Origin of the sequence: Teretinema zuelzerae (assembly GCF_021021555.1) — a bacterium.
GTDB lineage: Bacteria > Spirochaetota > Spirochaetia > Treponematales > Treponemataceae > Teretinema > Teretinema zuelzerae.
The window spans coordinates 1,208,320-1,323,662 of the sequence record NZ_JAINWA010000003.1; the positions used below are offsets into that span (position 1 = coordinate 1,208,320).

The window sequence follows — 115,343 nt, forward strand, 5'->3', positions numbered from 1 at the left end:
TTTACAAGCATTATGAAGAACTCAACTCAACAAAGCCTGTATATGAATCACGTATTGAAAGAAACAAACCCTTGAAAAAATGGTCTAATGCCATCCTTTCAGATTGTGAGCATGAATTACTCTCAAAATTGAGCTATAATTATTCGAGGATATCAGAATTAATTTATTGCGCTCCTGGAATCGTCACGGCTGCGAACAGAGAATTTATCCTATCGCATTCTGAAGTTAAAAAATACCAGTGCGATGATTATGTAATCCCAATAATTTCAAAAGCTGCAATGGTTAGAAATGAATTTGAAATTTCAGATGATTTACTCACACTATTATCGACTAAAGATACAAAATTATACCTATTAAATTTATATAATTATGAATTCTCTGATCTTCCTAAAAATCTTCAACAATACTTATCACAAATTGCCATTATAAAACGTAAAGGAATCGAACTTCAAAACAGTTATAAATGTTCAAGAAGGAAAAAATGGTACGGAATACAAATAACCCAACCCGGACCAGTTTTATTTTTTAAAAGATATGATATTGCACCACGAGTTATCTTAAATCCAAATCTTATTCATACGACTGATATCGCCTACAATATTAAATTTACAAAAGATATAGATCCTGAAAGTTTCGTTTTCTGTTTTTATAATTCATTTACACTAGCACAATGTGAATTCTCTGGACGGTATTATGCAGGTGGAGTTTCAGAATTGACACCGAATGAATTTCGATCACTTTCATTACCTTATAGAAAGATTGATTCTTGTGATCTTTCAACTTTTAAAACAATGATAAAATCCAATGAGCCTATTTATAATATTCTTAGCTTTGTGAATTCTAAAACGTTAAATGCTGAATTAAGTTTAAATGAAATTCAACAAGTGGAAAACATCAGAAAAAAATTACTTACTCGAAGGAGATAAATAGTGTAGTATTTTGCTAATATACACCGTCCTTATGAATAAATAACAAACTTTTATTCCCACATTATAATAAAATCACATGAGAAGATATGTCTGGAGTCAATAAATAAGGAAATATCTACCTGATTATTTTGTCACATTGAATGCCTATAAAAAATCAAAGACTGATATATCCTTTTCTAATTGCAAAATCTAAAGCTTGAGGCAGAGCTTCTACTGGAAACTCTCCCCCTCGTGCAGCTTTTCCATTTTTATCAAACCAAGTAAATTTTATCGATTTTGAAGTTTCAGTTCCATCATCCCATGAGGCAATCCCTAATCTTAGCTCACAACTATTGTCTATCTTTACAGGTTCTGAGTATTCCTTTTTCATAGATTATTCTCCTTTCTTTAACGCAAGATTACGACACAAATAATGTATTATACGCGAAATTAAGTTCTATCCCAGAAATATTGATTACCCAAAAAAACTTAGACCTGCACTTTTCAGTGCAATTTCAAGTATAGATTAACAAACACTAAAAATATTTGTCTATAATGTAATTAACTCTTTATTTGGATAATACAATTGTTTTGCACTTTGATGTATATAAATAGTATTTTCATCCAAAGAAACATCATCGATAACTTTTATAGTAACTGCAGGTCTTTCAAGATCACCAATAAAAAATATACTGTCAGGATATAATGCTGGTCTCTTATTGCTTGGAATACTTTCCCAAGCCTTCTTTGACATTTTTCCAATTTGTAGATCACCGCTCTCATATGTTTCAATTTTCAATTTCATATTATGCTCCTTATTATGATATTATAATATTAATTAAAACAAAAAAGTTTTTTTTATGCTAAAACCCCGTTTTTAGTAAATAACTAAATTTTTTGTTCATCGAATTAACCAATGAAAAAAACATGGTTGATTATATATCGCAATTGAACACTAAGTTAGTAAATAAACCATATGAGTAATTCATCACCTCCGAGAACTTTTATCTCTAGTTCCCCCATATATTTACTACCTCCCACGCCCCCGGCTTCACAGCCTTTCTCACGAACTTCTCCAGCTTATCCTTCCGCCAGAACACCCAGCTATGGAAATCCAGGCACAGATCATAGGGTGTAAACCTATTTAAATGGTACTTTTGGAGCCTCAATTCTATCCGCCAAAGACCATTTTTGAGCCCCAGTTTCTGTGCCCGATTATACTCGCAAACCAAATCCTTCCGTTTTGCCTTGGATTCCACCCTGGCGACCCCATATTCGTCGATATAGTTCCGCTTATAGCATACTCCGTCGTCGCTGTACAGGGTGGACCGGAACTTATGCCCTACCGTCTTGTCCAGCCGCTTGATCGGCCGGGTATTCTGGGGGAAATCTTCCGCTACCTCCATCTCGCACCAACTGAACCCAAGCCGCTTCAAACCTTCGAAGTACAGATACACATTTCTGGGATTATCGACGGTTACACCCTTATCCACGGCAAAGAGCAAGGCAAACCCAACATCCCACCGAAACACCCCTTCCAGGGCCAGCATCCCGAACCAGATGGAGAGCTGGGTTATCATCGGGAGGCCCGGAAGCAATGCTTCCGCGTGGACGTACAGGTCCCAGTATTCCCCGCCCTTGTTGATTACCGAGACCATACCCTTCCCCATGAAACGCCGGGCATTATCCAGGTTCAGGATACGGTTGGATACCCGAAAGCCGATTTTGTCCGGGGAGAGATTTCCCCAATACGACTCGCCCTCGGTCATCTGATTCCACGCAATTTCATTATTTTCCCGGTTTGACATTTATATGCCCCCCAAAATTAGCTTTTCTTGATGGAAATCAGGGATTGAATCCGTGAAAAATCCGCTTTGTTGAGGTATCCCTCATCCCGAAATCGCTCCGCCATCTCCCCGATAAAGGTCAATTCTCCAGCCCCCAGGACTCGCTTCCACTTTTCCTGCGAAACCGTAATACCCACGAATTGGATAAAAAGCTCGGCCACAGAGAGCTGATCTCTATCAGCGGGGCTTTCGGTCACTTTACGGTAAGCCGCGTTGATTGTGATTTCCCCCGAATCCAGAAGAGACCACAATTCCTCGTTCCCCCTGTACAAAATAGTCCTAACCCGTTCGACGATCCGGGCAGATGTACCCGCTTTGACGGCAGTGATCGCTGAAGATCGTTTCGCCTTACCAGATGCGCCACATTGCGCCAGGTACGCCACTTCTGCGCCATCCGCGCCAGTGGCGCACTTCCCGGTCGCGTCGAGTTTCCTAACCAGGTTGAAAATCCTGCTATCCCGGCCATATCGGCCCGGTTTCGTATCGTTGTTCATCATGCGTTTCTCCGTTCATTTCTCGCGGTTGTCAGAAAAAGTGCGCACCGGCTAAACCGCCGGAGCCTTGTCCCGTAAGGGCTCCCGGGACTAAAGAGTGTCAGATAAAATGTCAGATGAAACGCGGAAAATCGTGTAAAACGGGGTTGCTTGACAAATCGCAAATCCTTGCCTATTATGAACTTAGACATCAAGACAAAGTCTGCTTGTGGCCCCACCCTGTGTTCAGGTACTAGTGCTCTCACGGGCATGGAAGTTCAAGTCTTCTTCCGGGGACGATCAGAAGAAAAAAGATCCAAGCGCAAGCTTGGGTCTTTTTTTTGCCTAGCGGAAGAAGACGGTCTTCCTTCCGGGGACTTAAAAATAAAAGGACCGCCTTTCGGCGGTTCTTTTTTTTTATTCTTCCCGGGAGAAGACTTGATCCGGAACAGCCGCCGAGCGAAGGCGAGGAAAAGCGGCCATGGATGGCCGCGGCAGGCTGTACAGGCGTCCCGGAAGACCGAGACAGGATTGTCGAGGTCTGGAGGGCAAGTCTTCTTCCGGGGACGATCAAAAGAAAAAAGATCCGAGCGCAAGCTTGGGTCTTTTTTTTGCCTAGCGGAAGAAGACGGTTTTCTTCCGGGGACTATCTCAGTTTTTATCGGGGCGGCAGACGGATTCCTGTTTCCATGCCCGGGGCGTTTTTCCGGTGACGCGGAGAAACACCTGATTGAAGGAAGACTTCGAGCCGAAGCCGCTGTCCAGGGCGAGCTCGAGGATGGTCTTCTCCGGATGCTCGACGATGAGGCGCTGGATCTCCCGTACCCGGTATTCATTAAGCCAATCCCTGAAATTTTTCCCCATCGAACCGTTCAGAATTTCTGAAAGCTGATGCGCGCTTAAATCCGCGGCGTCTGCGACGGACTGAAGGGTGAGGTGTTCGTCGAGAAAGAGTTTTTTTTCCGTCATCAGCGAGTCGAGTTTTTTACCCGCGGCGGCGACGTCGAGAGTCCCGGTCTTGGGCGAAGCGTAGCGGCCGGAAGTTTTCAGGGCATGACCGATGCCGAGAATCCGCGGGTAACGCAGCACGACGAAGGGCGGAATAAAGAAAATGAGGATCCCGATCAATATCGCGTAGCTGCCCAGAGAAAAAAGGAGCAAGGCCTGGTAGCTCAGATACCAGGCAAGCACCGAAATCCCGAAGCCGGCGAACAACAGGCTGCGGCGGGTCCAGGACTCCGAGCTCCCCCGCTTCAGGCGGATTATGCGAAAGACGAAAAAAGCGAAACAGACGACGAACCAGTCGGCCCAGGAGGCGTGGACGAAGGAAAAAGATGCGGGAAGATGGTCGTATACGCGGGAGTCGGAGAGCTCAAGCATCAAAGAGAGAAGGTCGGGGCGCGCGAGGAGATAGGGCAACGTGGAAAGGGTTGCGGCCAGCGGCGGCAGAAACAACAGCGGGGCGGCTTTGCCGGGAGAACCGTCGTGGTCAGCAAGATATATCAGATAATAGTAGAAACAGGGCGCCGCGAAGTACAGTAAATAGGGATTCAGATACAGAACAAACGGAAGCAGGCTTTCGAGATCGAGCCATACGATCGACTGAAAAACCGCGTTGAAACCGAGGCACGTAAAGGCGGCGCAGCCCCACGCGGCTTTCCGGGACGAAGGGCGGACGGCCAGATGGGCGAGGCCTACGACGACGCAGGAAAACCCCGCGGCGAAAAGACCCAAATACGTGAGAACTTCGAATTCTATCGGCATAATGAAGGAAGTATAGCACGTAAGGGGGATACCGACGAAAAGCCGCGGCCGGGCGGCCGGTTCAGGGATTGAAACGCCTGTACGCGTGTTGGACGACGAGTCCAGAGAGGATCATGCCGACCGTTGCGGTCACATGCACGGCGCTTCCGTTTATGATTTTTTTCGAAAGATTCCAGTCTATCGTTTCACCGCCTTCGGATTGCGCCGGGGCCGATCCCGACGAGGATTCGCATGAGGGCGCCTCGTCGCGCGGGATTTCCGCGACGGTGATTTCGTCCCGGCGGGGCAGGTTTTCGGAACTGAAGACGACGGGAAAATGACCATCGAAGCTCCGTTTCCGCAAGCCCTGCCGGACGAGGCGGGCCAGCGGGCAGCCCTGCGTATCCCAGATGTCGGCGACTTTAAAGCGGGTCGGATCGAGCTTCGCCGCGGCTCCCATCGAAGAAAAAAGAACGGCTCCGGCGGAAACGGCGTGTTCGATGAGATCGAGCTTGAAGGTCAGGCTGTCGATCGCGTCGATGACGTAGTCTCCCGGCCGGATATCGTAGAGATGCGCGTTCTCGCGGGAATAGATGTTCCGTACGGCCGTAACTTCGCAGAAGGGATGGATGGATTTGATGCGCGCTTCGAGCTCCAAAGCCTTGGGCATTCCCTCGTTTGAGACGACAGCTTCGAGCTGCCGGTTGACGTTGCTGAGGCACACGACGTCGGAATCCACCAGAACAAGGGAGCCGATTCCGGAGCGGGAGAGGCCTTCGGCGCACCAGCTGCCTACCCCGCCGAGACCGAACACGAAGGCACGGGAGGATCTGAGGGCATCCAGGGCGGGTTCTCCGGTGATCAGGGCTAATCGTTGAAACACGGGATTTACAGGCATAAGAGACAGCTTACCAATTCAGGCGGATTTGTCAATCATGAGGGTTTAAAAGGACGGCCGGCGGGCACGAAGCAAACTGAACCCGCCGGCGTCTTTCTATTTCGAACCCTTGTACTTAAGCTTTGGAGAGAGCCTGCTCAAGATCCGCGATGATGTCGTCGATATGTTCTATTCCTATGGACAGGCGCACGAGGTCCGGAGGCAGGCCGCTTTCGAGCTGTTCCGCGTCGGACAGCTGGGAATGGGTCGTGCTCGCCGGATGTATCGCGAGGCTTTTCGCGTCGCCTACGTTGGCAAGATTTGAAAAGAGCTCGAGCGAGTCGATGAAGCGCTGGCCCTTCTCCCTCCCGCTCCCCGCGGCGTCGGACTTGATGCCGAATACGACTACGCCGCCGAAGCCGTTCTTGAACTGCCGCTCTGCAGTCGGCCGGGCCGGATCGTCCGAAAGCCCCGGATAGCGCACCCACGCGACTTTCTCGTGCTTTTTAAGCCGTTCGGCAACCTTCAGGGCATTTTCGTTGTGCCGGGCCATGCGGACCGGGAGGCTTTCCGTGCCCTGCAGGAAAATCCAGGAATTGTCGGGAGAAAGGCAGGCGCCGAGGTTCCGCAAGGGATCGGTGCGGAAGCGGAAGGCGAAGGCCGCCGGAGCGAGAGGCTCGGGAAGGTCGTAGGCCCAGCGCAAACCGTGGTAGGCGGGATCCGGCTCGGTCAAGAGGGGCACGTTGCCCTTTCTCCAGTCGAACTTGCCTGAATCTATGACCACTCCGCCGATGCCGGTTCCGTGGCCGCCGATCCATTTGCTCAAACTGTGGATGACGATGTCCGCGCCGTCCTCTATCGGACGGTAGTTCACCGGCGGCGTAAACGTAGAGTCCACGACAAGCGGGATGCGGGCTTCGTGGGCGACCTTCGCGATCGCTTTGATGTCCACTACATCGAGAGTCGGGTTTCCGATGGTTTCCACGAATACGAAGCGGGTTTTCGGAGTGATCGCCTTGCGCACGTTCTCGGGATCGAGCGCGTCGACGAGCTTCACGTTGATTCCCTGATCCTTGAGAAGCACGGTGAACTGCGTGAAGGTTCCGCCGTAAATGTTCCTTGCGGAGACGATCTCGTCGCCGGCGCGGGCCAGGGTCAGAGCCGTATAGTGGATGGCCGCCGTGCCGGAGGACGTTACTACCGCGGCGACGCCTCCTTCGAGAAGAGCCATCCGGTTTTCCAGAACCTGCGAGGTCGGGTCGCCGAGGCGGGAGTATATGAATCCCAATTCCTTCAGGGCGAAAAGGTTCGCTCCGTGTTCGGCGGAATTGAAATTATACGCCGTCGTCCGGTATACCGGGACGGCCCGGGAGTTCGTCGCGGGATCGGGAGTCTGTCCTCCGTGAACCGCGAGGGTTTCAACATGCAACTGCTTCGCCATCGATTTCTCTCCTCTTTTTCATTCTTCGAAAAGCCAGGTTGAAAGATAGCGCTCGCCCGTGTCCGGAAGAATCGCCACAATTGTCTTGCCCTTGTTTTCGGGCCGTTTCGCTATCGTCAGGGCGGCTTCAAGAGCGGCCCCGGAAGATATGCCGATAAGGATGCCTTCTTCCTTGGCCGCGCGGCGGGCTGTCGCGCCGGCTTTCACGTCGTCGGTGAGGTAGATCTCGTCCGCCACGGACTTATTGAGAACTCCGGGAATGAAGCCGGCACCGATTCCCTGAATCTTGTGCGGGCCCGGCTGACCTCCGGAAATAACCGGAGAAGCGGCAGGCTCCACTACCACGACCTTCAGGCCGGGGTTCTTCGACTTCAGATACTCGCCCGCGCCGGTGATCGTCCCTCCCGTGCCCACTCCCGAAACGAATACGTCGATGTTTCCGTTCGTGTCTTTCCAGATTTCAGGGCCGGTGGTCGCGCGATGCACTTCAGGATTGGCAGGATTGTTGAACTGCTGGGGAATGAAGGAGTTCGGGATTTCGGCGGCGAGCTCCTCGGCCTTCGCTATCGCTCCCTTCATTCCTTTCGCGCCTTCGGTGAGCACGAGCTCTGCGCCGTACGCCTTCAGCAGTTTACGGCGTTCTACGCTCATGGTTTCAGGCATCGTCAGTATTATGCGCAAGCCCTTCACGGCGGCCACGGCCGCCAGCGCGATTCCGGTGTTTCCGCTCGTCGGCTCGATGATGACTGTGTCTTTCGTGATTTTTCCTTCTTTCTCGGCCGCTTCTATCAAAGCCCGGCCGATACGGTCTTTCACGCTCGAAAAAGGATTGAAGCTCTCGAGTTTTACATACACATGAGCTTCGCTGTCGTTCAGTCTGTTGATTCTCACCAGGGGCGTATTCCCGATAAGATCCGTGATTTTGTCAACTTTAGCCATAGAAATCTCCTTATGTTTGCAACCCTCGATAACGGGAATGCCCTAATTCCTAGTACTTGTATAGTTATTATATACCATTATTAAATTCAGATGTCAATCATTTAATCATATAATTACTATCAATTTAGTAAGAATAAATATAATTCACACTAGAAGGACAGACCATAAGCCGGACAGCTCAGATTACGAAGTCGTTTTCAGGGACTATGCGGCGCAAAAACTGCTTTGTCCGCTCCTCTTTCGGATTTCCGAAAATGTCGCGAGGCGAACCCCTCTCCACGACTACGCCGCCGTCCATGAACACCACCTGGTTCGCGACGTTCTGCGCGAAGTTCATCTCGTGGGTGACGACCACCATCGTGGTTTCCTCCCTGGCGAGCTGTTTCATGATGCCGAGCACCTCTCCGATCAGCTCGGGATCGAGCGCGGAGGTAGGCTCGTCGAAAAGGATGATTTCAGGATCGACCGCGATTGCCCGGGCGATGCCGACCCGCTGCTGCTGGCCTCCGGACAATTTCGACGGATAATAATCGCGGCGGTCGGACAAGCCTACCTTCATCAACGCCTTATTGGCTTTTTCGAGAGCAAGGCTTTTCGGCATTCCCCGCCCGACTATGAGCCCTTCGGTCACATTCTCGAGAGCGGTTTTGTTGCTGAACAGGTTGTAGTTCTGAAACACGAACGCGGTTCTTTTTCTGACAAGGGCAACCTCTTTCCCGTGAGCCTTCGCGAGGTTCAGTTTAAGCCCGTCGAAATCCATCTCGCCCTGATCGGCCCGTTCGAGAAAGTTCATGCACCTGAGAAGAGTCGTCTTTCCGGAGCCGGAAGGCCCGAGTATCACGATGACGTCGCCCTTGCTGACGGATATGTCCACGCCCTTGAGCACCTCTGTCCCGTGAAAACTTTTATGTACGTTAGTAACTTCAAGCATATTTTCTCCCTGCAAGACGATGCTTGCCCAGGCGCTTTTCCGCAGCATCGAAAACGAGCTGTACGCCAGCGCATAATACGACGTAAATCAGAAAAATATCCAGATACGCCTCAATGTAATTATAACCGTACGAAGCTTCTATCTTAGCGATCGCGGTTACTTCCCGAACCGTCATCATAAAGGCAAGAGAAGTCGACTTCAGCAGCGACGTTGCCGCGTTGCACAAATTCGGAAGCGCCGCCAGCAATGCTTGCGGAACTATGATTCTCCTGTAGGCCTGACTCGCGGACAATCCGGCCGCAAGACCCGCTTCCAGCTGGCCTTTGTCCACTGTACCCAACGCAGACCTGAACACTTCGGTCAACACAGCCGTCGTATTGAACGAAAACACGGCGTAGGCGTACCAGACGGGATTCAGGGAAAACACATCGATGGACAAGCCGAAGCCCGTGAAAACGGCGTTCAGAAAGCTCGGAAGAAGACTGTACGCGATCAGAATCTGCAATACGATCGGCGTGCTGCGCGCGAACGAAACGTACACGGCGACGGCATTGTTGAAACCCTTCGTTCTGTATATCCTCGCCAGGGAAAAAAAGAAGGCCGCGGGCATCGATACGAGCAACGCAACAAGGGTAATTCCCAGAGTCGTCGGAACTCCCTCAAGAACGCGATAAAAGGTTTTCAGCATGAATTGAATGTCGAGGGTTCTCATCCGATGCTCCTTTTGCCGCGGCTTAACCGGCGCTCAATAACCCCGAAGGTTTTTTCAATCACGATAATCAAAGCCCAATACAAAAGTGCCAGGGCCGTATACGTTTCAACAGCCCATGCGCCGTAGTTTCGGGCAATTAGCAATATGCCCTGCCCCATCATATCGATCAAGCCGATGGTATAGGCCAGCGCTCCTTCCTTCATCAGGGAGACTAAGGCGTTCCCTAAATTCGGCAGGGCGGAGACGGCGGCCTGCGGCAGAACGATGCGGATATTCGCCTGCAGCCCGCTCAACCCGGAACTGACGGCGGCTTCGTACTGTCCCCGGTCCACCGAAAGATAGGATGAACGCATGATCTCGGAAACCGTCGCCGCGAAAAGAAGACTCAGCGTAACGATCACAAAAAAGGCGGTATGGAAAAAGTGAATATTGATTCCGAAAAGACGAATCAATGCCTCCGGCAAACCGTAAAAGACAATGAATAACAGAACGATCGAAGGAGTACACCGGAGAATCCAGGTATACCCGTTCGCCAGGAACCTTAAAAATCCGGGCTTCCCGAGCTTCGCGGCGGCTAAAAGCCAACCCAGAAGAAGTCCGGCGGCCAGAGTAGCGAACGCTACCCCGACCGTAACGGATACGTATGGAAGCAAGACCGGAATCGTTGTAAAAATTCGTTGCGGCTCGAAAGGACGATCCATTGTCCGACTCTCCCGTCGCTATTGCGCTATTGCGTTACATAGACGAAAACGTCTTCGCCGAAGTATTTCAAAGACAAGGAGGACAGGGTTCCGTTTTCTTTCAAAGTCTTGATCGCCCGATCATAGGCGTCTGCAAGGGGCTGATTGCTTTTATTGAACAGAGGCCAGGTCGGAATACCTTTGTAGGGGGCATAGCTCAGCTTTCCCGCAAGAGAGTGGTACGGGCCCTTCCCGTCCGCGACATTATTCTCGTACGACAGCTTGATGTCGAAAAACGCATCGTATCGCCCCTCCAGGACCCACGCATACGCATCGTTGATTACGAAAGTATCCGCAGGCTCCAGTTTCACCGGTTTCTCGGGATGGGCTTTGTTGTACTCCTGCACCACAGCGAATTGGGCGCTTTGAGGCGCGATCGGCACAAGCTTGCCGCTAAAACGTGCGAACGATTCAAAATCGCGGATTTTATCGGCGTCTGCGGACCGGAAGGTAATGCCGATGACGCTTGCCGCTATCGGATTTTGAGGAAAAAGAAACTTGTTTTTCCGTTCTTCAGTCACCCATGCGCCCTTGGTTCCCACCTGATACTTCCCCGATTCTACCCCGATCAGCAAATCGTCGTCGGAAGTAGGAACAAACTTGAATTCGTATTCGGGAAGCAATTCATCGACGGCTTTTAAGACCGCTACCTCGAAACCGTCCGATTCGCCCTTTTCGTTGACAAAATCGTACGGAACATATGTCTGTGTATGCGCCGCGTATATCTTGACCGGCTTTCCGGAAGGACTTCCGGCGTCTTTCGCTCCTCCGGCATACGCCGAAGATACAACCGCAGCCAAAACGGCGATAAAAACCGCATTTCTCTTTGAACCTTTCATACAACACCCCCGAATTTCTATTTTTCTCCGGATGAACCATCCGGGTAACGCAGAATCAATTCCGAATCAAAGAAGCCTCGTCTCTGACCCAGGAAAGCCTTTGAACGTCTATATCTGAAGGCAGCGAACAATCTGCGCCCAGAGCAACGCCTGAAGAACCGGACTCGGCCAGCAAAGCGCGGGTAAAATCGCGAATTTCCTTTTCGCTTCCCCGATACAGCAAACCGTCGCTGCCGTTTGCGAATCCGCCGATAACGGCTCTTCCGCCGAATAATTTCTTTCCCTCTTTCAGACTTATTTTCTCAACATTCACTGCCCAGTTGACCGCTGCCGACTCGTAGTCGGCGAACAAAGTCAGATTATTTCTTCCGCCCTGATACCCGCATACATGCAGAATATTCTGTCCGCCAGCCCGATTCGCGGCCGCAAGAACCGCCTTGTCCGAAGGAGCGATCACCTCGCGGTAAACTGAATCTGCTATTCTGCCGTCCTGGACGCTCTGAACGCTTACATACACACCGTCCGCTCCGCCTTCCTCGATGACGAGCCGCGACAACAGGGCCAGGCTTTCTCCTACGGCGTCGAGCGCTCTGCGAACCGCCGACGGATTTTCTAAAATGAAGTCTGCCAAACGCCTGTTGCCTTTCTCCCCGTCGCCGAACAAAATCCGAAGCATCGTCGCAGGACTGAAAATGTTATAGAAAACCATTATTTCCGAACCGAAGCGCCCGACAAGTTCCTTCACCAACCGAACCTGCCCCTGTATCCAGGGATGAGAACCCTCGAGAGGCGCAATTCTCTCGAGGGATGAAATACTGGAATCCGACGACAGCAAAGGATCAGGGTACTTGAAAAAACCGTCGCTCATCAGTTTGACGAGGTCGGGTTTGAAAGCGTCATAATACCGAAGGTGTCCATCGATATTTTTCCGGACGACTTCGGGATTATCCAATCCGTTAAATACGTCGTCCCCTTCAACGAAATGAAACCAGAAACCGACCGGAGTGCGCTCAGGTACTTTATTCCTGAACACATCCGACACGAGATCCCTTTTGTTGCTATTCATCGTTTTCTCCTTAAACTAGTAAATCAATCAATTTAGTAGGAATAATGAGTTTATACACATATAAATAAAATGTGTCTAGTAGGAAATAGAGAAAAATCATAAATACTATTCCGGTTGCTCCGGGAATCGCTAATCGCGCAAAGAGCGATGGGCGCGTATCAATTCAGCGTACCAGAAGCCTGAATCCTTTACCGTCCGCCGCAGAGTCGCAGGCTCAACGCGCACAAGTCCGAACCGGGGCCGATAGCCTTCCGCCCATTCGAAGTTGTCGAGCAACGACCATACGAAATAGCCCTTGACGTCGGCGCCCTCGCTGACAGCCTTGCCGAGAGACCCGATATATTCCTGCAAGAAGCGGACTCGTTCGACGTCTCGGACGGAACGCTCCTGATCCCCCGAAAAAAACGGCGAAAACGCGTATTCGGAGAGTCTGTTCTCGACGAGGTCTTCGAAGGCAGCGCCGTTTTCTGCGATGATCGCAGGAGGATTTCCGTATTCCGTCTGCAGGAGTTTCGCGAGATCATAGAGGCCGCGGGGATAGACCTCCCAGCCCATGGACGTTCTCCCGATGGAATCATCGCGTCTTCCGCCGCCGTCTTTTCCCGTCACAGAAAACCCGAATACGGGAGTCAAAACATCGCGGAAAGCGGTCTCCCTGCTGTAATAATTAAGGCCGACGAAATCAGCGCTCTTCGATATCAACGCGAGGTCGCCGTCTTTGATTCGGGGCGCGAATATCCGCGCGGCGCGGAACAATTCTTCCGGGTAGCGCCCCTTCAACAAGGGATCGAGAGTAATCCGGTTCATAAACTGATCTGCGAGAAAGGCAGCCCGGGCGTCTCCCGGTTTTTTGGATCGCGGCTCGACGGTGGTGTAGCTCAGCACAATCCCCGCCTTATTGTCGGGGCGAACCGAGCGAATACGCTCAAGCGCCGATCCGTGGGCGAGGAGAAGGTGATGCATGACCGAAAAATACTTCCAGGGAGAGCGAAGTCCTGGAGCGTGAGTGCCCAGCAAATGTCCGAAACAGGAGAATTCGAATGGCTCATTGATGGTAAACCAGTTCTTCACGCGGTCGCCCAGCGCTCCGGCGACTATCTCCGCGTAGTCGGCGAACCAGCAGGCGCAATCGCGGTTCGCGAAACCGCCCCGCCGTTGCAACGCGAGAGGCAGATCCCAGTGAAACAGGGTGAACCAGGGTTGAACGCCTGCTTCGAGAAGCCCGTCGGCAAGGCGCGAATAAAAATCCAGCCCTTTGCGATTCACCGTCCCCGTTCCATCCGGCAGAATACGGCTCCAGGAAATGGAGCCCCGGTAGGCGTCCAATCCCAGTTTCCTCATCAGCTCCGCGTCTTCTCGCCAGAAATCGTAATGCGCGCAGGCTATGTCTCCCGTATCCCGGTTCTTGATCTTTCCCTTCCGGTGGGCGAACGAATCCCAGATCGAAGGTCCTTTGCCGTCGGCGGACGGACAACCTTCGATCTGATACGCCGATGTAGAAGCGCCGAAAATAAACTCTTTCGGAAACAAAAGCTCCAGTCCATTCGTATCCATTCGCTATTCCCCCTCTGTTCCCTGAACCGCGGCGATCCGGCGCCGATCGAGCTCCTCGAGCATGCTCTTGAATCGATCCCGGGTTAGCGGGAATCTATGAACGAAAAGCGCGGACGCGAGAAAGCATACGCCCGGAAGCAGGCCGATCAGCAGGCGCACAGCCGAAACCGCGGAGGCGCTCTGAACGACGCGCCCGGCTGCGGCGACGGATTCGTCGGCGCTCGCCTCGACGTAGCCGAAGACCTGCAACACAATGCCGGTAGCGCCGATCGCGGCGGCCGAGGCGAGCTTGTACAAAAAAGTGCTGATTCCGAAGAACGCGCCTTCGCGGCGCACTCCGTTATGAAACTCGTCGATCTCGATAACATCCGGGAGGATGGACCAGGGGATTATCTGCGACGCTGAAATGCCGATTCCGGACAATACGCAGATTGCCAGAACCGCTGCCTCGTTCCCCGGAGAAATCCAAAGACAGAAGAGCATGACGGCGGCGAAATAGAGCGCGGAAACGATGTACGCCGTTTTCTTTCCGAGACGCCTGCTTGCCTGAATCCAAAGCGGCGAAGCGAAAACGGCGACTACGAGGGGAAGCGCCATGAAGAGGGTGGGATCGCCGCTCACCTCGACGACATCGGTAAGAAAAAAAAAGAAGGTCGCCATGATTACGTCGAAGCCGATCATATTGAAAAGAAACATTCCGAGCACAATGCGGAATTCTCGAAGCCTGAAAAAATCCGAGAGCGTTTTCACGAAGCCCGCGAAAACAGGCTTCCCGCCGGAAACCCGCTCCCTCGTTCCGAAACCAGTGATAGCCAGAATCAGGACGATCGCCGCTCCGAACGCCGCTCCCATGAGCGGCCAGCTTCGGCTCCGCGGCAAAGACCCGAACAGGATGTCAACGACCAGCGTTACTCCGGCCGCACCGATGAGGGTTCCTAAAAAGGAGGAACCCATCCTGAATCCAGAGAGGCTGGTCCGTTCGTCGTAGTCCTGGGTCATCTCGGCCATGAGCGAACTGTAGGGAACCGCGACCACCGTATAGGCGCTGTTGAAAAGGATGAACGCCACAAGGTAATACGCGAATCGGAGCGCGTCCGAGCCCGGAGGGATCTGCCAGAGAGCCGCGAAACTGAAACCGAGGGGAACCGCGCCGAAGAGGATATAGGGACGGCGCCTTCCCCATCGCGAGCGCGTTTTATCCGATACGAGACCCATGAGATAGTCCGTTACGGCATCCCAAAACCTGGCGATCATAAAAATCAAACCCGCGCGCGCGGGAGACAGTCCTCCCGCGTTGACCATGAACCACAGCATGTAGAAGCCGATCGATCCGTACGCAATATTGAGAGCCATGTCGCCGACGCCGTAGGCAAGTTTTTCTCCTGTCGATATTGTTGCAGAGTCGCGTTTTTCCGTCATTCAGGAATCCTCCCGTTTACCGGTCTCAGAGCGTCTATATAGAGACTGAGCTGATTATTCACCAGATCGATTCCGTCGAACCCGGTTTCCGAAAAGATCGTTTTTCCTCTCATGGCCGCTCTCTGGCCGAAGGACCAGAGCACGTTCGAAATAGTCGCTCCGGTGAGTTCTATGTCCGCATCGCTCCGGATGCTTCCGTCTTCAACCCCTTTTTTCAGGAGAAGCAAAATCCTTCTGTCGGGCTCGAATATCGTCCGGCCGTAATCCGCGACCGAAACATGCAAATCGTCACGATAGCCGTCGTCGTTAAATATAAAATCGTACTCGGCGAAAAAGCTCATCTCGGCTTGCCGTTCCCCCATATATGCGATGAGGGCGCCCAGGAAAGATTCCAGGCGGCAAAGTCCCTGCCCTTGAACCGAATCGAACGCGGCCGCCATGAACAGATTCCATTCGCGGAGAAAGGACATCATTACCGCGTACGCGATATCCTCCTTGGTCGGGAAATGCCTATACAGCGAACGCCGGACGAGGCCTGCAGCTTCGCCGATATCGGTCATAGAAGAGAGACCGATCCCTTTCGTCAAAAAAACAACCTTGGCCTTTTCGATTATTCGCGTTTGCGTTTCGGTCATTCCCGTCCTCCGTTTGACTCAGTCGATCTCAAGCTTCTGCGCGATTCCCTTTTGCGACACACGCTGTGACAATTCAGCATACATCCTGTCACACCGTGTGTCAATTTTTTTTTAACCCCGCGCTAACACCGTCCCCTCTCGCCGGCGACAGCTTTGCCGCATTCTGTTAAAATCTCGTTTTTCAAGGGAGCGCGCAATGCTGAAACTTTCAGGAATCCGGGTGGCGTACGGCCAGCGGATCATTTTCGATAACGCGGATTTTCTGGTCCGCCCCGGAGACAAAATCGCCCTGGTAGGCCCGAACGGAGCGGGGAAATCGACCCTGTTCAGAATAATCGCCGGCGAGGAATCGATAGACGCGGGAACGATTTCGAGCGATCCGGGAACGGTGATCGGCTACTTTTCGCAGGACGTCGGGGAGATGTCCGGAAGGACTGCCCTCGAGGAAGTCCTGGCCGGAGCGGGAGACGTCTATGAAATCGGGAAAAAGCTTTCCGAACTGGAGCACCGCATGGGAGACCCGGATGCCGAGCCCCTTTCGGATTCGGACATGGACGCCTACGGCGAGCTTCAAAGCGCCTTCCTGCATCGCGACGGCTATAATCTTGAAACCCGGGCGGAATCGGTTCTCACGGGACTCGGCATCGGGCCGGACCGCTTCGGAGAGCCGGTCGAACACTTCTCCGGCGGATGGAAGATGCGCATAGCGCTCGCGCGGATACTCGTGCTCGAGCCGGACCTCCTCCTCATGGACGAGCCGACGAACCACCTCGACGTCGAGTCCATCGTCTGGCTCGAATCCTGGCTGCGCGACTTCAAGGGAGACCTGGTAATGACGAGCCACGACCGCGATTTCCTTACGCGACTGTGCCCCCGCACCGCAGAGGTCGCTTCCGGCGCGATCACCATGTACTCCGGCGATTACGACTTTTATCTGCGCGAAAGGGAAATCAGAAGAGAACAGCTCGTCGCGACCTACAACCGCCAGCAGGCCCAGTTCGCCAAGGACGAAGAGTTCATCGCGAAGTTCGCCGCACGGGCCTCCCATGCGGCCCTCGTGCAATCCCGCATCAAGGCGCTCGAAAAAATCGAGCGGGTGAGCCTGCCTCCCGATCCCAAAACCATGTCGGTGCAATTCGTCTCCTGCCCGCGCTCGGGCGATCAGGTCGTGGTCATGAAAGATCTCGCGAAAAGCTGGCCGAAGCCCGGCGCGGCAAAAAACGGGGAACAGTCGTTCCATAGCGTATTTTCAGGATTATCGGGAATCGTGAACCGGGGGGACAGAATCGCGCTCACGGGAGTGAACGGAGCGGGAAAATCGACCCTGCTTAAAACCATCTGCGGAGAAACGGAGCCGACAGGAGGAAGCGCAGTCGTCGGAGCGTCGGTCAAGCTCGGCTATTTCAGCCAGTATTCCTCCGACACCCTCCGTCCAGACCGCACCATATACGAAGAGGTGGAGGAACGCATTCCCCTGGCTACAGTCGGAGCGATCAGAGGCATTCTTGGGGCATTTCTCTTTTCCGGGGACGACGCCGACAAGCGGATTTCGTCCTTGTCGGGAGGGGAGAAAAGCCGCGTCATGCTCGCCTGCATGCTGGCGGTTCCGGTCAACTTCCTCGTCCTGGACGAACCGACGAACCACCTGGACATCGCGAGCCGGGAGGTTCTGCTTGATGCCCTCACCCGGTTCGAAGGCACGCTGATGATCGTGAGCCACGACCGGTACTTCCTCAGGCACCTCGCGAACCGGGTCTTCGAGATCGACCATGGAAGGCTCAACGCATACGAGGGGAATTACCAGTATTATCTCGATAAAACAGGGCGGGAGTACTGAGCGCGGAGGCCGTTCGTCAGTATACGGCCAGAATTTTTTCGCAGATTAAAAATGCCGCCGGGCAGTACAGGGAATCGAGGGCGAGGCCGACGAGGCGGCGCTGAATGTTTTCTTCCTTGGTATGAGGAAAATTGACGCATGACAGGGTCCGCACGTCGTAGATCGAGCAGCTGTTGTCCTCGTTCTGGAAGGGACAGGGCAGCTCTTTAAGCATGAAACCGACGCCGTCCGGATCCTGCTGGAGATAGTCGTCCATGAATTTCTTCGACGGAGTCCCGATCTCGGCGCAAATGTGTTTGATGTCGGTATTCCGGAAGATCGGCCCCATGTTCCTGCAGCACAGGCCGCATTTGGTGCAATCGATTTCGTCGAAAACTTCGTCGTGGAAGCCGTGGACCATGCGGTCGAAGCCCTTGATGTTCCGTTTGGTAAGATGGCGCATTTGCTTCAATATGAAGGAATGCTTGGCCTTGCTTCTCTCTAAAATGCTTTCGTAGGTATTGATGCGTCGCTCCTGATAAAAAAACTGATTAATTCTATTCTTCCGCGGGACGGAACACGCCCCGCTCGTAATCTTTACGGACATCCTGCCAGGGAAAGGTGCGGCCGTTCATCGCGACGTACACTCCCGGTTGCAGAAGGCGGGCGGCCATGAAGGCCGAGCCGAGGTTGAAAAGGGCGTCCGAGCCGATAACCTGATACGGAATCATCGCTCCGGTGAGCACGATCGTCTTGTTGATGCCGAGGGGCCCGAGGAAGCGCGCTGTTTCGGCCATCCTGTCCGTCCCGTGGGTGATGACTATTTTCTTTTCCGGAGACGCTTCGCAGGCAGAGCGGATCATTTCGCGATGAGCCTCCGTCATGACGAGGCTGTCGATCAGATGCACTATTTCGAATTCAACCGGGGACACGATGCGCGCCTTTTGGATTATGCCCGGCAGATGGGTGTCCTTGAAAGTCAGCTCGCCCTTCAATTCGTCGTAGTGCTTGTCGAAAGTGCCGCCGGTGATGATGATTCGCACGGGATCGTCGTTCATGGACGGCATTGTGAACCGGAATCGGATTGAAAGTCAATAAAAACGGCGGGCCGGTGCGTAAAATGAGCGGATCCGCTGTTATAGTATCATTGTACGAAATTTACCGCATTCGCGCGGACGGAGGAATCATGAAAAAAGGAATCGGGATGGCGCTTGCCCTGGCGGCCGCCGCTTGTGCATGGGCGGGAGACGTTGAAACGACGCTGACGATTGATCAGGTCGCTCCCGGAACAGGAGAGCTTTACGTGGGGATATTCGATTCGGAAGAGGGTTTGAAAAAACGAGAGCCGGTCGCGAAAATGAAACTCGAGGCAGCCGGAAGCACGGTGTCGGCGAATGTCGCGCTTGCACCGGGCGACTACTATATCACAGTATACCAGGACATAAACGGAAACGGCAAAATGGACGCGAATCTCATCGGCATGCCGAAGGAGCCCGTCGGTATAGCAAACTACTCCGGCAAGGGCATTCCCGGCGGCTACGAAAAACACAAGCTGAGGATCGACGAATCCAACACCCGCGTCACCATCGTCCTCAGCAGATTGTAGGATCAGCGAGGCGCCGCGCCTTTGGGCTTAGCGTATGCGCCGCGCACATGGACTGCCAGACCCGCGAGAATGCAGAGGGAAGCTGAAACCGAAACGGGGGTGAGCGGTTCGTTCATGAACAGGGCGCTCGCCGCGACCCCGAATACCGGAACCAGCAGCGAAAACGGAGCAATGCGTTTCGCGCCTTGCTTCATTATCATCTGATTCCACACTCCGTAGCCGAAGAGGGTCGAAAGGATCACCAGATACGCCAGAGAACCGAGGGACACAAGAGAAAATCCGCGCACCGCCGCCGATAGATAATCCCGTTCGAATATCCAGGACAAAAGCAAGAGGGGAAGCGGAGAAAAAAGGCTCGACCAGACCATCAGAGACAAGCCGTTCGCTCCGGGCATGCGCTGCGCTACGAGATTCGCGGCCGCCCAAAAAAGAGCCGAGAGAAGGATCATCGACAGAGGAAGGAGGGCGATTGCAGAGGAACCGCCGCGGAGGGAAGGAACGATGAAAATCGCCAAGCCTATTCCCGCGAGAATCATGCCTGCGATGCTGTGCGTCCGGATATGCTCCTTAAACGCGAAGGCCGCCAGGAGAGCCGTGAAAAAAACCTGGGACTGCATCACGATGGAGCTGACGCCGGTCGGAGCGCCGAGCTTGATCGCGATGAAAAGCATGCCGAACTCGCCGACTCCGAGCAGGAGCCCGTAAGCGGCGAGCTTCGTCCATGACACGTTCGGCCGCCGCACGAAAAATACGGCGGGAAAGGCGCTGAAAGCGAATCTGAGCGCGACGAGAAAAAGCGGAGGCACGTCCTGCACGCCGATCTTGATCACCAGGAAGTTCACGCCCCACACGAGCGTTACAAGCAAAACACAAACCAGGGCTCCGGCGGAAATCCGCTCGCTGTTATTCGAGTTCATAATGCGTACAGCCTATCAGAAAAAAGCCCGCGCGATAACGCCTCTTATTCCTTCCACACGAAATTCTCCCTGCCGGCGCCCGCTTCAAAATGATATTTGGCGATGCCGAGGTCGAGCCGGGTGAATACGCCGAAGCCGGAGACGCGGGCTGAAACCACCGGTTTGTCCCCCGTTGCCGGAGACGCCGCTTCCAGGGAGAACATGAATTTCTGCTGGTTCAGCGCGGTCGGGGCGAGCAGCGCCGCCTCGACGCCCCGTGAAAACCACTCGGGCAAATCGCCGGTGTTCGACACCACGTCCGACGGCCATTTGGAACGGCGGGGAGATCCGGGTTGCGCGGCGTATCCAACGGTTATCACGCAGATGATTTTCTCATCGGCCTCCAGAGGGATGTCCTTTTTGCTGTACGTGCCTCCTACCCAGCAGGTTCCCAGACCCAGCTCCTCGGCCTTCAGCACCAGATCCTCGCCGTAGTATCCGGCCTCCTCCTCCGCCCTCTCGCCTTTTTTTCCGGCGAGAACGAAGAAATTCCGCGCGTTTGAGAACTTTCCGTACCTGCCGAGAAAACTGTCGAAGGCGGCAGGGGAATCCTGAATCAGAAAAAACCGAACGCCGCTTTTCCCGTTCAGAAGCTCAATATGTTCGTTCAACAAGCGCACATGCTCGGCTCTCAGCGGCTCGGGCGTATACATGCGCACGGAATGGCGCGTCTTTATCAATTCCAGGGTAGACATCGTAAACTCCTTACCTGCTCTAAATTCGATATAAAGGAATGCCCGGGTCAAGCATTTTCGGCTTTCCCGCGCTCTTTAGCGTTCGTATATTGTGGTATGCGCAGGCGCGGAAACGACGCCGCACGGAGGATGCATGATACAGAAATCTCGCCGCGGCTCGGCCGGGGCGCTCACATACGCTCTTGTTTTCGCCTTTCTCGCAGGCCTCCCGCCGGCGCTCGCTTTCGGGGAACCGCGTCTCGAGCCGGACGAGCGCCTCCTTGCTCGAAATCCGCCGACGCACGGGCTGGACGCGAAAAGCTTCGCGGCTCTTGCCCTTATAGCGTCCGGCGCCGGAGATCAAACCGAAAGGCTTGAGGCGGAGCTCTCGTCCATGGGCGATGAACTGGCGTCTCTGGCGGAAAATGCAACCGGCGGCAGGGAAAAAACCGAACTCATACTCGCTTTCATGTACGAGAAGACCTTATCGCGATACTCGGAATTCCAGACGCGGCTCGACATAGCCATTCAAAAGGGAGAATACAACTGCGTTTCCTCGAGCGTGCTGTTCGCCTATTTCGCGAAGCGGCTCGGCCTGGAAACCTACGGCAACGAAACGCCGAACCACTCGTTCTGTACCGTGCTCGTCGACGGCAAGCCGATAGACGTAGAAACAACGAATCCCTTCGGCTTCGATCCGGGAAACAGAAAAGAACTTCCCGGAGAGCGGGAGGGAGAAACCCGGTATCTTCTCGTGCCGAAAACGACGTATCGGAACAGAACGAAAATCGACGATAGAAGACTTATAGCCCTTATATACAACAACCGCATAAGTATGCTTGAACGCAGCGGCCGCTTCGAAGAAGCGGCGGGTCTCGCCGTCGATGCGCTGACGCTGCAGGGCGAAAACGCTCCCCCTGGAGAAATCGCCGACAGGTTCCTGAATTACGCGATAAATCTGTCTGCAGGCGGGGATCATGAAAAGGCCCTCGGTTTCGTAGAGCGGGCGCGCGGAGAGTTCTTCGATTTTCCGCGCTACCGGGAATTCGAGAATAATACGGTACAGAACGCCGCCGCCGATCTGGTAAAGAAGGAAGAATACGATGAAGCGCGCCGGCTTCTCGCCCGTTACCGGCTGCGCGTAGACCCGTCTGTTTTCAAGAAAACGGCCGTCTATGTGTGGGCGAAAAAAGCGGAAACCGCGGCGCGCGGACGGGATTGGCTCGCCGCGGCCGCCGTAGTCGAAGAGGGCCTGGCCGAAATTCCCGGCGACAAGTCCCTGCAGAACCAGAGGAACGCCTACCGGGATAATTTCGCGGTAGAAGTCCACAACCGCTTCGCCGCAGAGATGAACAGGGGAAACAGGGCGAGGCTCGCCGCATTCTGGAAGAGAGCCTTGCATTCGTGCCCGAAAGCGCCCTCCTCAAGCAGGATCTCGCTCAGCTGGAAAAGATCCGCTAAGGCGCATCGATATTTCCGCGAAGATCATGGAGAAGCTCCGAGCCGAGCATCCGAGGCCGTCAATTTTTATTGACAGGAGAAAGTCCGATACCGTACTATCTTCAAGTTGCTGAATTCAGTTTCAATTCGTTTTTCTCGGAGGTTCTCGGTGGTTTTTCTAATAGAATTCGGACTTTATCTTCTTTTAATGCTCGCGATCGGCTTTTATTCAATGAAGAAGACAAGCACTCACGCGGACTTTCTCATCGGCGGCAGAACGCTCGGACCGATAACGTCGGCAATCAGTGCGGGAGCGTCGGATATGTCGAGCTGGCTTCTTCTCGGGCTTCCCGGCGCCGTTTTCGCGAGCGGTCTGGTAGAAGGCGTCTGGATCTCGCTGGGACTCACCATCGGCGCCTACCTCAACTGGCTCATCGTGGCCGGAAGGCTCCGCTCCTTAAGCGAAAAGCTCGGAGCGATCACACTGCCGTCTTTCATCGCCAAGAGATTCGAAGACGAAAGCGGTCTTCTCAAAATTTCGTCGACCGCCGTCATCCTCTTTTTCTTCACCCTCTACGTCGCCTCGGGACTGAAGGGCGGAACCCTCCTTTTCGCGCATACCTTCGGAGCTTCCGAGCAGACCGCGATGATCATCACGACGGTAGTGGTTGTGTCCTACACCTTCCTCGGCGGCTACATGGCCGTCTGCTGGACAGATCTCATCCAGGGGCTGCTGATGCTCACCGCCCTTGTGTTCTGCGCGGTTCTCGGCTATACGGCGATCGCGGGAGCGGGATCCGGCATCGCAGCGGCTAATCCGCAGGCGTTCAAGTTCTCCACCGGAACGCTCACCGCGGCCTCCCTCATGGCCTGGGGCTTCGGATATTTCGGCCAGCCGCACATACTCACCCGTTTCATCGGCATCCGCAGCATCAAGGACGTAAAACGCGCCCGCCGGGTCGGGATCACCTGGATGGTGCTTTGCCTCGTCCTCGCCTGCGCCATCGGCCTCATCGGAATCGGATACAATGCCGTTCATGCCCTTCCGGGAGTCGCGGGAGACGGCGGAAACAGCGAGCGGGTATTCCTCGCCCTGGCGACGGCCCTCTTGCATCCGGTTTTCGCCGGCTTCGTGCTCGCAGCCGTTCTGGCCGCAGTCATGTCAACGGCGGACTCGCAGCTCCTCGTGCTCACCTCCTCCCTTACCGAGGACATACCCTTCATCGCGAAGCTCCCTGACGAAAAACGCAAACTCATCAGCCGGCTCGGCGTCGTTGGATTCGCCCTGCTCGCCTTCATCATCGCGGCGACCGACAAGGGCTCGATCCTCCACATGGTCGGCTACGCATGGGGCGGATTCGGAGCCGCGTTCGCGCCGCTCGTTCTGTTATCGCTTCTCTGGAAAGGCGCGACCAAGTGGGGCGCCTTCGCCGGAATGGTTTCAGGGTCGATCACCATCTTCGTGGTGAAAAACTTCATCAAGGTTCCCGGCGAATATTTCTACGAGCTGTTGCCCGGCTTCTTCGTCGCGCTGATCGCCATCGTGCTGGTCAGCCTCGCCACGAAAAAACCCTCAGACTCGGTGCTCAAGGCCCTCGAGGAAACTCAGGCGGAAGTAAAAGCCGCCCGGTAAGGCCGTTCCGCAAACTCAAGTAAAAGGAAAAGCCGCGGAGAGTTTCTTCTCCGCGGCTTTTTTTTAACCACAGTAAACCGTTGCCAGCCGCGCCATTCAGACGGCGCCATTCAGCCGGCGACCTTCAGTACGCGGCGAAGAAATCGTCCCGGCGGCCGCCGCATCATAAAACGCAGCCGGCTGCTAACGCTCCGACTATGCCGGAGCGACGCGGTTGCGGCCCTCTTTTTTCGCGGCGTACAAAGCCTCGTCCGCGCGCCGGGCAAGATCGAGCGGAGAACCTTCGGGAGTCGCCAGCAAGGACGCGCATCCGATGGAAACGGTGACGACCGGCGCGGCCGGAGACGAGTCGTGCGGAATGCCGAGATCGTATACGGCCTTCAACATGGCTTCGGCAAGCGGGAGGGCCTTATCCCTTCCGACCGACGGAAGCACGGCGGCGAACTCTTCTCCGCCGTATCTGCAGAGCATTTCCAGAGAGCGGTGCAGAACCGAAGAAAGCGCCTGAGCGACCCTCCTGAGGCACACATCGCCGGCGCCGTGGCCGTAGCGGTCGTTGAAAGCCTTAAAATGGTCGATATCGATCATGAGCATGCTCACTTCCTGCATATCGCGGGCGCACCGCTTCCAGACGGTATCGAGATGCTCATCGTAGCTTCTGCGGTTGGGGATACCGGTCAAACCGTCCGTTCGCGCTATTTCTCGAAGCAGATCGGTGCGCACCTTCAGATTGATCTGATTTCGTATGCGCGCCGAAACGACCATCGGCTGGAAGGGTTTAACGATGTAGTCCGACCCCCCCAGTAAGAAACCTCTTTCCTCGTCCTGGGCGTCGTGGCGAGCGGTAATGAATATAACCGGAATATCTCTCGTACGGTCTTCCGATTTGAGCTTCTTGCACACCTCGTAGCCGTCGACATCGGGCATGTTGATGTCCAGCAGCACAAGGTCCGGAGGCGTCTGGCTCTGCGCGATCTCGAGCGCCTTGGAGCCGCAGGTTGCCGCGAGAATTTCATAATCCTCGGAGAGCAGGCGTGACAAGAGCTGTATATTCATCGGCTGATCGTCCACGATCAGGATGCTTGGAATGTGTTTCACCGATCTATTCATGGCAGCCGCACCCCCGCCTCTCGTGCTATATCCTCGATTAATGCTAATGCTTCTTCATAGCGAAAGGAAGCGACAAGCGAAGAAAGATCGCGAATTCTCTGAATGGAGTCGTCGCTTTCCAGCTTATCCTCCAAAAAGCCCGATACGGCTTCGGAGAGCCCGGAGGGAACAACCTTGTTCTTCCGGAGCATAGCCGCGAGACTGCTTACAAGAGAAGGATCGAACGTTTCGGCGGCGGGAATCGGAGCGGGCTTGAGGACGCCGGCGAAACGGAGCTCTCGGAGCGAGGTTCGTACGCTCTCGAGCTCGTCCTCCAAAGCCTCAAGAACCGCCTCTTCGGGAGCTTTCTCCAATAGATAAAAAGACTCGGCCCGGGCGGCGAGTTCTGACAGCCGTATCGCTCCAAGAGTCGCTGAAATTCCCTTCAGAGAGTGGCACGCCGATCTCGCCTGTTGGACCGAAAGCAGGGAAAGCTTGACCCTGATATTCTGATAGTTCTTGTCGAGATCGTCCAGGAAACGGTCTAGAAGCTCCATATAAAACGGCACGTCGGAATCAGCGCGCTTGAGCGCGGCGTCGAGGTCGAAACCGGGCAGTTCTTCGGGTAAACCGGGAATTGACCGGCTGTTCGAACGCATCGGAGCTGACGCGGTTGTTAAAGAGGTTTGAAGGTACTTTTTCAAAATAGTGAAGAGCTTTTCCGTGTTCAGCGGTTTTTCCATATGTCCGTTCATTCCCGATTCGGCGATTCGTCTGAAATCCTCTTCCTGAACCGCCGCAGTAAGCGCGATGACGGGCAGATCGGGCAAAACTGCGCGAATGCGGCGGGTAGTCTCGTACCCGTCCATCTCCGGCATCTGCACGTCCATGAGCACCAGATCGAATCCGGCGGATTCAAGCGCCTCGAGAGCGCGAGCTCCGTTTTCCGCGACGGAAACCTCGGCCCCGGACCGCTTGAGCCAGCGGACGGCAACCTCGCGATTGAGTTCGTTATCCTCTACCACCAGAATGCGCGCGCCCGTCAGATCCGGTATTTCGGAAACGGCAGGCTCGCGGCCGTTCGTATTATGCGCGTCCGCCAGAGCCGAACGTACATTCCGGCGCGAGACCGGCTTGCTCAAGAAGGCATCGGGAACAAAGGGATATTCTTTCAGATAACCGGATAGTATCACCGCCGATCCGGAACCCTGCGGTTCGCCCCGGAGGGATTTCAACTCCTCAAGTTCATTCGGCTCCAAGGCGAACGCCGAATCCAGAATCAACAGGGATCCGTCACCCTCAGTCAGCGAATTCTTGCGCAGCGCATCAAGCGCGGAGCGTATCGTCGGGAGAATCGCCGATTCCCATCCGAGTTCTTCCAGAAATTGCTGAATCTGAGCCGCGGACTCCTCGTCGCTCTCGGCGATACACGCCCGCCTCCCGGCGCCGAACGGAGCGGACACAGCAGACTGAGCGGACGAAGGAACGGACTCAGGCGATTCGCCCCGCTCAAGCGGCACGGCGAAACTGAAGGAGCTTCCCAATCCGGGACGGCTGGCGACGCGCATAAAACCGCCCATCGCGGTTGCGAGCCGCTTGCAGATCACCAATCCCAGGCCGGTACCGCCGTATTTTCTCGTGGTCGACGAATCGGCTTGAGTGAACGGCGTAAACAGCGTTTTCAGCTTATCGGGAGCTATTCCGATGCCGGTATCTTCGATCCGAAAACGAATCCAGTCGATGCGGTCGCTCAAAACTCCAGAAACGGCGATGCCGGCTTCATTCAAGTCCGCGTCCGGAATCTCGTCGGAAGCGAGAAGCGATACGAACAGATCGATGCGCCCCCGGCTGGTGAATTTCACCGCGTTGCCGATCAGGTTGATTAAAACCTGGCTGATGCGCAGCCTGTCGCCGATATAAGACTCGCGCAAACCCTCGCCTTCATGGAAATACAGATCTATCTTTTTCTGGACGAGGGCGGAGTTAAACAAGGTGCGGATCTGTTCGAATACATCTTCCAATTCGAACTGATGCCGGTCTATCGCCAGACGGCCAGACTCTATTTTCGAAAAATCGAGCACATCGTTGATGATGCCGAGAAGAAGATGAGACGATGACGCAATCTTGGAAAGCAGATCCCGGTCTTCCTCCGTCCGCGCGTTTTCAAAGGCGAGAGAGCTCAGGCCCAGGATCGCGTTCATCGGAGTGCGGATCTCATGGCTCATATTCGCGAGGAAATCGGACTTCGCGCGGTCGGCGCGCTCGGCGGCTTCCTTTGCGCGCACGAGATTCTTTTCAAGCTCGGTCCGGTTCCGAACATTGATCAGCATGTCGGTGAACAACTGGAGCACGCCGCGTTCCTTTTCGGTGTACGCGTGCTTTCCCCTGCAGGAATCGAAGCCGACGAAGCCGATGCACGCTCCGCGTTCCATGAGCGGAATGGCGATGAGACTCTGCACGGACTGGCTTTCAAGAATGACGCGTACACCTTCGTCCGGAGGAAGTTCCTGCACATCGGGAATAAGGACGGTGCGGCCCTGCTTATGAGCCATGATCCATTCGGGAGCATCGTCCACGCTCACGTTCTGCAAATTTTCGATCTGCGGCGCGATTCCCTTTCTGCACCATTCATGCGTATTCGAAAAGGTACCCGCGTCCCAATCGTACGAGAAAATATACGAACGGTCCGCGTTTACGAAGAGGCCCATTTCATGGAGCGCGAAATTGATCGAATCGTCCAGCCGGTCGAGCGACAGATTAATAAAGCCCGAGGACATTCTGATGAGCATTTCCTGCATATCCATATACGATTGCAGCAAATCCTCGGTCCGCTTCCGCTCGGTGATATCCTCGGTTATTCCGGTATGGGCGATCACGGTCCCGTTCTCGTTGCGAACGGGCCGGGCTCGGGTGTTCACCCATTTCACGCGATTGTCTCCGGTCTTTATCCTGAAATCGACGCTGAACACTCCGGTTCTTCCGTATTCATGGCCCGCGTCCTTGACCCGAACCAGATCCTCCGGAGGTATCATCGACAACACGCTGTCTTCTAACGGCGAGCCGGCTTCTATCGACCGTCCGAGCAGCTTCTCGCAGGAAGGGCTGATATAGGAAAGCGTATTCATATCGGCGGAGAGCAGCCAGAACACCTCGGCCATGTTTTCGGTGATCATTTCCAGACGTTCTGCGTACTCGGCGAGCTCGCGGGCTACGCGCCGCTTCTCGGTAACGTCCTGGAAACTCCAGACCCTGCCGGAAATTTCGCCGTTGATCCGCTGCGGCTGGGTATACCGCTCGAAAATTCTGCCGTCTTTTAAAACGAGCTCTTCAGTGGAAACGAGCTCCGGCTGCCGGTAAAACTCGTCGACCCGGCGCAGGAACTCCTCGGAATCGGCGAGAAGGGGAAGGACTTTTTCCAGCAGCAGACCGTCCGAGAAACCGATCGCGAGATCTTCCGGGAACCCCCACATATCAAGAAATTTCCGGTTAAAAAGTTCGATGGTGCCGTCGAGGGCGACTACAAGGATGCCGTCGCCCGTAGAATCCAGGGTCGCGTCCAGGAGGGAGAGCGCCCGCTGATGCCGGTCGGAGGCAGCCTTTCGCTCGGTGATGTCCTCGAAAACGCCCAGAATGGCGTTCGGCCGCCCGTCTGCCCCCAGAAGCGGAACCTTTGACGTTTCAACCCACATGGTCGTGCCGTCCGGGCGCGGAAGCCCTTCGATAAACCGATATTGGGCGTTTCCGCTCCTCAATATCGAGATGTCCGTTTTGCGGAATTTTTTCGCCAGTTTTTGAGGGATCGGGAGATTGAAATCGGTTTTGCCGATCACTTCCGAAGTCGAATTAAGCCCGACGCTTTTTGCGACCTTGGAATTGCATCCGAGATACCGGCCTTCGGCATCCTTCCAGAATACCGCCTGGGGAATAGTCTCAAGTACGAGGGCCAGAGAATCCCGGCTCAGCTTCAGCTCCGATTCCATGCGGATCCGTTCGGTGATGTCGCGGGCGGCCGCGTATACCAGCCGCCCGCGAGGACGGGTTCGCCACTCGATCCAGCGCCAGGAACCGTCACGGCAGCGGTACCGGTTGACGAAATTGAGGACTTCCTCCTGAGCCGCCAACCGGCTGATCGCAGAGAGAGTTGCCGCCATATCGTCGGGATGGACAAAGTCAAGAAACACCCTGTTTTCAAGCTCCGCGACCCCGTATCCGAGAACGTGCTCCCATTCCTTGTTCACTTTCAGGAAATGCCCGTCGATATCGGCGATGCACAACAAATCCAGATTTATGGAGAAAAAACCTTCAAGCTCCTCTGCCCTCCGGTGGTCGGAGGTAACGTCCATGAAGATCGCCGCGAAACGGTTTTCTTCCACATAATACGCGTATACTTTGAACCATCGATCAATCGACGAGAAATACTGCTCGATCTCTCCGTTTTTTTTATCGCGTACGATGGTACCGAAAAACACGAACCAATCGAAAGATTCCGTTGAAATATTCGGAATTACCTCGCGCGCGGTTTTTCCGATCAACGACGATGAAACCCGGCCCGTCAATTGGGTAAAAGCCTCGTTCATCTCTAAAAAACGGAAATCGTACGGATTGCCTGCCGGATCGAGGATAAGTTCATGGAGGGCGTAGCCGAAAGGCGAATGTCGAAAAGAAGAGAACATCCGGAAAACCTCCGGATATAAAGGATAAGCGAGCGGGAGCCCCGGCGCAAATTCCGCCGCGATTATCTACCGCGGCGGAAGGGCAAATACAATTACACTACGGTAAAGGGAACGATCGCTTCTCCGGTGATGGCCCGGAAGGTAAAGGATTCGGTAATGAACAGATCTACCTTGGCCGAATCGTGGCCCTCGTAGCCGATCGCGAAATCCTGGCCCACGGATATTTCCAGATCCCCCGGGCGATCGGCCACCAGCAGGGCGCCGTCCACGGTTTCAGAATATATGATGCTCCCGCCGATCTGCTTGCGCACGATGGAGGCGAGGCTTCCCCCGGGCACCACATGGGCGAGGAATTTCCAGAGCGCCGGATTGACCACGAGATTCGCCGGCCCGTCGATGCCCTCTTTCTTCAGCCTGAGCTGGGCCTCGCTCACCGCGTCGACCACGGAATCCTTATCCAGCGAAAGGGGAATCCTCGCGCTGGTTCCCGCGGCCTCGTTCAACCCCACGATTCCCGCCGGAGCGAAACCGTTGAACACGGCGCCGTCCTCGAAAGCCGCGATCTTGCGCGCCGCGTCCACCACGGACTCGAGCTCGATATCCTTCGCTCCGCGGTCGATATTGTCCAGCTCCCAGATATTCACGGAAAAACTGATCCGGCTTTCGATCAGAGGGAGCACCTGGTGCACCCCGTAGCGAACCTCGTCCTTCTTCTGTCCGGAAGGCACTTCGAGCCGGCCTTCAGGAACCGCCGCGTACGAAATTCCGAACGGTCCGGCGACGTCGCAAAACTTTCTCGCCGCGAGATTCGCCGTAAGCGTTTCCTTCACGAGCGAATTAATCTCGGCCCACGAAGCGGGGCTTATCGGCGCAAATTCTGTTCTCAGCATATTCATGTGCGCTGCTCTCCTTTATTCCGCAAACTGCCGATTCCCAAATCGGCTCCAGCCTCTCCCCCCGCTCCAGCTTCTCCGCCGGAACCGGAAAGGAATTCTTCCTCCACCTCGCGGGCTCCCTCGTCGTAAAAGCCCTGCTCCGCCGGATCGAGCTCGTGCAGCAGCCGCAGGAATTCCCCCGCGTGCACCTTCTCCTCGTCCGCGATATCGATGAGCACATTCCGGGCCAGCACATTATCAGTGGACTCCGCGATCTCCTGATACAGCTGAATGGCCTCGTATTCGGCAGCCACCATCATGCGGATCGACCGCACCAGCTCCGTATGAGTCAACTTCCGATCGCTTTTTTTAACGCTGAAAGGCGTTCCGAATTCAGGCATTTCGCTCTCCTTTTAATATAGGGCACCTCTAAAAACTTCAGTTTTTAGAGGTCTACCTTAATATAGGTGTAAATCCTGTAAGGATTTACAAGGGCACCGAGGAAAACTAACCGAGTTTTTCGAGGTGCCCTATAGACTTTCCTGCCTATTAAGGTACGACTCCGAAGCGTGTTTGTCAAAGCGAACAAATAAAAAACGAGGCAGAAGGCCGTCCGATGCGCGTCAAAGCACCGCCGGAGCCCCCGGCGCGAACGTCCATGCAGGGGCGCGTCCGATCAGAAACGAACGAGCACGCCCGCTCCGAACGATGTTTCGCACGCATGCGGAATCAGGCTTACTTCGGCTCCCTCGGGGCCTTCAAGCGCCGCGGATAGCGTTCCGTTCCATGTAGAGGCGTAGTACCACGGACGGATAAGGCCGAAAAGCCGGCCGACGCCTACAAGAAAAAGGCCGCCCATCCCTATTTTCGAGAGGGCTTCCATCCGCACGGAATCGACGGCGCCGCGTTCCCGGCCTGAAAACATATCGTCCAGGGACCCGAGGGCGGGAATAATGTACATCATGAACATTCCCCAGCCTACAAGCTGGGTAGTCAGCCCGAAAGCCGCTCCTCCAGAATCGCCCTGAATAAAGGAGCCGACCCCGAACCCGACGAAATGATTCGCGATGAAGGGGAAAAGGGCGGTTTTCTTATGCTGCTCGTACAGAGAGAACCGCTCCGAAGGAGAGAGAAGGGCCGCGTTCGCCCGTATGTCCGCCTCGTTCCGAAATACGCCCTCCGAAATAAGGGCGGCGGTATCGAAAGCGATGCCGCCTGAGGACGGCTCGGAGGCCCGCGCAGAAACAGCGGACAAACACAGACAGGCAACGGCGAACAGTCTACGCATTCTGATTCTCATGCATCGAGTATACCAAGGCTTTATGCATTTATCGAGTAGATGAGAAGAACGCATTTGCGGTTTTTCCGCTGACCGGCTATAGTTTGAGACAAGCATATATAAGGATGACAAATTGAAAAGAAGAGCATGCGCCGCGGTCTTCGCGCTGGCGATGAGCATGGGATTCGCCCAGAAACTGGTTATTTACTCCGAGCAGGCCCCGCCCTTTCAGGTTCCTCCTTCCGGGGACGCGCCGTCGACGGGATTCGCGGTGGAGATAGTGCGCGCGCTTCAAAGGGAAGTCGGCACGAACGAGCCGATTCAGTTCGTCGAATGGGCGCGCGGCTTTTACGAAGCGCAGCATACGCCGAACGTCATGCTGTTCACCGCGGCCCGGACGGAAGAGCGGGAAAAACTCTTTCGCTGGCTCGGGCCCTTCTTTACGGTGGAATACCTGCTGGTCGCGAAAAAGCATCGCTTCCGATCGACGCTCACGACCGAACAGGCGAAAGGGCTGAAAATTATCGGAACGGTCAAGGGCGACGCCCGGGACCAAATCTTGCGCGATGCGGGATTTACCAATCTGGAACAGACGACTACCGCCGCCCTGAATGTTCGAAAACTCCAGGCCGGCAGGATCGACGCGTACGCTACGTCTAACGTAGCGTGGAAGGAGCAGATCAGAAAAGAAGGCTTTAACCCGGAAGAGTACGAGGCTGTCTATCCCATCCGTGTAATACCGGTATATTGCGTCTTTTCCCCCGCGACCGATCCGGCGATTTTCGCAGCCTGGGAGCGCGCCTTTAAAACCATCGCCGCTAACGGCACGCTGAAACGTCTCTCGAAGCAGTGGTTCCCGGACCTGGACTGACGGCACGACGCGCTTCCGGCAGAAGGCGGACTGGAACGAAGCCGCCCCTGCCTCGGCTGCCTGAGAGGGGGCTCCGATCGTACAGACGGCGCCCCCCAATCGATCATTCTGCCTCGATTTTTTTGAATTCCAACACCATGCTGGTTCTGTCCTCTCTCAGAGGGATCGCGACGCCGCGGTTCATCCAGGCGTCTCCCCGAAGAGCCGTGCCGATCGCGCCCGAGCTTCCGGTTGGAGGGAAAACAGGCGGCGGTTCGGCGGGAGACAGGACTGAAAGCGCGTAACGGAAAGCGGGATCGAGTCCTCGGGGCATGAGCGGAGGAAGGCGGGTTCCGAAGTTGTTTTTTTCGAGGAATACGAAAAGGACCGCGCGGGTTTTCGCGTCGTCGATGTACAAAAAGGACGCGCGGTTTCCGTTCGCCGGAGATTCGAGCCGGTAGAGATTTCCCCGCTGCACGAGGGGGCGGATGTCTTTGTAGAGCTCGATCAGGGAGCGCGCGAGGGAAGCTTCCGCTTCGTCCCACTCGCAGAGGTTTTCCCCGATTCCCAGCACGCCGGCCATGGCCGCGTGGAAGCGGAATTCGAGCGGAACAGTCCGTCCATTGAGCCAGTTTTTTTTCGCGGTAACCCAGGCTTCCATGGCGTGGGCGCCGTATGCCCAGGAAAATCCTTCCTGGATGAGCAGGCGGTCGCAGGCGTCGGTGTTGTCGCTCGTCCAGGCCTGGTCGAAATGGCGGAGAATGCCGATGTCCGCGCGTCCGCCGCCGCCCGAGCAGGTTTGGAAGCGAACTGCCGGATGGCGCTCTCTCAGCCGGGAGACGACGCGGTAGACGGCTTGGATATGGCGGAGGTTCGCGTCCCTGCGGTGTTCGGGAGGGCCGCCCGGTTCGCTCACGCTCCGGTTTAAATCCCATTTTATGAAGGATATGCGGTTCTCGGAGAGTAGTCGGTCCATGAAGGAGAATACGTAGTCTTCCACTTCGGGGAGGGAGAGGTTGAGAACCAGCTGGTTGCGCATTTCGGTGCGTTCGCGGCCGGGATAGTGGTAGACCCAGCCGGGATGGGCGCGGTAGAGGTCGCTGTCGGGGTTTACCATTTCCGGTTCGACCCAGAGGCCGAAGCTCATGCCGAGCTCCCGGATCCGTTCGATAAGCGGGGAAAGGCCGTCGGGAAATTTCTCGGCGTTCACATACCAGTCGCCGAGGCCGGCGCGGTCGTTCGAGCGGGCGCCGAACCAGCCGTCGTCCATGACGAAGAGCTCCACTCCGCAAGAGGCGGCGAGGGACGCGAGTTTTTCCTGGCCCGCTGAATCGACGGAGAAGGCGGTCGCCTCCCAGGAATTGTAGAGCACCTTGCGGTTTTCCGTTCCCGAGGGGGAAAGAAGGTTCCGCTGCCAGGCGTGGAGGCTGCGGCTCATGGCGCCGAATCCGCGTTCGGTAAAGCCGAAGAGGAAGAGCGGGCTTTCAAGGCTGTCCCCCGGGGAAAGCTCGGAGGAGAAATCGCGATCGTGATAGCCCGGGCTTACACGGGTTTGGCCGAAGGAGTCGCGTTCAAGGGAGATTTTCCAGTTTCCGCTCCAGGCGAGTTCGCCGAACCAGACGGGGCCGTCTTCCTCGGTCGCGCGGGAATCCGCATCGAGGGCGAAGAAGGGGTTCGCGTGATGGCTCGTAAAGCCCCGGACGCTTTCGAGCACGGTGCGCGCCAGGGGAAGCGGAATGCGTTGGAGCTGAGTCTCGCCGACCCAGCGGCCGGTAAGATGGGTCAGCCGGCTTTCGGTTCCCCGGGGCAGATAGACCGCGCCGGAAAGAAGGCTTTCGATCCGCGCCGCGCCCGGCGCAGGGGATTCGGATTTCTCGGGATTGCGCACAACCGTTCGGCGCGAGAAAAGATCGTATTCGGGAAAGACCTCGAACTCGAGGTCCGCTTCAAGTCCGTAGACCGGATCCGCGAGGGTGACGACGAGGCGTTCCTTATCGGCCTTCCATGAGCGGTATTCGAGGCGGAGGTCGCGCACTCCGTCGGGGAAGACGGCCGCCAGGGACGGCTCGCCGTAGCGGGGTCCTCCTGCGACGGGGAGGATTTCCGGGCTGAGGGTCTCCGGCGTGGAAAAGGAGGCCCAGCCCGCTTCCGGGAGGGCTTCAGGATAATCGGCCGGGTCGCCGAGGCGCGGACCGAACCAGGTTTGCAGGAGGAGCCCTTCCCCGGCAGGCCGCGAAAAGGGGAAGCCGTCCACGCTGGAGCCGCGCTGCGAAACGCCGAATACATAGGCCGCCGAGCGGGTTTCAAGAATCCAGAGTTTTCTCGTCTCGTCGAAACGTATCATGAAACGCGCACCTCGAACGAAGCGGGAGCAAGGCCTTCGACGGAAACGGTCGCCTTCACGACGCCCGCCTTTCCGGAAGACTCGATCCAGAACGCAGTTGTACCGCCCCGGAGCACCAGGGTCGAAGGACCCTGTACGCGGGCAGGACCGGAGAGGCTCACGGCCGCGACGGCGTCGGCGAAGGGTAGCGGATTTCCGTACTGGTCCAGAAGCGACACGACGACCCGCGTTGCGTCTTTTTCGCCGGCGCAAAGTACGGAATCGTCGGGCGCGGCAGTCAGGGAGGCCGGCAGAGGATTCTTCGGCATTCTGCACACGGCGGCTTCCTTGCCGTTGATGTAGCCGGTCAGGCGGAGATCCTCCCAGCGCATTCCCCATGCCCCGATCTTTTCCATGCTGATGTGCCGGGTATCGACGACGAAAGGCGGATGCGGCAGATGCGAGAGGGTCGGTTCGCGGCCCGTTATATGGATAGGTTCGTAATCGCCGAACTGCAGCGAGATGGAGTCGCAGTTGGTCAGCACGACGAGGGGGAAGACGCCGCCGATGCTCCGCTCTCCGCGGGCCCATACGGTGACGGGTTTGAGCACGATCTTTTCTGAGGGCGAAACCTGGGAGCCGTACACCCAGGCGGCGAATTTGGGCAGGCGGAAGATGTCCATCACGCCGTGGTGGCAGATCCGGTCGCCGGCGCCGAAGTCGCAGTGGGTGTTGTAATCGAAGGCGCACCAGCCGATGGCTCCGGAGACGCGGTCGTCCGCGTAGGAGGCGTTCTGCACGCGCAGATGGCGCAGGACATGCTCGTTCTGGCGTTCTTCGCAGTCTGTTTTCTTGGTGGGGTACATGTGGCCGTTGTACTCGGTGACCATGTAGGGCACGTCCCGGTCGAGGCCTGTCACCTCGCGCTGGCCGCGGAGAACGATCTCCCCGCCCGAGTGGACGAAGTCGTTCATCGTGTAGACATCCTCGAGGAGGTTGCTGTCCGTAATGTAGCGGACTCCGCCGGTTTGCCGGGTCGGGTCGAGGGCGCGGGAGAGGGAGTTCGTGCGCGAGTAGAAATCGTCGTCGTCCATGGACTCGTTGATGCGGACGCCCCAGAGAATGATCGAAGGATGATTCCAGTCGCGCGTGATCATTTCTTCTACATGGCCGATCGCGGTTTCCTTCCATTCGGCGGGGCCGATGTGCTGCCAGCCGGGAATTTCCTCGAACACCAGCAGTCCTATTTCGTCGCAGCGGTCCAGGAAGCTGATGGACTGGGGATAATGAGAGGTGCGCACCAGATTGACGGCGAGCTCTTCTTTCAGAATGTCCGCGTCCTTTTTCTGGGCGCGTTCGGGCATGGCGTAGCCGACGTAGGGCCAGGCCTGATGGCGGTTAAGGCCGCGGATTTTCAACCGCTCGCCGTTGAGGAAAAAGCCGTCGGCGCGGAATTCGGCCTTTCTGAAACCGAAGCGCGTTTCGAACGCGTCTGCGGGAATTTTCGGATCGGCGGCGGCCGGGGAGATGGAAACGCGAACCGCGTAGAGTGCGGGAGCATCGGGGCTCCACAGGGAAACGCGGCCGAGGCCGGAAAGCACGGAGCGGAGCACGCCGCCGCCTGCGGGCACGGTAACGGGGAAGGAGCGCTCGGCGACTGTCTTTCCGCTCGAGTCGGAGACGAAGGCGGTGAGAATCGCGGGAGCCGGGGACGGGAGGCCGCTACCGGCGTAGGCTTCGATCTCGAGATCGGGAGAAGCGGCGAGCGGATCGGGAGAGCTCAGGCGGACGTTTTTAATATGGAGGGGAGCGTACTCGTCGAGATAGACTTCCCGGTAGATTCCCGCGTAGGTCAGGTAGTCGATCTGTCCGCCGAAGGGGGGGACGTCCGGCCGTTCGGTCGCGTCGGCGGCGACCGTCAGGACGCGCGGCGAATCGGCGCCGAGCCTGCCGGTAACGTCGAACTCGAAGGGAGTGTAGCCGCCCTTGTGCTCGCCGAGGTAGGTGCCGTCAAGCCAGACCCTGGCGACCGCCATCACGCCCTCGAAGCGGAGAACGAGGCGTCCGCCAGGCACAGCCGTTTTAGCCGGCACGGTTCGCCGGTAGCAGGAAACTTCCTGATAGCATCTTTCGTCGAAATACGAGAGAGGCAGGTCCACCGGATTATGGGGCAGATCGACAGGGATGAAGCCGGAGCCGTCCGGGGACAGCTCCATACCGTCAGCATACCGTCGGTTGAATAGCCAACCGTTCATCAATCGTTCTCGTGCAATCATCTTATCGTTTCCTTCAATTATCTTATTAGTTCAGCCGATCAACACGTCGGCACGTTTCGCGGAATCCATAGACAGCAATCGCGCCCCCGTTGCCGGAGGCTTCGCGTCATTTAACCGAGCCGAGCATTCCTTCCACGAACTGCCGCTGCATAGAGAAGAATATCGCAAGGGTCGGCGTCGTCGCAAGAATGATGACCAGCATTATCACGCCGTAGTCGGGCGTATAGGAGGAGTTGAGCGACGAAATAGCGAGCGTGAGCAGCTTTTTATTGTTCGTCTGCAGAATAATCAGGGGCCACAGGAAATTGTTCCAATAACTCATGAATACTATGATGGCCGCCGCCGCGAAGGTCGACTTCATCGACGGCAAATAGATCAAAAAGAAGGCCTGAATCTCGCCGAGCCCGTCCACGCGCGAAGCCTGGATCAGTTCCTTGCTGAAGGTCCTCGTGCTCTGCCGGAAAAAGAAGATGACGAAAATAGAGGCGACCGCCGGGAGGATGATGGCCGCGAAGGAGTTGAGCATCCGTGCCTTTGCGAACATGCGGAAGAGCGGAATCATCACCGCGGCGAAGGGCACCATCATGGTAAGGAGCATCAGGCTGTACGTCCGCTCGCGGGCCTTGCTCCGGTACATCTCGAAGCCGTAGCCGGCCATCGAGGCGACCAGAAGCGTGCAGAAGGTGCCCACCAAGGTGACGATCGTCGTGTTCCTGAACACGAGGCCGAGGTGTACCACGGAGCCGAGCGAGCGGAAGTTGTCTATCAATGCCGTGCCGAAGCTCAGCTTGCCCATAGAGATGTCCTTCGAGGTGTTGGTCGCCCCGATGATCATCCACAGAAAGGGGAACACGCTGAAAAACGCTACGACGGAAATGAAGATATACGCCAGCGATCCGGAAATAGCGGACTGGGCGCGGCTGGATGAATACGAGTTTTTAGGCATTGTCTTCCCCCGAAATCTTGAATTGTATCAGAGCCAGAATCGCTACGAAAAACACGATCACGTACGAAATGGTCGCCGCGTAGCCGAAGTTCGGCGTAAAGAGAAACAGCACGTTATAAATATAGTGGGAGATCGACAGCGTCGCGTTCGACGGCCCTCCCAGCGTGATATTCATGGATTCGTCGAAAAGCTGCAGGGTGCCGATCGTCGACATGACGGATGTGAACAGGATGATGGGCTTGAGCATCGGAATGGTGATGAGCCTGAACTGGGAAAGCGGGCCCGCCCCGTCTATGCGCGCGGCTTCGTATATGGAAGGTTCGATGTTCTGCAGGGCCGAAAGATAGAACATCATGTTGTAGCCGGTCCACCGCCAGGTCAGGGCGATGATGATGAGAACCTTGGCCCAGAACGGGTCAAGAAGCCAGGGGATGGGTGCGGATATGAACTGGAGGCGCAGAAGCGTGTGATTCACGAGTCCTTCCAGGGAGAACATGCTCCGGAAGAGAACCGAATACGCGACCAGCGAGGTGACGCAGGGAAGAAAGATCGCGGTTCTAAAGAGCCCCTTGAACCGGAGCTTCGGGCTGTTGAGCACGGACGCGATGGAAAGGGCGAGGACTATCATCACCGGAACCTGGAAGATGAAGTACACGAAGGTGTTCTTCAGGGCTTGGTGAAACACCGCGTCCTGAAAGAGGCGGCGGATATTGCCCAATCCGTTGAAGCGGATCTGGTTGCCCCTGCCGGTTTGAAAAGAAAGCAGAAACGAGCTGATTATGGGATACAGGCAAAAGGTCGCGCACAGCAGAACAGCGGCGCCGACGAACAGCCATCCGGTCAGGTTTGTAGAGGGCTCGCCCCGGTATCGTATAGACTTCATGCGGTATTCCTCGCGGTAAAAAAGTGGAAAAAAGCCGGAGCCCGGACAGTCCGGGCGCCGGCTCTCAAAACTGGAAATTATTCCTGGATCTGGGAAACAAGCTGGGTTTGCGCGTTCTTTAACGCGGCGGCAACGCTCGATCCCTTGTAGACTTCGGGAAGGATGGCCGCGATCGCCGCGTCGGCTTCATAGGTGTATGAACCGTATTCGATCGAGGGGATCTTGTTCATCCAGGCGGAGAAGTCGGAGAACACTTTCTGGCCGCCGAAGAAGGCGTCGGCGTTCATGTACGCGGTTCCGCTCTGGGAGGGAGAGAAGGTTCCCACGGCGCCGCGCTCGACAAGGATCTTCTGATAGAAGTCGTTGTCCTTCGCATAGATCGCATTCAGGAAGTCGATGGCGGTGTCCTTCGCCTTGGACTGGTTCAGCACGTACCAGCTGGAACCGCCGAGGTTGGACGCGTTCACCGAGTTCGCCACGTTCAGGCGGGGAATAGGAGCGACGGCCCACTTGCCTGACTGGGAAGCTTCGGCCTTGACGGAACCTACGATCCAGACGCCGGTGCTGATTGTCGCGGCCTTTCCGGAGTTGATCGCGCCGACCCACTCGGACCAGCCGCTGGTCTTCATGGTAGCCGGAGAAGCGATGAGTTTGGCATAGGTCGATACGGCGGCTTCCATCACGGCGTTGCCGGCAAGATTCGGTTTTCCGGCCTTGTCGAAGTACCAGGAACCGGCCGACTGGAGCATGATGCGCACAAGGCCGCCGTCGGTAGGATCGAAGGCGCACATTGATACGCCGGTTTTCTTGAACACGACTTCGCCGATTTCGATGAAGCGGTCCCAGGTGATGTTTTCAAGGTCTTTCGCCTTGAAGCCGGCGGCCTCGAGAACGTCCTTGCGGTAGAAGGTTCCGGCGACGCCTGAATCGAAGGGAACGCCGTAGGTTTTTCCGCCCATGGTCATGAGGCGAACCTTATAGGGCGCGAATTTGGAGTGATCGATTTTTCCGGTAAGATCCGCGAAGCTTCCGGGGAAGGAGGAAAGATATTTCTGAGCGTTGTAGTCTTCGATAAGGACGATGTCGGGCAAACCGTCGCTGACGCCTGAAGAAAGATTAATCAAGAGTTTTTGCTCGACGTCGGCCTTCGCCATATCGACCACTTCGATTTCCACGCCGGGGTTCGCGACCGCGTAGCGAGCCTTCGCCTCGTTCATGATCGCGATGTTGAAATTCGGATCCCATGCCCAGATCGTCAGTTTTTTTGAACCGCTTCCCTGTGATTCCGTTCCGCCGCCGGCGAAAGCTCCCGCCAAACAGGCAGCGGCCATAGCGATAGCCGCAATTCGTGTCTTTTTCATGTATTTCCTCCTCTGAGATTGCGGGCGGAGATACCATGACCCCGTCCGTTACTCAGAGTATAAACTGGTTTTACTAAAAGTCAAAACATTTTACTAGTATTTTACCACTTATTTTACTAAACTTTCAAAGCAAAAAAAAACGGTTCCCGCAAAGGAACCGCAATTAATCACCCGTTAACGCAATATTTCACCCGGACAGCCGTTCGGTTTCAGAAAAATCAGGATTTCAGGCATGCAACACAAAACCGTCCATTTTTTCTTCTCCGTTTTCGATCCTGCATGAATCGCGGATGACCAGGTGGGACGGAACGATGAGTTTTTTCGGTATCGTCCGGCCCTCCAGCCGCTCGCGCAAAAGATCGACCGCCGTCTCCCCCATAAACTCCGAGTGGAAGCGCACCGTTGTAAGAGGAGGAAAGGTGTATTGGGCGGTCGGGATGTCGTTGATGCCGACCACCGAAATGTCCTGGGGGATTCGCAGGCCGCATTCGTGGATCGCCTTCATGATGCCGAGGGCGGTCGTGTCGTTTCCGGCGATGATCACCTCGGGGATGTCGCGCTTCTCCCAAGCGGCCATGAACATGGAGTAGCCGCTCCGGGCGGTCAGCAGATCGAGGCTCACGTACTTTTCTTCGAAGAGGTTACGCTCCCGCAAATACTCGACGAAGGCGGTATACCGGCGTTCTCCCAGATAGGTACGATACTCCTCGTAAATTTCCCTGCAGCCGAAAAACCCGATGCGGGAAAAACCCTGCCCCAGAAGAAAGTCGAGCAGAAGCCGCATGGAAGCGTCCACTTCGACGGAAACGCTGTCCAGCTCGCTCGGGCAGGGAGTCGAGTCCACCGCGACGATGTCGGAACAATACGCCCGGAAGGAATCGATCTCGGCGCGGGCGAATTTGCCTATCGCGATGAGCCCGGCGATATTGCGGAGCTGGTCCGCGTGATACCCGTCCTCGGTTTTGAACAGCTTCACCAGTTCGAAGCCGGCTTCCTGGCTCCTGCGTTCGATGCCGATTCTGATCGATATGTAATACGGATCTTCCAATTCTTCTTCGACCGACAAAAAGTGAACCAGTCCGATGCGGGGACGCGCGCCTTTTTTCCGGGAAGCGGCCCTGGCCCCTGCCTTGCGTCCCGGCGGAACATAATCGAGCTCCTCTGCGACCTCGAGGATTTTTTTTCGTTTATCGGGGGAGACTGAAAGGGTTTCATCGAAATTGAGAACCCGGGAAACGGTAGCCATCGAGACTCCCGTCCGTTCCGCGATCTCCTTTAAGGTTGCCATGAGCGTACGCCTTCCTCAAGGGAACCGGCCGCATTGCAATCGCCTTCCGATTCTCTTTATTTTTAGTAAAACTGTTCGTTCTATTCTATCCCTATGTATGAATTCTGCAAAGGGGTGCTTTTCCAAAAACGGACGCCGGGTATACTGGGCGAATGACGAGTCCGATTCCGCTTACACGGCGCATATCTATCCCTCCCGACGCCAGGGGACTAAGCCTGGCCGGCTATCTTTCCGCCCGCTTCACCTATTTCGACTCGGCCTCGTGGACCAGGGAAATCGAGGAAGGACGAGTGCTGATCAACGGCAGGCCGGCGGATCCGCTGTCGCTCCTGAAGCCCGCAGACCAACTGCAATGGACGCCCCTCCCATACGAGGAGCCTCCGGTAAACACGAATTGGAAAACGCTCCATGAAACCGACGATTTCATCTGGATCGAAAAACCCGCAGGACTTCCCGTCCACCCGTCCGGCATCTACCGGGAAAACACGCTCTGGAATTTTCTCGGAATGGCGGAAACCGGCTATTCGTTCATAAACCGCCTGGACCGCGAAACCTCCGGCGTCGTCGTGGCGGCGAAGGGGGCCAGGCAGGCGGCCCTCGCCTCCCGGTGGCTGCAGGAAGGCCTGATACGCAAAGAATACCGAGTCCTCGTCCACGGCGCCGCCCCGGAAGCCTTCGAAGCGCGGGGCTATCTCAAACCGGACAGCGCCTCGCCGGTACGAAAAAAAAGTCTGTTCGTCCGGGATGATGCAGAACCGCGCGCGCAACCTGAATCCGGCGAACGACAGGAGCCTCCGATTCCCGCTTCTTCGCGGTGCGAGACAGCCTTCGAGCGGATCAAGGAGTTCTCGCTTCCCGACGGGTCCCGGGGAAGTTTGCTCGCGGCCTTTCCCCGCACCGGGAAGACGCACCAGATCAGGGCCACCCTTCAGGGATCGGGATTTCCGGTCGTCGGAGACAAGCTCTACGGACTCGATCCAGAGTTTTTCATCAGATTTATCGAAGGAAGCCTGACGGAAAAGGACCATGAAAGGCTCATCCTGCCGAATCAGGCCCTTCACTGCATGCGCATGATCCTTCCGATAAAAGGCGTCGATATCGCGAAAACCGTCTCCGGAATTCCTGAATCCTGGGATGAAGTACTTGTCTGATAGACAACCCGAGGGTACAATTCCTGCATGATCAATGTTTTCAAATGGGATGAATCCCTCAGCACCGGTTTCGACGAAGTGGACAACCAGCACAAGAAGCTTATCCGCGTCATAGAAGACGTCCATCAGGCCATGGAAGCGGCCGACAGGGACGAAGCGGACGCAGGCCTCAAGCTCGCGAAGGATTTGAAGCGGCTCACCGATTACACGCTGTATCATTTCACGGAAGAAGAAGACCTGATGCGCAGAAACGGATTTCCCGGGCTCGAGTCCCATAAAAAGGAGCACGAAGCCTTCGTCGCCAAGATTACGGCGCAGATTAAGGGGCTCGCCGCCTCAGACGCGGAAGCCTCGTTCCAGCTCTACCGCTTTCTCGGCTCCTGGCTGCTCGCGCACATAGCCCGGTCCGACCAGGAATGGGCGGCCTTCATTTCGCAGAAAGCCTGAATGGGAGCATCAGAAGCCGGATTGCAGCCTCTTGCTATCCGCGACCGCGGCGAAGGATGACCGATGAATCTTGAGGATTTCACCAAAACATTCATTTTCAGCTACGGCGTCGCCTTCATGAATATAGCGCTGATTATGATAGTCTCGCGGCGGAAGCATCTGATCGATTACATCAATGCCCTGTTTCACTTCGTGTTCGGCTTGATGTGCTTCGCAGGAGGATTCTCCGTCGCCAACCGGTTCGAGAGCCTTCCGGCGAATCTGACCGTCTACTATTCGATGGCCCTTTTAGGCCCGATCGGCTCGGCCTTCGTCCTCGATTCGGTCGGCATCCGCTTCACGAAGATGCGTCTGTTTCACACGATAATACTCGGCATAACCGCCGTTTACATTGGCGGAACCGTTTTGATTTTCGCGGGAGTTCCCTGGAAGTACGTCTTCACCCTCTCGTATGGTCTCCTCTTTTTAAGCGACGTGTCCGTTTTCATTTTCCTTAGAATAGAATTGGGAAAGTTCAGGAACGTTGCGGGAAATCTGAAGGTTCTCTACACTATTCTCCTTGTTATTGCCGTTCAAACGCTGGGAATGCTGCTTTCCAAGCCCCTCGGTCTCGATTCGCTCCTCTACATTTTCTGGATCCTGCTCATATTCGCGATTTTCGGATTAACCTTGCTCAGCTTTTCCGCGCCGGAAACATGGAACCGGCTCAGGGAATCGGCAACCCAGGCGCACAACGACAAAACCCGGCTGAAAAAACTGGATATTCCGGAGTTGCTGAAGTCTCTTGAAGAGGTAATGGAGACGAGAACTCCGTTCACAGACCCCGAACTCAGCCTCGAAGACCTCGCGAGCCTCATCGGCATAAGCGGTCCTCAGCTCTCGGAAATCCTGAATCAGCATCTCGGCGTGAATTTTTCGAGCTATGTAAATTCATGGAGAATCAAAATGACGAAAAAGAGAATCCTCGCCGAACCCGATTCGTCGATACTTACGATCGCATTCGATTCCGGCTTTAATACCAAATCGTCTTTCAACGCAGTATTTAAAAAAGAAACCGGCACCACGCCGACCGCATACCGCAAGGAGAACACATGAAATCGCATACCCGAACGGCATCGCGCGGAGAGCTCCGCCCGCGATCGATCATCAACCTGGCGCTGCTTTTAGCGGCGGCCTTCTCGCTCGCTTCCTGCGCTACAGTGAGCAGGCACTACATGGATAACGTAGAAACAAAGTATCCCACGGTGCGCCGCTTCGCCGAATCGACTCCTCCGGCCGCCGGAGTGAAAATGAAAGAAATCCGCGATTCGGAAATACCCGGTCCCGCTGGAACCATAGAAGTCCGCTTCTATGTTCCGCAGACGCAGAAGGAAAACTCGCCGGTTCTGTTCTATATTCACGGAGGCGGCTTCGTTTCGGGGAGCATCAACGCGGCGGACAGCCTCGTGAGACGGCTTTCCAGGGATTTGCAGGCGCCCGCCATCTCGATCCATTACCGGCTCGCCCCGGAGCATCCCTGGCCTGCGGCGATAGAAGACTGCCGGGCGGCGTATGCATGGGCTGAAGAAAACGCCGCGACCGTTTTTCCGGGATCGAACGGCAAACTCATCATTGCCGGAGAAAGCGCCGGAGCGAATCTGGCGGCGGGAATTACGCACTGGAAAAAAGCGGAAGGCGGAGAGCAGCCCGTCGCCCAGCTGTTGTACGCCCCCTATGTAGGGAACCCCGAGCCGGAGCTTGGCGCGCTGTGGCCGTCGCGTCTGGAACACTCGAAGACGAGCGTCATCACGCCGCGGAGCATAGACTTTTTCACCCGGGCCTACACGGCCGGACGCGAAGAGCTTTTAGCAGAACCGTCGATCTATCCTGTTCTCTACCCTTCGTTCGACGGCCTCGCTCCCGCCTTCGTTACTATCTGCGGCAGGGATACGCTGAGGGATGAAGCGGAAGCGTACGCGACGCTTCTCGAACGCGACGGCGTATTCGTCGTGAAAATGTTCATAGCGGACCGGGATCACGCATGGTCGGGAGATCCGGTCGTCCGGGCTTCGGCAGACTTCATTCACGGGCTGCCGCAAGAATAGAGCATCGAACGCGATACGGCCCGGATCTTATTTCTTGCCGAATAATTTCCTGAACGATTCGCGGAAATCCCTCCGAACCTGGCGTTCAGGATCCCGGGAAAAGGCGAAGATGTCCTCTTCTGCTCCGGCGACGAGGAGCACGTCTTCTTTCGCGAACGCGTAGGAGGGATCGTTGATGAAGGTGAACTCGTCGCTGTCCTCCTTCCTGAGCGCCACTACGTTGAGGGAGAATTCCTTGCGGAGATTCGCTTCCATGAGCGTTTTCCCGATGCAGTATTCGTTCGCACGGATTTCCGCAAGGGACAAGTTCTGGGAAATCGGCATGAAATCGAAAAGCAGAGACGACGCGAGGATCGGCGTGATGCGCTTGGCCGCTTCGCGATCCGGATAGATGACCTTCGTCGCTCCCATCAGTTTCAGGATTTCTCCGTGTTCGTCAGTCTGCGCCTTCGCGACGATCTCCCGTATGCCCATCTTATGCAGAAAATTAATCGTCATGATCGAGGATTCGATTTTTCCGCCCAGATCGACGATGACCGCGTCTATCTCGGGCGGCACGATCTTCCTCAACGCCGTTTCGTTGATCGCGTCGGTAATATAGGAAGCCCGGGCGAAGTCCTTATATTTTTCGATCACGTCCTTGTCGCGGTCGATAATGATGATCTCGTTGGTGATTTCCAACAGCTCTTCGAGCATCCTGATGCCGAAGGCTCCAAGCCCTACGATTGCAAACTGTTTCATTCGTTCTTCTCCTTTTCGATTCTATCGAAAATCGCGCCGTTGCGTTCCCGGCTCATCCTATTAAAATCGACGCGGACGGATATTCGAAATACCGCTCTTTTTCGCTGTGAGCGAAGCCGAGGGCCATGGCGAAGATGCCGGTTCTTCCGATGAACATCGTCGCGATGACGATGGCCTTGCCGGCGGCGCTCAACGATGCGGTGGCGCCCAGCGATAATCCGACAGTAGCGAACGCCGATATCGTTTCAAAAAAGATATCGAAAATGCGCACAGTGCCGGCCATGAGGCTTTCTCTTTCGCTGATCAACAACAAAAAACAGGCGCTCATGCATATCATAAGACTCTTCGCCACTATGCTGAACGCTTTTTCGACGGTTGCGGTATCGATGCACTTCCGCCGCATATTGAAGCCGTTCTGCTCGGTATTGCCCCGAATCGCGTATAAAAACACCACCAGAAAGGTGGTAGTCTTTACGCCGCCTGCGATCGATCCGGGAGATCCGCCGATGAACATGAGAACGGCCGTGAACAGATTGGAAGCCGGCGTCAGATTCGCCTGGGAAACGGTCTCGAATCCGGCTGTTCTCGGCGTCACCGCCTGAAAAAACGCTGCCGAAATCTGTCGCAGAGGGGGCAGGCCCGCGAATGCGCGGTTGCGCTCTAAAAGCCAGAACACCGCGGCGGCTCCGAAAATAAGAGTCCCGCTCGCGATCAGCACGATTTGGCTGTGATAGGTAAGCCGGTGCAATTTTTTCGTAAAAAGTTTGCGGACATCGGCCAATACGGAAAAACCGAGCCCGCCCGCGATGATGAGCAAACTTATCGCAAGGGGCAGCCAGGGATCGTTCACAAAACCGGCGAGGCTATCGGAACGCGTGGAAAAACCGGCGTTGCAAAAAGCGGAAACCGAATGAAAGACGGCATCCAGAACCGGCTGTTCAGACCCGGCGCCCCGGAAGCCTCCGTACAGCAACACGGCACCTATCAGCTCGACGATGAACGTCGTCCCGATGATTGAAAGGAGTATCCGTCTCGGCTCAATTTCCACATCCTCGGAAAAAAAGTCGCGGACGACGGTGCGATTCACAAGGGACAGCTTCCTCTTGGGAGCAGCCAGATAAAAAGAAATGAAGGTGACGATTCCCAAACCGCCCATTTCGATTAAAACCATGATGACGATGAATCCGGCCGGGCTGTACACGTCCATGGAGACCGTAGAAAGTCCGGTTACGCAGACAGCAGACATCGCGGTGAACAGCGCGTCCAGGTAGGGAACCGGAATGCCCGACGCATAGGCGAAAGGTTGAGACAACACAGCCGAACCCAGGAGCGGCAACACGATGAAATACGCAAAAAGCTGAACCTTGTCCATTGAAAGGCGGGTACGCATGGGGAAAGTGTACACGGAAGACGCGAATTTGAAAAGGAGAAGCTCTCAACAGGAAAGTTTGACGAAATCCCTGATTTTCTCCATTTTCCGGAGCAGAAGCCCGGTCATCATAGGCGGATACAAGCCGTCGCGAACCTTCTCAGGGATAGTCGAGGAAAGATGTTGAATAACTTCTTCTACCGATTCGAAGAGAACAGGATCGCAGGACCGCACCTCGGAAAGAAAATCGGAGAGGGCGTCGAGTTCAACCCGGTACAGGGCGTTATTCTCCCGTGCCACATACTCGGTATACAGGCCGTTCGATCGCTTTACTTCGATCTGGCCGATAAGGAGGGCGATATCATCCTGCATATCCTCGATTTCAAGAGTCAGAATTCCCAGGAATTTACTCACTTGCTTCATAACGCCTCCCTGAACCGGCTGCTGCCGTTCACCTAAGATTTTCGTATCCCCGGGACGCCTTGTCAAACATCCAAAGTGAATACGAAAATCCGGGAGGCGCATGAAATCAGTCGTGCAGAATCTTTCCGTTCGATTCGATGACGGACTTATACCAATAGCCGGAATCCTTTATCGTCCGCTTCTGGGTTTGCAAATCAACATGAATGAGGCCGAACCGCTCGCGGTAACCCTCTGCCCACTCGAAATTATCCATCAAGCTCCAATGGAAGTAGCCGGCGATATTCGCTCCGTCTCCGATCGCTTTTTCGAGCTCCCTGAGATACCGTGTCGTAAAGTCGATGCGCGCGGGGTCGTGCACCTTGCCGTCGACATGCACCCAATCGGAAAGAGACAGCCCGTTCTCGGTGATGATCACCGGTTTTCCGTACCGTTCGGAAAGGAAGCGCGGCGCCCAGCGGAGGGTCTCGGGCTCCACGTACCACTTGATCGCAGTCTGCTCCCTGCCGGAGGGAACGGGCACGGGCTCGATTCCGGTTTCCGTCTTTTTCACCCGGAAGCCGGAATACAGATTTATGCCGCAGAAATCGGTTTTTCCGCCGATCCCCGGCAAGTCCTTTTCCCAGTTCGGGGGAAGATGGCTGCCCATTTGCGAAATGAAATCCTCAGGGTAGGTTCCGAAGAACACCGGATCGGTATACATGGCCATGGACCACATGTAGCCGTGGCGGGGTTTATAGGAGAAAAACGCATTCTTCGCCGCTTCTACTTCCTCGGGGCTGTCGTTTACGGGAATGAAGGACTGCGCGGTGGGAACGTAGCCGATGTTGAAAACGCCGCCGCCGACCGAACGGAGAGCGTCTACCGCCTTTCCGTGCGCGACCAGATGATTATGCAGGCCGTACATCAAATCCTGGACGGGAGCCTTCAGGCCGGGCGCGTGAACGCCCGCCTCGTAGCCGAGGCCGAGGATGCACTGGGGCTCGTTGAAGGTCATCCAGTCGGTCACCCGGTCTCCGAGAACCTCCGCGACCGCGAGGGCGTATTCGGCGAACGCGTCGCTTATCGCAGGGTTGATCCAGCCGCCCTGCCGGTGAAGGTCGTAGGGGAGGTCCCAATGATAGAGAGTCGCCCAGGGGCGGATGCCGGCTTCAAGAAGGCCGTCCACGAGCCTGGAGTAGAAATCGAGACCGGCGGGATTGATTTTGCCTCTTCCGTCCGGAATAATGCGGGGCCAGGCGAGCGAGAATCGATAGGATTGAAGCCCGAGCTCTTTCATCAAGGCAATATCGTCTTTCCAGCGGTTATAGTGATCGCAGGCTATTTCTCCCGAATCGCTGTTGAAGGTTTTACCCGGCGTAGCGGAAAAAACATCCCAGATCGACGGTTTTCTTCCGTCGGCCCGGACGGAGCCTTCAATTTGATACGAGGCGGTCGCCGCTCCCCAAATAAAATCGGATGGAAATGACATACAAACTCCTGTACTATGTTCTGAATTGAATACTACCGAAGCCGGGAAAAAAAGGGAAGCATTTGTGAGTGAATTAATTGCCGATTTCAACAATTTAAGCGGTTTTTTTACAGAACTTTTTACTCGGGCGGCCTCTTTGTATCCGGGCAACGCCCTTCCCCGACATCCCGCGGTCTTGATCCACAGCTCGCTTTCAGCCTTCGGCACGGTGGCAGGCGGGGAAGGGACCGTATGCGCGGCCCTCGCCCAAGCGGCGGCTCTCAGGCGCGTAACGCTGATAATGCCGGCACACAGCGACGACGTCCCGCCGGCACCCTTCGACAAACGGTCGACTCCCTGCCGCTCCATGGGCAGAATCCCCGAATGGTTTCGCGCCATGCCCCGCGTCCGACGCTCCGATCATCCCGTTCTTTCATTCGCCGCCCTCGGCCCCGCCTCAGGCAGATTCGCACGGGGACACCGGCTTTCGAACGGACTCGGGCCTTCCTCTCCCCTCGGAACCCTCGCCCGGGAAGACGCTTTCATACTCATGCTCGGAACCGGCTGGGAAACCTGCACCGCCCTCCATCTCGCCGAATATCCGCCGGACGGAAGCCGGCCGACCGAGACCGTCACCTGCTCAGCGTCCCGCGTCGTCCGCATCGGACCCGTATCCCTGACGTTCAGGGAAACGGCACCTGACGCGGCCTTCCATACGCAAAAATTTCCGGAAACAGGCGAATTCTTTGAAACGCGGCATCCCGAATCAGTGTTTTCGGGCGCACTCCCGAACGGAAAATGGAAGTTGTTCAGAATCCGCGCCCTTCTCGAAGCGGCAGCGGGCAAGGCCAGGGGAAGCGAATCCTGATGGACAGATGCATACATTTACGGTAACCTGACGGCGTATGCTCACATTTATGAAACGCTTATTCGGACGCGCCCAGGCGCCCCTCCAGGACATAGAGGATACGCCCGAAGAACTTTGGCGAGCGCCCTTTAAAAAACCCGACGCGTCGCGGCTTCCCGCTGAAAAAGGGGACGGATACCGAAGCTCCTTCGGCCCGGACGGGTTCATACTCGAACTTGAACGCAAGAATATTTTCGCCTGGACCGTCGATCCGATTTATCGCTACCGGGACGCGGTCTTCGAAGCCGACATCCTGCCCGGTTCCCCGGAACACGCTCCGGCGGAAGGAGAGGCAGCCCCGCAGAACCCGCTGCCCGATTCCCGGCGAATGACGAACGCGGGAACGGCCGCCGGCGGCATAATCTTCAGATATCTGAACGAATCGACTTTCTATATGGTTCTCGTTTCCGACGCGGGAATGATCAGGATGGACGCCGTAGTGAACGGAACGCCCCTTCCCGTTCTCGGCTGGACCGAAACGGCAGCGGCCGCGGCGGGAAAACCGGGAAGCCGACTGAAAATAATCGCCCGGGGAACTTCCTTCACGCTCATCGTGAACGAGCGCTGGGTCGCCGAGTGTTCGGACGATACGATCCAGGCCCCCGGACGGATCGCCCTCGCGGGACAAAACTGGAACGCGCTCTCCTCTGTTCGCATAGTATTCGGCTCGCTGTCAATCGACTCCCGGCCCTTCGAAATCGAAGCGGTTCATACGCGATGGAATTCTCTCATCCCCATTCCCCCGGAAGCCCGCGTAAGACTCGCCGAAACCTGGCTCGCGATGGGCTCCTACGTACCGGCCATCCTTCAGCTGAAAAAAGCCGAGAAGGCCGCTCCCCTCCAACCGGAAGCCCGCCTCGCTCTCGCGCGAGCATACCTGGCTCAGCGGGTTTTTGAGGAAGCCGAGGAGGAATTCAGGAAAATCATAGAAGCGCGTCAGGAGGCCCCGGAGGCACTGGAGTTTGCCGGGACTGATCAGGTTTTATTGAGTACCGATCCCGCAGAAGACTCGCAACCAGCACAAGTCCGCGCGGAAGGCGGCGCCGGGACTGCCTCAATCGCGGCGATAACAGAAGCCCGATCCGAGCTGGGAGGAATTTTCTACCTTCAGGATAGATATCAAGATCTGGAAATCCTGCTCTCGGGAATCCCGATAGAACAACGGAGGGAGTCTCCCTTTCTTTCCAACCTCGAAGGCCATCTGCTGAGGCACAAGGGCTGTCATGAGGAAGCGGCAACCCGCTACGAACGCGCCGGCGAACTCGTTCCCGGAGAAGGACTCTTCCACCTCAACGCCGGAAACGAATGGCTGAAGGCGGGATTGCATCCCCGGGCTGTAGACGCATGGCTCGAAGCCGGTCGCAGATACCTCGCAGCCGGAGACACGGACGAACTCGAGGGCATCATAGATAATCTCGAATCTGCAGGGCGCCTGAGCTTGCCCGAACAGGAATATCCGATGCAGGCCCTGCGGGGAAAATACCACTACGCCAGGGGAAACGCCGACGAAGCCCTCGCCTGCTTCGAACGAATCGAAGGGGAACGCTGCTCCGATTCCGCCGTCTGGTATCTTTCAGCCCTGCTGCGCCGTGAAAAGGGCGATATCCAGGGCGCCCTCGAACGGTTAGTGCGCGCACGGGATCTGGAGCCGGGATTTGCGGCCTACCGCTTCCGCCTCGCCGAAACCCTCCGCAACGCGGGACAGGACTACGAAGAAGAACTGAAACAGGCCCTTGAGGCCGACGACAGCGACGGATGGATACACAATCTCGCCGCTCTTTCCTTGCTGGACAAAAACGACCCGGACTCGGCGGCGATACACCTGGCCGAAGCCCGCCGGCTTCTTCCCGGGGAACGCGAAATCGTCGTCAATCTCGCGGAAGTCAGGCGGCGACAGGGCAGGCTCGCCGAAGCGCTTGAACTCCTCGACCGCTCGAACGCCCGGGAACTCCATGCCGGCGCGAATCTGCTGGTAGAGGAAGGAAAATACGAAGATGCCGAAGAATGGTACCGCGAAGCCCTCCGTAAAACGCCCTTCGATCCGGAACTGTTGGCAGACCGCGCGGCGAACTGCCTTGAACTCGACCTCCTGAACGAAGCCGACGACCTCTTGGGCAGGGCCTACGATATTCAACCGAGTCCCCGCGTTTTTCTGCTCATCAGCTTCCTTGCCGGGAAAAAGGGAGAATTCACCCGTTCTGAAATCGCTCTCCAGCAGGGGCTGGAGGAATTCCCCGAAGAAACCGAACTGCTTCGCGAGCTTGCCCGCGTCTATCTCCACACCCAGCGCGTAGATAACGCAAAAGCGGTTCTCCGCAAACTCAAGCGCATAGACTCGGGTCCGGAAACAAACGAACTCGAACAGGACATCGAGGAACGCAGCTCGCAAAAAATATCCTGCTCGTCATGCAACCGATACTGGCGTGTTCCGCGCAATCTTCCCCCGCAGGGCTCTCTCCACCTCACCGCCCAGCCCCCGGACGATCTCCCCGCCGGAACCTGTCCCGCCTGCCGCGCCCATTACTGCATCGGCTGCGCCCGGGAACATCTGGGAGACGACGGAAGATTCCGCTGTAAAACCTGCAATACGCCTTTAAAACTCGTCGAACCGGGAATAATTTGGCTTCTCAACCGGTGGCAGGCTGATTCTCCGGAAGGATAACCTCGCCAATCGCCGCCCGTTAGGCTATAATTTCCCGATGAGCATCAAACGATTTTCCCTGTCCTGGGTCATCATCGCCGTCACGTTGCCGCTCCTGGCCATGCTGGCGTGGAGCCAGTTCAACTGGCTTCAGGAGCTGCAAAAAAGGGACGAACGGCGCATTCGCTACAGCATGATCAGCTCCGCGCAGACGCTGACCCGCCGGATCCACGAAGAACTCCTGTTCCTCCCCACCTTGCTGCGTTTTCAGCGCGAAGACGACAAACCCCTTGAATACCACATGACCGAGCGCAGACAGTTCTGGGAAAAATACGCGATCAATCCGAAAATACTCAAGGCAGTCGTCGTCTCCGATTCATTTCAGGATGATTCTCCGATATGGTCCTATTCGTCGCCGGATCCTTTCAGCAACGAGCCCCCCTTCAGGCACGCTCCTCCCGATGCCGACGAAATACGCATCAGCGTTCCGGCGCCGTCGAGCTCGGCGAACGACAAAGCTGCTGTTCAAGCGGAAATAACCTGCGTCTACGACCGCAACGTCTTCCTCGACACGGTCATCCCTGCCCTCGCGGAAGGAAATCTGGTTTCCCTCGATCTTCACGCCTATCGAATCATCGATTCTAAGTCGGGAAAGCTCGTTTACCAATCCGATTCGTCAATTCCTCCAGAAGCATTTCTCGTTCCCGACGTCGAAGTCGCGCTCGATGAAAACACGCAATTTCCCCTCCCCCCGCGAGGACAAAACCTGCTTCCGGAAACCCTCAACATCGACTGGATGGAAGCCTTCGCCTTCCTCAAGGAATATACCCGGGAAGGGGGAGCCCGCCCGCCGGAAAAAAGAATCTCGGGGGCGCTTTCCCATTTGAAGCTGCAAGCGGTTCTCCGCGACGGCTCCCTCAGCAACCTCTCCCGCAAAGCTACAATTCAGAATGCGGTGCTCAGTTTCGGCATACTCGCGCTCATCCTGGTCGCGATGATCCTCCTCGCTGAAGCCTCCCGCAGATCGCGCAGGCTCGCGGTCAGCCAGCAGGAGTTCATTGCCACTGTCACGCACGAGCTCAAAACGCCGCTTGCGGTCATCTCTTCGGCGGCTCAAAATCTCACCGACGGCCTGGTCAGGGACCGGGAAAAGGCGGAACAATACGGGCAGCTGATCAGAAAGGAGTCTGCCCGGTTGAGCGCGACCATCGAGCATTTTCTGCTCTACGCGAACACCTCGAACCTGACGCGCGTCAATCACGACATCATTAATCTATCCGACCTTATTATCAAAGTTCTCAAATTTTCCGAACGCGACCGGCTCGAACTGGATTTTCAAACAATCGTAACCTTGCCTCCGGAACCTGTGTTCGTTAAGGGAGACGCCGTCGCCCTCGAATCAGTAGTGCAAAACCTCGTTCATAACGTCGTCAGACACGCTTCGGGAGGCAAATACCTCGAAATTCACCTTTCTGTCGAAGAAAGGGGGAGGAAAGTGCCTGAAAGGCATACTATACTGAAAGTGAGAGATAAGGGATGCGGCATTCCGGCGAATGAACAGAAGTATATCTTTGAACCCTTTTGGAGAGGAAAAAGAGCAAAAGAAGGCCAGATCGCCGGAAACGGCATCGGTCTAAACCTGGTCAAGCGGATTGTTCAGGCGCACGGGGGCACGATTGCTCTCGAAAGCAAACCGTATGCCGGCAGCACGTTTAGTATTTCATTACCATGCCGGTAAAGGAGCGGGAGATGGCAGACAGGATTCTGATGATTGAAGACGAACCCGGCCTCGTTCTGACAGTCGGAGACAGGCTCAAGGCGGAAGGATATATCTTTGATTCGCGTACTGACGGCGTCAGCGGCGAAGAAGCGGCTTCAAACGGAAAATGGAGCGCTATAATCCTCGACGTCATGCTGCCGGGCAAAGACGGCTTCGCGGTTTGCAGGAGCTTGCGAACGTCAGGCGTCAAAACGCCGATACTCATGCTCACGGCCAGAAGCCAGACGGAAGACCGCGTGCAGGGGCTTAAAATCGGCGCAGACGACTATCTATCAAAGCCCTTCGAAATGCCGGAACTCATCGCCCGCATCGAAGCCCTCATACGCAGATCTTCCCAACGGCACGGAAATGCCCAGGCCGCTGATTGCGAGGAAGTTTCGATAGACCTGAAAAGAGGGGTCATCTGCAACAAGGGAGAGGAAACAACCCTTTCTGCGCAGGAAATAAAGCTTCTGGATTACTTCTACAAGCACCGCGACGTCATCATTTCACGGGAAGAGCTGCTGAATACCGTCTGGGGATACGACTCGAACATCACCACTCGCACCATAGACGTTCATGTGGCTCGTCTTCGGCAAAAAATGGGAGACGTACGGGACATCCCCCGCTACATTCATACCGTGCGCGGCATCGGCTATAAATTCACCCCGCCGAATTGAAGGCCCGGCCGGGTTCCGCCAATACATCAGGCGGCCAGATTCCCCTGCCCGCTAAAAGCCTCTCGCGGTTTTCGCTTTGGTCTGTTTCAGCATGGACCTCGAAGCCGAGCGCTCCGCGCAGCTTTCTCAGATACGCCGAACGCGAAATATTGATTCCGCCGAACCGCGCCATGTGGTCCGTATACACCTGGGAATCGATCAGAACTCCGCCCATTTTTTCAAAAAAATGCCGCGCGAACACCGTAAACGCCGTTTTCGCCGCGTCGTCCGCGCGGGTAAACATCGATTCGCCGAAAAACACGCCGCCCATCAGAATGCCGTAAAAACCGCCTACCAGGCGGCCGTCCTGCCAGGCCTCGACCGAATGGGCCAACCCTTCATGATGGAGCTCTATATACGCGTCCATCATGTCCTCGGTGATCCAGGAACCCTGCTGATTTTTCCGCACGACTCCCGAACAGCAGCCGATCACCCGCTCGAAGGCGGTATCGGTCCGAATTTGAAACGGACTCTTTTTCACCGTCCGTTCCAATCTGGACGGAACATGAAAGCTTTCCGGCAGAATGACGAAGCGGGGATCGGGCGATTGCCAATACAGGGGATCGTCGTCGTTGAACCACGGAAAAATACCCTGCGTGTACGCAGAAACGATCATCCCCGGAGAGAGATTGCCGCCTACCGCCACCACCGAGCCGCAGGCATCCTCCGGCTCGGGAAAGGGAAAGTACTCGTCCAGCTCAAGATAAGGAAAGGCCGGATCGCAGCGGGACTGCGAATCAAATATTTTCGGCAGTCTGCACGCCATCTGGTTTCTCCGTCAAAATCTTCACCGCGCTTCCCTGGCCGGAAGTTCCCGCGGACGCATCGAGCACGCAGGTCGCCCTTCCGCCCCTCGAAAGCTCTCCGAAGAGAACCAGATCGACAAGCGGCGTGGTGATCAGATCTTCTATCAGCCGCGCCACATTCCGGGCCCCGAACTCGGGAGACCAGCCGCGCTCCACGATCAAATCCAGCACCTCGTCCGAAACGGCGAGCGACACCTTTTTCTCCGTGAGCCTCGAGCGAACCTCGTCGAGCTCCTTCTTCACGATGGAGATCATCACCTCGCGGGAAAGATGGTCGAAGCGCACCACCGCGTCGAGTCGATTCCTGAATTCCGGCGTAAAGGTTTTTTCCACCGCTTCCGAAACCGCCGCGTCAGTAACCGCCCGCTCGCCGAAGCCTATCATCGGCTTTCCGATTTCGCGCGCTCCGGCATTGCTGGTCATAATCAGAATGATGTTCCTGAAATCGGCCTTCCGCCCCTGATTGTCCGTCAGGGTCGCGTAATCCATAATCTGCAGAAGAATATTGTAAATATCCGAATGCGCCTTTTCTATTTCATCCAGAAGTACTACCGCATGAGGCTGCTTGCGCACTGCGTCGGTGAGCAATCCGCCCTCTTCAAATCCCACGTAACCGGGAGGGGAACCTATCAAACGGCTAACGGTATGTTTTTCCTGATACTCGCTCATGTCGAAGCGGAGCATCGCTATGCCCAGGATGTCGGCCAGCTGCCTGGCCAGTTCCGTCTTGCCCACGCCGGTGGGCCCGACGAAGAGAAAATTCGCCACCGGTTTTCCCGGCGCACGGAAGCCTGCCCTGGAACGCTTGACCGCCCGCACTACCGCGGCTACCGCATCCTGCTGGCCGAATATCTTCTGCGAAAGCTCGGCGTCCAACAGCTTGAGCCGTTCGGTCTCTCCGGTGCTCACCGTTTTTTCCGGAATCCTCGCCACCTTCGCCACGACTGTTTCAATCAAGGCGCGGTCTATCACCGGAACAAGGCAAGGAGCATCATCCCGTCCGGCCGAGGCGTCCCCGGTTTCTGTAGCGACTCCGCATCCAGTTTCTGCAGCGACTCCGGCGCCGGTTTCTGGAGCGAGACCGGCGCCTGTTCCTGCTTCGCCTATGGCGCCATTAGATGCTGCCTCGGAGAGGTCCGCTTCGGGGAATGATTCTTTCGCCGCCGCGGCAGAACCTCCAGCTGCAGCCGTTGCGTCAGAGGCCGTTAAAGAAGCGGCTGCCGACGCCCCGCCGGCGATGATTCTTGCGCGCGCTCCGGCTTCGTCGATTATGTCGATAGCCTTGTCAGGAAGCTTCCGTTCGGTAATATATTGGGCTGAAAGCCTCACGGCTTGTTCGATCGCCTCGTCGGTATAGACTACGCCGTGGAATTCCTCGTACCGCTTTTTCAATCCCTTCAGAATTGCAATCGCGTCTTCTTCCGCGGGTTCCACGATATCTATTTTCTGGAACCTGCGCGCGAGCGCATGATCCTTCTCGAAGTATTTATTGTATTCCTCGTAGGTCGTCGATCCGATGCACCGTATTTTTCCGGATGTCAAAACAGGCTTCAACAGGTTGGACGCGTCCAGGGTTCCGCCCCCGGTGGAGCCGGCGCCGATTATCGTATGGATCTCGTCGATGAACAGAATTGCCCGTTCTTTCTTGAGAAGCTCGTCGATGACTCTCTTTATGCGCTCCTCGAAATCTCCGCGGAATTTTGTTCCCGCAACCAGGGAACCCATATCGAGGCTGTAGATTTCATAGTCCTTCAACAGGCGGGGCACATCGCCGCTCGCGATCCGCTGGGCCAAGCCTTCGGTAATCGCGGTTTTTCCCACGCCCGCGTCTCCGACATGCACCGGATTGTTCTTCATGCGTCTGCACAGAATCTGCACGGTGCGTTCGAGTTCGCCTTCCCGTCCGATGAGCGGCTCGAGTTTTCCCTGGCGGGCAAGCGCCGTCAATTCCACGGTATACCGCTCAAGAAAGGATTTTTTCGCGCCCTTCTGCCTATTCAGCGGGTCGCCTGATTCGTCAGGTTCAGCGCGTTCTCCGGAATCGACTCCCTCGGCCTCGCCGCCGGGGCCTGTTTTTTTCTGCGCAGAGGGGTCTGCGGCGTTCCGGGCAGAGGATTCGCGCCGTTCGATGTCGTCCGCCTTCCTGCCCTCTCGATCTTCGGAATTCAGGAACAACCCGTTTTCTTCCGAATCATAGGAATCGTCGGCCGACATGCCGCCGTGGCTGATGACTTCCAGAAGGATCAACCGGTCGAGCCCGCCGCGCCGCATATAGTAGGAACAGTAATTTTTCTGTTCGTCTATGAGGCTTACCAGAATATCTGATATTTCCAGCACCTGCTTTTCGGCGCTTTCGCAATGAATCACCGCGCGCTGGAATACTTCCTGAAACCCGACGGTCTGCAGGGGCTCCGATCCGGTGAGAACCGGCATGGATTTCCGCAGATACTCGTCAACGCTGTCGTGTATATAGGCTATGTCGGCGCCGCACATGGCGAGCACCTTCAGGGCAGGAGGATGATCGAGAGCGGCCAGTAGCACATGCTCGGGGGTTACGTATTCATGCCCCCTCGCCCGCGCGTCCGACCATGCCTGATCCAATACCTTTTGAACCACTCCGCTTATCTTGATTTTCACAATTGCTCCATTACGCACCGCAAAGGATACCCGTTTTGGCGGGCAGCCTCATGAACCTGCACGCATCGGGTGGCCGCGATGTCGTATATGTACGAGCCGACAACGCCCCTGCCCTTCCGATGCACGTCTTCCATGATAAATAAGGCTTCTTCATGGGTTTTATGAAACACGCCCACGAGAATAGCCACGACGAAATCCTTCGTCGTGAAATCGTCATTCAAAAGCACTACTCTATACTGTTTCGGCTCATCCACGTCTTCGGAGAGGAATGTCCGCTGATCTACCCTGTTATCCGGATTCATACCTTAAAAATACTGCAAAACACGGCCCGAAACAATAGTAATTCACCTTGAAACCCCTGGTCGGCTCATGGCATTATGAGGCTATGAAATCCATTATTTCCTGGAACGTGAACGGCATCAGAGCCGCGGAAAAGAAAGGCTTTTTAGAATGGCTGGCGGCCGAATCGCCGGACGTATTATGCCTTCAGGAAACGAAAGCCCATAAGGGACAGGTGTCGCCGGAGCTCGGCGATCCGGTCCTGCCGGACGGACGGAAATGGAAATCCTGGTGGAGCTCGGCGAAAAAAGCAGGCTACTCCGGCACGGCCATCTACTCGAAAGAAGAACCGCTGGACGTCCGCAACATGGGGATCCCCGAGTTCGACGACGAAGGCCGGGTAACGATGGCTGAATATCCCGGAGCCGTCGTCATATCGGCATACTTTCCAAACTCGCAGGAAGCCGGCGCCCGGCTCGGCTATAAACTCGATTTTTGCTCCGCGATGAAGGAAACCTGCGACTCCCTGGTTTCAAAAGGAAAAAACGTCATTCTCTGCGGAGACTACAATATCGCCCACAAGCCGATCGATCTGGCCAACCCGAAAACCAACGAAAAAAATCCGGGATACCTTCCGGAAGAACGTGCGTGGATGGACGAATTCATAGGCGCCGGCTGGGTTGACACCTTCAGGCGTTTCTGCGCGGAGGGCGGCCATTACAGCTGGTGGAGCTACCGCTTCAAGGCGCGCGAAAAAAACATCGGGTGGCGCATCGACTATGCATGCGTAAATCCCGGATTCGCTCCCGCGGTCGGCGAATCGGTCATTCTCAAGGACGTCTACGGGTCGGACCATTGCCCGGTGAAAATCACCTGCGATCTTCCATGAGAATAAAATACAACGCCCCGACGACGCTGACCTTCGCATTTTTCTGCACTCTGACCGTCGCGATCGACCAGTTCCTTCTGCACGGGTTCATCCGCGCTTTTTTCACCGTGCCGAGCGCTCTGCAGTTCGATATTCTCAAACCGCTGGATTATCTCCGCATGTTCACCCACATCGCCGGACACGCAGACTGGAACCATCTGTTGAGCAACCTCGCCTACATACTCCTGCTCGGCCCGATGCTCGAAGAAACCTACGGCTCGTTCACCATGTTCTTGATGATCGTAGTGACCGGCTTCGTTACCGGCGTGTTGAACGCATGCTTCTTTCCCCACCCCCTGCTCGGCGCCTCCGGCGTCGTATTCATGATGATTTTGCTCGCCTCGTTCACCAATCACGGGAAAAACGACGTTCCGCTCACCTTCATCCTGATCGTCATCCTGTATCTCGGGCGCGAATTCCTGAACGCGTTCAGGGGCGACGATATTTCCCAATTCGCTCATCTGGCGGGTGGCCTGTGCGGAAGCCTCTTCGGCTTCTTCCGGCCGAGGCCCGCTCCCCGGCGAACCGCTGCGCCGAAAATAAACGTCGCCGCGAATGCAGCCGCGCCAGCCGACCTGCCGGTTCGAACGCCTCCAATCATGCAAGCCGGCGCGAAAAAAGCCCCCCCGGCGCGATTTCAGACCAAACCCTCGAAAACCGCAACGCCGGCGGCTGCCCAACCGAAAAAGCCGAGCGCTTCGCTGAAATCGGCTTCTCCTCAAAAAGCCTCCTCAGAACAAAGCCGTTCCGCTCAGCCGGCAAAAAGAAAAACCGCGCCAGAAGCGCGCCGACCGGCCGAACCAAAGGATGTTCGCAAACGAGAAACGTCGTCCGGGGACGCCTCCTCGCGAAACGCCGGTAAAACGCGAAAGACGCAAAGCGGCGGCAATTGAAGAGCCGGCGTGCTATCTGATATACTCGTTTCCATGCACGACCGACTTTTGCGCATGAAAGCGCGATTCACCGAACTCGATACGAACATACAAAACCCCGACCTGGTCCGGGATCCTTCAAAATATAAAGAAACCATGAGGGAACATTCATATCTGTCCACGCTCATGGAAGAATACGAGCTTTACTGTAAACTGGAATCGTCGATCGCGGAAACCAAAAGCCTTATCCAGGACGCCGACGATCAGGAAATGAGAGAAATGGCCCGCGAGGAGCTCAAAGAGCTGGAGGCCGGCCTTGAGAAAAGCGAAGAACGCCTCAAAGTCCTCATCATACCTCCGGATCCGTTGGAAGAAAAAAACATCATCATGGAAATCCGCGCCGGCACCGGCGGAGAGGAAGCCGCGCTTTTCGCAGCCGATCTTTTCAAGATGTACACCCGTTTTGCCGAATCCCGCCGATGGAAGTACGAAGTCATTTCCGCCAATGAAACGGGCCTCGGCGGTTTCAAGGAAATAACCCTTTCCATTTCCGGCAAATCCGTATACGGCGCGCTCCGCTACGAGTCGGGCGTCCACCGCGTGCAGCGCGTGCCTGAAACGGAAGCCTCGGGACGCATACAAACCAGCGCCGCCACCGTAGCGGTTCTCCCCGAAGCCGAGGAGACGGAGGTAGTCATCCGGCAGGAAGACCTGCGGGTAGACGTGATGCGCGCCGGGGGACCTGGAGGACAGTGCGTCAACACGACCGACTCGGCAGTCCGGCTTACCCACATTCCCACCGGCATCGTAGTCATTCAACAGGACGAAAAAAGCCAAATCAAGAATAAGGCGAAGGCGATGCGCGTTCTCCGCACGCGGCTGTTCGAGCTGGAAGAAAATAAAAAGAACGCCGAGCGAGCGGCGAACCGGAAAAGCCAGATAGGCTCGGGGGACCGCTCGGAACGCATCCGCACGTATAATTTTCCGCAGAACCGGCTTACCGATCACCGCATAAATCTGACGCTCTATAAACTCGACCTGGTAATGCAGGGAGACATCGACGAACTCGTCGAAGCTCTCGCGATGGCCTCGCGCGAAGAACTCATGAAGGAACAGCAAGGCTGATTCCTTTTTTTACCGTCAGGAGCAGACTATGAACGCCGCCCAGGCGCGTATGAAGGCAGTGGAAATTCTCAAAAAGAACCCATTCGTCGCCGCCGCGACTCCGGAACTGGATGCGTCCATTCTTCTTTCAAAAATTCTCGGAGTCTCCAGAACAATGCTTTTGGCCCATCCCGAAATAGGATTAACCAGAGAACAGGAGAAAGACTTCATTAGTCAACTCGAAATGCGGCTCCAGGGAACTCCCATAGCCTATATAACGCAGGAGAAAGAATTCTGGGGATTGCGTTTCAAGGTAACTCCCGCTGTTCTCATACCGAAACCCGATACGGAAATCCTGGTGGAACGCGCATGCGGCATCGTCCAATCCATCAGAATCGCTCATCCCGGCGCCCCCATACGCGTTTTGGACGTTTGCACGGGTTCCGGATGCATCGCGATAGCCGTCAAACGCAGCTGCCCCTACGCCGAAGTTTCCGCGACAGATATTTCCGGCGAAGCCCTCGAAATCGCGCGTGAAAACTCGCGCGCCCTCGTCGACGACGAGGTCTCTTTTATCCAGGGAGATCTCAGACAGGGATTGCCGCGCATACAGGGCGGATGGAGCCTTGTCGTTTCCAATCCTCCCTATGTGCCGTCGCTCGTTGCCCGTTCCCTCCTCGAGGACGGCAGGGGGGAGCCGTTGTCTGCTCTCGACGGCGGCTCGGACGGTCTCGACCTCGTACGCGCCCTCGTTCCCGCCGCCCTCGATGTTCTCGCTCCTAATTCGCGTATTCTCATCGAGAGCGGCGAATATAACGCATCTGAAACGGCTCGAATATTGAAGAGCTCCGGCTTTACCGATATAGTGATTCATAAAGATCTGGAAAACCAGGATAGAGTCGCAGAAGGAAAAAGCCATGACGGAATACCCTGAATCCCTGTTCAAGGACTACCCGCATTTTTCTCCAGAAGAGTCGGATCAAATTTCCCGAGCTCTCGAGTATCTTATTTCCGTCAGTTCCAACATGGCGCGCCCTTCCGGAGAAGCCTTCTCGGCGCATCCCGTCAGAGTCGCCCGCATTCTCGCTGATCTCGGAATGGACGGAGACACGGTAGCCGCCGCCCTCTTCCATGCATCCGCGGAGCTTCCCGATTTTTCCCCTGAAATTCTCCTGTCCCGGTTCAATCCGACCGTCGAATCCCTCGTCTCCGGATCTTCGCGCATATCCGGCCTTAACATGAAGAATAAAACGCTGCAGCAGGCTGAGTCGATCCGGAAAATGTTTTTCGCCATGATCAACGACATCAGAATCCTGATGATCCGCCTGGCGGACCGGCTCGACAAGATGAGATCGCTGAAAAACCTTCCCGAATCGGAGGCCCGCGTCATCGCGCAGGAGACCATCGAAATCTGGGCGCCTCTGGCGAACCGGCTGGGTATTTCCTCCATTAAGGATGAATTGGAAGATCTCAGCCTCAAAGCGCTCAATCGCGAAGCATTCGACCAGATAAAAGCCCTGGTCGCGGCTAAAAAGGGCGAACGCGCATCTTTCCTTCAGGAAGCTGAAGAAACCCTCGTCGCTCGCGCCCGCGCATCCGGAATCGAGATCGCCGTTCAATCGCGCGCAAAGCATTTCTGGTCCATTTACCAGAAAATGAAAAAACGGAACAAAGCGGCTGACGAATTGTACGACCTCCTGGCGATGAGGATTCTCTGCGAAACGGTTAACGACTGCTATACGATGCTCGGTCTTGTCCACACCATATGGAAACCCCTGGACAACAGATTCAAGGACTACATCGCCATGCCCAAGCCCAACGGCTATAGAAGCCTTCACACAACCGTAATGGGCTTGGAAGGCCGTCCGCTCGAGATACAGATCAGAACCCGGGAAATGCACGACATCGCGGAAAACGGAGTCGCCAGCCACTGGCTCTATAAGAAGGGAACGAGCAACGAAATAATCACAGAAAACAGCCTTTCCGTCATCAATCAACTGAAGGAGCTCACGAAATCGAGATTCACCGATGAAGACTATCTAGCCTCCATCAAGACCGATATCCTGGGCGACTCCATCTATGTGTTTACGCCGAAAGGCGACATCATGGAACTTCCGGCCGGCTCTACCGCGATCGACTTTGCCTATCATGTCCATACGGCAGTCGGCGAAAAAATCGTGGGAGCCAAAGCGGACGGGTCAATCATCCCGCTGTCGGAGCCGCTGAAAAACACCCAGGTGATCGAAGTAATCACGCACCCTCAGGCTCATCCGACTCAAAATCAATATGCGAACGCCCATACAGCGAAAGCCCGGCAAAAAATACGGGCCTGGCTCGCAGAGAACGATCCCGGCGCATCCTTCGAGAAAAAGGAAGCCGAACAGGAGCCGGCCGAACAGAAGCACCACCATCGCGGGATACGCACTCATGAGCCTGAAAGCTCGGAAGAAAGGGAATTCGACGCGGCCGTTCTGAATATCAGGATCGGCGACACCACGAACTTCATGATCAAATTCGCCCAGTGCTGCAAACCGGTCCCTCCGCTCCCCATCGTCGGCTATGTATCCCGCGGGAGAGGCATCATAATCCACCGGAAAGACTGCACGAACCTTGGCCGCATTCCGGAGATAAAGCACAGAAGCATCCCCGTGGAATGGGAAGTTCCTCCGGAAGAAAAGCCCAAAAAGAAAAAATAAGGGCGGCTCGTCCATATCGAACGAACCGCCCCTTCCGGCGAAAAGAATTTCCACCTGAGCAACGCTTGCCTGCACCGAATAACAAAAGCCGTTATCGGATAGCGGACTGCTTTATCGAATATCAAGAACTTTTATCGAATACGGTTTCGTCGCTTCCAAAAGCGCGTCCTTGGAAATATCGGAAACCTTTATCAAACACCTTTTGTTCGTAACATCGCTGCCCTCGCAGATGACCAGCGCATGAATGTTTCCGCCCTTCTCGGTAATGCAGGAAGCCAGCTTGTGCAACTCGCCTCTTTCTTCGGGGACCAGAAGCGTGATGCGCACTCCCTCCTGATACGCGCCGAACATTTTTATGAACAGCCTGTACAGGTCTCCATCGGATACGATGCCGGTTAAAACGCCGTTTTTTAATACCGGCAGTGCGCTGATGTTGTTATCGACCATTATGCGGGCGGCTTCTTCGACCACCTCGTTTTCATCGACGGTTATGACGTTCTTTTTCATAACCTGCTCAACTTTCAACCGGGAGAGGAGGTGGCTCATCTCGTACATATCGAGGGTTGTCGCTACCGACGGGCTTGCATTGACAATATCCCTTTCCGTGATGATACCGACAAGTTTGTTGGATTTGTCCAAAACCACAAGCCGCCCGATCTTTTCTTTTTTCATGATGGAGCGGGCTTCCGGAACGGACATATCCGGATGAATAAATCTCGGATTAAGAGTCATAACATCTGCGACGACCATAGCATGCCTCCTTATGATGGATGATACTATGATTATACATCATAATCAGACTCCGAGGTATGCTTTCCGCACTTCCTCGTTCGCTAAAAGATTTTCAGCGGTATCCGCGAGCTTTATCGCTCCGTTCTGCAGAACATATCCCTTATGAGCGATCTTCAAGGCCATGTAGGCGTTTTGTTCGACCAGAAATACCGTCGTCTTTCGTTCACGGTTTATCTTGCCGATTATTTCGAAAATATGCTGAACAAAAATCGGCGCAAGACCGAGAGAAGGCTCGTCAAGAAGAAGAATCTTCGGACGCATCATAAGAGCCCGGGAAATGGCGAGCATCTGCTGTTCGCCCCCCGAAAGGGTTCCCCCCTGCTGATGACGCCGTTCCGCAAGCCGGGGAAAAAGCTCGAAAACCTCTTCAAGATCGCGTCGAATGCCTTCTTTGTCGGAACGCAAGAAAGCTCCCATATCCAAATTTTCGGTTACGGTAAGCTGCGGAAAGATGCGGCGGCCCTCGGGAACCTGAGCTATGCCGAGCTCTACGATCTTGTTCGGAGCCATTCTGGTTATGTCCTTGCCGTCCAGAACGATGGTTCCCGAACGAACCGGCGTAATGCCGCAAATCGACATCAACGTCGTGGTTTTACCCGCTCCATTCGCGCCGATAAGGGTTACGATCTCTCCTTCTTCGACGGTAAGGGAGATATCTCTGAGCGCTTGTATATTTCCGTAAAAAGTTTGAATCGAATTCAGTGTCAGCAATGCCATGTCACTCTCCCAGGTACGCCTTGATTACTTCAGGGTTGCTCTTGATTTCTTCGGGTACGCCTTCGGCGATCATGCGGCCGTAGTCAAGCACGTATATTTTCTCGGATACATTCATAACAAGACTCATATCGTGTTCAATCAATAGAATTGAAACGCCTTCTCCGTCCCTGATCTTATGAATGCTCTCTTCCAGTTCTTTTGTTTCCTGCGGATTCATGCCGGCGACGGGTTCGTCCAATAGCAGGAGAAACGGTTCCGTTGCGAGCGCCCGGGCGATCTCCAACCGCCGCTGGGCTCCGTACGGGAGATTTCTTGCGGCGTCGTTTACGAAAGAATGAAGATTCATCTTTCTGAGAATTTCATAACTATCGTGAATAACCTTTTCTTCTTCGAGACGAGTCGCCGGAGTTCTAAAAATGGATTGAAACACGCCCGCCTTTAGCGAATTATGACGAGCGAGCATAACATTCTCCAGAACGCTCATATTCGAAAAAAGTCGGATATTCTGAAAGGTTCGAGCCAGTCCTTTTTGATTGATTACGTTGGGCTTCAAGCCTTGTATCTCTTTTTTTCCGCTTCCGTCGGGATCGATGCTCACGGTGCCCGAAGTCGGCTTGTACACGCCGGTTATGCAATTGAAAATCGTCGTTTTTCCCGCTCCGTTAGGCCCGATCAGCGCGGTTATCGAGCCTTCCTTGAGCGATAGAGAGGCGGAATCGATCGCGCGTAGCCCGCCGAACACCATCGATATATCATTAAGCTCCAAAATTGTGCGTTCTGATGCATTCATTATTGATTTCCCTCCCCCGTCGTCCGGAAGGCGTATTTTTTACGGTTTCTCGGTAGCAGCCCGTCAGGCTTGAAAATAATTATAACGATCATCGCTACCCCGTAAATGAGCATGCGATACTGGGAAAGCGCGCGGAAATATTCAGGCAAAAGCTTCAGGAGAAGGGCTCCGACGATCGCTCCGGGAATAGATCCGGTGCCGCCGATTACTACAGCCATCAGGATCATTATGGATTCCCACAGGGTGAAGCTGTCCGGATTGATGAAAGTCGTTTGAGCGGCGAGCAAAACGCCGGCTATTCCCGCCCAGAAAGCGCCGAGCGCGAAGGTAATCAGCTTATTGCGCACCAGATCGATGCCCATAGCCTCGCATGCGATTTCATCTTCCCTCATGGCTTCCAGGGCGCGTCCGGTTCTTGAATCCTCGATTCTTCTTGCTACCAGTATCGACAAAGCTACCAGGGCGACTGTTATATAGTAGATATACACCGCGGCGGCGCCTGGCTTCAGCTTCATATTAAAGAACCAGGGACGCGGGATCAGACTGATTCCCGACGCTCCTCCGGTAAGGTCTCCTGAATTCTGGATGAACATGCGGACGATTTCTCCGAAGGCGAGCGTAATGATCGCCAGATAATCACCGCGGAGCCTCAGCACCGGGAGGCTTACCAGCACTCCGAATATGGTCGCGAAAATTCCGGCCAGGGGAAGCGCGATCCAGAACAACCAGCCGGCATTAATACCGGCGGCGGCGAACACCGAACCCGCGTATTTCCATAGCAAACCGTACGTATACGCGCCCACCGCGAAAAAAGCCGCGTACCCTAAATTGAGCAATCCGCCCATTCCTACGTGAATGTTCAATCCAAGCGCGAGAATTACGTATATCAGAGCGGTTATCATGATGTTCGTATGATACATGCCGAACAAATGCGGATACAAAACAACGAACAGCATCACCGCGGCCAACCCGCTGAAGCGGACTGTCTTCTTTTCCCACAAAGGAGATACGATTTTTTTTACGCGGTATGAGATCGATGAATCATCGGGTTTTTGTCCGCGGCGTTCGTTCCACACGAGAGCGCGCGTCCAAATCCACGATAAGACAAAAGCAGCGACTCCTACGATGGGCACCATTACCCATCGGAATTTAACCGTCGCGGCGCCGCCGGTAACGGAGACCTTCATCACGGTCAGAGGGAATAGCAAAACAACGAACCAAAGAGATATTTTGACGCGGTCGAACAGATTTAACGCAATTTTCTTTATTTCCATCGTTCAAACCTTCTGCTTTATATTTTTTCCGAGAATTCCGGCGGGCTTAATGACCAGAATTACGATCAGGATTACGAAGGCGAACGCGTCTTCATAATCGCTGGAGATGTAGCCTGTTCCAAGGCTTTCAGTCCATCCGAGGATGAAGCTTCCCAGAACGGCTCCGGGTATGCTCCCGATTCCGCCGAGAACGGCAGCCACAAAAGACTTGATGCCGGCGACAAAGCCGATGTAGTAGTTGATCTGTCCCATATATGAGCAAATCAATACTCCGCCTACCGCTGCCAGAGCTGATCCTATGATGAAGGTGACGGAAATAACCTGATTGATGTTTACGCCTAACAATTGCGCCATGTCTTTATCCTGAGCCGTCGCCCGCATGGCCTTGCCGATTTTTGTAAACTTAATGATGAAAACCAATAACAACATCACCACGGTTGTGGTAACCAGGATGATGAATTGAGTCGAATTGATGTACCCCTTCACCGGAGCAAGAAACTCCAATTCCGGCAGATATGAAGGAAATGAAAGATATTTTTCAGTCTGGCTCAACAGCACAAAATTTTGGAGAATGGTTGAAATACCGATAGCGCTTATCAGCGCCGACAGGCGAGGCTTGTTCCGAAGCGGGAGATAGGCGATCTTCTCTATGGTAACGCCGAAAGCAGCTGAAAAGAATACCGACACGACTACGGAAATAAGCAACACGAGATATATCGGAAAACCGGCGCTGTATAAAAATCCGCCGACGATGAGAGCGGTAAAGCCGCCGATCATATAGACTTCGCCGTGGGCAAAATTGATGAGCTGCACTATACCGTACACCATTGTGTATCCGAGAGCCATCAAGGCATATATGCTGCCCTTGGCAGTACCGCTTAGAAACAGCTTAAGAAAATATTCCATGAAAACCGATCCTTGCCAGACGTCTTGCATACAAGTAAAAAGAATCGCCTGTAAAAAAAATAAGAAGCGTCCGCCGGCGCGCGGAAGGCGCGCCCGGCGGACAAGCCGCTAGCTGCGGCGGAATTAGCTTATTTCAGCTCTACATACTTTCCGCTCTGTACCTGGAATACAGAGAAGCCGAAGCCGATAACGTCGCCGCGTTCGTCGAAGCTGATGTTGCCCAACGAAGTGTCGACATAGTTCGAGCGCAGAGCGGCTGTGATATCCTCATACTTCTCTGATCCGGCTTTGTCGATAGCGTTCAGAAGTGCCTGAGTGGCGGCATACGCTTCCTTGAAGAAGGCGCCGGGTTCTTCGCCGTACGCGTCTTTATGTGAAGTAATCGCCTTCACGGCAACGGGGAGAGCGGAGGTGTCCATGGGTCCGGTCGCGTACACGCCCTCGGCGTATTTTCCGGCGACTTCAATGAACGTATTGTCTTTGATTCCGTCGCAGGAAACGAACGGAACGGTAATTCCCTTTTCTCTCATCTGCTGAACGAGCTTAGAAGCTTCGGGGTGGTATCCGCCCCAAACGACGCCTTCGATTCCTGCATTGCCGATTTTATTCACGACAGCGGAATAGTCGGGAGCTCCGGGATTAACGCCTTCGAAAAGAACGATTTCAATTCCGGTTTCTTCGGCGAATGCCTTTACGAGATCCGCGAATCCTTTGCCGTAATCGCCCTTGTCGTGCAGAACGGCGAGCTTGGTAAGCTTGAGCGTATCCTTAATGAATCCGACGGCAAGCTTTGCCTGCGCATCGTCCGGAGCGATAGTGCGGAAGAAGTTGGGATATTCGCCGCTCTGGGTAAGAGGCGGATTCGTCGCGGAGGGAGAGATGCAAACGAGTTCTGAATCTTTGTAGATTCCGAGTGCGCTCTTGGTGGCGCCTGAGCAGATGTGGCCGATTACCGCAACGACTTTGTCGCTCACAAGCTTGGAAGCGGCATTGGTCGCGAGTTCGGGCTTGCACTGATCATCAACGATCACGAGCTCGATTTTCTTGCCTCTGATGCCGCCTTTGGCATTGTACTCTTCGGCAACAAGCTTTGCGGCGTTGACGGTCGGAAGACCGTAGGATGCGAGGTCTCCGGAATGGGCTCCGGCGACGCCGATTTTGATTACTTTCGAATCCTTGTTAGCGCATCCGCCCGCCAGCAAAACTGCCGACGCCGCGAAAACCGCCAAAACTACATGACGAACTTTCATATGGTTCTCCTTCTTTCTCGCCCGTGTTCTCACGGGTGAACTTATTCTAAGTGCAGGAAAGATTCCTGTCTACAAAAATACCGTATAAATATTCTAAAAATATGCAAAAAAAAGGGACTGTCAGAAATTCCGACAGTCCCCTCTTTAGGCTGCTAGACGAATCAAACGGCCTTACCGTTTTTGATCGCCGCCTTGCAGGTTTTGCATATCTTCGACTTTACGCCGGCGACTTCCTGATCATACAGTGTCTTAACCTGCTCGCGCTTGCACACTGGGCAAACGCCGCGTCCATGATTTGGGTTGGTACGAATACCTTTTCCGCGATGTGCTTTCGACATGATTTACTCCTCAGCGCCTTCAGCAGCCTTTGCTTTCTTCGCCGCAGGCTTCTTTTCACCGTCAGCTTTCTTAGCAGGTGCTTTTTTAGGAGCCGCAGCTTTCTTATCGGCTGCAGGCTTCTTTTCAGCGGCTGGTTTTTCCGCGTCTTTCTTAGGCTTCTTCTCGGCTTTATCTTCAGTTACCAACTGAAAATCGACCAATTCAAGGATCGCTACTTCGGCGGCATCGCCCTCGCGGAAGCCCAACTTCAGAACACGGGTGTATCCGCCGGCACGATCTTTCATGCGGGGTCCGATATCTGTAAAAAGCTTCGCAAGCACGGCTTCATCATGAATGATGCGCGCTACCTGGCGGCGATTGTGAACTGTATCAACCTTAGCGCGGGTGATAAGCTTCTCAGCGGTTCTTCGTACTTCCAAAGCTTTCGGCTGAGTAGTTGTTACTCGCTCGTACCTGAACAAAGACGTCACCATATTGCTGTGCATGGCACGGCGATGAGACGCATTGCGTGAAAGCGGATTAAAGCCGTTTTTATGCTTCATCTGATTCTTCCTTCTGCTTGGGCAACTTGATAGAATTCTTAAGGTGACTGTAATCGGTCATGCCTAAACCAAGATTCCATTCGAGAAGCTTTTCGCGAATTTCCTGCAGACTCTTTTTGCCGAAGTTTCTTGTCTTGGCAATGTCGTCTTCAGTTTTCTTGGTTAATTCACCAATCGTCCTGATATTTGCGTTTTTGAGGCAGTTCGACGAACGAACGGATAACTCAAGTTCTTCAACCGGAGTATTGAGAAGCTGACGAACGCGTTCGTCCTCTTCATCAAAATCGTCATCCTTTCCGATCTCATTCTCGTTGAAGTTGACAAAGGTTGTAAAATGATCTTTTGCAATCTTCGCCGCTTCAGCAAGAGCGTTTTCAGGGGATATTGTCCCGTCTGTCCAGATTTCAAGGATAAGCTTGTCGTAATCGTTCCGCTGTCCGACACGGCACGGTTCAATGGCGTACTTCACCTTGGTTACCGGGCTGTAGATCGCGTCCATAGGAATGGTTCCGACAACCTCGATGTATTTCTCGTTAACTTCGGCAGGAACATAGCCCCTGCTGAAATCTACCTGAACCTCAATCTCGACCTTGCCGCCTTCCATCATTTCAAAAATGTGGAACGGCTTGCTTAGGATCTCCAACTGAGTGTCACGGGAGAACATATCGCTCTTAACTGAAACGGGTCCCTTGAATTCAAACAGAAAAGTATCCTGTTCTACATCTTCCGGAAGCCGCAAACGAATCTGTTTAAGATTATTCAGGACTTCCAAGGTATCTTCTACAACATTCGGAATCGTCTCAAACTCGCTGGAAATACCATGAGGCACCCCATCAGCATCATAGGATGTAATCTTCACTGCGGAGATTGCGTATCCCTGGATGGAAGAAAGAAGGACGCGACGAAGCGTATTTCCGACAGTAGTTCCAAAACCGGTCTCGAAGGGAGAAGCCACAAATTTTCCGTAATCAGATCTTGATTCATCTTGCTCGAAGGTAATACCCTTAGGCTTTTTGAATCCTTTTAGCAGATTTTTGCGGGCCATCCGAACTCCTCTTACTTAGAATAGAGCTCGACTACGAGCTGCTCTTTAATGTCGGCCAAGTCAGTAACATCGGCGCGATGAGGAATGGAAACAAAAGTACCCTTAAGGGCGTCAACATCAATACTGATCCATGAGTATGAACCGGATTTGGAGACTTCCTTTAATGAATCCTTGATTACATTGAGTTTTTTGCTGCTTTCCTTAACCTCGACCACATCACCAGGCTTCACAAGGTAGCTGGGGATATTCACCGGCTTGCCATTAACCAGAATGTGTCCATGACCGACGATCTGGCGGGCTTGATTGCGGTTCGCCGCTAAATGCATGCGGAACACGACATTATCGAGTCTGCGCTCGAGTAAACCGATAAGGTTTTCACCGGTTACGCCGGGCATGCGAAGAGCACGTTCAAAGAAAAGGCGGAATTGCTTTTCGAGCATTCCGTACATTCTCTTGATTCTCTGCTTTTCACGGAGCTGAACGCCATAGTCAGAGCGCTTTCCGGTGCGGGCCTTGGGATCCTTGCCGGGAATTGCGCGCTTCTTATTGATAGGACACTTGTCGGATTTGCAGCGATCGCCTTTAAGGAAGAGTTTCTTCTGTTCAGCGCGACAAAGTCTGCAAAGGGGTCCTGTATATCTAGCCATTTATTTCTCCTTTGTCAGATTCGCCGAGTCTTGCGGGGACGGCAGCCGTTGTGAGGAATGGGGGTAACGTCGCTGATGGACTTTACCTTCAAACCAAGCGCTCCAAGGGAGCGAACTGCAGATTCGCGGCCGACGCCGGGACCCTTTACGAAAACATGCACTTCGCGAAGGCCATATGTAAGAGCCTTCTGAACTGCGGTTTCCGCGACACTCTGAGCGGCGAAGGGAGTTGATTTCTTTGCTCCGTTGAATCCAAGCTGACCGGAAGACGCCCATGAAAGGGCATTTCCCATCAAGTCAGTAATAGTTACGATCGTGTTGTTGAACGTCGCCTGGATGTATACATTTCCTTCGTATACGCTCTTCTTTTCTTTCCGTTTTTTTACGGTTGCCACGTTATATGTTCCTCCAACTCAGGATATTACTTCTTCTTGCCGGCAACGGTCTTTTTCTTACCCTTGCGCGTGCGAGAATTGGTCTTTGTGCGCTGTCCGCGAACAGGAAGACCCTTTCTGTGCCGGAGGCCCCGGTAGCAGCCGATATCCATCAGACGCTTGATATTGAGACCGATTTCGGTTCTCAAGCGTCCTTCGACCTTGTACTCAGCATCGATCACGGTGGTGATCTGCTTGAGCTCATCCTGGCTCAGATCGTTGATCTGGCGCATGGAATCAATTTTGGCCTTTTTACAGATATCGTCAGCGGAGGCGCGACCGATTCCATAGATATAAGTCAACGCAATGTTAACATGCTTGTTAGGGAGGTCAACTCCCGCGATACGTGCCATTCAGTTCCTCCGTCAGCCCTGGCGCTGTTTGTGCTTGGGATTGGTGCAGATTATCCGAACGATTCCACGTCGGCGGATGACTTTGCACTTATCGCATATGGGCTTTACGCTCGTTCTTACCTTCATAAAAAACAACCTCCGAGAAAGAGGCACATTGTACCTCTTTCTCAAAATTTTGGCTACAGGTTACGGGACCTGATCCTTCCTTTTTTTACCAGACCCTCATGATGATGCATCTTAAGCTGCGCTTCAATCTGACTCATAGTATCGAGATCGACACCGACAAGAATCAACAATGAGGTTCCGCCCATCAACATTGAAATTGACTGCGGAAAACCGAAAAGGTTCTGAATGATTGTGGGAAGAACCGCAATCGCCGCGAGATACAGGGAACCGGGAAGAACCAGACGGTTCAGGATTCTCTGCATATATTCTTCAGTCTTGTCTGTTCGGATCCCGGGAATCGAGCCGCCGTTTTCCCGGATTTGCTTTGCGATTTCAGTGGGGTTCAGTGTTACCTGTGTATAGAAATACGCAAAGAATACAATAAGAAGAACATAGAAAACATTGTACCAGACGCCGTTCGGACGAAGGAAGGTCGCAAGGCTGTTAAGCCACTTGACGTTCGGTCCGATGCTGCTGGCGACCTGGAGGGGAAAGGTCAGGAATGAAGAAGCGAAAATGACAGGGATCACTCCGGACGGATTGATCTTGAACGGAATATACGTATTCTGTCCACCGTACATTTTTCTTCCGACGACCCTTTTAGCGTAATGCACGGGAATCTTGCGCTGGCCCTGCTGTTCATAGACAACAAGAGCGACGATCGCCACGAACATTACAAAAGCAACAATTACGAATACCGGGTTAATGTCGCCCCGCTGAACCATCTTGACCAATTCCCAAGCTGCGCTCGGGAGACGGGCTACGATACCAGCAAAGATGAGCATTGAAATACCATTTCCGATTCCGCGCGCCGTTATCTGTTCGCCGAGCCACACAGTAACCATCGTACCGGTAGTAACCGTAAGCATGGCGATCAATGTGTAGGCGAGCCGATCGATAACAATCGCACCGGGTATGCTTGATGCATACACGGTAACGGCGTATGACTGGATGAGAGCGACGCCGATAGTGGCGAGCCTCGTCCAGGACTGGATTTTTTTCCGCCCGCCGTCATCTTCCGCGGCCTTCTTCAGACCGGGGAAAATGATGAGCGCAAGCTGCATCAGAATCTGGGTGGAGATATACGGCATTACACCAAGCATAAACACGGAAAAGTTAGAAAAAGCGCCGCCCGCGAAGAAGTCCATATAATCGACGAAGGCGTTTCCCCGAACCTGATCTCTGAAAAAGCTTGTCAATGCAGCCGGATCAATACCTGGAATGGTCAGTACCGAACCGAGGCGAAAAACAGCGAGAATTATGACGGTAAAAAGGATTCGCTCGCGCAATTCCCTAATCCTGAACATATTTACAAAAGCATTGTTTGCCATTTTCTACACCCGCTCCCAGTTATTCAGCAGCCTGGACGACAGTTCCACCAGCCTTTTCGATCTTCTCCTTCGCAGAAGCAGAAACCTTATCCACATCGACGGTCAGCTTTTTAGTAAGCGTACCGTCTCCGAGGACCTTTATGAGGGCAGAGAATTTTCGGAGAATCCCTTTCATTACGAGACTCTCGCGGTTAACGGTTTCGCCGTTTTCATACTTGGTTTCAATCTCGGAAAGATTGAAAACTTCATATTCCTTGGCGAAAACTTGATTGGAGAAACCGCGTTTGGCGATACGGCGATAAAGAGGCATCTGACCGCCTTCGAAACCTACGTACACCTTACCGCCGGAGCGGGACTGCTGTCCCTTGTTTCCCCGGCCCGCGGTTGTTCCGCGGCCTGATGAAGAACCGCGTCCTACAATCCGTTTCTTCTTGTTTGCGCCTTCGGGCGCGTACAGGTTAAAATCAGACATTTAGTTGATCTCCTTGACTTCGACAAGGTGCCGAACCGCAGCAACCATTCCCAGTACGGGAGCGGACGCTTCGTGTTCAACGGTCGAATTGAGCTTTTTCAGGCCCAGAGAACGTACTGTCGCCGCGACTTTCGGCTTTTGACCGATCGTGCTGCGCACGAGCTTAACAGAAATCTTGCTGGCCATAGTTTACCCCCACAGATCCTTGAGGGCCTTGCCTCTGTTTTTTGCTACAACCTTCGCGTTCATGAGCTTTTTGATAGCTTCAAAGGTAGCGCGAATGACGTTGACTGAAGAGTTCGCTCCAAGAGATTTGGAAAGAACGTCAGTTACTCCAGCCGCTTCCAGAACAGCCCGGATCGGGCCGCCGGCAATGATTCCGGTACCGGAACAAGCGGGTTTCAGGAGAACTGAAGAACTTTTGAAATCAGCCTGGATGTCGTGAGGAATGGTTCCGTTCTTTATGGGAACGTGAATCATATTCCTCTTGGCTTTATCAATACTCTTACGAATAGCTTCAGTTACATCATTTGCCTTGCCGAAACCAAATCCGACACGGCCTTTCTGGTCGCCCACAACGGTGAGCGCGGAAAAGGAGAAACGGCGTCCGCCCTTTACAACCTTAGCGGTTCTGTTGAGCTTTACGAGCTTCTCAACGAACTCTTTTGGTTCCCTTTCCTTGTTAAAGTCCTTATGGTGATCCATAGCCACTCCTAGAATTCGATTCCGGCGCTGCGGGCACCGTCGGCAACGGCCTTAACAACACCATGATAGATATAGCCGTTTCGGTCGAACACCACGGAGGTGATGTTCTTTTCCTTAAGACGGCGGCCGATTTCCTCTCCAACCTTGGTGCCGGAAGCGATATTCGCTTTCATTGCAGCAAGATCTTTCTCGAGGGTAGTCACAGAAGCAAGAGTCGTTCCTGCGTCATCATCGATGACCTGAACAGAAATATTGCTGTTCGAGCGGAAAACGGTCATCCGGGGACGAGCGCTGGTTCCATGAATTCTCTTGCGAATGTGAACCTTTCTTTTCAGCCGTTTTCTGTCTTTATCGTTAAGTTTCTTGAACATTTCGCTTTCCCTTATTTCACGCCGGTCTTTCCGACCTTCCGCTTAATGATTTCGGTCTCATAGCGAATACCCTTACCCTTGTAGGGTTCGGGTCCACGAAGCTTACGGACCTGCGCGGCGAACTCACCGACTTGATCCTTACGGCTGCCGGAAATAGTGATTTTACCCTGTGCATCCGCAACGACGGTAAGTCCTTCAGGAATGCCTGCGATAAAATCAGTTGAATAACCAAGGTTAAGAATTAACAGTTTTCCCTGCACTTCCGCGCGGTAACCAACACCGTTGATTACAAGCGTCTTGGTGAAGCCGGCGGAAACGCCCTTAACCATGTTATTAAGAAGATTTCTGTACAGACCATGGCAAGCACGGCCCTTTTTCGAATCATCTTTGCGCGTAACAACAGCTTCCGAACCCTCAACCTTGATTTCAACGATGGGGTCGTAAGACTGGGAAAGCTTTCCTTTCGGACCTTCAACATGGATTGAATCGGCAGAAACGGAAACCTTTACGCCTGCCGGAATGGCGACCGGAAGTTTACCAATACGAGACATGTAATCCTCCTTACCAGACCGAACAGATCAGTTCGCCGCCGACCTGCTTCTCCTGGGCTTTTTTACCGGTGGTAACGCCCAAAGATGTTGAAACGATCAAGGTTCCGTACCCGTTATATACACGGGGAAGTTCCTTGTAGCTTGAGTACACGCGTCTTCCGGGCGTAGAAAGTTTTTCAATGCCGTGGATGACGGATGAATTGGATTCATCGTATTTAAGGAAAACCCGGATGCAATTCGCTCCGTCCTGGCTAACCTTCTTGAAATTCTTTATGTAACCTTCGGTCTTCAGAATCTTGACGATCTCAAGCTTGAGTTTGGAGGCGGGAATGTCCACTTTTTCATGGCGGGCCATAGCCGCATTCCGGACCTTGGTTAGCATATCTGCTACGGGATCTGAAACGCTCATATTCTCTGTCCTCCCCTACTACCAGCTCGACTTAGTGACGCCTGGAATAAGGCCTTCACTAGCTAATTTCCGAAAACAGATACGACACATCTGATATTTCCGGAGATATCCGCGCGGCCTTCCGCACACCTTGCACCGGTTATACTTCCGGGTTGAATACTTCGGGGTGGCGTTAGCCTTATTTATCCACGCAATTGTTGCCATGAATTCCTCACTTCCTGAAGGGCATACCGAACTTGAGGAGGAGAGCTTTCGCCTCCGCATCAGTTCTGGCAGTGGTTACCACGTTGATATTCAAACCGGCAATTCTTTCGATTTTATCGAAGTCGATTTCCGGGAAGATAATCTGTTCAGTGATACCCAGCGAATAATTTCCGTTACCGTCGAATCCATTCGGATTGATTCCGCGGAAATCCTTGACGCGCGGAAGAGCTACGTTCACAAAGCGGTCGAGAAACTCGTACATCTTTGCGCCGCGCAGCGTCACCATAACGCCAATCTCGTTACCCTGACGAAGCTTGAAGTTCGCGATACTCTTTTTTGCCTTAGTTTTGACAGCCTTCTGGCCTGTGATAAGTCCCAGGTCGGTGGCCGCGGCGTCAAGGAGTTTCTTGTTAGCAAGCGCTTCGCCAATACCCATGCTCAAAACGATTTTAACGAGCCGGGGCGTCTGCATTACAGACTTGTATCCGAGTTCCTTAAAGAGCTCGGGGGCGATTTTCTCCACATAGACTTTCTTAAGCCGAGGTACGTAATTACTCATCACAGTGCTTCTCCACACTTGCGGCAGACGCGTGTTTTCTTGTCGCCGTCAATTTTGTAACCAATCCTGGTCGGTCCGCATTTCTTGCATACGATCATGACGTTGGACACATGGAGCGGAGCCTCGATTTCGACGATTCCGCCGCGATCCTGCTGACTGCGTTTTTTCATTGCCTTTTTTACAATGTTTACGCCGGAAACAAGAACACGATCCTTGTCCCGAAGCACGCGCACGATTGTACCGCGTTTTCCCTTGTCTTTTCCGGCAATGACTTCAACCGTATCGTCCTTCCGGATCTTGAATTTCTTTTCCATTTTCAATCTCCTTACAGGACTTCCGGAGCGAGCGATACGATCTTCATATAATCCATATCACGAAGTTCGCGGGCAACCGGTCCGAAAATGCGCTTTCCCTTGGGGTTCTTGTTTGCGTCGATGATAACGCAGGCGTTGTCGTCGAAGCGGATATAAGTTCCGTCAGGGCGGCGATATTCCTTGGAAATGCGCACGATCACGGCCTTTTCCACGGAACCCTTTTTTATTGTAGATGTCGGGAGAGCATCCTTGACAGCCACAACGATAATATCACCGATACTGGCATACCGGCGGTGCGAACCGCCGATTACCTTGATACACTCAACGAGCTTTGCGCCCGAGTTGTCGGCAACATTCAATCTTGATTGCATCTGAATCATTTGCTGCTCCTCGTTTACTTAGCCCGGGCTACAATTTCGATGAGCCGCCAGCACTTGTCTTTGCTGACGGGACGGCATTCCTGGATTCGAACGGTGTCGCCGATATGGGCGTCGTTCTTCTCGTCGTGTGCCTTGTACTTCTTACTGCGAGCCACGTACTTCTTGTACAGTGGATGAAGTTTTTTGGTGCTTACCTGGACAACGATGGTTTTGCTCATCTTGTCGCTGGTTACTACACCAACAAACTCGCGGTTCCCGGTTGTCTTAACTTGTTCTTCCACGGGCCTGCTCCTACTTATTTCCCTGTCCGGCGAGCTCATGCTGCCGGATAAGTGTATTCACACGCGCGATTTCTCGGCGAAGGATACGCTTCTGGAGGGGGTTGTCAACATGTCCAAGAACGAACTGAAAGCGCAAATCCATGAACTTCTTGTCGAGTTCGTTCTTTTTGGAAACCAGTTCGGCATAAGAGAGAGCTTTTACTTCATTCTTCTTCATCTTAAGCCTCCTTAGTTCTCGTTAGGTCGTTCGGCGAATTTCGTCTTGAATGGCAGTTTGCTGCCGGCAAGATGCATCGCTTCGGACGCCAATGTTTTATCGATACCGGCGAGTTCGAACAAAATCGTTCCCGGCTTAACAACGGCGACCCAATATTCAGGGGCGCCTTTTCCCTTACCCATTCGGGTTTCAGCGGGCTTCTTGCTGAAGGGCTTATCCGGGAATACCCGAACCCACAGCTTTCCACCGCGCTTAACCTTACGATTAAGGGCGACGCGCGCAGCTTCAAGCTGGCGGTTGGTGAGCCAGAACGGCTCAAGAGAAACGAGTGCGAATTCGCCGAAATCGATATTGTTTCCGCGTGTCGCATTTCCGTTAACTCTACCGCGCTGGACCTTTCTATGTTTTACTCGTTTTGGGCTGAGTGCCATAGCTTAACTCCTTCCGGCAGATGCACGGTCTCCGCGGTCCGAACGCTCTCCGCGCTCAGGCCTGTCACGGCGCTGCTTTTTCAGAAGCGCTCCGGCATCTTCTTTCTGTTCGTGACCATACATCATCCCGTTGTAAATCCATACCTTGACGCCGATGGCGCCGTAGGTGGTATGGGCTTCCGAGAAGCCATAATCGATATCCGCGCGAAGGGTATGCAGTGGAACACGTCCTTCTTTGTGCTCTTCGGTGCGGGACATTTCCGCTCCTCCGAGACGACCGGACACGCGAATCTTTACGCCCTGTGCGCCGGCTTTCATCGCGGCGGAAGACGCCATTTTAAGGGCTCTTCGGAAGGATCCGCGATTCATAAGCTGGCGTGCGACATTCTGAGAGACCAAAGCGGCGTTCGTCTCAGAGCGTTTGATTTCCTTAATCTTGATCTGAACCTTTTTTGTCAGGCTCTTCTGGATCTGGACACCGATCTGCTCGATATTCGCGCCCTTCACTCCGATGATGACACCGGGGCGTGCGGTATGAATAACGATAGTAACGCGCTGAGGATGGCGCACGATTTCAATCTGCGCGATATCGGCGTTTTTGCATTCCGGAAGATCCATTACCATTTTGCGAATCTTCAGGTCTTCGTGAAGAAGATCTGCATATTCGCGGGGATCCGCGTACCAACGAGAAGCCCAGGTCTTATTAATCCCGAGGCGTAGTCCAATAGGATTTACTTTCTGTCCCACGTTATTCCCCCGCCTTTTCGTCAACGATTACGGTAATATGACACATCCTTTTCAGGAGCATATCCGCCCTTCCGCGACCGCGAGTCCAGAGCCTTTTAAGGCGAGGACCTTCGTCAATGCGAATTTCTTTAACGAAAAGCATATCTTCATCAAGTTTCTTGTTCAAATCCAAAGCGTTAGCCGCTGCCGATTTCATGGTTTTCGTCAGAAGACGCGCACCCTTCTGGGGCATGTTTTCCAAAATCGCCATCGCTTCGGTGTAGGACTTCAGCTTCACCACATTCGCCACGGGGCGAACCTTGGTGGGAGATGCAATAAGGAACTTGGAAGTGGCTATATATCCGTTTTTGTCAGCCATCATATTCACCTATCTCACTTACCTGTTTTCTTGTCTGAACCGGCATGACCGCGGAAAACGCGGGTAGGCGCAAATTCACCAAGCTTATGACCGACGAGGTTTTCGGTGATGTACACCGGAATCCAGGACTTGCCATTATAAACAGAGATGGTATTACCTACCATTTCAGGGATAATAGTCGAACAACGGGAATAGGATTTAATCATCTTCCGATCGCTCGCCTTATTCATCTCGATTACTTTCTTGTAAAGGCTCTTCTCGATAAAAGGCCCTTTTTTAACAGATCTTGACACGGTCAGTCCCCCTACTTCTTCCGTCTCGAGACAATAAACTTGTCCGAAACTTTCCGCTTGTTACGGGTCTTGTATCCGCGACAAGGCTGTCCCCAAGGAGTAACAGGGTTACGACCTTTACCGCGGCCTTCACCACCACCAAGAGGATGGTCGACAGGGTTCATGTTCATACCCTTTACAGCCGGACGGATACCTCTCCAGCGTGAACGGCCTGCCTTACCCAGGCTGGTGTTCATGTGATCTTCGTTACCGACTTCTCCGATTGTCGCGAAACAGCGCTTGTGAACCAAGCGCATTTCGCCTGAAGGGAGCTTAATCGTTACATATTCGCCTTCTTTAGCGGCCACAAGAGCGCTGGCTCCCGCGGAGCGAGCCATCTGGCCGCCTTTACCGATAGTAAGCTCAATGTTGTGAACGGTAAAACCGACAGGAATAATTTCCAGCGGAAGAGCGTTTGCAACTTCGAGAGCGGCGTTTTCTCCGCTCAGGATTTTCTGGCCTACAACAAGGCCTTTGGGTGCAAGGATGTAACGTTTTTCACCGTCTGCATAAAAAACCAGAGCAATGTTCGCACTGCGGTTCGGATCGTACTCGATAGTCTTCACTGTACCCGGAATGCCGAACTTATCGCGCTTGAAATCGATATCGCGATATTTCTGCTTATGGCCTCCACCCTGGTGACGAACTGAAATCCGTCCGCCAGCACCGCGACCGCCGTTCGATTTCTTACCGCTGGTCAGGCTCTTCTCGGGCCGATCGGCAGTAATAACATCGCGCTGAAGGTCGATGCGAGTTCTGGTTCCGGGTGTATAAGGCTTGTATACTTTAAGAGCCATTTAGAATCCCCTTATTAACGCCAGGCCGAAGGCTTAAACGCCCTCGAACACCTTGATTGTCTCGCCGGGCGCAAGCCGTACAATGGCTTTCTTCCAGCTGGAAGTCTTTCCGGGTCGACCACGGACCCTTTTGAACTTTCCATCCACATTCATGACAGTGCAATCGACAACCTTGACGTTGAACAACTTGCGAACTGCTTCCTTAATCTCGATCTTGCTGGCTGCGGTATCGACTTTGAAAACGTACTTGCCCTGCTCGCGCAGCGCGTTCGTTTTTTCAGACAATACAGGAGCGATAAGAATCTGCTCAAAAGTCATTACTCGGCCCCCTCTTCTGTTCCATAGAAGCCGGCGAGATTCTTGGCAGCAGTTTCAAGCATGATGACCTTGCGTCCGTAGAAGAGGTCGTGTGCCCGAAGCCTGTTGTAAGAAAGGAAAGACAGGGTCGGAATATTCCTTCCGGCCTGCTTGATCCTGGCATCATCATCTTTGAGGACGATGACAGTTCGCTCGCCCTTGGAGAAATTCTCAAGGATCTTCGCGAGATCTTTTGTCTTGCCGCTTTCAACGGTAAAATCTTCGATCACAGTGAGCCGATCGTCCTGGGCCTTGAGGCTGAGGATCGACTTCATTGCGAGGCGCTTCACTTTCTTGGGAAGCGTATAACTATAATCACGCGGGCGAGGACCGAATACAATACCGCCGCCAACCATAATCGGGGATTTTTTATCACCGCGGCGTGCGTTACCGGTTCCTTTCTGCTTGTACGGTTTCTTGTTTGAACCGTGAACTTCGGCTCTTGTCTTAGTGCAAGCAGTCCCGACGCGCAGATTCGCTAATTCATTGTTGATGGCGTAGTAGATCACGTCTTCGTTGACCGGAAGGCCAAATACGTTATCATCGAGATTTATTGTCCTCAGTTCTTTGCCATCGACCGAATAGACTTTCTTTTCCATCGTCTTCTCCTGTCGTTAGAATTCTTTCTTGACTGCGGACTTGATGATCAGCGTACAGTCCTTGTTACCAGGCACAGATCCGCGAACCATAACAACCTTCAACTCGGGATCAATTTTCTGAATCTTCAGATTCTGCACGGTGACGCGTTCGCGACCCATCCGTCCAGGCATCTTGATATTCTTGAAAGTATGTCCGGGAGTAGTGCTGTTACCGGTACCACCGGGCTCGCGATGAAACTTGGAACCATGCGAAGCGCGTCCGCCATGGAAGCCCCAGCGCTTCATAACGCCCTGGAATCCCTTACCCTTAGAAGTGGCGGTAACGTCGAGAAACCTAATGGACTCGAACAATTCAACGCCAATCTGATCACCCACGGCTACTTCGCTGTCAAAATCGCGAAATTCCTTAAGATGCCGCTTGGGGGCAATCCCCTCAGGAAACTGGCCGGCATAAGGCTTGGAGGTGCGGGAAGCCTTGAGATCGTCAAGACCGAGCACCACGGCGTTATAGCCAAAGGTTTCCTCTTTTTTTACGGATACGACTGTATTGGGTTCAACGCGGATCACGGTCACTGGAATCAGATTTCCGTTTTCGTCGAAGACCTGGGTCATACCCACTTTTGTTGCCATCAGACCTATCATTCTGAATACTCTCCTTGGTACGTTATCCCCTGATCCGGGGGACCGTCTACCATAAATTGGTTACTGCTTGATCTCTACGTCAACGCCGGCAGGAAGTTCAAGCTTCATTAATGAATCCATCACTTCTGCAGAAGGCTCGATAATATCGATAAGGCGCTTATGGGTACGCATTTCGAACTGCTCACGAGACTTTTTGTTAACGTGGGGAGAACGAAGCACAGTAACCTTATTAATACGGGTCGGAAGGGGGATGGGGCCGGATACTTTGGCGCCAGCCTTCTGAACCGTCTGCACAATTGCCTTAGAGCTCTGATCAATCAACTCAACATCAAATCCGCGGAGTCGTACGCGAATCCTTTCCTTAGCCATTTTTCCTCCAGACAGATGAAATGCGGGACGAGATATCCCGTCCCGCATGATGGACGATCAACGTCCATACAGCACCTGTTCAATAATTACTCAACGATGTCGGTTACCTGACCGGAAGCAACAGTGCGTCCACCTTCGCGGATAGCGAACTTGAGCCCCTTCTGCATAGCGATCGGGTGAATAAGTTCACCGATGATCTTGGTGTTGTCGCCCGGCTTAACCATGTCGACTCCGGCAGGGAGCGTAATGGTTCCGGTGATATCGGTAGTTCTGAAATAGAACTGGGGGCGATATCCGGAGAAGAACGGACTGTGGCGTCCACCCTCGTCCTTTGAAAGAACATAAACCTGTCCTTCAAATTTCTTGTGAGGGGTGATTGAACCGGTCTTGGCAAGAACCTGACCGCGTTCTACAGCCTTCTTGTCGATACCGCGGAGAAGAAGACCAACGTTGTCTCCAGCCATACCGTTATCAAGAAGCTTGTTAAACATTTCGATACCGGTGATAACAGTCTTGACTGTCGGGCGGATACCTACGATTTCAACTTCTTCGTTGAGATTGATGACACCGCTTTCGATACGGCCGGTAACAACAGTACCGCGTCCGGAAATCGTAAAGATGTCTTCGATCGGCATAAGGAAGGGCTTATCTGCTGCGCGTTCGGGATCTTTGAAGTAGGAGTCCATGGTATCAAGGAGTTCCTGGATGCAAGCGGTGTCTTCAGCGGATGCGCCGTCGGCCATGGCCTTGAAAGCAGATCCCTTGATGATCGGAGTTTCGCGGGGGAAGCCGTAGTAGGCGACGACATCGCGAATTTCTTCCTCGACAAGCTCCATGAGGTCAGGATCGTCCAAGAGGTCGACCTTGTTCATGAACACGACGATCGCAGGAACGCCTACCTGACGGGCAAGCAGAATGTGCTCGCGGGTCTGGGGCATAACCGAATCGGGCGCGGAAACAACGAGAATCGAACCGTCCATCTGGGCAGCGCCGGTAATCATGTTTTTGATATAGTCGGCGTGTCCAGGGCAGTCGATGTGCGCGTAGTGGCGCTTCTCGGACTGATACTCCATGTGACGGGTATTAATGGTAATACCGCGAGCCTTCTCTTCCGGAGCATTGTCGATTTCATCGTACTTGAGCACCTTATCACCATACTTTTTGGCGCAATAAGCAGTGATAGCTGCGGAAAGAGTGGTCTTACCATGGTCAACGTGACCAATGGTACCAACATTCATGTGAGGTTTCGTTCTTTCGAACTTTTCCTTTGCCATTTGATCCTCCTGAAAGATAATAGGCAAGTTAATAATATTTGCCGCATTATATGTAATAGAAGACACTTGCACAAGCATCCCTATTACCCAATGCGTTCATACCCGGATAACCAGCTTCTTACAATAGAGGAATAATAGACAATTTCACAGGAAGGAGCTTTAACGGAGAGAACCGAAAAGCAAACAGACTAAACCGTTCATAGGATTTCGAACGGATTCGGCCGGTACCACCTGATCATCGTCAACCTCTACAGATTGATGACTGGTTTGGTATCCAAAAGAACCTGAAAGACAGACACTGTCTTTCATTACGGGAATTACCCGTAGGCTCGGACCACCCGGATTAAGGAAAAACCTCACCGGACTACCGATCCAGCACCCTTGATACCATCATATATATTCAAACGCCAACGGCGGGTGAAACAGGAACCAAGGGCTGCGCAATCCTTCCATGCGATAGCATCGCAGGTTTTACGGTCGCGCCCTGGACTCTCAAAGACCACCGGGATTTCCATCTTTTTGAAGATAGACGTCCCAATACAGAATATCTTTATACACAAAAGAATAAAACAAGTCAATACAGCGACGGAACGACACATGCATTCAAGAAAAAAAAAGATCCCCGAAGGGATCTTTTATAAAATTATCATTATTAAAAGAGATATTCCTACCAGCGATAGTGGGCGAAAGCCTTGTTCGCTTCTGCCATCTTGTGGGTATCTTCTTTCTTCTTGTAAGCCGAACCGGTGTTATTAAACGCATCCACCAATTCCGCCGCAAGACGCTCGGACATTTCGTGACCGCTGCGGGAGCGGGCTGCGTTGATCACCCAGCGCATTCCCAAAGCCTCGCGGCGGGCATCGCGGATTTCAACGGGAACCTGATAGGTAGCACCGCCGACGCGGCGGCTCTTTACTTCCACCATCGGCTTTACATTATCAAGAGCCTTAAGGAAAACCTCGAGAGGATCCTTATCGGTTTTTTCCTTCATTTTATCCATGGCATCGTATACGACGCGAACGCTTGTGGCCTTCTGGCCGCGAAGCATCATGCGGTTAACGAACTTGGATACGACAACACTGTGATACTTAGCGTCGGGAGCGACGGGCCTGTCGATTGTCTTATTCTTTCTTCCCATTTTTCTCTCTCCTTATGCTTTCGGACGCTTGGCGCCGTACTTGGAGCGACTGCGCTTACGATCGGCAACGCCAAGGGTATCCTTGGTTCCTCGAACGATGTGATAACGCACACCAGGGAGATCCTTAACACGACCGCCGCGGATTAATACTACGGAGTGTTCCTGAAGGTTATGTCCGATACCGGGAATATAGGCGGTTACCTCGATTCCATTGCTCAAGCGAACACGAGCGACCTTTCGGAGAGCTGAGTTCGGCTTTTTCGGGGTTACGGTCATAACGCGGGTGCAAACACCACGACGCTGGGGACAAGACTGAAGAGCCGGGCTTTTGGTCCGGTATTCAACAGATTTTCGTCCCTGTTTGATCAACTGATTTATTGTAGGCATCTGCCTTTTCTCCTATATGATCCGGCCAGCACTCCGGATAAAATCTGAATAATGCGGTGCTTATCTTACAAGCACGCGCATAAACTGTCAATCGTTCTCGTCAGAATCGAAATCCGAATCATCTTCGATGGCTTCGGTTTCCTTCTCAAGTTTCCTGCGTTCCAGAATCTCGTTCATCTGAAGATCGAGGTCGGCATTGTTCTTATCGAAAAGCTTGACGTTTCGATAAGTCTTGATGCCGGTACCCGCGGGAATCAGGTGACCGATAATGACGTTTTCCTTCAAGCCGCGAAGATTATCGCTGGCTCCGGAAATCGCCGCGTTAGTAAGAACACGAGTCGTCTCCTGGAAGGACGATGCGGAAATGAAGGAATCGACATTAAGAGACGCCTTCGTGATTCCCTGGAACATCGGACGGGCGATAGCCGGCTGTCCGCCTTCCTGCATAACCCGGGAGTTTTCCTCATGGAACTTGTACTTGTCGGCCTGTTGCCCGAAAATAAAGCGGGTGTCTCCTACGGATATGATTTCGACCTTTCGAAGCATCTGGCGGACAATAACGCCGATATGCTTGTCGTTGATCGAAACGCCCTGAAGCCGATACACCTGCTGGATTTCGTCCATAAGGTAGTTCTGAAGAGCGTTTTCTCCCGAAACCATAAGGATTTCGTGAGGATTGTAGGCTCCGTCGCACAATTGTTCGCCGGATTCCACGGTATCTCCGTCGCGCACAAGCAAACGCTTGGTCATCGGCACGAGATGCTTGAATTCCTTTCCGAACTGATCGCGGACGATCAACACGCGCTTGCCTTTCAGGATGCCTTTAAAGGAAACGGTTCCGGAAATTTGGGCGAGAACAGCGGGCGACTTCGGTTTTCGTGCTTCGAAAAGCTCGGAAACGCGGGGAAGACCTCCGGTGATGTCCCTCGTCTTGGCGGATTCCTTAAGCATCTTCGCGATGGTCGTTCCAGCCTTGATGACAGCCTTTTCTTCGACCAGAAGATACGCGCCTCCGGGAAGGTAGTAGGAACCGATGGTATTACCGGATTCATCGGTAATGTGCACGCGAGGCTGCTTCGTATCAAGCTGGAATTCGGCGATGCGTTTTTCGATTTTACCGGTTTCTTCGTCCAATTCTTCGTTAAGAGTCGATCCGGGGATAATGTCTTCAAAGTGGACGTATCCGTCGTATTCGGCGATTATCGGCTCGGAGAAGGGGTCGAAGGTTGCAATGGTCTGAGTTGCGGGAACAAAGTCTCCGGCCTTTATCACAAGTTCGGAACCGTTTCTGATTTCGATCTTCTGATCCTGGCTAACGAGACGGATAATATTGCCCATCACGGAAACATACGCAATGTCTTCCGCGAGAACTTCCTTTCCGCCGTGCGAGTAAAGGGCTTCTCCCTTCAATATGCGGTGTCCGTCCTCGACGAGAATCTTGTCGGCCTTGGCGAGTTCGTATTCGCGGATGACTTTATTTACGGTGAGCCAGCCCTTACGGGTAAAGAGCCAGTTTCCGTTTTTCAGCGTAACGTGAGTTCCTGCGACGTCTTTTACGACGACAGGATACTTCAACAGAATTCTGTTTTCTTCGCTTATCTTGGTAGCCGTACCACCGACGTGGAAGGTACGCATGGTAAGCTGGGTTCCCGGCTGTCCGATCGACTGTGCAGCTATGATTCCGACCGCTTCGCCGATTTCGACGATCTTGTTATGGGCAAGGTTTCGTCCGTAGCACTTCACGCACACGCCGTGCTTGGATTCGCAGGTGAGAACAGTGCGGAGCTTAACGGATTCAACGCCGGCTTCTTCGATCTCGAGAGCAAGCTCGTCGGTGATGTATTCGTTGACGTCGACGATGACGTCGCGGGTGATCGGATGCAGAACGCGTTCCAGCGTATAACGGCCGGTAATGCGGTCGTGAAGCGCTTCGATCACTTCGTCGCCGTCTTTCACTGCGGAATACTCGATTCCGTTGATGGTTCCGCAATCTTCTTCGTTCACCACGACGTCCTGCGCGATATCGACGAGACGGCGGGTCAGATATCCGGCGTCGGCTGTTTTAAGAGCCGTATCCGCGAGACCCTTACGGGCGCCGTTCGTGGAGATGAAGAATTCGATAACGGTCAAACCTTCTTTAAAGTTCGAGCGGATCGGGAGTTCGATGATGTCTCCGTTCGGCTTCGCCATAAGACCTCGCATACCCGCGAGCTGGCGGATCTGGTTGCGGCTACCGCGCGCGCCCGACGTGGCCATCATGAAGATCGTATTGAAACCGTTTTTGTCGGCTTCCATGGTCTTCATCATTATGTTCGTCAGTTCTTCGTTGGTCTTGGACCATACTTCGACTACGCGGTTATAGCGTTCATCCTGGGTAATGTGACCCTGCTGATACTGCCGCTGAATTCCGTCTACTTCCTTGTTCGCGCGGTCGATCATTTCCGCTTTTTCTGCCGGAACGATGATGTCGTCCATGGACAGGGTCGCACCGAAGAAGGTTGCGTACTTGTAACCGGTGGACTTGAGCTTGTCGAGCATCTGAACGGTAAGCCAGGGACCTGAATCCTTGTGAACCTTTTCAATGAGCTTGCGGATCTGCTTGTCGTCGAGGGTAACATTGGTAAAGGGAACGCCTTCGGGCATTTCCTCGTTGAATATCAGGCGTCCGGGAGTGGTTTCGACCATTTCTCCGCGGTAGGGAAGCTTGATCAGAGCCTGCCAGGCCAAAGCGCCGGATTCAGCGGCCATCATCACTTCGTCTACATTCGTGAAACGCCGTCCGGTACCATGGGCTTCAGGCTTGACCTTGGTCAAATAGTACAGACCGAGAACCATGTCCTGGGAGGGGAATACGATCGACTTGCCGTTCGCGGGGTCGAGGAGGTTCCGGCTTGAAAGCATGAGAGTCCAGCATTCCATCTGCGCGGCCTGGGTGAGAGGCACATGGACGGCCATCTGGTCTCCGTCGAAGTCGGCGTTGAACGCGCGGCAAACGAGGGGGTGCAGACGAATAGCCTTTCCTTCCACCAGTACGGGCTCGAAAGCCTGGATACCGAGGCGGTGCAGCGTAGGAGCGCGGTTAAGCATAACCGGATGCTCGCGGACAACCTCGTCGAGGATGGCGAACACTTCCGGAGACTCCTGCTCGACGAGCAGCTTGGCTTTTTTGATGTTGTACACAACGTCTTTGTCGACAAGCTTCTTCATGATGAAGGGCTTGAAGAGTTCCAACGCCATTTTCGTGGGGAGACCGCACTGCCAGAGCTTGAGGTCGGGACCGACGACGATAACCGAACGTCCGGAGTAGTCTACGCGCTTACCGAGAAGGTTCTGGCGGAAACGACCCTGCTTTCCCTTAAGCATGTCTGAAATGGACTTAAGGGGGCGGTTCGAGGCGCCCTTGATGACGCGCTTTCTTTTCGAGTTGTCGAAAAGGGCATCGACCGCTTCCTGCAGCATTCGCTTTTCGTTGCGGATGATGATGTCGGGAGCGTTCAGAGTCATCAACCTCTTGAGGCGGTTGTTTCTATTAATGACGCGGCGGTACAGGTCGTTCAAGTCGCTGGTCGCGAAGCGCCCGCCGTCGAGCTGGACCATCGGGCGAAGCTCGGGAGGAATGACCGGAATAACGTCGAGAATCATCCACGACGCTTTATTGGTCGAAGCGCGGAAATTTTCGACGATTTCGATGCGTTTCAGGAGGCGCTTGTCCGATTTCGGGCCTTTCTCGATCATCTTGGCGCGGAGCTCCGCGGCGAGTTCGTCGAGGTTAAGGTTTTCAAGAAGGGTTTTAACCGCTTCAGCGCCCATGCCTGCGGTGAACGAGCCGCCGTAGCGCTCGGTAGCCTCGTGGTATTCTTCCTCGGTGAGAAGCTGATTCTTTTTAAGATCGGTGTCGCCCGCGTCGATTACGATGTACTTTTCATAGTAAAGAATCGAACGGAGAGCCGCGACCTGGAGATCGAGGAGAAGGCCCATGCGGCTGGGAACCGAGCGGTAATACCAGATATGGGATACCGGAGCGGCGAGCTCGATATGACCCATGCGCTCGCGGCGAACCTTGAAGTGAGTGACTTCAACGCCGCAACGATCGCAAATAACGCCCTTATAGCGTATGGATTTAAACTTGCCGCAATAGCATTCCCACTCTTTTGTGGTTCCGAAAATTCGTTCGCAAAACAAACCGTCCTTCTCCGGGCGGAGAGTACGGTAATTGATGGTTTCAGGTTTTTTCACCTCGCCGTACGACCATGCGCGGATGGTTTCGGGCGAAGCGAGTTTTATTTGCAGACTATCAAAATCCTGTATGTCTCTCATGATCGTTCCTTATCAGAAATTCGAGCCGGCTTTTACGATCAGTTCCTCATCACGTTCGGTGAGGGGGATCTGTTTGCCTTTCGCGTCGTAAATGGTGAAATCCAAAGCCAGTCCGCGGAGTTCCTGCACAAGTACGTTGAACGACTCGGGAACGCCGGCTGCTGTCGAAGGTTCGCCCTTCACGATCGATTCATAAATCTTCGAACGACCGTTCATGTCGTCGGACTTGATCGTCAAAAGCTCCTGCAGAGTGTTCGCGGCGCCGTATGCCTCGAGCGCCCATACTTCCATTTCTCCGAGGCGCTGACCGCCGAACTGAGCCTTACCGCCCAAGGGCTGCTGGGTAACCAGCGAGTACGGACCGGTCGAACGGGCATGCATCTTGTCGTCGACAAGGTGATGGAGCTTGAGGAAGTAGATGACTCCGACGAATACGGGATTATCGAAGGGAACGCCGGTGCGGCCGTCGCGGAGCATGACCTTGGAGTTGGTCGGGAACCCGGCGGCTGCGAGCTTTCCTTCTATCTGTTCGTTCGACGGACTCTGGAAAACGGGAGATTCGTACCATTCGTCGAGGAATTTGGCCGCCAATCCCAACTCGGATTCCATAATCTGTCCGATATTCATACGGGAAGGAACGCCGAGCGGATTCAAACAGATATCCAGCGGAGTGCCGTCTTCCATGTAGGGCATGTCTTCTTCCGGAAGAATAAGGGCAACGATACCCTTGTTTCCGTGGCGTCCGGCCATCTTATCGCCGATTCTCAGCTTGCGCTTCGTAGCGATAAGAACCTTGACGACTTCGTCCACGCCGGGATTAAGATCGTCGCCTTCGGTTCTCTTCAGGCGCTGTACGTCGATTATCGTTCCTTCGACCCCGTGCGGAACACGGAGAGACGAATCACGGACTTCCTTCGCTTTTTCGCCGAAGATCGAGTTCAGAAGCTTGAATTCGGGAGTCGTTTCGGTTTCGCTCTTGGGAGTAACCTTTCCGATAAGGATGTCTCCGGACCGGACTTTCGCACCGATGCGGATGATTCCTTCCGCGTCGAGATTGTCGAGGCTCTTTTCGCTGGTATTCGGGATGTCCCGGGTCAGCTTTTCGGGTCCGAGCTTCGTCTCGCGGACTTCGGTTACGAATTCCTTGATATGTATAGAGGTGAACATGTCCTCTTTAACGACTCTCTGCGAAATAAGGATGGCGTCTTCGTAGTTGTATCCGTTCCAGGGCACGAATCCGACCAGGATGTTTCTTCCGAGCGCGAGTTCGCCGTGATACGTCGAAGGGCCGTCCGCGAGCGGAGTCCCCTTCTCCACCTTCTGTCCTGGGAGAACGACGGGACGCTGGTGATAACAGGTGTCCTGGTTGGTTCTCTGGTACTTGAGAAGGGGATATTCGTCGCGAATCGAAGCGTCCTTGAGGCCTTCGGGCTTAATCAATACCTTGTCCGCGGAGACGAACTCGACGACGCCGGGGCGTTTGGCCTTGACCAATACTCCTGAGTCGTAGGCGCACTTCGATTCCATTCCGGTGCCGACGCGAGGCGGCTCCGGGAAAACGAGGGGAACAGCCTGGCGCTGCATGTTCGAACCCATGAGCGCGCGGTTCGCGTCGTCGTGCTCAAGGAAGGGAATAAGCGACGCGGATACCGAGATAACCTGCTTCGGCGAAACGTCGATGTACTGTATCTCTTTCGGCGTACGGGTCGTGTAATCGCCCTGGCGGCGGCAGGAAATCTGATCGGCGTGGAACACGCCCTTCTCGTCCATGGCCGTTGATGCCTGCGCGATGAAGTACTTATCCTCGTCCATAGCCTGCAGATATTCGATTTCTCGGGTAGCGACGCCGTCCTTGATTTTAACGTAGGGCGCTTCGAGGAAGCCGTAATCGTTTACGCGGGTGTAGTTGGCCAATGAAACGATAAGACCGATGTTCGGACCTTCAGGCGTTTCGATAGGGCACATGCGGCCGTAGTGGGTATAGTGGACGTCGCGGACTTCGAAGCCGGCGCGGTCGCGGGAAAGACCTCCGGGACCGAGTGCGTTCAAGCGCCTTTTGTGGGTCAACTCCGCAAGCGGGTTAACCTGATCCATAAACTGGGACAATTGGCTTGAACCGAAGAATTCCTTGATCGCGGCGACTATCGGCTTGATGGAAATAAGGTCCTGAGGCTTGATCGTCTCGGTTTCCTTCAAGCTCATACGCTCTTTGGCGATGCGCTCCATCCTGGAGAACGCGGTTTTCAGGGTATTCGTCATGAGCTCGCCGACCGACCGGACGCGGCGGTTGCCGAGGTGGTCGATATCGTCGATGGTTTCGTCGCCGACATACACCTTGATGAGGAACTTCATCGTCGCGATGATATCGTCCTTTATCAGGGTATATTCGGAAACGGGCTCGGCGTAGTCGAATTTCTTGTTCAGCTTGTAGCGTCCGACGCGGCCGAGGTCGTAGCGGCGGGACGAGAAGAACATGGAAACCAGGTCCTTCTCGGCGGCTTCTACGGTTATGGGTTCGCCGGGCATCAGCACGGAGTAGACGGCGGAAAGAGCGTCGTCGCGGGTAGGCTCGTCCGATTCGGCGTCTCTGCCGGAATACCGGATCTCTTCCCGCTCGAAGCAGTTGATGACCATCGGAGAATCGAGAGAATCAGGATGATCGAAATCGATGACCTCAACTTCGGAAATCTTGTTGATGATCAATTCGTCGATGTTATGCGGATGCAGCTTTTCGCCGGCGCGGTACAGCTTTTTCTTTTCGCCGCCTTCAGTATCTATCCAAATCGCGGTTGCCAGAATTTTTCCGACCAGGCCTTCGCGCTGATTGCGGTCCTCGGACACAGCGGCGATAGCGGTTTTGTAGAAGCAGCGGATGATTTCTTCGCGGGTTTCATAGCCGAGGGCGCGGAGGAACAGAGTTCCCAGAATGCGCTTTTTTCGGTCGATCTTCGCGTAGATGAGTTCTTTCTTCTGATCGATCTCGAACTCGAGCCAGCTTCCGCGGTACGGAATGATGCGGCTCGAGTAGACGCCTTTCTCGTGAGAGAAAATAACGCCGGGAGAACGATGGATCTGGGATACGACGACGCGCTCGGCGCCGTTGATCACGAAGGTTCCGCGATCGGTCATGAGCGGAATATCGCCCATGTATATATCTTTCTGACGGATTTCGCCCGTCTGCTGGAAAATCAGATTTATGCGCGCTTTCAATGGAACAGAATAGGTTAAACCCTTCTGTTTGCATTCAAGCTCTGAAAACTTGATGTTCTCTTCATCAAGCTCGTAGAATTCGTACTCAAGAAGCATGTCGCCGTTCGGGCTTTCGATCGGGAATGTCGAGCGAAATACGTCTTCCAGGCCGATTTCCTCGGAGGAGTCCGCAACACGTGTCTTGTCCCGCTGAAGAAATTTCTCATATGACGAAAGCTGTATATCTATCAGATCGGGCAATTCCATAAAATTACGGATATTTTTACCGATATACTGACGGTTGATCGCCTGATTTCTTGCGAACATCCAACACCCCCTAAAAAAAACGATTGGACACAGGGTCCGGAGACTACAAAAAGGTCCCTGCCCATACCTCCGGCAGGAACCTTTCGAGAATAATCAAACAAAACAGTGTGTCAGGCGGCTTGCGCAGCCCGACACATATGATACATCAAGCAACCTCGACCACACCGCCGGCGGCAGTAATGGCTTCCTTGATTTTTGCGGCTTCGTCCTTGGAAACGCCCTCTTTGAGAGTCTTGGGAGCGCCTTCGACGAGATCTTTCGCTTCTTTGAGTCCGAGACCGGTGACGGTGCGGACTTCTTTGATAACGGCGATCTTCTTGTCGTCTGCGGAAAGACCCTTGAGAGTTACGGTGAACTCGGTCTGCTCTTCAGCAGGAGCGGCTGCGGCTGCACCGCCGGCCATTACGGCTACGGGAGCGGCGGCTGTTACGCCGAATTTTTCTTCCATTGCCTTCACGAGTTCGGAGACCTCGAGAACGGTCATTGAAGCGATAGCGTCCAGAATCTGATCATTTGTCAAAGCTGCCATATTAACTTCTCCTTAATACGAATCTATTTCTGCCCGAAACGGGTGTTTTGGGCATCAGCGCCGCTGCATCTTCATACGAAAACGCCGGAACTGATTTTTCGCGGGACAGGACGACAGCAACGCGCACTGTAACCAGGGCGCATGAAGCCTGAACCGCGGTTTTTCTTAGGCTTCCGCCTTCTTGTCTGCCACTGCCTGCAGGGTGCGGGCGAGCTTGGAAGTATTTCCGAGCATGGCGGACATAAGCATAGAGATAAGCTCTTTCTTTCCGGGGAGCTTGGAGAACGCGGCGATTTTCGCAGCGTCGTACAGTTCTCCGTCGATAAGTCCGCCCTTGATCACAAGAGCGGGAGTTTCTTTCGCGAAATCGAAGAGGATCTTCGCAACGGCGTTCGCTTCATCCGTGGGGAGCGCGACGGCAGTCGGTCCGGTAAGATACGCAGAAACGTCCGAAGCTTTCATTTCTTCGAAAGCGATGCGTGCAAAGTTGTTTTTCACGACTTTGTAGGTGCATCCCTTTGCGCGGAGAAGGTCGCGGAGCTGAGTAATCTGCTCCACGGTCAATCCGCGGTATTCGGTAAAGATATAGTCGGATACGGTCTCGAAACGAGCCTTGATATCCGCGATAGCCGCTGTTTTAGCAGGCTGCAGTTTCTTTGCCATTATTGCCATGATTATTCTCCTACCTTGTAAGCAACCCAAACTCCGGGTCCCATGGTGGAACAAACGGACACGGACTGAACAAAGTCCATCTTGGCGTCGCTCGGTTTTTTCCGCATCATTTCGGAAAGGAAGGCTTCGATGTTTTCAGCGATTTTCGGCGCGTCCATCGAAACTTTTCCGACCGGAAGGTGGATAACACCGGTTTTATCGGCGCGGAATTCAACGCGGCCCTTCTTGAGCTCATTGATCGCGGCGGCGATGTCGTTCGTTACGGTTCCGGTCTTCGGATTGGGCATAAGGCCCTTGCGTCCGAGAACCATACCGAGACGGCCGACGTCTTTCATCATGTCGGGGGTAGCGACTGCGATATCGAAATCCAGCCAACCGCCCTTAACCTTTTCGATATATTCGTCGGCTCCAGCGAAGGCAGCGCCGGCAGCAAGAGCTTCCTGAGCGCGGTCGTCTTTGCAGAATACGAGCACTTTCTTTTCGCCGCGGAACTGATTGGGAAGCACAACGGTATCCCGGACAGTCTGGCTCTTGGAAAGCTTGAGATTGACATGAACCTCGACGGTTTCGTCGAACTTGGTGAATTTGAGCTCTTTTACGAGTTCGCAGGCCTTAACAAGATCATACTCCTGCATGGAGTCGTATTTCTTGAGCGATTCGCGATATTTTTTTCCGTGTTTCATATTATCGCTCCACCTCTACGCCCATACTGCGAGCAGTACCGGCAATAATTTTCTTGGCCGCTTCGATATCGTTCGCGTTGATGTCGGGCATCTTGAGCTTCGCGATTTCTTCGAGCTTTTCCTTGGAAATGGTCGCAACCTTGTTCTTCGTGGCGTTATCGGAGCCCTTCTGAAGATTGCATGCCTTCTTGATAAGAACGGATGCGGGCGGAGTCTTCAGAATGAAGGTGAAGGTCTTGTCGGAATAGACAGTAATCACGCAAGGAATTACGAGTCCGGCTTCCATTGCTTTCGTACGATCGTTGAACTGTTGTACGAACTGAGGAGCGCTCACGCCGTGGGGTCCGAGAGCCGGTCCGACGGGAGGAGCAGGAGTCGCCTTACCCGCGGGGCACTGCAACTTGATCACGGCTGTGATCTTTTTCTTTGCCATAAGATTCTCCTATTGGTAGTAACGACGCTTATCCGGAGTAACACCCCGGAGCGACTCCGCCTACCGGCGGATTCCGCACGAAATCTGAATAAGAGCCGGCAAAAGCCCTCGTTCGATTCCACGTCTCCCATATCAAACAGAACAGGCCCTGCCTAGAAGACAGGGCGCGTTCATGCCTACATGCTAAATCTTTTCAACCTGTAAAATATCGACTTCGACCGGAGTGGCACGGCCGAAAATTCCGACCATAACCCGCAGCTTATTCTTTTCGGTATTCACTTCTTCGATGGTTCCGGTGAAAGAATCGAACGGACCGTCGATGATTTTGACGGTTTCCCCGATTTCGAAAGACTGCTTGATGCGGGGAGCCTTATCGCCCTTGAGCTCGCCGGCCTTCTGAAGAATAGCGCGAGCTTCGTCCTGACTGATAGGCTGAGGACGGACGCCGCTGGGAGTGCCGACGAAACCGGTTACGCCCTGAATCTTGCGGATGGCGGAACAGGTAGCCTTCCATCCAAGCTCGGGCAGATCCATCTCGATAAGAATATATCCAGGAAGAAATTTTTTGGTTACGCTTTTCTTTTTTCCGTCCTTAACCTCTATCACTTCCTCTACAGGAACCTTGATATCGGCTACGACATCAGCCGAGATGTCTCCGGACTCGATAAGAGAACGTATTGTTTTTTCGATCTTGCCTTCATACCCTGAATAGGTATGCAGGATGTACCATCCCTTAGCCATCAGCGATGCCTAAAAAACAAGATTCACACCGGCTACGAGTACAGCGTCAAGAACACCAAGAATAGCGGCGATTATAATTGTTGAGACCACCACCACTTTCACGGAAGAGATCACATCATCGCGTGTCGGCCAGACTACCTTGCGGAGCTCGGCAACACATTCCTTCAAAAACTGGACGATTTTCGACATGCCAGTCCCCATTTTAATAAGATAGCAGGTCAGGCAGGACTCGAACCCGCAACATTCGGTTTTGGAGACCGACGCTCTACCATTAGAGCTACTGACCTGAGAGAAGTAAAAAGTCTGCTACGCAAACTGTTTAGTTCTCCCGCCGCGGCCTAAAAAAGCCATGGCATCATTTTTGTACGACTAAAGCCTTTCGGCGAAACCGAAAGGCTTCCGTCAACCGGAAAGAAAGGCTTATTTAACCTTGGTTTCCTTGTGAATCGTATGCTTGCGCTCGAAAGGACAGTACTTGCTCAGCTCAAGCTTACCCTGGGTATTCTTTCGATTCTTCTTGGTAGTATAATTTTTCTGCTTGCATTCAGTGCACTGCATAGCGATTATTTCTACGGATGTTTTCTTGGCCATTTTTGTCCCCTTGTAGGAATGATACAGCTCCCAAACAGAATCGAACTGTTGACCTCAACCTTACCATGGTTGCGCTCTACCGACTGAGCTATAGGAGCATTCATGCGCGCATCGATGTGTGAAAGATGCTTGCCTAAATTATCAGAGGACCATTGTTTTGTCAATACCGAAAACAAAAACGGATCGCTTTTTTCCGGTAGCCAAAAGACGGGAGCCTCACTATATTATTCACGAGGAGCGACGCATGACCAACCTGGACGAACGGATCGAGCGCATTTTAACCAGCTACGAAGAATTCGGCGGAATCAATCTGACCGACAATCAACACTTTCCCAACCGGCAAACCGTAGTCGAGGTTATCTGCGACCTGGAAAACATCATTTTCCCCGGATTCCGGGAAAACACTTCGATTGATCGCGAATCGCTGCGCTTCGTGACAGGAGAGCGGCTCCACCGGGTAGCCCTCAAGCTCACCGGAGAGGTCCTGAAGGCCATTAAATACATCTGCGAAATATCCCAACGCGAAGGGAAAGGGTGCTATAAATACGCCGAACAGATAGTGCTCGCGCTCATCGATGAAATACCCGAATTCCGCCGATTATCCGTTACGGACGCGCAGGCGGCCCTCGACGGAGATCCGGCGGCGAGAAGCGTCGAGGAAGTAATTCTATCGTACCCGGGGCTGGAAGCCCTGTTAGTCCACCGGATAGCGCACTTCCTGCATTCCAAGGGCGTTCCCATCATCCCCCGGATGATGAGCGAATACGTGCATGGAAAAACCGGCATAGACATTCATCCGGGCGCGAAAATCGGGGAAGAGTGCTTTATCGATCACGGAACAGGCGTGGTTATCGGGGAAACCTGCGTAATCGGAAAACATGTGAAGGTGTACCAGGGAGTAACGCTGGGAGCGCTCAGCGTGAAAAAGGCGATGGCAGACAAGAAAAGACATCCTACTATAGAAGATAACGTGACCATTTACGCCGGAGCGACCATTCTCGGGGGAGAAACGGTGATCGGAGAAGGAAGCGTGATCGGCGGAAACACCTGGATTACGGAAACCGTATCGCCGAAGAGCAGGATATACAATTGCCCAAGTTAAAGAGCCTTTTATCCGGAATTCGGGCGTGGGACGCGGTCATACTGGCCGCAGTCCTTGCAGCGGCGATAGCGTCCGGGATCTACGTGTACGGAGGAGCCGCCGCGCGTCTCAGAGTCGTTATCGAATCCCCCGAGGGAAGCTGGATATACAGCCTGGATGAAACCGTGGAAGTCGATATACCCGGAACGCTCGGAAACACGCGGATTCACATTGAAAACGGGGAGGTTCATTTTGAGGACTCCCCCTGCCCCAACAAAACCTGCATCGCGGCCCCCGCCTTAAAACGAAAAGGCGACTGGAACGCCTGCCTCCCCAACGAAGTCATCGTCCGAATCGAAGGAACCGAAAAAAACAGCGGAGTCGACATCATTTCCCGTTGAAAGCGGAGAATAAAGGGCTTATTCTCCGCATAAAGTGCGGAGAATAACTGGAATAATCTCCGCAAAACACAGGGGTCTCAACCTCGAGCCCCTTTCTGCCGAAAATCGTAGAGATTATGTGTCCCTTTTTACCCGAACGAATTTGGTTTTGGGTATATAGGGGCTTACAATTGAAGGCAGGAGTTCCGGCTGATGAAAAACATGAAATCCTTTCGATATATATGTGCTTTCGCGGTTTGCGTTTTTTTTGTGCAGACGGGAGCGTGGGGAGCGATTTTTACCTGGGACGGCTCGGCTGCCGACGGGCTGTGGAATACTGCCGCAAACTGGACGCTAACAGACAATACTGTTGCGGACGCCGGATTGGACGGGATTCCGAACGGAGTGGACTCGGCCCGAATTCCGCTTGCGCAAAGCATTACGACCGGCGGAGCGCTAACCGTGCAGGGGATTACCTTTACGGCCGGAGCAACGTTGACGCTGGGCGGAAACCTGACGATAAATGGCGACAACTGGGATCCGGACAACGCGCTCTATCTTGAATCAACAGGGATAACGATAAATCTGGGCGGAAACGATATAACTGCGGGAAAAACGCACTTTGGACTAGATAATCAATGCGGGTTGACGGTTAACGGGGCTGGAAATTTTACGACTAATACTGTTGACACCAGACAAACTGCGAACAACTCTCTCTTGTTGTATTCCGACGCGCGCTTCAAGATCACCTCCGGCGGATATCTCGACCATACCACCGGATCGATGCTTTTTTCCGGAGACAGTTCAAGTTCGATCGATCTGCCGACAGGGTTCACTGCACCGGCTCCGACAAATGTGACGATCGAAAATCTGCAAATTCTGGTTGCCGGAGTTTCGTTCTCCATAACAGCGACGCCGGAACTGACAACAGGACTCACGAGCGTTGTTAACATAACAGGAAGCTTTACCGACACTCAAACGTTCTTCTTTACCGCTACTGTGACAGACGCAGGAGTGACAACAAACGAGTCGTACACGATAAACGGAACTGCATACACCGATTCTGTAGCTGCAAAAACAGCCCTCGGAACGCCGGCAGCAGGTACGCCGAACACCTTCAGCAGAAACATAACCATTCCCGCGACTGTCGATGCCGGAGACGGAATACTCATTCAGTTCTATATGTCCGCCAGTTATCTCCCTATCGGATCGGTTCAGTATGTGCAGGCTGGAAAGGAATGGACGAATAACGGAGGCACCGGCGACGGTTTTTGGGCGACCGCAGTAAACTGGGACCCGGCGGGCGTTCCGACAGGGACAGACATCGTCACGATTCCTTCCGGAGGAACGCCGACTATCGCGGCGGGAACGACCGCGACAGCGAAAAGAGCGACGGTACAAACCGGGGCGACGCTTACTTTTGGAAACGGAAGCACGCTCAACGCGGATAAAATAAACAACAACGGAACCGTCATCCTGGAAGGAAGCGCAACGCTCCCATCAACCAGGACCAACGGCCTGAACAGCACCATAGAGTATGCAGGAGCCGGAACTCCGATCTGGGGATCGACGTATGAAAACCTCACAATAAACGCCAGCGGAACTATTACAGCGACGTCTGCATTGGTTGTGAATGAAGATTTAGCGGTGACAGCGGGAACGCTGACGGCGCAGGGAAATCTTTCTGTTTCGGGAGCGCTTTCAATAAGCGGCGCGGGAAGCGCGAATTTCAACGCTGGCGCGGGCGCGCAGGCCACAAGCGCGAATAGCGTCAGCTTTTCGACGACGGGAACAGTCGGCCTGGGCAACGACTCAGGAGATTCCTTTGCCGCAACGACAGGAAACCTCGCCCTCGGAGGGGCAGCGTCTTTCGCGCTCGCGGGTACGATAAATGCGGGAGGAACCATAACGCTCGGCGAAAACGCATCGCTTGCGGCCGATACGGTATTCTCCAAAGCGGCCGCGTTGACGGGATCGGTCAATATGACGACTGGAGGCAACGATCTTACCCTCACGGGAGGATTCGACTGCGACGGCAATACAATCACGCTGACCGGCGGCGGCACGCTGAACAATCCCGTTTCCATCGCAGTAGGCACCGGAACGCTGAATTTCGCAGACGGAACCCTGGCAGGAGCAGGAAGCGTTTCAATAAGCACGGGAACCCTCAAAATTACCGGGACGGCGGCAAGCCTCACGGTGACAGATAACTCGATTATTAACATGCAAGGCGCCATAACGACGTTGACGGTGAGCGGAGGGGTCCCGACGGTTACCGGAACAGGAACCGGACTTACCATTGGCGGGAATCCCGGCGGGGCGATTTCGACCGATGGTACCGTAACAATTACCGGAACCGCATTCACCGATATTACAAACTCCGGAACGCTGACTATCAGCAACGCGGCGACTTTGTCGGGCAATCTTGTAGTAACAGCGGGAAGCGTAAGCGCGAGCAGTACGCTCGGGGTCGGGGGGAATGTCGAAATCGAACTGGGAACCACGCTGAATATTGGCGGAGTTCTAACGGTTACGGGCAACTGGACAGATAACGGAGCGACTTTTACCCATAACTTGAATGGAGTCGTTTTTACGCCAGCAGCCTTGGGAACATCGACCATTACCGGCGATACTGATTTTGCTGATTTAACATGCGCGAATCAGGGAGGGGAAACTCTGTCCATCGCTGGAGATATCGGCGTGACGGGAACGCTTACCCTGAGCGGAACAGGAACAGCCGACAGGCTCATAATTACGGGCGCAGGATCGATCGATTTGACGGCTCCGCAAACTACAGGACAATATCTTCTCGTCGATCCTGACATTAATATTGCGACTAGCACATACACCGCATACTCCAGCCGAGCGAGCGGTACTCCTCCGGCAGGATGGGTTTTATATGCGTCCGCGAACGGTTCCCCGGTAACATGGACAGGGGCAGGGATTAACGCGAACTGGGATAATCCGGACAACTGGGGCGCGTTGGCTGTACCGGGAAGCGTAGACGAGGTAGTTATTCCGAATATCGGACCATCGACAAATTACCCGGTCGCGAATGTCGCGGTGAATGCCGCAGAGATTACGGTCGACGCGAATGCAGAGTTTACCGGGAACGGACAATCGATCAACGCAACCGGAGATTTCAGCAATTCGGGAACAGTCAGACTGGTCGGAACCGAATCGATAGCGATAGGCGGAACGACTACGAACGTTGCGGGAAGCACCGTCGAATATAACGGAACGGGAAGCGCGGTATGGCCGAACGACGCGTATCAGAACCTGACGATAACCGCGGCGGGCGTTGTCTCGCTGGGAACCGATGCGGTGACGGTTGCAGGAACGTTACTAAACGAAGGCGAGATCAATGTAAACGGTACGGGAAGCATCAATACATCAGACGCCGCAAACGGAACATTCCGATACAGCGGAACCGATCAGCCAGTGCCGACGCTTGATGGATACAACAACCTCATCATTGATTGCACAGGAGACGCGACTGCGGGAGGCGATATAACGGTAGGCGGGGACCTGACGTTGACGACAGGAACGCTTGTCATGGGTGCGAACGGTCTTACTGCGGCCAACATTTCAGGAGGATCAGGGATCACAACAAGTGGAGTCATTACTGCTACCGGAACTATCACAACACTGAACGCAACCACCGGAGCTACGCTTAACGGCGGCGCAGGGCTGACCATCACGAACGCAATAGCCGGCAACCCGAACCTCACCCTTACAGGAAGCATAACGCTTAACGGCGCGGTTGGAACAATTTCAAATCCGGGAACACTCACGCTAAACGGATCGTTGACATCAGGAGCCATCACCAATACCGGCACGGTCGCTGTAGGCGGTCAAGAACTTACCGCTGCAAGCATCTCTGGGGGATTGTTTCGACAACCAGCGGTATCATCAGTACCACCGGAACTATCACAACACTGAACGCAACCACCGGAGCTACGCTTAACGGCGGCGCAGGGCTGACCATCACGAATGCAATAGCCGGCAACCCAAACCTCACCCTTACAGGAGATGTGACCCTTGAAGGCTCGGTTGGAACAATTTCAAACTCGGGCACTCTTACACTCAGCGGATCGCTGACATCAGGAGCCATCACCAATACCGGCACGGTCGCTGTAGGCGGTCAAGAACTTACCGCTGCAAGCATTTCTGGGGGGATTGTTTCGACAACCAGCGGTATCATCAGTACCACCGGAACTATCACAACACTGAACGCAACCACCGGAGCTACGCTTAACGGCGGCGCAGGGCTGACCATCACGAACGCAATAGCCGGCAACCCGAACCTCACCCTTACAGGAAGCATAACGCTTAACGGCGCGGTTGGAACAATTTCAAATCCGGGAACACTCACGCTAAACGGATCGTTGACATCAGGAGCCATCACCAATACCGGCACGGTCGCTGTAGGCGGTCAAGAACTTACCGCTGCAAGCATCTCTGGGGGGATTGTTTCGACAACCAGCGGTATCATCAGTACCACCGGAACTATCACAACACTGAACGCAACCACCGGAGCTACGCTTAACGGCGGCGCAGGGCTGACCATCACGAATGCAATAGCCGGCAACCCAAACCTCACCCTTACAGGAGATGTGACCCTTGAAGGCTCGGTTGGAACAATTTCAAACTCGGGCACTCTTACACTCAGCGGATCGCTGACATCTGGAGCCATCACCAATACCGGCACGGTCGCTGTAGGCGGTCAAGAACTTACCGCTGCAAGCATCTCTGGGGGGATTGTTTCGACAACCAGCGGTATCATCAGTACCACCGGAACTATCACAACACTGAACGCAACCACCGGAGCTACGCTTAACGGCGGCGCAGGGCTGACCATCACGAACGCAATAGCCGGCAACCCGAACCTCACCCTTACAGGAAGCATAACGCTTAACGGCGCGGTTGGAACAATTTCAAACTCGGGCACTCTTACACTCAGCGGATCGCTGACATCAGGAGCCATCACCAATACCGGCACGGTCGCTGTAGGCGGTCAAGAACTTACCGCTGCAAGCATCTCTGGGGGGATTGTTTCGACAACCAGCGGTATCATCAGTACCACCGGAACTATCACAACACTGAACGCAACCACCGGAGCTACGCTTAACGGCGGCGCAGGGCTGACCATCACGAACGCAATAGCCGGCAACCCGAACCTCACCCTTACAGGAAGCATAACGCTTAACGGCGCGGTTGGAACAATTTCAAATCCGGGAACACTCACGCTAAACGGATCGTTGACATCAGGAGCCATCACCAATACCGGCACGGTCGCTGTAGGCGGTCAAGAACTTACCGCTGCAAGCATCTCTGGGGGGATTGTTTCGACAACCAGCGGTATTATCAGTACCACCGGAACTATCACAACACTGAACGCAACCACCGGAGCTACGCTTAACGGCGGCGCAGGGCTGACCATCACGAATGCAATAGCCGGCAACCCAAACCTCACCCTTACAGGAGATGTGACCCTTGAAGGCTCGGTTGGAACAATTTCAAACTCGGGCACTCTTACACTCAGCGGATCGCTGACATCAGGAGCCATCACCAATACCGGCACGGTCGCTGTAGGCGGTCAAGAACTTACCGCTGCAAGCATCTCTGGGGGGATTGTTTCGACAACCAGCGGTATCATCAGTACCACCGGAACTATCACAACACTGAACGCAACCACCGGAGCTACGCTTAACGGCGGCGCAGGGCTGACCATCACGAATGCAATAGCCGGCAACCCGAACCTCACCCTTACAGGAAGCATAACGCTTAACGGCGCGGTTGGAACAATTTCAAATCCGGGAACACTCACGCTAAACGGATCGCTGACATCTGGAGCCATCACCAATACCGGCACGGTCGCTGTAGGCAGTCAAGAACTTACCGCTGCAAGCATCTCTGGGGGGATTGTTTCGACAACCAGCGGTATCATCAGTACCACCGGAACTATCACAACACTGAACGCAACCACCGGAGCTACGCTTAACGGCGGCGCAGGGCTGACCATCACGAACGCAATAGCCGGCAACCCGAACCTCACCCTTACAGGAGATGTGACCCTTGAAGGCTCGGTTGGAACAATTTCAAACTCGGGAACACTCACGCTAAACGGATCGCTGACATCAGGAGCCATCACCAATACCGGCACGGTCGCTGTAGGCGGTCAAGAACTTACCGCTGCAAGCATCTCTGGGGGGATTGTTTCGACAACCAGCGGTATCATCAGTACCACCGGAACTATCACAACACTGAACGCAACCACCGGAGCTACGCTTAACGGCGGCGCAGGGCTGACCATCACGAACGCAATAGCCGGCAACCCGAACCTCACCCTTACAGGAAGCATAACGCTTAACGGCGCGGTTGGAACAATTTCAAATCCGGGAACACTCACGCTAAACGGATCGTTGACATCAGGAGCCATCACCAATACCGGCACGGTCACTGTAGGCGGTCAAGAACTTACCGCTGCAAGCATCTCTGGGGGGATTGTTTCGACAACCAGCGGTATCATCAGTACCACCGGAACTATCACAACACTGAACGCAACCACCGGAGCTACGCTTAACGGCGGCGCAGGGCTGACCATTACGAATGCAATAGCCGGCAACCCGAACCTCACCCTTACAGGAAGCATAACGCTTAACGGCGCGGTTGGAACAATTTCAAATCCGGGAACACTCACGCTAAACGGATCGCTGACATCAGGAGCCATCACCAATACCGGCACGGTCGCTGTAGGCGGTCAAGAACTTACCGCTGCAAGCATCTCTGGGGGATTGTTTCGACAACCAGCGGTATCATCAGTACCACCGGAACTATCACAACACTGAACGCAACCACCGGAGCTACGCTTAACGGCGGCGCAGGGCTGACCATCACGAACGCAATAGCCGGCAACCCGAACCTCACCCTTACAGGAAGCATAACGCTTAACGGCGCGGTTGGAACAATTTCAAACTCGGGCACTCTTACACTCAGCGGATCGCTGACATCAGGAGCCATCACCAATACCGGCACGGTCGCTGTAGGCGGTCAAGAACTTACCGCTGCAAGCATCTCTGGGGGATTGTTTCGACAACCAGCGGTATCATCAGTACCACCGGAACTATCACAACACTGAACGCAACCACCGGAGCTACGCTTAACGGCGGCGCAGGGCTGACCATCACGAACGCAATAGCCGGCAACCCGAACCTCACCCTTACAGGAAGCATAACGCTTAACGGCGCGGTTGGAACAATTTCAAATCCGGGAACACTCACGCTAAACGGATCGTTGACATCAGGAGCCATCACCAATACCGGCACGGTCGCTGTAGGCGGTCAAGAACTTACCGCTGCAAGCATCTCTGGGGGGATTGTTTCGACAACCAGCGGTATTATCAGTACCACCGGAACTATCACAACACTGAACGCAACCACCGGAGCTACGCTTAACGGCGGCGCAGGGCTGACCATCACGAATGCAATAGCCGGCAACCCAAACCTCACCCTTACAGGAGATGTGACCCTTGAAGGCTCGGTTGGAACAATTTCAAACTCGGGCACTCTTACACTCAGCGGATCGCTGACATCAGGAGCCATCACCAATACCGGCACGGTCGCTGTAGGCGGTCAAGAACTTACCGCTGCAAGCATCTCTGGGGGGATTGTTTCGACAACCAGCGGTATCATCAGTACCACCGGAACTATCACAACACTGAACGCAACCACCGGAGCTACGCTTAACGGCAGCGCAGGGCTGACCATCACGAATGCAATAGCCGGCAACCCGAACCTCACCCTTACAGGAAGCATAACGCTTAACGGCGCGGTTGGAACAATTTCAAATCCGGGAACACTCACGCTAAACGGATCGCTGACATCTGGAGCCATCACCAATACCGGCACGGTCGCTGTAGGCGGTCAAGAACTTACCGCTGCAAGCATCTCTGGGGGGATTGTTTCGACAACCAGCGGTATCATCAGTACCACCGGAACTATCACAACACTGAACGCAACCACCGGAGCTACGCTTAACGGCGGCGCAGGGCTGACCATCACGAACGCAATAGCCGGCAACCCGAACCTCACCCTTACAGGAGATGTGACCCTTGAAGGCTCGGTTGGAACAATTTCAAACTCGGGAACACTCACGCTAAACGGATCGTTGACATCAGGAGCCATCACCAATACCGGCACGGTCGCTGTAGGCGGTCAAGAACTTACCGCTGCAAGCATCTCTGGGGGGATTGTTTCGACAACCAGCGGTATCATCAGTACCACCGGAACTATCACAACACTGAACGCAACCACCGGAGCTACGCTTAACGGCGGCGCAGGGCTGACCATCACGAATGCAATAGCCGGCAACCCGAACCTCACCCTTACAGGAAGCATAACGCTTAACGGCGCGGTTGGAACAATTTCAAATCCGGGAACACTCACGCTAAACGGATCGCTGACATCTGGAGCCATCACCAATACCGGCACGGTCGCTGTAGGCGGTCAAGAACTTACCGCTGCAAGCATCTCTGGGGGGATTGTTTCGACAACCAGCGGTATTATCAGTACCACCGGAACTATCACAACACTGAACGCAACCACCGGAGCTACGCTTAACGGCGGCGCTGGGCTGACCATCACGAACGCAATAGCCGGCAACCCGAACCTCACCCTTACAGGAGATGTGACCCTTGAAGGCTCGGTTGGAACAATTTCAAACTCGGGCACTCTTACACTCAGCGGAGCCCTCGATGTGAACGGCAACCTCAACATAACAGCGGGAATACTTGCTGCAAACGGCAACAACATCACGCTCGCGGGCAACTGGACCAATAGCGGAACTTTTACCTCAGGAGGCGGCACGCAGACTGTCACCTTTGACGGCGCGACTAATCAGTCGATCGTCTCGGGGGCAGCAAGCTTCAATAATCTAGTTGTTAACAAGACAGCTGGCACACTTAACCTCGGAACAATAACTTTTAATGTTACCGAAGCAATGAATGTACTACAGGGAGCGTTTTCGCAAAACGGCGATAATACAGCGCCTCCTCTTCCCGCCAGAATTCAAACACTCGGTTCGCTGACCGTTGGAGCAGGGGCAACCTGCGTGTGGGATAATCCGGCTGCCGGCGGAGATCTGACGATTAATGGAAACCTCGTAAACGGCGGAACGTTGAACTTCAATAACAAGCAGGTAACGATCGGGGGAACGGTGACGGGAAACGTGACGTTCCTGGATCTTATCATACCGAGCGGAAAAACGGTTGCGCAGCAACCAGCTTCAAGCATAAGGGTTCTGAGACATTTCACTATTGAGAATGGCGGATTTTATGTCCACAACGGGATGCCGTTGATTCTTGGAGGCGGCTCCATAATAACGGGCACTATACGCGATGATAATGCTGCGCTGAACGTTCTTCAGAGTCTTGGCGCGGTAACGATCGATTCAGGCGGAGCGGGAACTGTCAAAACGCTACAAACAGATATTGAAGCCGTAAGCATAACAGTGAATGCAAACGCTTCTGCATCAATTACCGGAAGCTCACTCACCGTGAACGGAAATCTCTCCGGAACCGGAACCGTGACGGCGGCGGGAAGCCAGAACATCGACGTGAACGGAAACCTTTCGACGGCGACGGTAAATCTCAACACATCGAGTGCGACGATAAATATAACAGGAAACTTTACGCCGGCGGCATTCACTGCCGGAAACTCCACGGTTATCTTCGACGGCGCCGGATCGGTCATCGACAGGCCGGCAGGCGGTTACTCGTTCTACAATCTGACGATGGCCCTGAGTTCTGCGGCGTCGCTGCTTCAGGCATCCGAGGAAATCACCGTGACGAACCAGTTCACGATGACGAGCGGGGATTTCTGGGCAGGAACTTTCACCCATCTGATAGCCGGGAACTGGAATTCTTCGGGAGAGGACGTGACGTGGAACGAGACATCTGCGGGAAGTTCCACGATCCGGATGACGGACGGGGCGCCGAACATAACAGCAAAAGCAGCCGACCGATTCTACAACCTGATCTTGAACTCGGGCGGAACAATCGCGGCCTCGACGCCAAGCGGAACCGTAACAGTGCTCGGCACGTTTACGGCCGCGGCGAACGGAACGGGCGGAACTCTTATCCTTACAGGAAACGACACGCTTTCGGTCGCGGGAGCTTTCGACCTCCGTCCCGGAACTACGGGCGCGAGTCTGACGGAAAACACAAGCACAGTCGTTCTTGCGGGATCCGGAGACCAGACGGCGAGAACCAACAACCAATCATTCAACAACCTTACCATCAACGGACGGTCAAGCGGAACGGTGACTTTCACCGACGCGCTGAATGTCACGAACCCAGCTGCGGGACTGACCGCAGGAGCGGGCGCCTACAATATAGCGATCAACGACGGCGGCTCGGCGGCGAATTATGTCACCTTCAATAACACCGGAACGCTTACCATCAACACCTCAGATGCGGAAACCTTCTCGCTTCCGCTGGGAGCCGAAAAGACCTCGGGAGAAAAGATTCTCTCCGGAACCATCGCGCTATCCGGCGCGGCGAACTTCAACTTCGGGACGGCAGGACAGGTTTCCATTCCGGTGAATTGCAGGATCGGGGGATCGACGGGAACCATTACGCTCCGGGACGCCGTGATCGAGAACGGGGCGACCCTGACGCTCGGAAACGCGGGAACCGCATCGGCTAACGTCATAGCCCTTAACTCTACGAGCGGTACGGCGGGCGGAACCCCGTCGAACATAACATTCGACAATCTGAACGCGAATGTTACAGTCGCGGGGAACATCGGAACGGACATCGGAACGGTCAGCCTCGTTAAAACCGGAGGACTCGCGAGATTCGCCGGAGACATTTCCGCTGCGACTCTTTCGACGAGCGCAGGCGCGTTCAATATCAGAATCGAAGGCGGAACTGGAACGGCAACCGCCACGACGATCACGAACGCTGCCGTCTTCAACAACTCGGGATTCCTCGCGCTCGGAAACGCCCTGGATGACGAGTTCGTCTTTGCCGCGGGCTTTACGCATACAGCCGGCGCGACGGAGCTCTTCGGCGACTTCAATACGACGAACGCAGCGATAAGCCTCGCGGCGGCGACGCTTGCCGGACAGACTGAAATAACGACCTCGACCGCAGCGGCATCGGGCGGAACCATTACGATGGCCTCGCTCGCCGGACCCTTCGCGCTCGGCGTAACGGCGGGAACCGGAAACATTTCGATTACCGGCGCGACCGGAGCGAACGACGCGACGAGACTCGGCGCGATAACTATCAGCTCGGCGGGAAACGCGAGCTTCGGCGGCGCGGTCTACTGCCAGAGCCTCGCGCAAACCGCGGGAAGCGGAACGACGAGCTTTGCCGGCATTCTCGACATGAGCGGAGCGGCGGGAGCAGACCTTAACGGAACGAACTTCTCGTTCGCCGGAGCGGTCGCGTCGGCAGGCCCGCTCGACATAACGCACACGGGAACGCTCATTCTCCCGGACGCGGCGGACTGCGTTCTCCAGGGACGCTTCCTCCAGGACGGCGCCGGCACGGTTTCGCTCGGGGCCGATATTTCCACAACCGGAGACGCGATAACCTTCACAGGGCCGATCACGCTCACGCACAACGCGGCGTTCAACGCGACCGCGGGAGGAAGCGCTGCCGGAGCCGACGTGCTCCTCGACGCGGGGGCAACGCTCGACGGACCCTTTAACCTTGCAATCGAGGCGGGAGCAGGAACCATCGTGTTCAGCGAAAACATCGGAGCGTCCCAGGCCGTCGGCGACGGAACGGGAGCTTCGGTAACCGCGATCACTTCTGCGACTGCAGCTGACGCGGTCTATTTCCCTGGAACCGTACGGACCAACAACGGACTCAGCGTTCAGGGAAACGCGACGGCGACGGAAAACATCTCGGTGCTCGGAAGCGAAACGGGAACAGTATTCACCAAAAACACAGTGCTCGACGGACTCGATTTCGCGAGCGCGGGAAGCATAACATTCGGAAGCTCGGCGGCGAACACCCTCGTGTTGTCGGCGGGGGCGGTGCTCATCGACGCGGACGGCTCGCTCACCGTGAACGCGCGAACGGACGGGGCGCAGGATTTGACGCTCGCAGTAACTGGCGGCTCGATCTTCAACGGAGCGGTTGGAAGCGCGACCGCGATCGGCGACGGAACAGGCGCTTCGATTACGATCAACTCTACCGGAGCCACGCTCTTCGAAACGGGCGCGACAGTAAGGACGGCGACGGGAATCTCGCAGGCGAACGCTGCGGGAACCGTTACCTTCAGGGCGAACGTCTCGGTGCTTTCGGCCGAGACGCCTTCTGCCTTCCAGGGAAATCTCGCGATCAACACGGCGGAGGACTTTGCGTTCGATACGGCGGGAGAACTCGCAATCGGAAACGCGGCGACCAACACGCTCGAGGTAACCGGAGCGGCCGGAAATACGGCGACTTTCAGAACGAGGGATCCGGCGAACGGAAGGATTACGCTTAACTCCGCGGCGTCTTCTGCCCTTTCGGTCAGGATCGAAAACGCAGGAGTTTTCAGAACCAACGAGGACGCGGACTTGACGCTTTCCGGAAGCGCGGCGTTCACGCAGACTGCTCCGGCCGCGCCAATCGCGACGATAACCGATAACCGGGCGATGATCGCCGGAAGCATCGCGAGCGCGGGAGGAGCGATCCGCTTCGACTCCGAAACCTTCATCTTTGGCAGCGCGGGAGACATGACGCTCGAAGCCGCCGGAAACGCCGCAAGCGATTCGATCTACTTTGCGCAGGATCGCCACGTCGCGGCCGGAGACGGAACGGCCAACAAGACGGTCGTGTTCGGTTCTCCTGCGAGCTCGGGAAGAAACATCATACTGACCCAGGGACGGCTCGGCTTCGGAACTACCGCCGCGCGAAGGGCGCTTACATCGGCGCTCGACCAGGTCTATTTGAACGGAAACCCCGCCGACATGTTCGCGGACGCGGATTCAGGGGTCGCCTCGCTCCGCGCGTACGAAAATGCCGCGAGGGCCGGGCTTACGGCTTCCGTGAACGGCTCGGTCAGAAACGCCTACCCGGACGGAAGCGCGATTCCGGCTCTCTATACGGGTGAAATCGACGGCGCGACCTTGTCGGGAAAAACTATTTTTATCGGGAAAAACTTCTATGCGAACGGAACGGATTTCGCGGCGGCAGACGCGGCGAATCCCTGGACGATTTCGCTGCCGGACAATAACGACGCTCTCGCCGCCTTCGCGGAAGCCTACCGCTCGGAAATCGCAAACTCGCGCGTAACCGTGCAGGGTTCGGAGGCGACCGGCGCGGCCGGCGATTTCTTCGCCTGGGTGAGCGCGGCGGAGAATTGCACCGACGGCGGCGGAAACGCGGTCGCGGCCTCTGACGACGGAACGCTCAGCGTCTCGGCGGGCTGGTCGTTCTCGCGACCCTACCTGCTCGCGGAAAACTCAAGCCTCGCTACCGGCGCGGCATTGAGCGGAACGTATACGGTGTTCGACGACGTGGTGCGAGTGGAGTTCCGCGACGAAGCGGGCAACGCGCGGAGAATTGAAAACTCCCGCGGAGAGATCGCACAGGCGGTCGCGAACGGAGCGGTCACCTTCAACGGCGACGGAACCGCGCGAACCGCATTCTCCGGCGCGTTCAAGGACCCTGCCTGCACGGTCGGAACAGACGACGTTTCCATCCCGAACGAAAAGGGAGAACTCGTAGACCTTTCGGTATTTTATCTCAGAACCGATCCGGCGGATCCGGCCCAACGGTGGAACACTGACGCGACAGGAATGTCCCCGGGAGACGTAGACGCATCGGATGGAACAACCAGCTCAGACCGAGGACGAAACGCGGACGCGACCTACGCGGCGGCTTCTCCGGCGACCCGGAACAGCGTGCCCGATATGGAAATCAGCAAGGCGACCGCCCTCCTCTACCAGACGCTCCGGGACGAACACAAGAACCGGATCGCGCGATATACCGGAGAAAGCGCGACACCGGCCGCGGCGAACGCCCTTCCCGGCGCGAGATTCACGGCGACGGGTGACCGCTGCCGCCCCGCCCTCGTGGAAGTTCTCGCCGGGCAGGAACTCCACGTCTCGGACCCGAAAAACAACGCGGCGAATTACTTCGCCTGGGACGGACACAACTACCTGGAGCTTCGCTGGTCCGAACCGGTCGATATCGGCGGCCTCGCTGATTCCGGCGCCCTCGCGCGAAATGTGCGAAGCACCAGCGACTTCGACGCTTCCACGCCCTACGGCGGAGCCCTCCGCATGAGCGGCTCTAGCCTCGTGCTTTCCGGATACTTCACCGCCCTGCAGGGTGCGGCCCCGGAAGCGCTCGCCTGGCAGGACGGAACGCGAAACCTCGTTTCTGCACCGGCGGACGCAGCAGACGCGCTCACCGCGAACTCTCTGTACCGCATCTTCGATCTCGCGTCCACCCAGGCAAAACTCGAGGGCGGAACGCTCGCGGAAGCGGCCCATCCCCACCGCCTGCGCGTCTACCTCGCCGGCTACGCGGACGCCCTCCCGGCGAACGCCGCCGCATGGAAGTGGTTCTGGCCCGGCTATATAGAAAACATCTCCGACCCGACCGGAGCGGAAATCCGCGCGGCCGCGAACTCCCTTATCCGCGACCGGGCGGCCTACGCGAACGCGGTGGAAGCATACGCCGACGCCGATTCGGTTTACGGCAGAACGACAGCCTCGGGAATCGAGGCCGCCACGTCAAATAAAGCCGCGATCGCCGCCGCCCGCCACGACGCCGGCGGAACGGAACGCAGCTGGGACACCGTGTTCCCTGA

109 protein-coding genes and 2 tRNA genes (2 of these 111 only partly in view) are annotated in these 115,343 nt (G+C 54.5%); 24 read left to right on the plus strand and 87 right to left on the minus strand.

The features are described from left to right. Positions 1-926: the 3' portion of an Eco57I restriction-modification methylase domain-containing protein gene (locus K7J14_RS12505; protein WP_230756835.1), read on the plus strand. The gene continues 643 nt to the left of window position 1, outside the view; 926 of the gene's 1,569 nt are visible here — the last part of the coding sequence; the start codon falls outside the window, past its left edge; it ends in the stop codon at positions 924-926. A gap of 157 nt (positions 927-1,083) precedes the next feature. On the opposite strand, the gene K7J14_RS12510 is transcribed toward K7J14_RS12505, so the two are convergent. From K7J14_RS12510 to K7J14_RS12585, 16 genes are all read right to left on the minus strand, one after another. Beyond that, positions 1,084-1,299 carry a hypothetical protein gene (locus K7J14_RS12510; protein ID WP_230756838.1) on the minus strand — a complete coding sequence of 72 codons (216 nt, stop codon included), beginning with the start codon at positions 1,297-1,299 and terminating at the stop codon, positions 1,084-1,086. A 159-nt stretch (positions 1,300-1,458) separates the two neighbouring features. After that, the gene (locus tag K7J14_RS12515) at positions 1,459-1,713 is read right to left on the minus strand and encodes a hypothetical protein (RefSeq protein ID WP_230756841.1); all 255 of its coding nucleotides are present in this window, start codon (positions 1,711-1,713) and stop codon (positions 1,459-1,461) included. A gap of 205 nt (positions 1,714-1,918) precedes the next feature. Continuing rightward, positions 1,919-2,716 (minus strand): hypothetical protein, encoded by a 798-nt coding sequence (locus tag K7J14_RS12520; RefSeq protein ID WP_230756844.1) that lies wholly within the window; start codon positions 2,714-2,716, stop codon positions 1,919-1,921. 17 nt (positions 2,717-2,733) lie between these two features. Then, entirely contained in the window at positions 2,734-3,252 is a 519-nt protein-coding gene (locus K7J14_RS12525; RefSeq protein WP_230756847.1) for a hypothetical protein, read from the minus strand. A 627-nt stretch (positions 3,253-3,879) separates the two neighbouring features. Continuing rightward, positions 3,880-4,992, minus strand: coding sequence for an AraC family transcriptional regulator (locus K7J14_RS12530; protein WP_230756850.1), 1,113 nt, complete (start codon positions 4,990-4,992; stop codon positions 3,880-3,882). A 61-nt stretch (positions 4,993-5,053) separates the two neighbouring features. Beyond that, entirely contained in the window at positions 5,054-5,869 is an 816-nt protein-coding gene (locus K7J14_RS12535) for a tRNA threonylcarbamoyladenosine dehydratase (RefSeq protein WP_230756853.1), read from the minus strand. 115 nt (positions 5,870-5,984) lie between these two features. Then, positions 5,985-7,289 (minus strand): O-acetylhomoserine aminocarboxypropyltransferase/cysteine synthase family protein, encoded by a 1,305-nt coding sequence (locus tag K7J14_RS12540; protein WP_230756855.1) that lies wholly within the window; start codon positions 7,287-7,289, stop codon positions 5,985-5,987. Between the two features lie 18 nt (positions 7,290-7,307). Next, the gene (cysK, locus tag K7J14_RS12545) at positions 7,308-8,228 is read right to left on the minus strand and encodes a cysteine synthase A (RefSeq protein WP_230756857.1); all 921 of its coding nucleotides are present in this window, start codon (positions 8,226-8,228) and stop codon (positions 7,308-7,310) included. Positions 8,229-8,406: 178 nt separating this feature from the next. After that, positions 8,407-9,159, minus strand: coding sequence for an amino acid ABC transporter ATP-binding protein (locus tag K7J14_RS12550; protein ID WP_230756859.1), 753 nt, complete (start codon positions 9,157-9,159; stop codon positions 8,407-8,409). Then, entirely contained in the window at positions 9,152-9,871 is a 720-nt protein-coding gene (locus tag K7J14_RS12555; RefSeq protein ID WP_230756861.1) for an amino acid ABC transporter permease, read from the minus strand. The genes K7J14_RS12550 and K7J14_RS12555 overlap by 8 nt, the downstream gene beginning before the upstream one ends. Beyond that, entirely contained in the window at positions 9,868-10,572 is a 705-nt protein-coding gene (locus tag K7J14_RS12560) for an amino acid ABC transporter permease (protein WP_230756863.1), read from the minus strand. The genes K7J14_RS12555 and K7J14_RS12560 overlap by 4 nt, the downstream gene beginning before the upstream one ends. A gap of 26 nt (positions 10,573-10,598) precedes the next feature. After that, positions 10,599-11,450: a transporter substrate-binding domain-containing protein gene (locus K7J14_RS12565; protein WP_230756865.1), complete on the minus strand. Its 852-nt coding sequence runs from the start codon at positions 11,448-11,450 to the stop codon at positions 10,599-10,601. Between the two features lie 55 nt (positions 11,451-11,505). Continuing rightward, on the minus strand, positions 11,506-12,516 hold the full coding sequence (locus tag K7J14_RS12570) for a uroporphyrinogen decarboxylase family protein (RefSeq protein WP_230756868.1): 1,011 nt from the start codon (positions 12,514-12,516) through the stop codon (positions 11,506-11,508). Between the two features lie 129 nt (positions 12,517-12,645). Further along, positions 12,646-14,070, minus strand: a complete 1,425-nt coding sequence (locus K7J14_RS12575; RefSeq protein WP_230756870.1) for a GH1 family beta-glucosidase — start codon at positions 14,068-14,070, stop codon at positions 12,646-12,648. A gap of 3 nt (positions 14,071-14,073) precedes the next feature. Beyond that, a complete protein-coding gene (locus tag K7J14_RS12580; RefSeq protein ID WP_230756872.1) occupies positions 14,074-15,489 on the minus strand; it encodes an MFS transporter in 1,416 nt (471 codons plus the stop codon). Continuing rightward, the gene (locus K7J14_RS12585; protein ID WP_230756874.1) at positions 15,486-16,124 is read right to left on the minus strand and encodes a TetR/AcrR family transcriptional regulator; all 639 of its coding nucleotides are present in this window, start codon (positions 16,122-16,124) and stop codon (positions 15,486-15,488) included. Before K7J14_RS12585 ends, K7J14_RS12580 begins: the two co-directional genes overlap by 4 nt. Positions 16,125-16,320: 196 nt before the next feature. Between K7J14_RS12585 and K7J14_RS12590 the strand changes: the two genes are divergently transcribed. Then, positions 16,321-17,961, plus strand: a complete 1,641-nt coding sequence (locus K7J14_RS12590; protein WP_230756876.1) for an ABC-F family ATP-binding cassette domain-containing protein — start codon at positions 16,321-16,323, stop codon at positions 17,959-17,961. Positions 17,962-17,977: 16 nt separating this feature from the next. On the opposite strand, the gene K7J14_RS12595 is transcribed toward K7J14_RS12590, so the two are convergent. Both K7J14_RS12595 and K7J14_RS12600 read right to left on the minus strand, forming a co-directional pair. Next, positions 17,978-18,403 (minus strand): YkgJ family cysteine cluster protein, encoded by a 426-nt coding sequence (locus tag K7J14_RS12595; protein ID WP_230756878.1) that lies wholly within the window; start codon positions 18,401-18,403, stop codon positions 17,978-17,980. Positions 18,404-18,497: 94 nt separating this feature from the next. Then, positions 18,498-18,998, minus strand: coding sequence for an asparaginase domain-containing protein (locus K7J14_RS12600; RefSeq protein ID WP_230756880.1), 501 nt, complete (start codon positions 18,996-18,998; stop codon positions 18,498-18,500). A 128-nt stretch (positions 18,999-19,126) separates the two neighbouring features. On the opposite strand from K7J14_RS12600, the gene K7J14_RS12605 reads away from it, so the two are divergent. Next, positions 19,127-19,546: a DUF2141 domain-containing protein gene (locus K7J14_RS12605; RefSeq protein WP_230756882.1), complete on the plus strand. Its 420-nt coding sequence runs from the start codon at positions 19,127-19,129 to the stop codon at positions 19,544-19,546. A gap of 2 nt (positions 19,547-19,548) precedes the next feature. Here K7J14_RS12605 and K7J14_RS12610 read toward each other — a convergent pair whose 3' ends face one another. Together K7J14_RS12610 and K7J14_RS12615 are read right to left on the minus strand one after the other, a co-directional pair. Then, positions 19,549-20,463 (minus strand): EamA family transporter, encoded by a 915-nt coding sequence (locus K7J14_RS12610; RefSeq protein WP_230756886.1) that lies wholly within the window; start codon positions 20,461-20,463, stop codon positions 19,549-19,551. Between the two features lie 44 nt (positions 20,464-20,507). Further along, positions 20,508-21,197: a nitroreductase family protein gene (locus K7J14_RS12615; protein ID WP_230756889.1), complete on the minus strand. Its 690-nt coding sequence runs from the start codon at positions 21,195-21,197 to the stop codon at positions 20,508-20,510. 133 nt (positions 21,198-21,330) lie between these two features. On the opposite strand from K7J14_RS12615, the gene K7J14_RS12620 reads away from it, so the two are divergent. Further along, the gene (locus K7J14_RS12620) at positions 21,331-22,710 is read left to right on the plus strand and encodes a hypothetical protein (RefSeq protein WP_230756892.1); all 1,380 of its coding nucleotides are present in this window, start codon (positions 21,331-21,333) and stop codon (positions 22,708-22,710) included. A gap of 75 nt (positions 22,711-22,785) precedes the next feature. After that, complete coding sequence (putP, locus tag K7J14_RS12625; RefSeq protein WP_230756894.1) at positions 22,786-24,249, plus strand: sodium/proline symporter PutP; 1,464 nt, start codon at positions 22,786-22,788, stop codon at positions 24,247-24,249. 195 nt (positions 24,250-24,444) lie between these two features. On the opposite strand, the gene K7J14_RS12630 is transcribed toward putP, so the two are convergent. The 5 genes from K7J14_RS12630 to K7J14_RS12650 form a co-directional block, all read right to left on the minus strand. Next, the gene (locus K7J14_RS12630) at positions 24,445-25,359 is read right to left on the minus strand and encodes a diguanylate cyclase domain-containing protein (RefSeq protein ID WP_230756897.1); all 915 of its coding nucleotides are present in this window, start codon (positions 25,357-25,359) and stop codon (positions 24,445-24,447) included. Further along, the gene (locus K7J14_RS12635; RefSeq protein WP_230756900.1) at positions 25,356-30,011 is read right to left on the minus strand and encodes a PAS domain S-box protein; all 4,656 of its coding nucleotides are present in this window, start codon (positions 30,009-30,011) and stop codon (positions 25,356-25,358) included. The genes K7J14_RS12630 and K7J14_RS12635 overlap by 4 nt, the downstream gene beginning before the upstream one ends. 92 nt (positions 30,012-30,103) lie before the next feature. Beyond that, positions 30,104-30,907, minus strand: coding sequence for a family 1 encapsulin nanocompartment shell protein (locus K7J14_RS12640; protein WP_230756904.1), 804 nt, complete (start codon positions 30,905-30,907; stop codon positions 30,104-30,106). Beyond that, positions 30,904-31,287 carry a ferritin family protein gene (locus tag K7J14_RS12645; protein WP_230756906.1) on the minus strand — a complete coding sequence of 128 codons (384 nt, stop codon included), beginning with the start codon at positions 31,285-31,287 and terminating at the stop codon, positions 30,904-30,906. Before K7J14_RS12645 ends, K7J14_RS12640 begins: the two co-directional genes overlap by 4 nt. Before the next feature lie 275 nt (positions 31,288-31,562). Then, positions 31,563-32,186 carry a P13 family porin gene (locus K7J14_RS12650; protein ID WP_230756908.1) on the minus strand — a complete coding sequence of 208 codons (624 nt, stop codon included), beginning with the start codon at positions 32,184-32,186 and terminating at the stop codon, positions 31,563-31,565. Positions 32,187-32,298: 112 nt separating this feature from the next. Here K7J14_RS12650 and K7J14_RS12655 point away from each other — a divergent pair, with 112 nt between their 5' ends. Then, entirely contained in the window at positions 32,299-33,036 is a 738-nt protein-coding gene (locus tag K7J14_RS12655; RefSeq protein ID WP_230756910.1) for a substrate-binding periplasmic protein, read from the plus strand. Positions 33,037-33,139: 103 nt separating this feature from the next. On the opposite strand, the gene K7J14_RS12660 is transcribed toward K7J14_RS12655, so the two are convergent. From K7J14_RS12660 to K7J14_RS12685, 6 genes are all read right to left on the minus strand, one after another. Continuing rightward, positions 33,140-35,359, minus strand: a complete 2,220-nt coding sequence (locus K7J14_RS12660; protein ID WP_230756912.1) for an alpha-galactosidase — start codon at positions 35,357-35,359, stop codon at positions 33,140-33,142. Next, complete coding sequence (locus K7J14_RS12665; RefSeq protein ID WP_230756915.1) at positions 35,356-37,614, minus strand: glycoside hydrolase family 2 protein; 2,259 nt, start codon at positions 37,612-37,614, stop codon at positions 35,356-35,358. The genes K7J14_RS12660 and K7J14_RS12665 overlap by 4 nt, the downstream gene beginning before the upstream one ends. Positions 37,615-37,720: 106 nt before the next feature. After that, positions 37,721-38,560: a carbohydrate ABC transporter permease gene (locus tag K7J14_RS12670; RefSeq protein WP_230756930.1), complete on the minus strand. Its 840-nt coding sequence runs from the start codon at positions 38,558-38,560 to the stop codon at positions 37,721-37,723. Next, a complete protein-coding gene (locus K7J14_RS12675) occupies positions 38,553-39,443 on the minus strand; it encodes a carbohydrate ABC transporter permease (protein WP_230756933.1) in 891 nt (296 codons plus the stop codon). Before K7J14_RS12675 ends, K7J14_RS12670 begins: the two co-directional genes overlap by 8 nt. A gap of 77 nt (positions 39,444-39,520) precedes the next feature. After that, complete coding sequence (locus K7J14_RS12680; RefSeq protein WP_230756935.1) at positions 39,521-40,804, minus strand: ABC transporter substrate-binding protein; 1,284 nt, start codon at positions 40,802-40,804, stop codon at positions 39,521-39,523. A 226-nt stretch (positions 40,805-41,030) separates the two neighbouring features. Beyond that, positions 41,031-42,092 (minus strand): LacI family DNA-binding transcriptional regulator, encoded by a 1,062-nt coding sequence (locus tag K7J14_RS12685; RefSeq protein WP_230756938.1) that lies wholly within the window; start codon positions 42,090-42,092, stop codon positions 41,031-41,033. A gap of 152 nt (positions 42,093-42,244) precedes the next feature. On the opposite strand from K7J14_RS12685, the gene K7J14_RS12690 reads away from it, so the two are divergent. The 4 genes from K7J14_RS12690 to K7J14_RS12705 all read left to right on the plus strand — a co-directional run bounded on the left by K7J14_RS12690 (position 42,245) and on the right by K7J14_RS12705 (position 45,774). Beyond that, positions 42,245-43,243 (plus strand): RluA family pseudouridine synthase, encoded by a 999-nt coding sequence (locus K7J14_RS12690; RefSeq protein ID WP_230756941.1) that lies wholly within the window; start codon positions 42,245-42,247, stop codon positions 43,241-43,243. 27 nt (positions 43,244-43,270) lie between these two features. Next, positions 43,271-43,690, plus strand: coding sequence for a bacteriohemerythrin (locus tag K7J14_RS12695; protein ID WP_230756944.1), 420 nt, complete (start codon positions 43,271-43,273; stop codon positions 43,688-43,690). 63 nt (positions 43,691-43,753) lie between these two features. Then, positions 43,754-44,785 (plus strand): helix-turn-helix domain-containing protein, encoded by a 1,032-nt coding sequence (locus tag K7J14_RS12700; RefSeq protein WP_230756947.1) that lies wholly within the window; start codon positions 43,754-43,756, stop codon positions 44,783-44,785. Continuing rightward, positions 44,782-45,774, plus strand: coding sequence for an alpha/beta hydrolase (locus K7J14_RS12705; protein WP_230756949.1), 993 nt, complete (start codon positions 44,782-44,784; stop codon positions 45,772-45,774). Before K7J14_RS12700 ends, K7J14_RS12705 begins: the two co-directional genes overlap by 4 nt. Before the next feature lie 27 nt (positions 45,775-45,801). On the opposite strand, the gene K7J14_RS12710 is transcribed toward K7J14_RS12705, so the two are convergent. From K7J14_RS12710 to K7J14_RS12725, 4 genes are all read right to left on the minus strand, one after another. Beyond that, a complete protein-coding gene (locus K7J14_RS12710; RefSeq protein WP_230756951.1) occupies positions 45,802-46,515 on the minus strand; it encodes a potassium channel family protein in 714 nt (237 codons plus the stop codon). A 52-nt stretch (positions 46,516-46,567) separates the two neighbouring features. Then, the gene (locus K7J14_RS12715; protein ID WP_230756952.1) at positions 46,568-47,905 is read right to left on the minus strand and encodes a TrkH family potassium uptake protein; all 1,338 of its coding nucleotides are present in this window, start codon (positions 47,903-47,905) and stop codon (positions 46,568-46,570) included. Between the two features lie 45 nt (positions 47,906-47,950). After that, a complete protein-coding gene (locus K7J14_RS12720; protein ID WP_230756955.1) occupies positions 47,951-48,307 on the minus strand; it encodes a hypothetical protein in 357 nt (118 codons plus the stop codon). Positions 48,308-48,413: 106 nt separating this feature from the next. Beyond that, on the minus strand, positions 48,414-49,775 hold the full coding sequence (locus tag K7J14_RS12725) for a GH1 family beta-glucosidase (protein ID WP_230756957.1): 1,362 nt from the start codon (positions 49,773-49,775) through the stop codon (positions 48,414-48,416). 64 nt (positions 49,776-49,839) lie between these two features. On the opposite strand from K7J14_RS12725, the gene K7J14_RS12730 reads away from it, so the two are divergent. Genes K7J14_RS12730 through K7J14_RS12745 form a run of 4 tightly spaced genes read left to right on the plus strand, consistent with a single transcriptional unit; the run spans position 49,840 to position 55,741 of the window. Further along, positions 49,840-50,622: an AAC(3) family N-acetyltransferase gene (locus K7J14_RS12730; RefSeq protein WP_230756959.1), complete on the plus strand. Its 783-nt coding sequence runs from the start codon at positions 49,840-49,842 to the stop codon at positions 50,620-50,622. A 49-nt stretch (positions 50,623-50,671) separates the two neighbouring features. Next, the gene (locus tag K7J14_RS12735) at positions 50,672-53,323 is read left to right on the plus strand and encodes a tetratricopeptide repeat protein (RefSeq protein WP_230756962.1); all 2,652 of its coding nucleotides are present in this window, start codon (positions 50,672-50,674) and stop codon (positions 53,321-53,323) included. Positions 53,324-53,360: 37 nt separating this feature from the next. Then, complete coding sequence (locus K7J14_RS12740; protein ID WP_230756976.1) at positions 53,361-55,040, plus strand: sensor histidine kinase; 1,680 nt, start codon at positions 53,361-53,363, stop codon at positions 55,038-55,040. 11 nt (positions 55,041-55,051) lie between these two features. After that, complete coding sequence (locus K7J14_RS12745; RefSeq protein WP_230756978.1) at positions 55,052-55,741, plus strand: response regulator transcription factor; 690 nt, start codon at positions 55,052-55,054, stop codon at positions 55,739-55,741. Here K7J14_RS12745 and aat read toward each other — a convergent pair. Genes aat through K7J14_RS12760 form a run of 3 tightly spaced genes read right to left on the minus strand, consistent with a single transcriptional unit; the run spans position 55,725 to position 59,525 of the window. Beyond that, complete coding sequence (aat, locus tag K7J14_RS12750) at positions 55,725-56,546, minus strand: leucyl/phenylalanyl-tRNA--protein transferase (RefSeq protein ID WP_230756980.1); 822 nt, start codon at positions 56,544-56,546, stop codon at positions 55,725-55,727. The two genes, K7J14_RS12745 and aat, sit on opposite strands and share 17 nt — an antisense overlap. Beyond that, the gene (locus K7J14_RS12755) at positions 56,518-59,217 is read right to left on the minus strand and encodes an AAA family ATPase (protein WP_230758901.1); all 2,700 of its coding nucleotides are present in this window, start codon (positions 59,215-59,217) and stop codon (positions 56,518-56,520) included. Before K7J14_RS12755 ends, aat begins: the two co-directional genes overlap by 29 nt. 2 nt (positions 59,218-59,219) lie before the next feature. After that, the gene (locus K7J14_RS12760; RefSeq protein WP_230756982.1) at positions 59,220-59,525 is read right to left on the minus strand and encodes an ATP-dependent Clp protease adaptor ClpS; all 306 of its coding nucleotides are present in this window, start codon (positions 59,523-59,525) and stop codon (positions 59,220-59,222) included. A gap of 83 nt (positions 59,526-59,608) precedes the next feature. Between K7J14_RS12760 and K7J14_RS12765 the strand changes: the two genes are divergently transcribed. Genes K7J14_RS12765 through K7J14_RS12785 form a run of 5 tightly spaced genes read left to right on the plus strand, consistent with a single transcriptional unit; the run spans position 59,609 to position 65,102 of the window. Beyond that, positions 59,609-60,391, plus strand: coding sequence for an exodeoxyribonuclease III (locus K7J14_RS12765; RefSeq protein WP_230756984.1), 783 nt, complete (start codon positions 59,609-59,611; stop codon positions 60,389-60,391). Then, the gene (locus K7J14_RS16265) at positions 60,388-61,323 is read left to right on the plus strand and encodes a rhomboid family intramembrane serine protease (RefSeq protein WP_330165602.1); all 936 of its coding nucleotides are present in this window, start codon (positions 60,388-60,390) and stop codon (positions 61,321-61,323) included. The genes K7J14_RS12765 and K7J14_RS16265 overlap by 4 nt, the downstream gene beginning before the upstream one ends. Positions 61,324-61,356: 33 nt before the next feature. Continuing rightward, positions 61,357-62,427 carry a peptide chain release factor 1 gene (gene prfA / locus K7J14_RS12775; RefSeq protein ID WP_230756986.1) on the plus strand — a complete coding sequence of 357 codons (1,071 nt, stop codon included), beginning with the start codon at positions 61,357-61,359 and terminating at the stop codon, positions 62,425-62,427. Positions 62,428-62,455: 28 nt separating this feature from the next. Then, on the plus strand, positions 62,456-63,340 hold the full coding sequence (gene prmC, locus K7J14_RS12780) for a peptide chain release factor N(5)-glutamine methyltransferase (protein WP_230756989.1): 885 nt from the start codon (positions 62,456-62,458) through the stop codon (positions 63,338-63,340). Continuing rightward, the gene (locus K7J14_RS12785) at positions 63,324-65,102 is read left to right on the plus strand and encodes a RelA/SpoT family protein (RefSeq protein ID WP_230756991.1); all 1,779 of its coding nucleotides are present in this window, start codon (positions 63,324-63,326) and stop codon (positions 65,100-65,102) included. The genes prmC and K7J14_RS12785 overlap by 17 nt, the downstream gene beginning before the upstream one ends. 111 nt (positions 65,103-65,213) lie before the next feature. On the opposite strand, the gene K7J14_RS12790 is transcribed toward K7J14_RS12785, so the two are convergent. The 49 genes from K7J14_RS12790 to K7J14_RS13030 all read right to left on the minus strand — a co-directional run bounded on the left by K7J14_RS12790 (position 65,214) and on the right by K7J14_RS13030 (position 99,161). Next, complete coding sequence (locus K7J14_RS12790) at positions 65,214-65,852, minus strand: CBS domain-containing protein (RefSeq protein ID WP_230756994.1); 639 nt, start codon at positions 65,850-65,852, stop codon at positions 65,214-65,216. A gap of 45 nt (positions 65,853-65,897) precedes the next feature. After that, complete coding sequence (locus K7J14_RS12795) at positions 65,898-66,611, minus strand: ABC transporter ATP-binding protein (protein WP_230756996.1); 714 nt, start codon at positions 66,609-66,611, stop codon at positions 65,898-65,900. Position 66,612: 1 nt separating this feature from the next. After that, positions 66,613-67,401 (minus strand): ABC transporter ATP-binding protein, encoded by a 789-nt coding sequence (locus K7J14_RS12800; RefSeq protein ID WP_230756998.1) that lies wholly within the window; start codon positions 67,399-67,401, stop codon positions 66,613-66,615. Then, positions 67,401-68,675, minus strand: coding sequence for a branched-chain amino acid ABC transporter permease (locus tag K7J14_RS12805; protein WP_230757003.1), 1,275 nt, complete (start codon positions 68,673-68,675; stop codon positions 67,401-67,403). Before K7J14_RS12805 ends, K7J14_RS12800 begins: the two co-directional genes overlap by 1 nt. 3 nt (positions 68,676-68,678) lie before the next feature. Next, positions 68,679-69,581: a branched-chain amino acid ABC transporter permease gene (locus K7J14_RS12810; protein WP_230757007.1), complete on the minus strand. Its 903-nt coding sequence runs from the start codon at positions 69,579-69,581 to the stop codon at positions 68,679-68,681. 128 nt (positions 69,582-69,709) lie between these two features. Beyond that, a complete protein-coding gene (locus tag K7J14_RS12815; RefSeq protein ID WP_230757010.1) occupies positions 69,710-70,831 on the minus strand; it encodes a branched-chain amino acid ABC transporter substrate-binding protein in 1,122 nt (373 codons plus the stop codon). A 161-nt stretch (positions 70,832-70,992) separates the two neighbouring features. Beyond that, positions 70,993-71,169, minus strand: a complete 177-nt coding sequence (locus K7J14_RS12820) for a hypothetical protein (protein ID WP_230757013.1) — start codon at positions 71,167-71,169, stop codon at positions 70,993-70,995. Positions 71,170-71,172: 3 nt separating this feature from the next. Continuing rightward, positions 71,173-71,712: a 50S ribosomal protein L17 gene (gene rplQ, locus K7J14_RS12825; RefSeq protein WP_230757016.1), complete on the minus strand. Its 540-nt coding sequence runs from the start codon at positions 71,710-71,712 to the stop codon at positions 71,173-71,175. Next, positions 71,702-72,757, minus strand: coding sequence for a DNA-directed RNA polymerase subunit alpha (locus K7J14_RS12830; protein ID WP_230757019.1), 1,056 nt, complete (start codon positions 72,755-72,757; stop codon positions 71,702-71,704). Before K7J14_RS12830 ends, rplQ begins: the two co-directional genes overlap by 11 nt. An 11-nt stretch (positions 72,758-72,768) precedes the next feature. Further along, positions 72,769-73,404, minus strand: a complete 636-nt coding sequence (rpsD, locus tag K7J14_RS12835) for a 30S ribosomal protein S4 (protein WP_230757030.1) — start codon at positions 73,402-73,404, stop codon at positions 72,769-72,771. A gap of 14 nt (positions 73,405-73,418) precedes the next feature. Continuing rightward, entirely contained in the window at positions 73,419-73,799 is a 381-nt protein-coding gene (rpsK, locus tag K7J14_RS12840; RefSeq protein ID WP_230757033.1) for a 30S ribosomal protein S11, read from the minus strand. A gap of 26 nt (positions 73,800-73,825) precedes the next feature. Continuing rightward, positions 73,826-74,191: a 30S ribosomal protein S13 gene (gene rpsM, locus K7J14_RS12845; RefSeq protein ID WP_230757036.1), complete on the minus strand. Its 366-nt coding sequence runs from the start codon at positions 74,189-74,191 to the stop codon at positions 73,826-73,828. Positions 74,192-74,203: 12 nt separating this feature from the next. Further along, positions 74,204-74,317 carry a 50S ribosomal protein L36 gene (rpmJ, locus tag K7J14_RS12850; protein ID WP_230757040.1) on the minus strand — a complete coding sequence of 38 codons (114 nt, stop codon included), beginning with the start codon at positions 74,315-74,317 and terminating at the stop codon, positions 74,204-74,206. Between the two features lie 53 nt (positions 74,318-74,370). Then, positions 74,371-75,687: a preprotein translocase subunit SecY gene (gene secY, locus K7J14_RS12855; protein WP_230757043.1), complete on the minus strand. Its 1,317-nt coding sequence runs from the start codon at positions 75,685-75,687 to the stop codon at positions 74,371-74,373. A gap of 19 nt (positions 75,688-75,706) precedes the next feature. After that, positions 75,707-76,159, minus strand: coding sequence for a 50S ribosomal protein L15 (gene rplO / locus K7J14_RS12860; RefSeq protein ID WP_230757057.1), 453 nt, complete (start codon positions 76,157-76,159; stop codon positions 75,707-75,709). Further along, on the minus strand, positions 76,160-76,345 hold the full coding sequence (rpmD, locus tag K7J14_RS12865) for a 50S ribosomal protein L30 (protein WP_230757059.1): 186 nt from the start codon (positions 76,343-76,345) through the stop codon (positions 76,160-76,162). A gap of 3 nt (positions 76,346-76,348) precedes the next feature. Continuing rightward, positions 76,349-76,864: a 30S ribosomal protein S5 gene (gene rpsE / locus K7J14_RS12870; RefSeq protein ID WP_230757061.1), complete on the minus strand. Its 516-nt coding sequence runs from the start codon at positions 76,862-76,864 to the stop codon at positions 76,349-76,351. Between the two features lie 8 nt (positions 76,865-76,872). After that, positions 76,873-77,235, minus strand: a complete 363-nt coding sequence (gene rplR / locus K7J14_RS12875) for a 50S ribosomal protein L18 (protein WP_230757066.1) — start codon at positions 77,233-77,235, stop codon at positions 76,873-76,875. A gap of 11 nt (positions 77,236-77,246) precedes the next feature. Beyond that, complete coding sequence (gene rplF / locus K7J14_RS12880) at positions 77,247-77,786, minus strand: 50S ribosomal protein L6 (protein WP_230757068.1); 540 nt, start codon at positions 77,784-77,786, stop codon at positions 77,247-77,249. A 10-nt stretch (positions 77,787-77,796) separates the two neighbouring features. Then, the gene (gene rpsH / locus K7J14_RS12885; protein WP_230757071.1) at positions 77,797-78,195 is read right to left on the minus strand and encodes a 30S ribosomal protein S8; all 399 of its coding nucleotides are present in this window, start codon (positions 78,193-78,195) and stop codon (positions 77,797-77,799) included. 18 nt (positions 78,196-78,213) lie between these two features. After that, a complete protein-coding gene (locus K7J14_RS12890; protein WP_230757074.1) occupies positions 78,214-78,399 on the minus strand; it encodes a type Z 30S ribosomal protein S14 in 186 nt (61 codons plus the stop codon). Between the two features lie 7 nt (positions 78,400-78,406). After that, on the minus strand, positions 78,407-78,958 hold the full coding sequence (gene rplE / locus K7J14_RS12895; protein ID WP_230757077.1) for a 50S ribosomal protein L5: 552 nt from the start codon (positions 78,956-78,958) through the stop codon (positions 78,407-78,409). Further along, on the minus strand, positions 78,958-79,272 hold the full coding sequence (gene rplX, locus K7J14_RS12900) for a 50S ribosomal protein L24 (RefSeq protein ID WP_230757080.1): 315 nt from the start codon (positions 79,270-79,272) through the stop codon (positions 78,958-78,960). The genes rplE and rplX overlap by 1 nt, the downstream gene beginning before the upstream one ends. 11 nt (positions 79,273-79,283) lie before the next feature. Then, positions 79,284-79,652, minus strand: coding sequence for a 50S ribosomal protein L14 (gene rplN, locus K7J14_RS12905; RefSeq protein ID WP_230757082.1), 369 nt, complete (start codon positions 79,650-79,652; stop codon positions 79,284-79,286). Between the two features lie 14 nt (positions 79,653-79,666). Continuing rightward, a complete protein-coding gene (gene rpsQ / locus K7J14_RS12910; RefSeq protein WP_269062464.1) occupies positions 79,667-79,972 on the minus strand; it encodes a 30S ribosomal protein S17 in 306 nt (101 codons plus the stop codon). Beyond that, entirely contained in the window at positions 79,944-80,150 is a 207-nt protein-coding gene (gene rpmC / locus K7J14_RS12915; RefSeq protein WP_230757083.1) for a 50S ribosomal protein L29, read from the minus strand. The genes rpsQ and rpmC overlap by 29 nt, the downstream gene beginning before the upstream one ends. 11 nt (positions 80,151-80,161) lie before the next feature. Further along, positions 80,162-80,581: a 50S ribosomal protein L16 gene (gene rplP / locus K7J14_RS12920; RefSeq protein WP_230757085.1), complete on the minus strand. Its 420-nt coding sequence runs from the start codon at positions 80,579-80,581 to the stop codon at positions 80,162-80,164. Positions 80,582-80,584: 3 nt separating this feature from the next. Beyond that, positions 80,585-81,328: a 30S ribosomal protein S3 gene (gene rpsC / locus K7J14_RS12925; protein ID WP_230757087.1), complete on the minus strand. Its 744-nt coding sequence runs from the start codon at positions 81,326-81,328 to the stop codon at positions 80,585-80,587. A gap of 1 nt (position 81,329) precedes the next feature. Next, entirely contained in the window at positions 81,330-81,686 is a 357-nt protein-coding gene (rplV, locus tag K7J14_RS12930; protein ID WP_230757098.1) for a 50S ribosomal protein L22, read from the minus strand. Between the two features lie 14 nt (positions 81,687-81,700). After that, the gene (gene rpsS, locus K7J14_RS12935) at positions 81,701-81,979 is read right to left on the minus strand and encodes a 30S ribosomal protein S19 (RefSeq protein ID WP_230757100.1); all 279 of its coding nucleotides are present in this window, start codon (positions 81,977-81,979) and stop codon (positions 81,701-81,703) included. A gap of 11 nt (positions 81,980-81,990) precedes the next feature. Continuing rightward, complete coding sequence (rplB, locus tag K7J14_RS12940) at positions 81,991-82,815, minus strand: 50S ribosomal protein L2 (RefSeq protein WP_230757101.1); 825 nt, start codon at positions 82,813-82,815, stop codon at positions 81,991-81,993. Between the two features lie 33 nt (positions 82,816-82,848). Continuing rightward, the gene (locus K7J14_RS12945) at positions 82,849-83,133 is read right to left on the minus strand and encodes a 50S ribosomal protein L23 (RefSeq protein WP_230757102.1); all 285 of its coding nucleotides are present in this window, start codon (positions 83,131-83,133) and stop codon (positions 82,849-82,851) included. Next, on the minus strand, positions 83,133-83,771 hold the full coding sequence (rplD, locus tag K7J14_RS12950) for a 50S ribosomal protein L4 (RefSeq protein WP_230757104.1): 639 nt from the start codon (positions 83,769-83,771) through the stop codon (positions 83,133-83,135). The genes K7J14_RS12945 and rplD overlap by 1 nt, the downstream gene beginning before the upstream one ends. A 15-nt stretch (positions 83,772-83,786) precedes the next feature. Beyond that, positions 83,787-84,413: a 50S ribosomal protein L3 gene (gene rplC / locus K7J14_RS12955; protein WP_230757107.1), complete on the minus strand. Its 627-nt coding sequence runs from the start codon at positions 84,411-84,413 to the stop codon at positions 83,787-83,789. A gap of 60 nt (positions 84,414-84,473) precedes the next feature. Next, positions 84,474-84,782: a 30S ribosomal protein S10 gene (gene rpsJ, locus K7J14_RS12960; RefSeq protein WP_230757108.1), complete on the minus strand. Its 309-nt coding sequence runs from the start codon at positions 84,780-84,782 to the stop codon at positions 84,474-84,476. An 86-nt stretch (positions 84,783-84,868) separates the two neighbouring features. Continuing rightward, positions 84,869-86,056, minus strand: a complete 1,188-nt coding sequence (gene tuf, locus K7J14_RS12965) for an elongation factor Tu (RefSeq protein WP_230757110.1) — start codon at positions 86,054-86,056, stop codon at positions 84,869-84,871. 667 nt (positions 86,057-86,723) lie between these two features. Continuing rightward, positions 86,724-87,194 (minus strand): 30S ribosomal protein S7, encoded by a 471-nt coding sequence (rpsG, locus tag K7J14_RS12970; RefSeq protein ID WP_230757112.1) that lies wholly within the window; start codon positions 87,192-87,194, stop codon positions 86,724-86,726. A gap of 12 nt (positions 87,195-87,206) precedes the next feature. Then, complete coding sequence (rpsL, locus tag K7J14_RS12975) at positions 87,207-87,581, minus strand: 30S ribosomal protein S12 (RefSeq protein WP_230757113.1); 375 nt, start codon at positions 87,579-87,581, stop codon at positions 87,207-87,209. An 87-nt stretch (positions 87,582-87,668) separates the two neighbouring features. Next, on the minus strand, positions 87,669-91,898 hold the full coding sequence (gene rpoC, locus K7J14_RS12980; RefSeq protein WP_230757114.1) for a DNA-directed RNA polymerase subunit beta': 4,230 nt from the start codon (positions 91,896-91,898) through the stop codon (positions 87,669-87,671). A 12-nt stretch (positions 91,899-91,910) separates the two neighbouring features. Continuing rightward, positions 91,911-95,414: a DNA-directed RNA polymerase subunit beta gene (gene rpoB / locus K7J14_RS12985; protein ID WP_230757117.1), complete on the minus strand. Its 3,504-nt coding sequence runs from the start codon at positions 95,412-95,414 to the stop codon at positions 91,911-91,913. A gap of 145 nt (positions 95,415-95,559) precedes the next feature. Next, complete coding sequence (gene rplL / locus K7J14_RS12990; protein WP_230757121.1) at positions 95,560-95,943, minus strand: 50S ribosomal protein L7/L12; 384 nt, start codon at positions 95,941-95,943, stop codon at positions 95,560-95,562. Between the two features lie 165 nt (positions 95,944-96,108). Beyond that, complete coding sequence (gene rplJ, locus K7J14_RS12995) at positions 96,109-96,615, minus strand: 50S ribosomal protein L10 (protein WP_230757123.1); 507 nt, start codon at positions 96,613-96,615, stop codon at positions 96,109-96,111. Between the two features lie 2 nt (positions 96,616-96,617). Beyond that, positions 96,618-97,298, minus strand: coding sequence for a 50S ribosomal protein L1 (gene rplA / locus K7J14_RS13000; RefSeq protein ID WP_230757126.1), 681 nt, complete (start codon positions 97,296-97,298; stop codon positions 96,618-96,620). A 1-nt stretch (position 97,299) separates the two neighbouring features. Further along, the gene (gene rplK, locus K7J14_RS13005) at positions 97,300-97,731 is read right to left on the minus strand and encodes a 50S ribosomal protein L11 (RefSeq protein ID WP_230757129.1); all 432 of its coding nucleotides are present in this window, start codon (positions 97,729-97,731) and stop codon (positions 97,300-97,302) included. Between the two features lie 183 nt (positions 97,732-97,914). Next, entirely contained in the window at positions 97,915-98,472 is a 558-nt protein-coding gene (gene nusG, locus K7J14_RS13010) for a transcription termination/antitermination protein NusG (RefSeq protein WP_230757132.1), read from the minus strand. A 9-nt stretch (positions 98,473-98,481) separates the two neighbouring features. Beyond that, the gene (secE, locus tag K7J14_RS13015) at positions 98,482-98,661 is read right to left on the minus strand and encodes a preprotein translocase subunit SecE (RefSeq protein ID WP_230757135.1); all 180 of its coding nucleotides are present in this window, start codon (positions 98,659-98,661) and stop codon (positions 98,482-98,484) included. A 25-nt stretch (positions 98,662-98,686) separates the two neighbouring features. Next, positions 98,687-98,759, minus strand: a tRNA-Trp gene (locus K7J14_RS13020). A gap of 133 nt (positions 98,760-98,892) precedes the next feature. Continuing rightward, positions 98,893-99,063: a 50S ribosomal protein L33 gene (gene rpmG, locus K7J14_RS13025; RefSeq protein ID WP_230757140.1), complete on the minus strand. Its 171-nt coding sequence runs from the start codon at positions 99,061-99,063 to the stop codon at positions 98,893-98,895. Positions 99,064-99,088: 25 nt separating this feature from the next. Further along, positions 99,089-99,161 (minus strand) — tRNA-Thr (locus tag K7J14_RS13030). Positions 99,162-99,307: 146 nt separating this feature from the next. Here K7J14_RS13030 and epsC point away from each other — a divergent pair. The 5 genes from epsC to K7J14_RS13055 all read left to right on the plus strand — a co-directional run. Beyond that, on the plus strand, positions 99,308-100,165 hold the full coding sequence (gene epsC, locus K7J14_RS13035) for a serine O-acetyltransferase EpsC (RefSeq protein ID WP_230757144.1): 858 nt from the start codon (positions 99,308-99,310) through the stop codon (positions 100,163-100,165). Then, positions 100,153-100,545, plus strand: a complete 393-nt coding sequence (locus tag K7J14_RS13040; protein WP_230757147.1) for a NusG domain II-containing protein — start codon at positions 100,153-100,155, stop codon at positions 100,543-100,545. Before epsC ends, K7J14_RS13040 begins: the two co-directional genes overlap by 13 nt. A gap of 192 nt (positions 100,546-100,737) precedes the next feature. After that, positions 100,738-104,466: a beta strand repeat-containing protein gene (locus tag K7J14_RS13045; protein ID WP_230757150.1), complete on the plus strand. Its 3,729-nt coding sequence runs from the start codon at positions 100,738-100,740 to the stop codon at positions 104,464-104,466. Positions 104,467-104,558: 92 nt separating this feature from the next. Next, complete coding sequence (locus K7J14_RS13050; RefSeq protein ID WP_230757153.1) at positions 104,559-107,375, plus strand: beta strand repeat-containing protein; 2,817 nt, start codon at positions 104,559-104,561, stop codon at positions 107,373-107,375. A gap of 445 nt (positions 107,376-107,820) precedes the next feature. Continuing rightward, on the plus strand, positions 107,821-115,343 hold the 5' portion of the coding sequence (locus K7J14_RS13055) for a FlgD immunoglobulin-like domain containing protein (RefSeq protein WP_230757156.1). It continues 1,768 nt past the right edge of the window; 7,523 of the gene's 9,291 nt are visible here — the first part of the coding sequence; it begins with the start codon at positions 107,821-107,823; the stop codon falls past the right edge of the window.

Coding starts and splice junctions, on each gene's coding strand:
- K7J14_RS12800 (WP_230756998.1), bottom strand. CDS start 67,401: ATGAATGCATCAGAACGCACAATTTTGGAGCTTAATGATATATCGATG.
- K7J14_RS12570 (WP_230756868.1), bottom strand. CDS start 12,516: ATGAATAGCAACAAAAGGGATCTCGTGTCGGATGTGTTCAGGAATAAA.
- rplD (WP_230757104.1), bottom strand. CDS start 83,771: ATGGAAAAGAAAGTCTATTCGGTCGATGGCAAAGAACTGAGGACAATA.
- K7J14_RS12630 (WP_230756897.1), bottom strand. CDS start 25,359: ATGAATAGATCGGTGAAACACATTCCAAGCATCCTGATCGTGGACGAT.
- K7J14_RS12530 (WP_230756850.1), bottom strand. CDS start 4,992: ATGCCGATAGAATTCGAAGTTCTCACGTATTTGGGTCTTTTCGCCGCG.
- rpsD (WP_230757030.1), bottom strand. CDS start 73,404: ATGGCTAGATATACAGGACCCCTTTGCAGACTTTGTCGCGCTGAACAG.
- K7J14_RS12670 (WP_230756930.1), bottom strand. CDS start 38,560: ATGCCTAAAAACTCGTATTCATCCAGCCGCGCCCAGTCCGCTATTTCC.
- K7J14_RS12830 (WP_230757019.1), bottom strand. CDS start 72,757: ATGGCCCGCAAAAATCTGCTAAAAGGATTCAAAAAGCCTAAGGGTATT.
- K7J14_RS12575 (WP_230756870.1), bottom strand. CDS start 14,070: ATGGATACGAATGGACTGGAGCTTTTGTTTCCGAAAGAGTTTATTTTC.
- K7J14_RS12565 (WP_230756865.1), bottom strand. CDS start 11,450: ATGAAAGGTTCAAAGAGAAATGCGGTTTTTATCGCCGTTTTGGCTGCG.
- K7J14_RS12525 (WP_230756847.1), bottom strand. CDS start 3,252: ATGATGAACAACGATACGAAACCGGGCCGATATGGCCGGGATAGCAGG.
- K7J14_RS12740 (WP_230756976.1), top strand. CDS start 53,361: ATGAGCATCAAACGATTTTCCCTGTCCTGGGTCATCATCGCCGTCACG.
- K7J14_RS12620 (WP_230756892.1), top strand. CDS start 21,331: ATGATACAGAAATCTCGCCGCGGCTCGGCCGGGGCGCTCACATACGCT.
- rpmG (WP_230757140.1), bottom strand. CDS start 99,063: ATGGCCAAGAAAACATCCGTAGAAATAATCGCTATGCAGTGCACTGAA.
- K7J14_RS12555 (WP_230756861.1), bottom strand. CDS start 9,871: ATGAGAACCCTCGACATTCAATTCATGCTGAAAACCTTTTATCGCGTT.
- K7J14_RS12515 (WP_230756841.1), bottom strand. CDS start 1,713: ATGAAATTGAAAATTGAAACATATGAGAGCGGTGATCTACAAATTGGA.
- prmC (WP_230756989.1), top strand. CDS start 62,456: ATGAACGCCGCCCAGGCGCGTATGAAGGCAGTGGAAATTCTCAAAAAG.
- rpsL (WP_230757113.1), bottom strand. CDS start 87,581: ATGCCTACAATAAATCAGTTGATCAAACAGGGACGAAAATCTGTTGAA.
- K7J14_RS12790 (WP_230756994.1), bottom strand. CDS start 65,852: ATGGTCGTCGCAGATGTTATGACTCTTAATCCGAGATTTATTCATCCG.
- cysK (WP_230756857.1), bottom strand. CDS start 8,228: ATGGCTAAAGTTGACAAAATCACGGATCTTATCGGGAATACGCCCCTG.
- secE (WP_230757135.1), bottom strand. CDS start 98,661: ATGTCGAAAATCGTCCAGTTTTTGAAGGAATGTGTTGCCGAGCTCCGC.
- K7J14_RS12760 (WP_230756982.1), bottom strand. CDS start 59,525: ATGAATCCGGATAACAGGGTAGATCAGCGGACATTCCTCTCCGAAGAC.
- K7J14_RS12510 (WP_230756838.1), bottom strand. CDS start 1,299: ATGAAAAAGGAATACTCAGAACCTGTAAAGATAGACAATAGTTGTGAG.
- rplO (WP_230757057.1), bottom strand. CDS start 76,159: ATGTCTGATTTTAACCTGTACGCGCCCGAAGGCGCAAACAAGAAGAAA.
- K7J14_RS12595 (WP_230756878.1), bottom strand. CDS start 18,403: ATGCGCCATCTTACCAAACGGAACATCAAGGGCTTCGACCGCATGGTC.
- K7J14_RS12675 (WP_230756933.1), bottom strand. CDS start 39,443: ATGAAGTCTATACGATACCGGGGCGAGCCCTCTACAAACCTGACCGGA.
- rplN (WP_230757082.1), bottom strand. CDS start 79,652: ATGATTCAGATGCAATCAAGATTGAATGTTGCCGACAACTCGGGCGCA.
- rplA (WP_230757126.1), bottom strand. CDS start 97,298: ATGAAACACGGAAAAAAATATCGCGAATCGCTCAAGAAATACGACTCC.
- rpmC (WP_230757083.1), bottom strand. CDS start 80,150: ATGAAGAAGAATGAAGTAAAAGCTCTCTCTTATGCCGAACTGGTTTCC.
- K7J14_RS12615 (WP_230756889.1), bottom strand. CDS start 21,197: ATGTCTACCCTGGAATTGATAAAGACGCGCCATTCCGTGCGCATGTAT.
- rplV (WP_230757098.1), bottom strand. CDS start 81,686: ATGGCTGACAAAAACGGATATATAGCCACTTCCAAGTTCCTTATTGCA.
- K7J14_RS12820 (WP_230757013.1), bottom strand. CDS start 71,169: ATGTCGAAAGCACATCGCGGAAAAGGTATTCGTACCAACCCAAATCAT.
- rplQ (WP_230757016.1), bottom strand. CDS start 71,712: ATGAAGCATAAAAACGGCTTTAATCCGCTTTCACGCAATGCGTCTCAT.
- rpoB (WP_230757117.1), bottom strand. CDS start 95,414: ATGTTCGCAAGAAATCAGGCGATCAACCGTCAGTATATCGGTAAAAAT.
- K7J14_RS12665 (WP_230756915.1), bottom strand. CDS start 37,614: ATGATTGCACGAGAACGATTGATGAACGGTTGGCTATTCAACCGACGG.
- K7J14_RS13045 (WP_230757150.1), top strand. CDS start 100,738: ATGAAAAACATGAAATCCTTTCGATATATATGTGCTTTCGCGGTTTGC.
- K7J14_RS12645 (WP_230756906.1), bottom strand. CDS start 31,287: ATGCCTGAATTCGGAACGCCTTTCAGCGTTAAAAAAAGCGATCGGAAG.
- K7J14_RS12805 (WP_230757003.1), bottom strand. CDS start 68,675: ATGGAAATAAAGAAAATTGCGTTAAATCTGTTCGACCGCGTCAAAATA.
- K7J14_RS12735 (WP_230756962.1), top strand. CDS start 50,672: ATGAAACGCTTATTCGGACGCGCCCAGGCGCCCCTCCAGGACATAGAG.
- prfA (WP_230756986.1), top strand. CDS start 61,357: ATGCACGACCGACTTTTGCGCATGAAAGCGCGATTCACCGAACTCGAT.
- K7J14_RS12690 (WP_230756941.1), top strand. CDS start 42,245: ATGACGAGTCCGATTCCGCTTACACGGCGCATATCTATCCCTCCCGAC.
- rpsE (WP_230757061.1), bottom strand. CDS start 76,864: ATGGATCACCATAAGGACTTTAACAAGGAAAGGGAACCAAAAGAGTTC.
- K7J14_RS12890 (WP_230757074.1), bottom strand. CDS start 78,399: ATGGCAACAATTGCGTGGATAAATAAGGCTAACGCCACCCCGAAGTAT.
- rpsM (WP_230757036.1), bottom strand. CDS start 74,191: ATGGCACGTATCGCGGGAGTTGACCTCCCTAACAAGCATGTTAACATT.
- K7J14_RS12705 (WP_230756949.1), top strand. CDS start 44,782: ATGAAATCGCATACCCGAACGGCATCGCGCGGAGAGCTCCGCCCGCGA.
- K7J14_RS12560 (WP_230756863.1), bottom strand. CDS start 10,572: ATGGATCGTCCTTTCGAGCCGCAACGAATTTTTACAACGATTCCGGTC.
- K7J14_RS12945 (WP_230757102.1), bottom strand. CDS start 83,133: ATGACTTTTGAGCAGATTCTTATCGCTCCTGTATTGTCTGAAAAAACG.
- rpsQ (WP_269062464.1), bottom strand. CDS start 79,972: ATGAGCTCGCCGGACAGGGAAATAAGTAGGAGCAGGCCCGTGGAAGAA.
- rplF (WP_230757068.1), bottom strand. CDS start 77,786: ATGTCTCGTATTGGTAAACTTCCGGTCGCCATTCCGGCAGGCGTAAAG.
- K7J14_RS12765 (WP_230756984.1), top strand. CDS start 59,609: ATGAAATCCATTATTTCCTGGAACGTGAACGGCATCAGAGCCGCGGAA.
- rplR (WP_230757066.1), bottom strand. CDS start 77,235: ATGTTCAAGAAACTTAACGATAAAGACAGAAAACGGCTGAAAAGAAAG.
- K7J14_RS12540 (WP_230756855.1), bottom strand. CDS start 7,289: ATGGCGAAGCAGTTGCATGTTGAAACCCTCGCGGTTCACGGAGGACAG.
- K7J14_RS12585 (WP_230756874.1), bottom strand. CDS start 16,124: ATGACCGAAACGCAAACGCGAATAATCGAAAAGGCCAAGGTTGTTTTT.
- K7J14_RS12520 (WP_230756844.1), bottom strand. CDS start 2,716: ATGTCAAACCGGGAAAATAATGAAATTGCGTGGAATCAGATGACCGAG.
- K7J14_RS12695 (WP_230756944.1), top strand. CDS start 43,271: ATGATCAATGTTTTCAAATGGGATGAATCCCTCAGCACCGGTTTCGAC.
- K7J14_RS12785 (WP_230756991.1), top strand. CDS start 63,324: ATGACGGAATACCCTGAATCCCTGTTCAAGGACTACCCGCATTTTTCT.
- K7J14_RS12720 (WP_230756955.1), bottom strand. CDS start 48,307: ATGAAGCAAGTGAGTAAATTCCTGGGAATTCTGACTCTTGAAATCGAG.
- aat (WP_230756980.1), bottom strand. CDS start 56,546: ATGGCGTGCAGACTGCCGAAAATATTTGATTCGCAGTCCCGCTGCGAT.
- K7J14_RS12535 (WP_230756853.1), bottom strand. CDS start 5,869: ATGCCTGTAAATCCCGTGTTTCAACGATTAGCCCTGATCACCGGAGAA.
- K7J14_RS12700 (WP_230756947.1), top strand. CDS start 43,754: ATGAATCTTGAGGATTTCACCAAAACATTCATTTTCAGCTACGGCGTC.
- rplB (WP_230757101.1), bottom strand. CDS start 82,815: ATGGCTCTTAAAGTATACAAGCCTTATACACCCGGAACCAGAACTCGC.
- secY (WP_230757043.1), bottom strand. CDS start 75,687: ATGGCAAACAATGCTTTTGTAAATATGTTCAGGATTAGGGAATTGCGC.
- rpoC (WP_230757114.1), bottom strand. CDS start 91,898: ATGAGAGACATACAGGATTTTGATAGTCTGCAAATAAAACTCGCTTCG.
- K7J14_RS12600 (WP_230756880.1), bottom strand. CDS start 18,998: ATGAACGACGATCCCGTGCGAATCATCATCACCGGCGGCACTTTCGAC.
- K7J14_RS12660 (WP_230756912.1), bottom strand. CDS start 35,359: ATGATACGTTTCGACGAGACGAGAAAACTCTGGATTCTTGAAACCCGC.
- K7J14_RS12725 (WP_230756957.1), bottom strand. CDS start 49,775: ATGTCATTTCCATCCGATTTTATTTGGGGAGCGGCGACCGCCTCGTAT.
- K7J14_RS12550 (WP_230756859.1), bottom strand. CDS start 9,159: ATGCTTGAAGTTACTAACGTACATAAAAGTTTTCACGGGACAGAGGTG.
- rplP (WP_230757085.1), bottom strand. CDS start 80,581: ATGGCACTCAGCCCAAAACGAGTAAAACATAGAAAGGTCCAGCGCGGT.
- K7J14_RS16265 (WP_330165602.1), top strand. CDS start 60,388: ATGAGAATAAAATACAACGCCCCGACGACGCTGACCTTCGCATTTTTC.
- rpmJ (WP_230757040.1), bottom strand. CDS start 74,317: ATGAAGGTAAGAACGAGCGTAAAGCCCATATGCGATAAGTGCAAAGTC.
- epsC (WP_230757144.1), top strand. CDS start 99,308: ATGACCAACCTGGACGAACGGATCGAGCGCATTTTAACCAGCTACGAA.
- K7J14_RS12605 (WP_230756882.1), top strand. CDS start 19,127: ATGAAAAAAGGAATCGGGATGGCGCTTGCCCTGGCGGCCGCCGCTTGT.
- K7J14_RS12650 (WP_230756908.1), bottom strand. CDS start 32,186: ATGAGAATCAGAATGCGTAGACTGTTCGCCGTTGCCTGTCTGTGTTTG.
- rplL (WP_230757121.1), bottom strand. CDS start 95,943: ATGGCAGCTTTGACAAATGATCAGATTCTGGACGCTATCGCTTCAATG.
- K7J14_RS12580 (WP_230756872.1), bottom strand. CDS start 15,489: ATGACGGAAAAACGCGACTCTGCAACAATATCGACAGGAGAAAAACTT.
- K7J14_RS12745 (WP_230756978.1), top strand. CDS start 55,052: ATGGCAGACAGGATTCTGATGATTGAAGACGAACCCGGCCTCGTTCTG.
- nusG (WP_230757132.1), bottom strand. CDS start 98,472: ATGGCTAAGGGATGGTACATCCTGCATACCTATTCAGGGTATGAAGGC.
- rplJ (WP_230757123.1), bottom strand. CDS start 96,615: ATGGCAATAATGGCAAAGAAACTGCAGCCTGCTAAAACAGCGGCTATC.
- K7J14_RS12715 (WP_230756952.1), bottom strand. CDS start 47,905: ATGCGTACCCGCCTTTCAATGGACAAGGTTCAGCTTTTTGCGTATTTC.
- rpsJ (WP_230757108.1), bottom strand. CDS start 84,782: ATGGCTAAGGAAAGGATTCGCGTACGACTCCGCGGATTTGATGTTGAG.
- K7J14_RS12810 (WP_230757007.1), bottom strand. CDS start 69,581: ATGGAATATTTTCTTAAGCTGTTTCTAAGCGGTACTGCCAAGGGCAGC.
- rplK (WP_230757129.1), bottom strand. CDS start 97,731: ATGGCAAAGAAAAAGATCACAGCCGTGATCAAGTTGCAGTGCCCCGCG.
- rplE (WP_230757077.1), bottom strand. CDS start 78,958: ATGAGTAATTACGTACCTCGGCTTAAGAAAGTCTATGTGGAGAAAATC.
- K7J14_RS12685 (WP_230756938.1), bottom strand. CDS start 42,092: ATGGCAACCTTAAAGGAGATCGCGGAACGGACGGGAGTCTCGATGGCT.
- K7J14_RS12680 (WP_230756935.1), bottom strand. CDS start 40,804: ATGAAAAAGACACGAATTGCGGCTATCGCTATGGCCGCTGCCTGTTTG.
- K7J14_RS12610 (WP_230756886.1), bottom strand. CDS start 20,463: ATGAACTCGAATAACAGCGAGCGGATTTCCGCCGGAGCCCTGGTTTGT.
- K7J14_RS12795 (WP_230756996.1), bottom strand. CDS start 66,611: ATGGCATTGCTGACACTGAATTCGATTCAAACTTTTTACGGAAATATA.
- tuf (WP_230757110.1), bottom strand. CDS start 86,056: ATGGCAAAGGAAAAGTTCGAAAGAACGAAACCTCACATGAATGTTGGT.
- rpsH (WP_230757071.1), bottom strand. CDS start 78,195: ATGAGCGTTTCAGATCCCGTAGCAGATATGCTAACCAAGGTCCGGAAT.
- rpsG (WP_230757112.1), bottom strand. CDS start 87,194: ATGGGAAGAAAGAATAAGACAATCGACAGGCCCGTCGCTCCCGACGCT.
- rplC (WP_230757107.1), bottom strand. CDS start 84,413: ATGATAGGTCTGATGGCAACAAAAGTGGGTATGACCCAGGTCTTCGAC.
- K7J14_RS12640 (WP_230756904.1), bottom strand. CDS start 30,907: ATGAATATGCTGAGAACAGAATTTGCGCCGATAAGCCCCGCTTCGTGG.
- K7J14_RS12635 (WP_230756900.1), bottom strand. CDS start 30,011: ATGTTCTCTTCTTTTCGACATTCGCCTTTCGGCTACGCCCTCCATGAA.
- rpmD (WP_230757059.1), bottom strand. CDS start 76,345: ATGGCCAGCAAGATTTCTGTTAAGCTCGTGCGCAGCACGATCGGTCAA.
- K7J14_RS12590 (WP_230756876.1), top strand. CDS start 16,321: ATGCTGAAACTTTCAGGAATCCGGGTGGCGTACGGCCAGCGGATCATT.
- K7J14_RS12815 (WP_230757010.1), bottom strand. CDS start 70,831: ATGAAAGTTCGTCATGTAGTTTTGGCGGTTTTCGCGGCGTCGGCAGTT.
- rplX (WP_230757080.1), bottom strand. CDS start 79,272: ATGGAAAAGAAATTCAAGATCCGGAAGGACGATACGGTTGAAGTCATT.
- K7J14_RS12710 (WP_230756951.1), bottom strand. CDS start 46,515: ATGAAACAGTTTGCAATCGTAGGGCTTGGAGCCTTCGGCATCAGGATG.